The following is a 94,902-nucleotide window of genomic DNA, read 5'->3' on the forward strand; positions in this document are numbered from 1 at the left end:
GGTAAAAAGTTATTTAGAAAAAAATGCATTTCAAAATGTGAATACAACAGATTTTTTTGCTGAAATCAAAAAAGTATCTAGTTATGATTTAGATAATTTTAGTGAAGTATGGCTTGAAACTACTGCTTTCAATACACAACAAGCCAATAGTTTATTGCTTAAAAACAAATCAATTCAGGCGTTGTTTGAAGTCGATAAATTAAAAAACAAACCGTTGTCAGAGAAAAAGGATTTTCTTGAAAAAACAATGCAATCTGACGTCTATTTTTTGGTAAAAGAAGTTATTTTAAATCAATTAAAAAATGAAAAATGGGAAGATAAAAAAGAACTTCTGGCATTGGCTTTAACAACTGAAAATCTCCAAGTGCGTCAGGCAGTAGCTAGTACTTTGACTAAAATACCCGAAGATTTCCGTTTGCAATATGAGACTTTACTCGATGATCATTCCTATCAAACCCAAGAAATAGCGTTGTATCATTTATGGAATAATTTCCCCGAATATCGCTCTCTTTATTTGGATAAATCCAAAGACTGGATTGGTTTTAATGATTATAATCTTAAAACCTTGTGGCTTAGCTTAGCCTTGTCAAGTCCAGATTATGCATCAGACAAAACGGATTTAATCACGGAATTGGTGAATTATTCTTCTTCAATTTATGAAGCGACAACACGCCAAAATGCTTTGGAAAATCTTCTTACTTTTGGAATAATAAACGACACGGTTTTGAAAAACTTGATCAATGCATCAACACATCAAATGTGGCAGTTTTCAAAATTTGCGAGAGACAACATTAGAACCTTGCTAAAAAACAAAGAAATGCAGCTTTCATTCGAAAGGATTTTACCAAATTTGATTGAAAAGGAGCAATTTCAATTGAAAAGATTGATTTTTTAATTACTTTAACGAGATAATAATATAAGATTTATTATTTCAATATAAAATAGATGAAAGCATTAGTCATTTCAGGGGGTGGTAGTAAAGGAGCATTTGCAGGCGGGGTAGCAGAATTTCTTTTAGAAAAAGAAGCCGATAAATATGATCTTTTCGTCGGAACTTCAACTGGAAGTTTGCTGATTCCTCATTTGGCTTTAAATAAAATTGAAAAAATAAAAGAAATTTTTACCTCTGTAAATCAGTCCAGTATTTTTAGTAGACGTCCTTTTTTTGTAAAAAATAAAAATGGGGTATTTGTTATTTCGATAAACCATTTTAATGTACTAATCAATCTCATCAGAGGGAGTAAGACTTTTGGAGAAAGTTATAGTTTGAGAAAATTAATTCGAAAATCCATTACTCGTGAAGAGTTTAAAGAGTTAAAAGCCGGGAGCAAAGATGTTATTATTACCGTTTCCAATTTGAGCACTAATGAAGTGGAGTACAAGTCAATTAAAGATTTTGAATATTCTGAGTTTTGTGATTGGATCTGGATTTCATGTAATTATCTTCCCTTCATGAGTTTGGTTAATAAAAAAGGAAGTGATTATGGCGATGGTGGATTTACCAATTTAGTACCAATTCGAGAAGCCATAAATCGAGGAGCAACAGAAATTGATGTTATTATCTTGCAAACAGAAACCCAAATTAGTAAAAAAATTATCAGTAGAAACCCTTTCTCTTTATTGGTAAATTTATTTGGGACTGTTCTCGAACAGGTAAAGAAAAAGGACATTGCCATTGGTCTTTTGGCAGCAAAGAATAATAATGTAACCATAAATTTTTATTATACTCCAACGCATTTGACTGATAATGCGCTTTTTTTTAATAAAACAGAAATGAAAAAATGGTGGAAACAAGGTTACGAATACGCATTGACTAAAAGTGAAATTATGAGTGATATAAAATAACTCTTACCACAATTGTCCCACTTCGTTTTTAATATAAGCCAATGCTGCAGTGCTTGGAGAAGGTTTCTCTAATAAATCTTCAATGATAATTTCCCGCAAACTATTTGCGTCTTTTACTCTTTCATTAGTTGTTGCCAAACGAATCATTTGAATGGTTGCATTTTTGGCTGTAACAATAATGGACCAACACTCATCCGAAATGTAGATTTGCTGTGCTAAATTGTGTTCATACTCTTGTTCGATTTGTGCAATTACAAAATTGCGATACTCGTTTTTATCTTCTGAAAGAGGGGTAATTCGAACTAAAAGTTTTGAAGGATTGATCCGTTCCATAAACAAAGCCATACGCTCATAAGCCTGCAAGCGCAGAGGCAATAAGTCTTTTTGAGCGTCTTTTTGTAATAACCAGCGTCTTGTATTTTGTTGGTCTTTGAAATAAGCGTTAAATAAATAATAAGCAACACCTCCAGTAATTAGGGAAGGTATTGTGTAGCCCAGAATTTCTATGATTTTTGTAGAATCCATTTTGATGTGAAAATTATTTAGCAAAAATATACTTTTTTGAGTATAAATCAATTTCTATTTAATAGCAATAAATGAAACCGAATGCTATTTTTGTTGTTCGTAATAAGAATATTTTAATTGAATACTATGATGGAGACTTACGTTTTGGCTTTACTTTGTATTGCGGCCTTTGCTGCTGGATTTATTGATGCAATTGTTGGAGGTGGCGGATTGATACAAACGCCTATGGGATTGATTTTATTACCGAATCTTCCTGTTGCAACCGTAATTGGAACCTTGAAAGTTCCTGCTTTTAGTGGTACTTCCTTTGCAGCGTATCAATATCTGAAAAAGGTAGATATGAACTGGAAACTATTGTCGATTATGATGCTTTTGGCCTTTCCATCGGCATTTTTGGGTTCTACTTTATTGACGTATGTGAGCAATGATTTCATGAAACCGTTATTATTGGTGGTTCTTTCTTTTTTAGTTGTTTACACGTACGCCAAGAAAAATTTTGGACAACATATTGAAAAAAATCATTCCTCAAGAACTCAAATTTGTAATGCTATCGGAATCAGTTTTGTAGTTGGTTTATATGATGGATTTATCGGACCGGGAACCGGAAGTTTTTTGGTTGTGGCTTTTATTGCCATTATGGGTTTCGATTTTTTGCACGCTTCCGCAAATGCGAAAATGGTGAATCTGGCGACAAACTTTGGTTCTATATGTTTGTTTATTTTAAAAGGAAAAATTATTTGGGCAATTGCACTACCCATGGCTGCCAGCAATGCGTTAGGCGGATGGATTGGAGCAAAAATAGCCATTAACAAGGGAAATAGTTTTATTCGGATTTTTTTTCTAGTTGTAGTTGTTGGGACTTTAATCCGTTTTGCGTACGATGTATTTTTGAGATAATAAATACAAGAATATCTTATTAAGAAGAGTCGCAAAATGAATTAGCCAATTGTTGTTTTTTGGTACTGAAAACCTCATTCAAAATCGCTATTTTTGCATAATAAAACTTAAAAATTTCCATGCACAAATATATCGATCAACTTAATGAAGCCCAACGTGAACCCGTTTTGCAAAAAGACGGACCCATGATAATTATTGCGGGTGCAGGTTCCGGTAAAACGAGGGTGTTGACTATCAGAATTGCTTATTTGATGAGTCAGGGTGTTGATGCGTTTAGTATCTTATCGCTTACTTTTACCAATAAAGCGGCCCGAGAAATGAAAAAAAGAATTTCGGATATCGTGGGAGCCGGTGAGGCAAAAAATCTTTGGATGGGAACATTTCACTCGGTTTTTGCTCGAATTTTACGCTCAGAAGCCGAACATCTTGGTTATCCTTCAAACTTTACCATATATGATTCTCAGGATTCATTGCGTGCCATTTCCGGAATAATCAAGGAAATGCAACTGGATCGTGATGTGTACAAACCCAAACAGGTTTTAAGCCGAATTTCAAATTTCAAAAACAGTTTGATTACGGTAAAAGCATATTTTAATGATCCTGATTTGCAAGAAGCGGATGCAATGTCTAAAAAACCTCGAATGGGCGAAATTTATCAAAATTATGTGGACCGATGTTTTAAAGCAGGCGCCATGGATTTTGATGATTTGTTATTAAAAACCAATGAATTACTGACTCGTTTTCCGGAAGTTCTGGCCAAATATCAAAACCGTTTTCGCTATATTTTGGTAGATGAGTACCAAGATACAAATCACTCGCAATATCTTATTGTTCGGGCTTTATCCGATAAATTTCAGAATATTTGTGTGGTCGGCGATGATGCACAAAGTATTTATGCGTTTCGTGGTGCAAACATCAATAATATACTGAATTTCCAGAAAGATTATGAAGGCGTAAAAACCTTCAGACTAGAACAAAATTACCGTTCGACAAAGAATATTGTTGAAGCAGCAAACACTATTATTGATAAAAATAAAGTAAAACTGGACAAAATCGTTTGGACCGCCAATGATTCTGGTCCCAAAATAAAGGTTCACCGCAGTTTAACAGACAACGAAGAAGGCCGTTTTGTAGCCAGTACGATTTGGGAGCAAAAAATGCAAAATCAAATGCCTAACGGTGCGTTTGCCATTTTGTACCGGACCAATGCACAATCCCGGGCTATGGAAGATGCGCTTAGAAAAAGAGATATTCCGTACCGGATTTATGGTGGACTTTCTTTCTATCAAAGAAAAGAAGTCAAGGATGTTTTGTGTTATTTACGATTGGTTATTAATCCAAAAGATGAAGAAGCTTTAGTTCGGGTAATTAATTATCCGGCACGTGGGATTGGGAATACAACAATCGAAAAACTAACCATTGCAGCCAATCACTACAAACGTTCGATGTTTGAAGTGATGCAAAACATAGAGCGAATTGATTTAAAACTGAATTCCGGAACCAAGCAAAAACTATTAGATTTTGTTACGATGATTCAGAGTTTTCAGGCTATAAATGAAAATCAGGATGCGTTTTATTTAGCGGATCATGTTGCCAAAAAAACAGGATTAATTCAGGAATTAAAAAAAGATGCTACACCGGAAGGAATGGCTAAAATTCAGAATATTGAGGAATTACTAAACGGTATTAAGGATTTTACAGATGGCCAAAAAGAAGTGGATGGAGCTCGTGGCGCTTTGTCTGAATTTATGGAAGATGTGGCTCTGGCAACTGATTTAGACAAAGACACCAGTGATGAAGACCGCGTGGCGTTGATGACCATTCACTTAGCTAAAGGATTAGAATTTCCTCATGTTTTTGTAGTGGGAATGGAAGAAGATTTGTTCCCGAGTGCCATGAGTATGAGCACGAGAAGCGAACTAGAAGAAGAACGCCGCTTGTTTTATGTGGCTTTGACCCGTGCAGAGCAACAGGCGTATTTGACCTATGCACAATCACGATACCGTTGGGGAAAATTGACTGATAGTGAACCGTCGCGTTTTATTGAGGAAATCGATAGTCAATATCTGGAATACATTACACCTCCTGAAAATAATTACAGGTATAAACCAATGATTGATAGCGATATTTTTGGTGATGTAGATAAATCTAGATTGCGTCTGGCAAAACCAGCTAACGGAACCCCGCCGACCAAATATAATACAGATAATGAACCTAAATCGGATATAAATATTCGTAAATTGAAACCTGTTAGTAATAATGCTGCTTCAGGAAGTGCTAATTTATTCGATAATAAACTGGTTGCTGGTAATATAGTGATGCACGAACGTTTTGGGAAAGGCGAAGTGTTAAACCTTGAAGGAGTGGGAGCCGACAAAAAAGCCGAAATCAAATTTGAAGTAGGCGGAATAAAGAAATTACTGTTGCGTTTTGCTAAACTGGATATTATTGGATGAAAAACTAAAAAAAATGGCTCAATTTATAAAAATATACGAAGACAAACCTAATGAAGCAGCAATTGCCAAAGTAGTTAAGGTTTTAAAAGAAGGTGGTTTAGTGATCTATCCCACGGATACTGTTTATGGTTTGGGTTGTGATATTACCAATACCAAAGCATTGGAACGCATAGCGAGAATAAAAGGAGTAAAGCTGGATAAAGCTAATTTTTCTTTTGTTTGCCATGATCTAAGCAACATATCGGATTATGTGAGGCAGATAGACACAGCAACTTTCAAATTATTAAAAAGAGCGTTGCCAGGGCCGTATACTTTTATTTTACCTGGAAATAATAGCTTGCCTAAAGAATTTAAAAAGAAAACAACCGTTGGAATTCGGGTTCCAGACAATGCGATTGCTCTAGAAATAGTTAAAGTATTAGGGAATCCTATTGTTTCTACCTCAATTCATGATGAAGATGATGTGATAGAATATACCACGGATCCGGAACTAATTTTTGAGAAATGGCAAAACCTGGTTGATTTAGTTATTGATGGAGGTTATGGAGACAATATAGGATCCACCATTATTGATTTATCGGGTGATGAGCCAGTTGTAGTTAGAGAAGGCAAAGGAAGTTTAGATATTTTATAAGATTTAAATTTTTGGCAAAATAGTTGCCGATTTACCATAAATTTTTGTGTTTCCCAAGAAGTTACAAATCTATAGGCACCAACTTCAAAAAGCCATAATACAAAAACCCTACAAATTTATAAATAAAAAATCCTTAAACCGCTGATTATCAGTGTGTTTAAGGATTTTTGAAGTGACCTTGACTGGATTCAAACCAGTAACCTCTTGAGCCGTAATCAAGTGCGCTATTCAGTTGCGCCACAAGGCCTTTTTTTGCTATTGATGTCTTAATTAAGGCGTCTTAGCGGGTGCAAATATAAGTATAAATGTGTAATTTGCAAGTCTAAAATTGTAAAAAAACAAAAAAATATGCCATTAAAAAAGTATATACGTGATATTCAGGGATTTCCTAAAGAAGGAATTTTGTTTAAAGACATCACTCCGTTACTAATTAATCCCGAAGCAAGGAATAAATGTCTTGAAATACTGGTTGAATCCTTGAAAGATAAAAAAATTGACAAGGTAATAGGAGTAGAAAGTCGTGGATTTTTCTTTGGAATGTTGATTGCACAAGAATTAAATGTTGGTTTTATTCCGGTTCGTAAGCCGAACAAGTTGCCTTACGAAACTATCTCGGCAACGTATGATTTAGAATATGGAACGGATACTTTAGAAATCCATATTGATGCAATTCAAAAAGGAGACCGAATTCTGATTCACGATGATGTATTGGCAACCGGAGGAACCGCAAGAGCAGTTTGTGAATTGGTGGAACAATTAGGTGGTGAAATCGTGCAATGCAATTTCCTGATGGAATTAGCTTTCTTGAATGGAAGGACAAAAATCAAAGGAAATGAAATTTTTGTAGCAATTACATACTAATTTAAGGTTCGTGTGATTACGTAATACTTAAAGCAATAATCGCGATTTGCAATTTCTTGGCTTTAGCCAAATCCAATCCCTGTTTGGTGAAACTCTGTAAAATGATTTTGTTGAGTTGGCCCAAGATTTTATACATATCGTTTTGTTTTGTAAAAAGATAAAAATAAAGAAAGAGGGTAAAGAGGGCTTTGATTGGGTGATGTTTTTTTATCTCTAAAGCACACTATGTTTATATTATAATTAAAAAAGCTATTTTACATAATATAAATTATAGCGCAAAAAAGACACAGTACATTTAGACCAAAAAACTCACACTGTTTAGTTACATTAAACGATTACAATCCTTCCTTAAATTATTTAACATGAAGGATATCATTTTTACAGTCTTTTGCTATAAATAATTTTACGATTGGCTGACACCATTTCCGATTTCAGACAAATACGTCTCAAAAGCTTAAAATCACATTATTTTGTTATAATTTATGCTGTTTTAATCTAAATATAGGCCATTTTAATGGTTTTAAAGTATTTCTTTGTGTTACGACGCTTTACCTTGGTTTTGGCGGCTAACGTAAAACTAAACTATTAATAGTAACGGAATAATTTTTGATTTAAGAAACAGACGATCCTATATTATTTTTTTAAATCAGATAAAATCAAGTGAGTTGTAGGCTCTCCATAAACTAAAAGCCGATCAATAAATTGTTGTAGGTGCATTTGATCAACTAGAACGACGTTCATAATAATGTTTTGGGGTCCAGTAATTCTAAAAACCTCATTTATCTCTGGAAAATCTTTCAGCTGATCACAAAACAGCTGTAGTTTTCCACTAAATAACTTGAACAGAATAAAAACCTCTAATCCAAATCCCAGTTTTTGGTTGTTCAGCTGAAGTTTATATCCCTGTATAATAGCAGCATCCTCCAGTTTTTGAATGCGTTCTCTTACGGAAGAAGGTGAAAGTCCAATTTGTTTCCCAATTTCCACATAGGAAGCTCTTGAGTTTATTTCTAATTGCTTTATTATTTTTAAATCTAGAGTATCAACCATTAAAAAAGTTTTAAATGCTTAAAATTACAACTTTTTAACGGAAAATTACTTGTTTATTGATGGATTAAATTTAGATATTTATAGTGCTAATAGTACTTTTGAACCATGGAAAACACTTTATTACTACTTATAATTGGAATTTTCACAGGATTTTTTATTCAAACTATGATCGGTTTCGGCGGTGCTTTAATAGCTTTACCTTTCTTGTTGTTAGTCATGCCTTTATCTGAAGCAGTTTCGTATCTTTCTATTTTTTATTTGGTCTCCTCTCCTATTTATGTGTATAAAGAATGGGAACATATAGACAAAAGCTTATTAAAAAAAATTGCTTTTTCTTCCTTTTTTGGAGTGCTTACCGGAATAGTGGTTCTAGTTTATGGAAAACCTCTGATCTTAAAGCAGGCGTTGGGTGTTTTTATTATCCTATTTGTATTAAATAGTCTTCGTGTCAAAAAAAAAGTAGTGATTTTAAAAAAAACGAAACACTTTTTGGGTTTTCTAGGAGGTTTCTTCTCTGGTTTATTTTCTACCGGAGGTCCTTTATATGTAATAATTGTTCAGAATGAAACTAACGATATAAAGACATTTAGGGCTACCATGTTTGGTACTTTAGGCCTGGTTACGCTGATGCGAATGCCTGTTTTGGTTTTAGGTGGCGTGATTACTATGAACCAAATTTACAATTCCCTCTATGTTGTGCCTTTTCTTATTCTTGCTTTATTTCTGGGCAAAAAAGTCTATTTAAAACTTAATGAAGCGCTTATAAAAAGAATCATTTTAGGACTATTATTTCTATCAGGAGTATTGCTGGTTTTTAAAGTATAATTATAGAAATTGTATTGACTCTGCTTTTATCACATTACTGGTCAATGACGGTGCTAAATTTATTTTATTTAGCAGCTCTTTGTCCATTATCATAAATCACATTAGTGTGGAAAGTGGTTTGATTCGCATCTTAATTATTTACCTTTGCAAAAAATTAAAAATTGCGACTTCAATGAATAATACCGAAATGAACAAAAAAAAATACATTAAATTAATCCTCATTTTAGGTTCTCTTACCGCACTTGGCCCATTTTCAATTGATATGTATTTACCTGGTTTTGCCGGAATTGCTAAAGATTTGAATACTTCTGTTGCCAATGTGTCCATGACATTATCCAGTTATTTTATTGGAATTTCTGCTGGACAATTGCTTTATGGTCCGTTATTAGATCGTTTTGGCCGAAAAAAACCGCTCTTTATTGGATTATTGGTTTACATATTAGCCTCTTTGGGCTGCGCATTTGTCACTGATATTGATACTTTTATAGGGCTGAGATTCATTCAGGCTGTTGGGAGCTGTGCTGCTACGGTAGCCTCAGTGTCAATGGTTCGGGATTTATTTCCTGTAAAAGAGATACCTAAAGTCTTTTCTTTATTGATGTTGGTTGTAGGGCTTTCGCCAATGCTGGCACCCACTGTAGGCGGTTATGTTACTACTTATTACGGTTGGCATACTGTATTTTTTATACTGATGTGCATGGGAATTGTAATTCTTGTAGCGGCTCAAATTGTTTTGCCTAATACTTTCAAACCGGACACTTCTATTTCATTAAAGCCAAAACCAATTATTTCTAATTTTATACGCATTGTTAAAGTGCCTCAATTTTACACCTATGCGTTTACAGGAGCAATCGCTTTTTCTGGTTTATTCACGTATGTAGCAGCCTCTCCTATTTTATTTATGGATATTTTCAAAGTAGATGGTACAACGTATGGCTGGATTTTTGCCTTTATGTCTTTGAGTTTTATAAGCGCCAGTCAGCTTAATTCTTTTTTATTGCGGAAATTTACCAGTGAACAAATGATTTTTGGGGCCTTAATTACACAGTCGGTAATCAGTGTTTTATTTCTGACATTAGCAATCAATGATCTTTTAGGTTTGTATGAAACAATCGCCATGCTGTTTTTATTCTTGGCGTGTTTAGGAATCTCTAATCCTAATACAGCAGGACTGACTCTTGCTCCTTTTTCAAGAAATGCAGGAAGCGCGTCAGCCCTCATGGGTGCGATTCAATTGGGATTAGGTGCTTTGGCCTCTTTTGCGGTTGGTGTTTTTGTAAAAAGCTCTATGTTACCAATGGTTTTGATTATGACAACATCAACAATACTGGCATTAATTATTTTAATTATCGGAAAACGAAACATAAAAAAAACCATTACAACTTCAGGTGATGAAATTGTAATAGCTCATTAACAGTTTATGAAAAAGAATGAATTAATTCATTCTTTTTTGTTTTTTTATTGGTTTCTCCGTTTTTGAAAGGACTTCATTTTTTGCTTGAAGCAAGTGATTGGCCAGGACCTTTTCTATTAGTTCGTCTTTCGTCAAATGATGAAAAACTGTTTTTATTTTATCTTTTAATTCTGTAGCGATGTCATGATTGGGTTTTGTCTTGAAGATTTGCTTCGCCCATAACAACGTATTATTTTCTTCAATACTGGCAAGAGTTGGTTTTTTGAATTCTTTGAATTGTATTCCCAATTCTTTTTCGAATTCAGCAATTTCAACTACTTCTTCCGGCTGCAATACCGTCAATGAAAGTCCCTTTGCTCCTGCTCTTGCAGTTCTACCGCTACGATGTACGTATGCTTCATACACATCAGGCAAATGATAATTGACTACATAAGAAATTTCTTTTACATCAATTCCTCTTGCTGCTAAATCTGTTGCGACTAATATATTGATATGTCCTTCGCGGAATTGCTCCATGATTCGGTCTCTAATTCCCTGCGATAAACTTCCGTGTAATGCACCAGAAGAAAACCTATTGATTGCCAAGTTTTTAGCTAATTTGTTGACTGCTGCTTTTGTTTTACAAAAAATGATCCCGCGTTCACCCTCTTTAGAATTCAGAAAATGCATCAAAACGTCCAGTTTTTCAATAGGATTTACCACAATGTATTGATGATCAATTCCTTGATTACCTACTGTTTCCATATTGGCACTGACATGTACCACATTTTTATTCAAATAGTTTTGAATCAATTGTTTTATGCTTCCGGGCATGGTGGCCGAGAATAAAAAAGTCTTATGCGCTGCTGGCAATTCAGCAATAATTTCATCTAAGCCTTCTTTTAATACAGTCACCATTTCATCGGCTTCATCGAGCACGAGGAATCTGGTTTCTTTTAAGTTTATGGCTTTGCGCTGAATTAAATCAATTAATCTTCCGGGCGTTGCCACTACAATATGTGTAGGTGTTGCAAGGCGTTCTATTTGCGGTTTGATTGGAATTCCTCCGCATGTTGCTGCAATGGAAACTTCAGGCAAAAAGGTGGCAAAAGACTCTAAATTTTTAAATATTTGTTGGCCTAATTCCCGAGTTGGTGCAAGAATTACTGCTTGAATCAAAGGTGATTTTACATCTATTAATTGTAAAATTGGCAATCCAAATGCGGCTGTTTTTCCGGTACCGGTTTTAGCAAGTCCAACTATATCCGTTGTATTTGACAAAAGTAACGGAATCGTTTTTAGCTGAATTTCTGTTGGTACAACAATTTTCAATTCGGTAATCGCTTTTACTATTGGTGCTGAAATTCCTAAATCAGAGAATTGTTTTGGCATTTTTTTTGAATTTTATATTTTATAAAAAATAGTTGTTTTGTAACGGTAATTTTAGCCCCGATAGCAGTGAAAATCCTTTTATTTTTTCTTTAAAAATAAAAGATTGAAACGAATAGCGGGATTAGCTCCTTGAAAAATAAATATTACTCTTCATCCGGTTCGTTCATGATTTTTTCCCGGTATTTTTTCCCGGTCAATAATACCAGTTTCAATTTGTAATCATCTACTAGCCATTCGCGGTAATTTTTACTGCACTGGCTCAAACATTTTGAATAGCGCTTGATGCGACAATCAATGTCATCATCCAGTTCTTTTCCCAGCGCTTTTGCTTCTTGTAAGGTTTCAGAATTATCCACACACATGGCGGCATGTTGCTCTAGGGATTTTTCTAGCACTACTTTGGAACGTAAATTTTGTTTGATAATGAGTTTGTGTTCTTCATCCACATCAAAGGTTACTACTTCTGTTTTAGTAAATTTAGCGCGTAATTCCGGTGGCATGCTGTATTTAAAATACAATTCTATTTCTGTATCGTCTCGTAAGTTTTCCAGGTAAAACTCCGGAGATTTAAAGATATGCTGCCAGTTGACCGGCTCACTCCACAGGCCAAATCGGGCGGCGTTATTCCCTAAATCGATCACATTGAAAATATCTTTGTTGGGTAATTTTCTGGAACCACGACCGATCATTTGGTAATATAAGGTCAACGATTTTGTTGCTCTGTTCAGGATTATGGTCTCTACGGTAGGCTCATCAAAACCGGTAGTAAGAATTCCCACTGATGTCAATATGGCATCAGGTGTATGCTTGAACCAATGTAAAATATCTTTTCTTTCCTCGTTATTACTGGTGTTATCTAAATGGCGAATGGCATAACCGGCTTCTCTAAACGTTTCGTATACATATAAGGAGGTGTTGATCCCGTTATTGAAAATCAAGGTTTTCTTGCCTAATGATTTCTCCGTGTAGGCATGCAATAACTTTTCCTGCATGGCCATATTGGTGTACAAATCATCAGATGATTTTACGGTATAATCGCCATTGATCCCTACTTTCAGGGAGGTCAGACCCACATCATAGCTATAGGTAACTGCTTTGGCCAAAAAGCCATTTGTAATCAAGGAACTAATGGTGTCTCCTACGATTAATTCATCGTAGCTTTCATGCATTGGCAATTTGATATTTGAGCTTAAAGGTGTTGCGGTTACCCCTAAAATAAAAGCATTTTTGAAAGAGCTCAATAATTTGCGAAAGGAATTGTAATGTGCCTCATCAATGATTACCAATCCTACATTATCTAAATGCAGTTTTTCATCGTTGATTCGGTTTTTTAAAGTTTCCACCATGGCTACAAAACAGGAATAATCGTTTTGATCCGGAAGTTCTTTTACTTTACTGTTGATAATTTTGTTTTTCACATCAAAACCCTTCAACATTTTTGAGGTTTGCTTGCACAACTCAATTCTGTGGGTCAAAACAACTACTTTTTTATCATGTTGCGATAAATAACGGCGCACAATTTCAGAAAAAACCACTGTTTTTCCACCACCGGTGGGCAATTGGTATAACAAATGGTGTTGTGGCGGTGCATTATCAATGCGCTCAAAGATGGCATCTATATCGCCTTTTTGGTACGCATAAAGTTCTTTTTTGTCTTCTATTTCTATTTCTAAAGTGTTTTGGGACATTGCTTATTGTTGGGTTTTTGCAAAAATACGCCTAAAAAACAGTTTAAGTATCAATTTTTATTAAAAATAAACGGAATGATTAAATAAATTTGAATTATGTGAGGATTTAATATTCTAATCGTTCTAAAATGGCATTAAATTCTGGTTCATTGTACCATTTTTGCAAAATAGTTTCAGTGTGTATGGCACTAATTCTGGGTTTAAAATCAGTAAGTATTCCATTTGCAATCAAGAAAACAACGGCTTGCTGAAAGGAATTATACATGCTTTTGAAAAATAATTCTTGCTTTATATCCTGTTCTGATGAGAATGTTTGTGCTATTTCAATATTGTAAAGCATTACATCCGCAATTACAAAAGGATCTACTCCCAAAAGCGTAAAGTGCTTAATGTATTTTTGGGCAACGGAACGCCTCCTTTTAGGTTTACTGCGTCTTCCGGATTTTTTCAGAGGATAATATTCATTGGAAATTTTGAGTTTGCATTCCTTCAAAAGCGTTTCTTCTTTTGGATTAAAAACAAAATCATAATAGACTTTTACAGAACTGAATTTCTCGTACAATTCGAGTATTTGCTCTTCGAGTTGTTCTTTATTCAATTCGGCTACATATTTTTTTAAATCGCGTTTGCTCATTATCAAAGTTTAAGATTACAAAAGTAATTTACTTTAGGAATCAATGCGTGGTAAATCAATGATAATCCTTAATTTTGTCAATTATCACTTAAAAAAAAATAAATGCTTAAGATTTTTAAGGTTACAGCAATAGTAGAAGGTATATCCGCCTTATTGTTATTTTTCTTTGCTATGCCAATGAAATACATTTTTAATGATCCTATTTATGTCAAACACATTGGAATGGCTCACGGCGTATTATTTACTGCTTACATTATCTTGGCAACAATTTTAAAGTTTAGTGAAAAGTGGAATTTTAAAAAGTATTTTATCATTTGTATTGCGTCAATTCCTCCTTTTGGGACTTTTTACATAGAAAAGAAATACTTGCGAAATGTATAAATTAATAGAAAAAATATTCACTTTTCTATATCTAGTACTCAGGAAATGGGGCTTAGGGAACAGTCTGGCTTCTTATTTTAGCTTGGTGCTGAACATTATTGTTTTGTGTGTATTGGCGTATGTCATCTACGCAATTTTTAGACTTGTTTTAGTTACTATTATGGCCGTTATTGCCCAAAAAACCAAAACCAAATTTGATGATTTGCTGGTAACTAACAAAACGGCTAAATACATTGCACATTTAATTCCACTATTGTTTATTTACAAATCTGTTCCAATAATTTTAGACCGATTTGAATATTGGGAAGGCTTTTTTGGGAAATTGGTTGGAATCTACATCATTATTCTGATTTTATGGATTATACGAACTATTTTCAATGCGTTACGTGATTATTTAAAACTAAAACCAAGATACAGCGACAAACCTATTGACAGTTTCATTCAGGTAATCATGATTATGTTGTGGGTAATTGGAATTACATTAATCATTTCAAAATTATTTGAGATTGATAAAAAAGAGCTTTTAACTATTTTAGGAGCTGTTTCAGCGGTAATCATATTAATTTTTCGAGATACCATTTTAGGTTTTGTATCTAGTGTTCAAGTATCCATAAACGATATGGTTCGAATTGGCGACTGGATTACGATGGATAAATTTGGTGCCGATGGAGATGTCATCGAGATCAATTTGGCAACGGTAAAAGTTCGAAATTTCGATAATACCACAACCACAATTCCAACCTATAGTTTGAGTTCAGATTCGTTTCAAAACTGGCGCGGAATGCTGAATTCAGATGGCCGACGCATCAAAAGACACATTCTGATAAAAACAAGCAGCATTCGGTTTTTAGAGGAATCAGAATTAAATGACTTAAAAAAAATTCATCTAATATCGGATTATATAGGCACTCGCAAATTAGAAATAGACGACTATAATTGTAAACATAAAATTGACAAATCCATTGCTATTAATGGGCGAAATTTGACAAACTTAGGTTTATTTCGAAAATACATCACGGAATACCTGTTCAATTATCCAGGATTAAACAAAGACATGTTGATGCTTTGCCGTCAGTTACAATCAACTTCCCATGGTGTACCGCTTGAGGTTTATGCATTTTCACATGACAAGCGATTTGAAAACTATGAATACATCATGTCGGATATATTTGATCACATCATTGCTTCCATAAAATATTTTGATTTAGAAATTTTTGAAACAACTGCAGAAAGTGAATCTCAGGTTTAATTTTTTTACTTAAAAAGTATAAATGCACTTCGTATCAAATTAATAATCTGTTTTTCACATATTCAATTGCTGTTTTTCCATGTGCCTTAGGTTTTCCATCCGCATCTAAGTTAACCATTGTGGTGTGATCAATTGTAATGATAGTTTCGCGTGTCATCATATTTCGTGCCTCGCATTTCAGCGTGAGTGAGGTTGTGCCAAATTTTAAAACATCAATTCCAATTTCGACAATATCACCTTGTCTGGCTGAACTTCGAAAATTGATTTCCGACATGTATTTGGTTACGATTCTGGTATTTTCTAATTGAATTATGGTATACAAAGCCAATTCTTCATCAATCCAAGCTAATAATTTACCACCAAATAAAGTTCCGTTAGGATTTAGATCTTCGGGTTTTACCCATTTTCTAGTGTGAAATTTCATGTTTTTTCTTTATAAATGTAAAAATACGTATTCTTGACGCAATTTTATTTAATTTTAAAGAAAAAATATGAATGCACGCGATACTTTTTTAAAAGAATTTCGAGGACAAACAATAGGTTCCGTAACCACACAATCCACAACAGAAGAATCATTTCAAAATGAGGTGTTACGCCCCATTCTAAAGTTGCAAAATGACTTATTTGCAGCATCCTTCCTCAATTATGTCAACAAAAATAAAATTGATTTCTACAGTTATACACTTGATAAAAAAGTATCCGTCATGGAAAATGCAATCCAGAAAGACATCAAGTTTAGAAATTCTCTAAAAGGAATGATCATTGGTTTATTTACAGCCGATGAATATGCTGCTTATGTACAAAACTCCTCCAATATCAATAAAAGAATGATGAGCATGCTTGTAGAACGATTAAAAAGTCATGTATCACTGTATGAAATTAATAAAAGCAACTAGCGCTATTTCTTCCTTATTTTAGAAATTTAGGGTTCTCTAATCAAATAGTAATTATAGGAAAGATCCTAAGGCTTATTTTAGGTCTAAAAACCTTATAATTAAAAATATAGAGCTTTTAAAACACGTTGCCTTGTTGTTTATAATTTAAAAAACGGCTCTTTATTCATCCAAATTTCACCATTTAGATCCAATTTATTAATCCTAATCTTTTTTATAATAAATATGGGTTAAGTATAATTTTATCTGCTTTTTGTGTTATTTTTTTCATTATAATTGTTAAAACTAATTTCATGAAGGAAGAGTATTTCAAATGGCATTCCCCTAATTTAAATAGAGAGATAGAAATGTTGGTTTTTGGACATGCCGGATATCCTGTAATTGTATTTCCTACTTCTATGGGGAGTTACCATGAAAATAAAGATATGGGATTGATTGATTCTGCAAAATGGTATCTGGAACAAGGTTTGATCCAAATATTTTGTCCTGATAGCATTGATAAAGACAGTTTTTACAATAAAAATATATATCCTATAAATCGTATAGAAAACCACGTCAGGTACGATAAAATGATTTGTCACGAAATCGTTGAAAAAGTAAAGAACAATACCTCCTCAGGCAGAGTGGCTCTTGCCGGTTGCAGTTTTGGCGGGTATCATGCGGCAAATTTTGCTTTTAGACATCCTGGTTATGTAAGTCATTTGTTTTCTATGAGTGGCGCTTTTAATATCAAGAGTTTTATGGATGGTTTTCATGACGATGATGTGTTTTACAACAGCCCGGAAGATTATTTACATGGACTTAATGATCCGGAATTATGGAAAATGGATATTGTGCTTGGGACAATTGGGATATTTGTTTTGATGCAAATTTAAAATTAAGTAAAGTGTTGAGCGATAGAAACATCCATCATTGGTTGGATATTCGTCAGGAACGAAAACACGACTGGCCGGTATGGACCGAAATGTTTCCACATTATTTATCCAGAATAAAAAAATTTTAAAATTATAAACATATCAAGATGAAAAAAATTGGAATTTTATTTGGAATGGAAGATACATTTCCACAAGCCTTCATAGATCGTGTCAATTCAAAAAACGAAAAAGAAATCATAGCTGAAGCTGTGATTATTGATAAAGTAGTTCAAAATCAAGACGGAGAATATGCCGTAATTATTGATCGCATTTCGCAAGATGTCCCTTTCTATCGTGCATATTTGAAAAATGCTGCTTTAACAGGGACGAATGTGATCAACAATCCTTTTTGGTGGAGTGCTGATGATAAATTTTTTAATAACGCATTGGCCGATACTCTGGGAGTTCCGTTACCTAATACGGTACTTCTCCCATCGGCAGAACATCCTACGGATACGACTGGAAAATCATTCCGAAACCTAAAATACCCAATGGATTGGGAAGAAATTTTTCATTATATTGGTTTTCCAGCTTATATGAAACCCTATGCCGGAGGTGGCTGGAAAAATGTGTATCGATTAGAAAATGTCGAAGAATTTTGGGAGAAACATAAGGAAACGGGGCAACTGGTGATGATGCTACAGGAAGAAATTGTTTTTACAGAGTATTTCAGAGTCTATTGTTTGGGTTGCAAAGCCGTTAGGATTATGCAATACGAACCCAGAAATCCGCATCATTTGCGTTATGTACTTGATGGGCCGCCTGTGGATAAAAAATTATTAGCTACTATTAAGGATTATACTTTACGTCTTTGCAAAGGATTGGGTTATGATTTTAATACGGTTGAATTTGCAGTCCGTGATGGTATTCCCTATGCGATAGATTTTGGAAATCCCGCACCAGATGCTGAATTAACTTCGGTAGGTGCAGAAAACTTTGAGTGGGTTGTAGAGGAAGCTGCAAAAATGGCAATTGCTGCTGCAAAAAAACAGAAATCCGGAAAGATGAATTTGACTTGGGGAACATTTATGAAAGATGCAGTAAAATAGTTTTCAGTCATAGTATTCAGTAAACAGACTGTAAACTTTGACTGCGACTGAACACTAAAACAATAATTATGTTAAAGAAATTACCTGTTTTCACCCTCGGTGTAGAAGAAGAATATCAAATTATAGATCCTGTAACCAGAGATTTACGGTCGCATTTATCCAAAATTGTAGATGGTGCGAAGATCATTTTGAATGAGCAAGTAAAGGCTGAAATGCATCAATCTGTGGTCGAAGTGGGTACCAATATTTGCAATAATGTGAATGATGCCAAAAATGAGATTCGGTTTTTACGTTCTAAAATCGTTGAATTAGCGGACAAACAAGATCTTATTGTGGGGGGTGCCGGGACGCATCCTTTCTCGAAATGGCAGGATCAACCGATAACTGATGATCCTCGCTATCACGATATTGTCAATGAATTGCAAGATGCAGCGCGTTCTAATTTAATTTTTGGAATGCATTGTCATGTAGGAATTGAAAATCGGGAGATTGGCTTGCAATTAATGAATCAGGCCACATATTTTTTGCCACATATTTTTGCGCTTTCAACGAACTCTCCTTTTTGGGAGGGCAGAAAAACGGGTTATAAGTCCTTTAGAACGAAAGTTTTTGACAAGTTTCCAAGGACAGGTTTGCCGGAATATTTTGATTCGGTGAGTTCGTATGAGAATTATTTGGACACATTAATAAAGACTAATTGCATCGATAATCCAAAGAAAATCTGGTGGGATTTACGGTTGCATCCTTTTTACAATACGATTGAATTCAGGATTTGTGATATGTCATTGACAGTGGATGAAACCATTTGCATTGTTGCTATTATTCAGGCAATTGTAGCTAAACTCTACAAATTGAACATGAACAATACTAGCTTTAATGTGTATCGACTGGCTTTGATAAAAGAAAATAAATTTCGGGCGGCACGTTACGGAATTGAGAATAGTATGATCGATTTTGGTTTGCAAAAAGAAGTAGAAACAAAAATGCTTATTCTGGAACTGCTTGATTTCATTGATGATGTGGTGGATGAATTGGGAAGTCGTGCTGATATAAATTATGTCCATGAAATTTTAAAAAACGGTACCGGTGCTGATAAGCAACTGGCTATTTTTCAAGAAACGGGCGATCTTTCCTGTGTGGTTGACTTCATAACAGGAGAATTTACGAAAGGATTATAAAATATAAAGTACCTTTGTTCATTGTTTTTTTAAAAAAAGTATGTCTAATAAAATTATAAAAATAGCCCTTCTGGACATGTACAATGGTGAACCCAACCAGGGAATGCGATGTATTATTGATGTAGTCAATAGGTTTAGTCCCGTTGTTAGTTTTGAAATATTTGATGTTCGGGTAAAATGTGAATTGCCGGACAAGAATAAATTTGACATTTATATTTCAACTGGAGGACCTGGAAATCCCTTAAGTGGTGATGGAAACTGGGATGTAAAATACTATGAATTTATCGATTCCTTGAATAAATGGAATACTGAAAATAGTATTAAAAAACATGTTTTGTTCATTTGTCATTCTTTTCAAATGGCGTGTTTGCATTTTGGATTGGCTACGGTTACCAAACGAAATGACACTTCTTTTGGGGTGATGACCATTCATAAAACCAAAGAAGGACTTGTGGATCCCTTGTTCGAGGGATTAGGAGACCCTTTTTATGCGATAGACTCCAGAGACTATCAAGTGGTTCAACCCAAGTTAAGTATTTTTGCGAAAAAAGGAGCCAAAATTATTTCATTAGAGAAAATTAGGGATCATGTACAATACGAACGCGCAATTATGGCCGTGCGTTTTACCGATTATTTTGTGGGTACTCAATTTCACCCGGAAGCGGATCCCATTAGTTTTGTTTCTCATTTAAGAAATAAAGAAGCAAAGGAAAAGATTAAGAATATGAAAGGAAAAAAGAAGTTCAGAAACATGCTGGAGGATTTATTAGATGATGATAAAATATACAGAACTAATGAAACTTTGATTCCTAATTTCCTTCGAATAGCAATTAATGACTTGCTAAAAACAAAGAAGACACTTTCTAATTAATACGATTTCAAAATGATTTCAAAATATCGGAAGTTATTTAATACTCAATTTACAGAAAAAAAATATCAGGAATTCAAAGATGATATTGCTTCCGATTTTAATTACCTGCCTACTTTCCGGTTAGGCGAAACCCCCTTTTTTATTTCGAAGGAGCTTAAAGCACAATTGATTGAAGGCTGTAATGATGTTATAGCTTTCATTCAGAAAAACGACTTTAAATCACTTACAAATAAATCCTTAGAACTAAATAATACTGTTCCTAATGAGGATGAACATACTACCTTTTTAGCAATTGATTTTGGAATTTGTGAAGAAGACGGAGTACTTATTCCAAAACTAATTGAAGTACAGGGATTCCCCTCTTTGTACAATTATCAAATGCATTTGTACGAAAAATTTAAAAATCATTATCCATTTCTTAACGAATTAACTCCATTTATTAATGCTATTGAACCACAGGAATATCTTACTATTTTAGAAGAAGCGATTTGCAACCATCATCCAAAAGAAAATGTTATTCTTCTTGAAATAGAACCCGAAAAACAAAATACCAAGATTGATTTTTATTACTGCAAAAGAGACATTGGCATCCCTATAGTTTGTGTTACTGAACTCATAAAAAAAGGAAAACAACTGTTTTACAAAAATGCAACAGGCAATGAAATATTGGTAAAAAGAATTTACAATCGGGTTATTTTTGATGAATTGGATTTGAGAACAGATTTAAGACTTAATTTTAGTTTTTCAGATGATTTGGATGTGGAATGGGCGGGACATCCTAACTGGTTTTTCAGAATCAGTAAATTTATTTTACCTTTCTTAAAAGGAAAATATTGTATTGAAACGACACTATTGAGTGACTTGGCAGTAATTCCTCAGGATTTAGAAAACTATGTTTTGAAACCGCTTTTTTCTTTTTCAGGAACGGGCGTTATTTTTCATGTCACAAAAAAAGATATTGAAGCCGTTGTAGATAAAGAATTATATATTCTTCAAAAAAAAGTAAATTATCTTCCTATTGTACACGCTCCTGAAGGGAAAGTAAAAGCTGAAGTCCGAATCTTGTGTGTTTGGAAAAAAGGTGATGCCGCACCTACTCTACTCTGCAACTTAGTCCGCTTAAGCCGTGGCGAGATGATTGGCGTGAAATTCAATAAAGATAAAGATTGGGTTGGTGGCACTTTAGGTTTATTTGAAAGGTAGATAATACTTCCATTTTGTAACATTCAAAAAATTCCATTTTTTAGCGGGTTGCACATTTAAATTACTTCCTATTTTTAAAATATAAAAACTTCTTTTTTACTACAAAACAGGAAATATATAGTAGATTATTTGAATGGTTATTTAAGTAATACCGTCATTTTAACACATTGAAATGGTGTGAAAAGAAAATACAGTTATATTTTATAATTAAAACCTTGTTAATTTTACATTAAAAATAATTTAAAAATCGTTTTTTATTCTTTTTTGCTTCTTCAAACATTTTTTTTTTCTTGATTTAATTGATTCCAACTGCTGTTTAATGAATTTTTGAAAGTGATTCCCTTAATAATTTGAAAAATATGGAATTATTCAATATTTTAACATAAAAAAAATTAACCTGTTTTTTTTTTCTTTATTATTGTAATGTTATAATAAATTAAGAAGAATCAATAATTTTAATAATTAGCAAATGAATAGAAGAGAAGCACTTAAAAGCGTTGCATTTTTGATGGGAAGCGCAATCTCAGCAACAACAATGGGCGTTTTATTTGAAAGTTTTACTTTGCCTGAAAAAGAAAAAAATAGCGTGTCTTTTTCTGCTGCAGATGAAGAAATTTTGGCTGAATTTGCCGATATCATTATACCTACTACAGCCTCTTCGGCAGGAGCAAAAGCTGCAGGACTGGGTGCTTTTATTCCAATGATTATTAGAGAATGTTATCCTGCAAAAATGCAAGAAATTTTTGCTTCCGGGATGCAGGAAATGCAAGCAAAATGCGTTAAAGATTTCAATAAGAATTTCTTATCAATGTCAGTTGAAGAGCGTCAGCAATTAATGACTTCATTACGAGATGAAGCAATTGCAACTGATAAAGCACCTTCATTCTTTTTGATTGCTAGAGATTTGACTCTTCTTGGCTATTATTCTTCAGAAATAGGTTGTACACAAGCACGCGAATACCTTCCAGTTCCGGGACGCTACGATGGTAGTGCAGACTACAAACCCGGACAAAAAGCTTGGGCAACCAACTAATTGTTACTAGAACCTTTTGTTATAAACTATTTTATTAAATAAAAAATACTACCCGTGAATATAAATACCAATTTGAAAGAGGAAAATACGTATGATGCTATTGTTGTAGGATCTGGAATTAGTGGTGGTTGGGCTGCAAAAGAACTTACCGAAAAAGGATTAAAAGTTTTGATGTTAGAACGCGGAATGAATATTGAGCACATCAAAGATTATGAATCGGCCATGAAAGCACCATGGGAATTTGAACGCGCTGGCAAGCTTACCGAAGAACAAAAAAGAACCCATCCTGTTCAAACAAGAGATTATCCATACAATGAAGCTACCGAAAAATGGTGGGTGAATGACTTGGAATGTCCCTATACAGAAGACAAACGTTTTGATTGGTACAGAGGATTTCATGTGGGTGGAAAATCTTTAATGTGGGGCCGTCAAAGTTACCGTTTTAGTGACCATAATTTTGAAGATAATGCCAAAGATGGTCATGGAAATGACTGGCCTATTCGATATAAAGACCTTACCAAGTGGTATGATTATGTAGAGAAATTCGCAGGAATAAGTGGGCAAGCTGAAAATTGGCCCCTATTACCGGATGGTAAATTTTTGCCTCCAATGGATTTAAATTGTGTTGAAAAATCAGTTAAAGAAAGATTAGAAAAACATTATAATAAAACCCGTATTCTTACAATTGGTCGTACTGCTAACTTAACTGTACCCCACAAAGGGCGTGGCAGCTGTCAGTACAGAAATTTATGCAGTCGAGGCTGTCCATTTGGCGCCTATTTTAGCACCCAATCTTCTACACTACCTGCTGCAATGGCAACCAATAGATTGACCGTGAGACCCTACTCTATTGTGAATCATATTATTTATGATAAAGATACCAAAAAGGCAAAAGGGGTTATGGTTATTGATGCAGAAACAAATGAAACGATGGAGTTTTATGCTAAAATTGTTTTTGTAAACGCATCCACTTTAGGATCAACATTCCTGTTATTAAATTCAACCTCAGAAGCGCATCCGAATGGAATGGGTAATGCCAGCGGACAATTAGGCCATAATCTTATGGATCATCATTTCCGTTGTGGTGCAGAAGGAACAGCTGAAGGTTTTGAAGATAAATACACGTACGGAAGAAGAGCTAATGGTATTTATATTCCAAGATATCAGAATGTAGGTGGTGATAAACGAGATTATTTAAGAGGTTTTGGGTACCAAGGAGGTGCCAGCAGAGGATCTTGGCATAAAGAAGTTGCCGAATTGGCTTTTGGTGAAAACTTTAAATCGACTATGTCATTACCTGCTGATTCCTGGAGTATGGGATTAGGTGGTTTTGGAGAAATGCTGCCGTATTACGAAAACAAAGTGTACATCGATCATAGCAAAAAAGACAAATGGGGACAACCAGTTTTAGCTATTGATTGTGAATACAAAGAAAATGAAGCAAAAATGCGGGAAGATATGATGAATGATGCCGCAGAAATGCTGGAAGCATCTGGAATCAAAAATGTGCAAACCTATGATAACGATTGTTATCCTGGAATGGCTATACACGAAATGGGTACTGCCAGAATGGGTAATGACCCCAAGGATTCCGTTTTAAATAAATGGAATCAATTGCACGAAGTTAGTAATGTATTTGTTACCGATGGTTCTTGTATGCCTTCTATTGCGTGTCAAAATCCATCATTAACATTTATGGCTTTGACGGCTCGTGCCTGCGATTATGCAGTAAAAGAATTAAAAAAAGGAAATATTTAGGTTCATCATTATGAGAAAATTAAGAATGGGAATGGTCGGTGGTGGTCAAGATGCCTTTATAGGTGCAATTCACCGCTTAGCCGCCAATATGGATGGACTAATTGAATTAAAGTGTGGTGCATTAAGTATAAAACCAGAAACTGCAATTGCATCTGGTAAAGCCTTGTTTCTTCCGGAATCAAGAACATATTTAACGTATGACGAAATGATTAAAGCGGAAGCGGCTTTACCTGCTGACGAAAGAATCGATTTTGTAACTATTGTTACTCCAAATTTTGCCCATTTTGCACCTGCAATGATGGCTTTGGAGCATGGTTTTAATGTAGTAATTGAAAAACCAATGACTTTTTCATTGGAAGAAGCAAAACTATTGAAACAAAAAGTAGAAGAGACAGGATTACTACTTTGTTTAACACATACGTACTCCGGGTATCCAATGGTCAAACAAGCGAAAGCTATGGTCAGCGAAGGAAAATTGGGTAAAATTAGAAAAGTTTTAGTAGAATATCCCCAAGGATGGTTAAGTACACTATCCGAAAGAGAGGGAAACGCACAAGCTGCATGGCGAACAGATCCTAAAAAATCCGGAAAAAGTTCTGTAATGGGAGATATTGGTACGCACGCCTCTCATTTAGCCGAATATATTACCGGGGCTAAAATTACCGATGTTTGTGCAGAATTAAACACATTAGTTGAAGGCCGCATAATGGATGATGATGGAGCTGTACTATTGAAATTTGACAATGGTGCTAAAGGCGTTTTAATCGCATCGCAAGTAGCAGCTGGAGAAGAAAACGCTTTAAAAATCAGAGTTTATGGCGAAAAAGGTGGAATCGAATGGTTTCAACATGATCCAAACACTTTAACGGTTAGGTGGTTAAATGAACCAACTCAGGTTTTAAGAGCTGGCTCTAACTATGCACATTTATCTTCATTTGCAACACATAATTGTAGAACTCCAGGCGGACATCCAGAAGGATATTTAGAAGCATTTGCTAATATTTACCGCAACTTTGCTTTAACGCTTGGTTGTAAATTAGAGGGCACAGCACCTACTGCTGAAATGTTAGACTTTCCTTCTGTTGAAGATGGAGTGAGAGGAATGGCATTTATAGATAACGTAGTCGCATCATCACAATCGGATAAAAAATGGACTCCCTACGTTTTGTAATTTATTAGGAATTCGTAGACCTCTTATATACCAAATATTATGACAACAATTCAAGGGCCTGCGGTCTTTTTAGCACAGTTTATTGATGATAAAGCTCCTTTTAATTCCTTAGATGGGATTTGTAAATGGGCTGCTGATTTAGGCTTTAAAGGGATTCAAATGCCAACATTAGATACCCGTTTTATTGATTTACAAAAAGCGGCAGAAAGTAAAACCTATGCGGATGAACTAAAAGGAACAATTGCTTCTTACGGACTAGAAATCACTGAATTATCAACCCATTTACAAGGGCAGTTAGTGGCTGTTCATCCTGCTTATGATGACTTTTTTGATGCATTTGCACCAGTAAATGTACATGGAAATCCTAAAGCAAGGCAAGAATGGGCTGTGCAACAATTGAAATATGCGGCTAAAGCATCTCAAAATTTAGGGTTAAATGCACATGCCACTTTTAGTGGTTCTCTACTTTGGCAGTATTTTCATCCTTGGCCACAACGACCTCCGGGTTTAGTGGAAGATGGTTTTGCCGAATTGGCTAAACGCTGGTTGCCCATTTTAAATGAGTTTGATCAAAATGGTGTTGACCTTTGTTACGAAATTCATCCCGGAGAAGATTTATTTGATGGGGAAACCTATGAAATGTTTTTGAAAGCGGTGAATAATCACTCCAGAGCTTGCTTGTTGTACGATCCATCGCATTTTGTTTTACAACAATTAGATTACATCCAATATATCGATTTTTATCATGAACGGATTAAAGCATTTCACGTAAAGGATGCCGAGTTTAATCCTACAGGAAAGCAAGGGACTTTTGGAGGCTACCAAAGCTGGGCAAATCGTGCCGGACGGTATCGTTCTCTAGGCGATGGTCAGATTGATTTTAAAACGATATTCAGCAAACTAGCCCAATATGATTTCAAAGGATGGGCAGTAATGGAATGGGAATGCTGCATTAAAAATCAGGAAGATGGAGCGCGTGAAGGTGCTGAATTTATAAAAAATCATATTATAAAAGTTACTGATAAAGCATTTGATGATTTTGCGGCAGTAGAAACAAATCTGGCTTTTAACAAAAAAAACTTAGGATTATAAAAACTTAAATACAATAAAATGAAATTAAAATATTTCTTTTTTGGGGTTGCACTAATTAGTTTAACCTCATTTTCCAATGATAATTCAGAAGAAAAATATATTGAAACTACTGCGCAATCAAACCTTGTTGTTCAAACCTCTGAAGGAGAAAAATTAATAGCTAAATCCGATTGCATCGGATGTCATAAATTAGACAAAAAACTAATTGGTCCCTCCTACTTAGACATTGCTAAAAAATATGCTTTAAATGATAAAAATGTTGCCTATTTATCCGGTAAAATAATAAAAGGTGGCTCTGGGGTTTGGGGTTCAATTCCCATGTCTGCGCATGCTTCACTGAAAAAGAATGAGGCAAATTCTATGGCAAAGTATATTTTATCCTTAAAAAAGTAAATTAAAAGGCGCTTTTAAAGAGTCAATATAATTCTAGAATGTCGAAAATAAAATCATGATGTTACACAATTTTTTGCTATAAACTAAACTGGATTAAAATAATGAAACAAAAAGAAGAAGATAAAATTACAAATAACCGTCGTGATTTTATAAAAACAACCGCTATAGCTGCAGCAGCTTTTATGATTGTTCCCCGTCACGTTCTAGGAAGAGGATTTGTTGCGCCAAGTGATCGTTTATCAATAGCCAGTATTGGTGTTGGTGGACAAGGTAAATTTGATGTCAGTATGTTTGCCAGAAGTGGAAAAGCGGATATATCGTTTTTATGTGATGTAGATACCAGAAGAGCAGCTGCAAGTGTAAATGCATTTCCTAAAGCTAAATTTTATACCGATTGGCGTGAAATGTTAGACAAAGAACATAAAAATTTCGATGCCGTTTCAGTTTCAACTCCAGATCATAATCATGCTATTCAAGCACTTGCTGCTATGCAATTAGGAAAACATGTGTATGTTCAAAAACCTATGGCACATGATATTTACGAAGCTCGAATTTTGACACAAGCTGCTACAAAATATAAAGTGGTAACCCAGATGGGAAATCAAGGTGCCTCGAATGATGGTACCAGAATAATGAAAGAATGGTATGAAGCAGGTTTAATAGGCGATGTTCACACGATTCATGCTTGGACAGACCGTCCGGTTTGGCCTCAAGGGATTCCTTGGTCTGCTAATAAAGCGGATATTCCAAAAGAATTAGATTGGGATTTATGGTTGGGAACAGCTCCTTACAAAGAGTATGTAAATAAATTAGTGCCCTTTAACTGGCGCGGTTGGTGGGATTATGGAACAGGTGCATTAGGCGATATGGGCTGTCACTTGTTAGAAGCACCTTTTAGTGTATTAAATTTAAAATATGCTAAAGATGTTCAATGTAGTGTAGGTTCTGTATATGTAGATGAGTTTAAAAGAGGATATTTTCCTGAGAGTTGTCCTCCCTCCAGTCATGTTACCTTAACTTTTCCAAAAACGGAGAAAACAAACGGTGACGTTGCAGTACACTGGATGGATGGTGGAATTCAGCCGGAAAGACCTTCCGAATTAGGTTCGAATGAAATTTTTGGAGACGGAGGAAATGGTACCTTATTCACAGGAACAAAAGGAAAAATGATGTGTGATACCTACGGTTTAAATCCACGTTTGCTTCCTCTAAGCAAAAATGAAAATCTCCAAGTTGCTCAAAAATACGCAAGAGTGATCGATGGTTCAGGAGGACATTACAAGCAGTGGATTGAAGCCGCTATTGCTGGTTATGGGAAAAAAGAATTAAGTTCTCCTTTTGAAATTGCCGGTCCTTTAACTGAAGCTTTATTGATGGCAAATCTTGCGATCAGAGGATACGATGTGATGCGAGAAGAGCTTGGAGAAGAAGTGTACCCAGGACGTTCCGCAAAATTATTATGGGATAATGATGCCATGAGAATTACAAATTTTGATGAAGTGAACCAATTTGTGAAACGGGATTATCGTCAAGGTTGGAAAGCTTTAACTTTATAAGCAAGATTAATTATTAATTCAAAAATTCAAAAATGATTAAAAATATTTGTACTTCATTACTTGTTATGATACTGATTCAAACCGCAAATGCACAGCAAGCGCCCATACCAAAAGGATTTAAATCCATATTTGACGGACAATCCACAACGGGATGGCACAGTTACGGAAAAACAACAGCTGGTTCCGGTTGGAAAACAGAAGAGGGTGTGTTGCATTTTGATCCTACAGCTGCCCAAAACGGTCAAGGAGGTGATCTTGTAACGGATGCAGAATACGAGAATTTTCATCTAAAACTAGAATGGAAAGTCGCGGAAAATGCCAATAGCGGTATTATTTTTTATGTAAACGAGGATTTGACAAAATTCAAAAATACTTATGAAACGGGTCTGGAAATGCAAGTATTGGACAATGACGGTCATTCTGACGGAAAAATTGAAAAACACCGTTCAGGTGATTTATATGATTTAATAAAAAGCACCTCAGAACCAGTAAAACCAGTAGGAGAATGGAATTCTGTTGACATTGTATGTAAATTTGGAAAACTGACAATGTTATTGAATGGCGTAAAAGTAGTTGAAACTACGCTTTGGGATGCTAATTTTAAAACATTGGTAGCCGGAAGTAAATTTGCTACTTGGCCAGGTTTTGCTGCATTCAAAAAAGGTAAAATTGCACTACAAGATCATGGAGATAATGTATGGTTCAGAAACATTATGATCAAAGAATGGAATACTATGAAAATTACAACTGGATGTGAAGCGGGTATGTAATTGATCTCTAAAAAATAAAAAAACAACCAAAACCAAAAAATAAAAAACCACTGACTAATGAATAGTACCATCCGAATTAAATTATCCATAATGATGTTCCTGGAATTTTTTATCTGGGGCGCATGGTTTGTAACCCTGGGCACATTTCTGGGTAATAATCTAAAAGCATCAGGATCAGAAACTGCTGCAATTTTTTCAACACAATCATGGGGCGCAATTATTGCTCCTTTTATTATAGGTTTAATAGCGGATCGTTATTTTAATGCAGAAAAGATTTTGGGAATTCTTCATCTCGCAGGTGCCTTTTTAATGTACCAAATGTATCAGTCAGAAGAAGTTGGCATGTTCTACACCTACGTTCTGAGTTACATGATTTTATACATGCCCACATTAGCATTAGTCAATTCAGTTTCTTTTAATCAAATGAAAGATCCGGAGAAAGAATTTGCAAATATCAGAGTTTGGGGAACTATAGGTTGGATTTTAGCAGGATTATCTATTAGCTTCATATTTCATTGGGATACTGCGGAAGCAATTTCTCAAGGATTTCTTAAAAACACCTTCCTTTTAGCAGGAATAGCCGCTTTAATTTTAGGTATATTCAGTTTTTCTTTACCAAAAACACCACCAAAAGTAAGTGAAGAAAAAATAAAAATTGGAGATATCATAGGTCTTGATGCTTTAAAATTGCTGAAAGATAAAAACTTCGCCATCTTTTTTATATCGTCAATCCTGATTTGTATACCTCTTGCCTTTTATTACCAAAATGCACATCCATTTTTGACAGAATCAGGCGTTGAAAATCCTACTGGAAAAATGGCAATAGGTCAAATATCCGAAGCATTATTCTTATTATTGATCCCTGTATTTTTTACCCGTTTTGGTTTCAAAAAAACGATCTTAATCGGGATGTTAGCATGGGCAATTCGTTATGTTTTATTCGCTTATGGCAATGGAAATGATTTAAGCTTTATGCTTATTATAGGTATTGCGCTGCACGGTATCTGTTATGATTTCTTTTTCGTTTCGGGTCAAATTTACACCAATTCAAAAGCGGGAGAAAAATACAAAAGTGCTGCTCAGGGTTTAATAACTTTAGCCACTTACGGAGTTGGTATGTTAATTGGTTTTGCAGTTGCAGGATGGATAACGGACAATTATAAAATGGCAGATGGGGCTGTAAACTGGCAAATGGTGTGGATTATTCCTGCTGGAATTGCGTTTGCTGTATTCTTACTTTTTGCACTTTTATTTAATGAAAAAAACAAAGGAGAAGAATCCACTTCTGCTGTATAAAAATTAAAAATGAGTGCTAATTTAAATAGAAGATCTGCCATAAAAGGAATAGTAGCCGGAACAGTTGCGATGGGAATTCCTGCTGGATTTTCTGCTTTGGCTATGCCAAAAAAGGAAACAGCAACACCATTGGGTAAATTGAAAGGAAATATAAATCACTCCGTTTCTCGGTGGTGTTTTAATGATATAGATTTAGATACGCTTTGCATTGAATCCAAAAAGATAGGGATTACCGGGATTGATTTAGTAGGTCCTAAAGATTGGCCAACATTGAAGAAATATGATCTTGTTTCTACAATGTGCAACGGTGCAGAAATTAATTTAGTGGATGGTTTTAATGATATTAAATTTCATGAGACACTCTTGAAAAATTATATGGAAATGATTCCACTGGTGGCAAAAGCCGGTTATAAAAATCTGATTTGTTTTAGCGGAAGCAGAAGAGGCAAAACAGATGAAGAAGGTTGGAACAATTGTATTGTTGGTTTGCAAAAACTAATTCCATTGGCTGAAAAGCATAATGTGATTTTAGTAATGGAATTACTAAACAGCAAAATTGATCATAAAGATTACCAATGTGACCGAACATCTTGGGGAGTGGAATTAGCGAAACGTTTGAACTCTGAGAATTTCAAATTGCTTTACGATATTTATCACATGCAAATTGATGAAGGAGATGTGATTAGAAACATAAGAGACAACCATCACTACATTACACATTATCATACCGCCGGCGTTCCGGGACGAAATGAAATTGATGATACTCAGGAACTAAATTACACTGCAATTATGAAAGCGATTGCAAAAACTGGTTTTAAGGGATTTGTGGGTCAAGAATTTGTACCTAAAAACCCGGACAAACTCGCTTCATTGAAACAGGCTATAGCAATTTGTGATATTTAACTACTCTAAAAAATAACCCATGATAAAAAGAAGAGAATTTTTAATTAATGCTGGTTTAGCATTAGGCGCATTAGCCATTGCTCCTTCATTTGCTTTTGACTCTAAAAAAAGAGCCATTGGGATTCAATTATGGACACTGCGTGATACGTTACCCAAAGATGTTAAAGGTGTTTTAGCACAAGTTGGAAAAGCTGGATTTACTGAAGTAGAAACTTTTGGTTATTCAGTAGACAACGGCTTTTTTGGAACTTCGGTCCGCGATTTTAAATCAATATTAGATGATAATGGTCTAAAAGCTACGAGTAATCATTTTGATTTTAATTCGATGATCAAAGATGGTTCAACTGATCTTGTACAATCATATGTTGAAACAGCCAACTATTTAGGAAGTGAATATGTAACAGTACCTTACATCGTTTCAGAATTGCGCGGAACTACTGGTGATGCCTATAAAAAATTAGCCTTACAAATTAATAAAGTGGGTGAGCTTTGTAAAGCTGGAGGTTTAAAATTAGCGTATCACAATCACGATTTCGAATTTACAAAATTCGGTTCAACGAATGGATATGAAATTTTATTAAACGAAACGGATAAAAACTTGGTTGATTTTGAAATGGATTTATACTGGGTCATTCGTGCTGGACATGATCCATTGGAATTATTCAAAAAATATCCGGGACGTTTCAAAATGTGGCACGTAAAAGATATGGATAAAGTAAATCCGGATTGGAATGCAGAAATTGGCACAGGAACAATAGATTTCAAGGGGATTTTTGCTCAAGCGGAACGTGCCGGACTGAAACGTTTCTTTTTGGAACACGAATCTAACTACAAACCAAATCCAATAGAATCTGCTGTAACCAGTTTCAATTACATTAAGAAAAACTTAATTTAAACATTTTAGAAAATTTTTTATAAAAAAAAGAGGCTGTCTTTTTGAGACAGCCTCCTATTTAAAAGTAATTCTAAGTAAGTCGAAAGTTTAAAAGTCGTAAAGTCAAAAGAATTAACTTTAATCAAAACAGCTTTAAATCAGATTGTTACATAATTTTATCCTGATTTTAAAATACGACATTATACCATGGTTATTACTTAGTCATATTTTATTTTACAGAAAAAGGTATATTCCAATTGCCCCAGCTCAAAACAACAGTATTAGCACGGATCGTATAAACTAATTTTTCAGCAGCTGAAGCAGCAACTTCTTGCTTAACGGTAATACGTAGTTGGTCTTCTTTTTCTTTATACTTATATGCTCCCCACTGTTTGGCTTCTTTATTAAAAATAAGCACGCATTCTTTTTCATTTGGTATAACAAAAAAAGAGTATTTACCGGCTGGCAATTTAGTACCTTCGATTGTCAACTCTTTATCTGTTTCAAATGTTGTTGCGTCATTTGCTCCGGCACGCCAAACTTGATTAAACGGAACTAATTTTCCCCAAATTTCTCTTCCGTTGACTGATGGACTCCCATAATTGAGGGTAATTGTAGCACCATTAATTTTCCCTGTGGCTACTTCTTTGCTGCTGGTAGGTTTTCCTTGAGCAGCTATACAATTTACAATTAATAAGGCAATAAACGAAAAATGCATTTTTCTAAATAATTTCATGATTTAAAATGTTTTAGTTATCGTATAAAAGTAAAACAAGTAGCTTTTAATTCCTTTAAATCCATACTTATTTTATGAAAAGATTAAGGATTTTATAATTTAATTGTTTTGCCGCAATAATGGCGGTGTTATAATTTTTAAATTTGTTATTTTTACAATCGATACTTATTTATTCCATAAATTATGAATTCAATTGCTGAGCACATTGCTGACTTTTTAAAAGCATACCCACCGTTTAACTACTTAACTTTTGAAGAATTATCTGAAATAGCAGCAAATATTCGCGTTGTAAATTTAGAAAAACACAAAACATTATTTCAAATAAATGATCTTTTGCATGACAGTTTTTATGTGGTGGCTTCCGGTGTTATCAATTTATCGGTCATAGCAGATGCTGAGGAAACGCTATTAAATAAATGTACCGAAGGCGATATTTTTGGCCTGCGTCCCTTTTTTGCCAAAAATAATTATATGATGACGGCCAAAGCAAGAGAAGAAAGCATTGTTTATGCTATTCCCATTGCTACTTTCAGGCCTTTTGTAGCTAATAATTCTGAAGTTTTAAACTTTTTATTAGAAAGTTTTGCCGTAAACACCCGAAATCCAAAAGATAAAGAAAATTTAATTGGAAAATTAATTTCTGATAATGTATTCTATTCGGATCAGCAATCTGAAATGCAATATTTTCAATCGCTAGCCTATAATACAGCTCCCTTAAAAACGACCAGTACAGCAATTGTAAAAGACGTGGCTCAAATAATGACCGAATCGTTAAAAAACAATATCCTCGTATGTGATAATACTATCCCTTTGGGCATTATTACTGATGCGGATATGCGATCAAAAATTGCTACCGGCAGATATCCAGTAACCGTTACAGTAGATAAAATTATGTCCTCCCCTGTTATCACGGTGGTTGAAAACGTTTCTCTGGCAGAAGCACAGTTGCTGATGCTAAAACACAATGTGACTCATTTGTGTGTAACTCAGGATGGAACAGATAAATCCAGTGTGAAAGGAATCATTTCTGAGCACGATTTGATTGTGGCTCAAGCAAATAATCCCGGAGTTTTAATAAAAGAAATCAAACGGTGTCAATCACCAAAAGAACTAAAACAAATACGGGAACGATTAACAGATCTGATTCAGACTTCAATTTCTAAAAATATTCCGCTATCACACGTTTTTAATATTGCCAGCGAAATTAATTTGGCAGTCATTAAACGCTCGGTGGAATTATCCATTTTGGATTTAGGTTCCCCTCCTGCCCGTTTTGCATGGTTAAGTATTGGCAGTCAAGGACGAAAAGAACAGCTTTTATTAACGGATCAAGATAGTATTTTGATTTTTGAAGATGTGGCTGCTGATAAATATCGTGACGTAAAAGACTATTTTCTTAAACTTGGAAAAAAAACCACAGCCACTCTAGAAAAAATCGGCTATGAATTCTGTCCAAATGGTCACATGGGAAGTACTATGCTTTGGTGTAAATCATTGACGGACTGGATCAAACAATATGACAGCTGGATGAATACTCCTGGTGAGAACAGCACTGATTTGAGCAGTATTTTCTTTGATTATGAAATTATTTTTGGAGAGCAAAAAATTGAAGATGCGATAAGTAATGTAGTCTTTAAAAATGCCAAAAACAATACGTTATTTTTTGATTTCTTAGGAAATGATGCCTTAAGAAAAAACGCTCCACTTAGTTTTTTCAAAAAATTCAATGTCGAAGAAGAAGGTAGAAATAAAGATAAATTTGATATTAAAACTAAGGCTTTAATGCCATTGATTGATGGCGCCCGTTTGTTTACTTTGAGTTTCGACATCCGAGGAATTAACAATACGTTTCAACGATTCAAACAATTATCAATTACGGATCCCAAACATGCTGAAATTTATCTCAATTGTGCCGAAGCCTTTTTGACTTTATCAAAATTCCGAACCTTAGAAGGGTTAAAAAATGATGATTCAGGCCAATTTATAAATTTGGAGGAATTATCAAAAATTGACCGAGAAAAACTGAAAAATGCTTTACTCCCTATGAGAGAACTGGAAGAATTAATAAAAAGTAAATTTCAACTTACTCAATTTTCATAATTATGTTAGACTGGATAAAAAAGATTAATAAAGAATATCCTGATTTTTGGAAAACCTATCTTTCTAAATTTGAGAAAAAGTCATCCCGCTTTGTGGTGGTATCGACAGAAACTTCTGGTTTGAATCCAGATAAAGATGTTATTTTATCAATAGGCTCTTTTTCAGTAATTGATAATAGTATTGTCATAGGTGATAACTTTGAAGCTGTTTTATTACAGTATAAATTTTTTCATGATAATGGACTTTCTAATACGTTTTTGGTAGAAAGTAAAATGAAAAAATTAGGAGAAGTAGATGCCATAAAATTATTCATTGAATTTATTGGGAACTCCATTTTAGTTGGGCATCACATTGATTTTGATGTGGAAATGATCAATGCGGCCTTGGAAAGACTAGACTGCGGCAGATTAAAAAATGAGGCACTGGATATTGATGTCATGCACAGAAAACTACTTGATATCAATGACAAACAATTTTCTCTGGAGGAACTTTGTGCGGCTTATAATATTCCGGTAAGTGAACGGAATTCAGCTGCTGAGGATGCTTATAAAACCGCTTTGTTGTTTTTGAAATTAAAATCAAGACTGGGGATTAAGTGATTTTAAATTTTGGTTGCTATATTGCATACAATTGATTTTAAACACCTTATTATTAATAGGTTTGCCTCTATTTCTATAAAGTATTGTCATTCCGACGAAGGGGGAATCACATATGTAGCTCCATTTATAGCATTTCAATTTTGTCCTTTTAGCGCATTTTGGAGGAATTAAACTTTACTATTTAAAAATTTAAGACAATACCGAAATAAAAATTCCCTTAACTCTAAAATCAACTAAATTGTCTGAATCTAATACTATATTTTCATATTCTGATTCAAAAGATAATGGTTTCAACGATATGGATTCATGCCTCCAATTTTCAGTACCAATATTCTTTTGACTATGATATTCTTTTACTGTATATCCTGAACCAAAATCTGCGTCTTGTATGCCAGTGCTTTCAACTAAAACAATTTTTCCTTCTCTACTGCCACCACTATCTTTTTTAAACAAACAGTAGGAGCCATTAGGAATTATTTTATTCATCGATTCGCCCACTACTTTACATACAAAATAGCCTTCTTTTACTGAAGTATTAAAGGGTAACTCGACCCATTCAAAATCAGAATGAACTTGTAAATCGCTAAATGAACCTGCTGCAGCTGAAATATTTACTAATGGAACTGAATTCACAAACGGTTTTACCTCCTCAAAAGGTACGATTCTGAACGGAAAATCTTTTTTATAAACATCAATATGCTTTTTTAAATAGTTTCTTAAAGAAGTATCACAAGCATAAACATAAGTACCTCTGATTCCTCGATACATTATAGTTTTGTATATATTTATTACGTAAGCCTTAAGATCATCTTTATTTGAGATCCCTTTTTTTCCATTTTTATCAAAATACAACTTCGGATTAATTTCAATTTCCTGTGTGAATTCATTGAAAATTATTTCTTTTCCAAAAATAACTCCTGTATAATTTAAATCATATCCTTGTGTCGTATGAATACAGCCAACTTCTTTAAAAGCATTTGGTGAATTAACCCAGTCCTTAGGGGTTTGATTCCATTGAAATTGTAAACCATCAATTTCAATATCCATTACAGTTTTATCTTTTTCGGATAACCAAGGCCAAGAATATCCAGCAACTAAACGACACAAACCATTTATTTCTTCCTTCTTTGCAAGTTCGCTATAAAGATCTTTTAAAGAATCAAAAACAATTAACTCATACTCATTTGGTGAATAAATAGTTTTCTCCAAGCGATTTACATGAAGTAATTGATCTACAAAACGAATATAATCATTTCCGCCTTTAACTCTCATCTGAGAAGTTAACTCGATTTTCAAAGTATCATCTTGATTCAAAAGTCTGGTAAATTGATCCTCATTTATATCGGAAGGTTTTACTGATTGCGCTGAATCATAAAAGAAAATTTGATTCTTACTATTCGAAATTATCCAGTCTAGCTCTGTTCCGGTGTCATCTAATCCTAATTTTTGATTATTTTTCCGGAAGGCTCCCATCCAACTTATATTTTTATATTGCCGTAACCGATGCGCTTCGTCTACTATTAATAAATCATATTTGTCATTGAGTTTAAAGGTATCCGATGGATTTAAAACCATAGACGCTTTTAAACCAGGAATTTTTTTGAAAACATTTTGTAATGATTCTCTTAAAGAAGTCATGGCGATAACCAATCCAATTTTTGCTTTTGGATATTTATTTTGAAAAGCAATAATGAAATTGATCTCCTTGAGCTCTTCATCACTAAAATCTTCAAAATTAGCATCCGAAATATCTGAATTAAGTAATTTAATTAAATAAGTAGCCAAAATTGTTTTTCCAGTTCCAGCACTCCCTTTTATAAAAATTCTATTGGATTTTTTGATACACAATCCATCAAGAATTTGAAGAACAGAACTATATTGATCTTCATTTAAAGATTTATAAGGGGAATATTTAAAAAGTTCTGAATTCTCAACATCTTCCAGTGACTTGCTAACTATCTTTTTATCAATTAGTTTTTTCCAAATTTCTTTAAAAAGATCTTTGTACAAATCTTGTTGGTAATAATTATGATTGACTAAACCGTAATTTCCATTTTGAAGTTCGTAAGTTCCTTCAGAAGTGATGTATTGAATCAAGTTTGATTCAATATCAAGAGTTGCTGATTTATTGAATTTATCACTCCCAATTATTGAAATTTTTGTAAATGCATCTGCTTTTTTTGGATTTGCTAGGTGATTTTTGATTCTACTAGAAGCATTTGTTGATTCTCCTACATAGGCAATTCGTTTAGTTTCATTTTGTATAAAGTAAACCAAAGGCCATTGATTTTTAACCCAAGGATTTTGAGCTATTTTAGGCAATGAATCTTTATTAAAATCATATTGTTCAGAAACCTCAATAGACAATTCAAATGATTGCATCATAATTCATCATATTTGGTTGCGTTCCCTTTTGCTTTATCTATTGGATAGTTAGCTGCATTTTGCGTAATCTTTTGAAGTACAATTTCTTTTACATCTAAATTGTATTTTTCGGCTAACAAAAAAGCGTATGCAAAAACATCTGCCAATTCTTGTTTTAGCTTATCAATATTTACATCTTCTGCTTTTTTCCACAGAAACAATTCATTTAATTCCGCTGCTTCAATAGATAGAGCTAAAGCCAAATCTTTCGAATTATGAAATTGTTCCCAATCTCTTTCATTTCTAAATTTTATTAATTCTTGAATAATGCTCGGAATATCATTCATTTTATTTCGATTTAAAAAGTGTCAATGCTACTTTATATTCCTCTTCAAAAGGCAATTGCAACTGAGAAACCATTTCAGGAACAGCTAACATCCAACTCACATAATAATATGCTAAAATGTGATAACCCGAAAATCGTTTGTTTGGAATGCTGCCTACGATGTAGTTTTTTTGATTTGGGTCAAAACCTTGTGTCCCTTGCATTGCGATTTCAAAGGCTATTTTCTTGACTTCCTCTAGCGGTACATCCTTAAAATACTGCAAAGCATCAACCATAAACATCGTGACTGCCATATTAGTCCCAATATGTTCTTGGTTTTTGAGAAACTGTTCCATTTCCTTCTCTTTGAAAGCAGTATCGTCGTGTAGACCAAAAGGATCTTTTTCTAATTTTTCAATAAAAGTATCTACATCAGATCGTTTGCGGTATTCGTCCTCATTTTCCAATTCAAAATAAGAGTCAATCTGTAAATCTTCGGCCCAATGTTGTACCAATTCATATTCTTCGGCAGGTTTACGATTGTCTTTGTATTCGAGAAATTCAGCATAAAAATCTTCGGCTTTGCGTAATTCGGCTGGAGTGGTATTAAAATCGTTTATAAAATCCAAACCAAATAATGCTTTAAACTGTAAGGCATTTACCAAGTTGTAAATCTTAGATTTAGAAAGTAGTGTTGCAGGCGAAAGTTCAATAACAGTCACATCAGTTACGGCTTTCAAGCCTTCTTGAATCAAAGCGTAAAGCGACAGAAATTGATACGATCTCAATTGGGGAAATTCGTTGTATATAAAATCCTCAATGAATAAATCTATTGGAGTATTGTAGGCTTGCAAATTTAACCCGTCAAATAAACCAGTACAGAATTGAGTAATCGATTGCTCTGGAATATTCATTCCATGCAACTTGGCAATAGTAGGTTGTACCGTTTTCAAAAAAACAGCTCTGTTTTGTGGAGTAGCCGTAAAAAGCTGATTTAATCCCCGTTTTCTCGCTTGAATTACAAAATCAAGATGCGCTAATTCGTGCAGAACCAAGTGTGCTACGGCAGGATAATTGGGTTTATACCGAACGATGTGCTTAATCCGATTGTAGTTTTCAGCAAACTCAATCTTGGCTGCCGTTGGAATTTCAGAATCTACTAGAACATCAATTTCTTTTCCGCAATCAAATTCTAATTGATGCTTGTATTCTGCAAAAAGCGAATTACCATCAGTGTTAGAAATAATTTTATTGGCAACATCAAAAGCCTGATTTACTGAATTCTTGTACAGTATATCTTTATTTGGATTGCATTTTATAGCTTTCAAAGTACTGTCAAAAGCGGATTCTAAATCATTTTGAATTTCGGCTAACATTCCAAGAGCAAAATGAGTATTTGGATAGTGATCATTTATTTTTATAGCTTCCAAAAAATATTTTTTGGATTCATCCAACTTCCCTTGTTGCATAAGGTTTGCTCCAACGTTATTCATTGTAATAGCATCTTTTGGATTCACCACCAAAGCCTGATCATAGTACAACATTGCCGTAGGAATATCATTCTTGAACTTAGCAAAAATATTTCCCATCATCAGCAACGCCCAATGATTCTTAGAATCCCAGCGCAATGCATCAATCAGACTATTTATCGCTGCATCCTGATGACCTTGATCAGACAGGATTTGTCCCATAATTCGATGGAATTCCGAATTGGTAGGATTGTTCTCGATAAGATTTTGTAGAATGGGTTTTGCTTCTTGATAGTTTCCTTTTTCACAAAGGGCTACCGTTTTCCGGAAATCATTTTCTTGAAGCAGGATTGCCGAAGTGTCAATGGTTATGGTAACCCAATCCTCAGTAATGGAAACTTTTGGGCTAAAAGGACCAAAAGTATAATACGATTCTAATTCACTGATTAATAAGGTATTACCCCCCCCCCCGACTAATTTCGGGAAAATCGTAAATAGAAAATCGTCTATTTTATGAATGATTTGCATTAAATATAAATTGCTATACGTTATAAAAGATACTTTTTGTTGTTTTTAAAATTGCAACAGGTTCAAATGTAACCATTGTTTATAAATCTCGCCCTATTGTATGAAAAAAAAAGTGCTTTTTGCAAAAAAATTATAGGGTTATTCCTTTCCAAAAACGACCGTGATGGCTGATGGAAACGGGTTTCTCCATTTTTGAATGCGCATCAATACGGTAAGGAATTCCATTTTTTTTAAAGATAGCATCGGCGGAATTCAAGTTTTCAATTTTTTTGAAATACTCTTTCCCGGCAACAGCAATGGTATGAATGCAATCCTGATCTATTTTAGTTTGGGTAAAATATATTTTTCCTTTGATAGAAACAGTTCCTAATGTTGTGTTTTCGTAAAAACATTCCAGTTGCAAAGGAAAAAAACCTCGAATTCCTGTTTCCCTATTGTAGATTTTATAAGCCGCCTCTTTTCTGGACCATAAATTCCAAACCATTACTTCTGGATTTACGGCATTAGAAATTAACAGCTGTTCGTTTTTAGTAAATATTTTATCTAAAAAGCGGTTGCGTTTCCAATTGCTTTCTTTTTTGGCTAAAGCCAAATCGACAAGGTCATTTCCTATCATTTTTCTGGTGATTCACTACTTTTTTCAGCTAATTTGGTTTCAATAATGGCCATAGCTGCTTTTACATTTATCATGCGTTCCATTGATTCGTTATCAATCAAAATATTATATTTTTCCTCTATATCCAAAATAACATCTACTAAATTAGCGGAGTTTATCTTTAAATCATTGATGAAATCCGTATCTTCAGTGAGTGAGTCAAAAGCTTCTTGATTCAGAATATATGGTTTTACAATGGCTTTTAGCTCCTGAATAGTTTCTTGTTTGTTCATAATTAATATTGATTTTACAGCACTTAAGTACATTTCGTTTTCTAACGCCAAAAAAATTACCACAAATTGGGGAATTTACGGTTCATTTTTTAAATTTTTAAATTTTTTAAAAATTACACACCCATTCACATCACCAAAACCAAAACTGGCTTTTGCTAATGTATTTATTTCTATATCAAGTCGTTGTCGTGGAACTCTTGATTCATCAATTAGTGCTGTTATTTCTGGATTCAAATCGGCACAATTGATATTCGGGAAAATAAATCCGTGATGCAATTGCAGTACCGAAGCCACGCTTTCAATACTACCGGCGCCACTTAAACAATGTCCAACCATCGACTTTAAAGAATTGATGTATGGAAAATCAATTCCTTTTCGATTTAAAGCCTCACTCCAATTCTGAATTTCAAGACTATCTTTGGAAGTGGCTGTCAGATGACCGTTGATTGCGTCAATTTCACTGGCTGAAATTCCGGCATTTGTCAAAGCATTTTGAATGCATCTTTGCACCGCAACCGGATTTGGTGCAGTCATGGTTCCTAAACCGCGCTGCCCTCCTGAATTGATATTTCCACCTAAAACTTCCGCATAAATTCGTGCGCCACGTGCAATCGCACTTTCTAAATCTTCTAAGACCAAAGCACCAGCTCCGCTTCCGGGAACAAATCCGGAAGCAGCTGTGCTCATTGGTCTAGAACCCTGTTTTGGTGTTTCATTATGTTTAAAAGTACATACCTTCATAGCATCAAATCCGCCCCAAATATACGGACCGGAATCACTGGTACTTCCGGCTAAAATACATTTTGCCTGCCCTGATTTGATGCGTTCATACGCCATTAAAATACTTTCGGTGCCAGTGGTGCAGGCCGAAGAATTAGTAGAGACTTGATTTCCAAGTCCTAATTTCCCACCCAGATACGCACTCACACCACTATTCATTGTTTGCGCTACGGCTGTACTTCCCAGTCTTCTCGTTTGTAAATTATCTATTTTATAAATGCTTTCGCGAAATTTATCAATTCCGGAAGTTCCTGTTCCAAAAATAGTTCCGCTGTCCCAATCCGGTTCTTCGTTAATTTCCAATGATAATCCGGCATCCTTCCAGGCATCAATTCCGGCAATTACGCCATATAAAATCCCTGTTGAATTGAAGTTTCTAAGTTCTAATTCCGTAAAATAATGCCCTGCTAATTCCGCAGAAACCTCGGGTTTTCCTACAATTTGACAAGAAAATTGCAATCGCTCCAACTCAGCGTCGTGCCTGATCCCGGAAATTCCGTTTTTGATGGCATGAGTGAACGCATCAAGACCTACTCCATTTGGAGCAACTACACCAAGACCCGTTATAACTACTCTTTTGTTCATTTTTTAATGTTAAATAATATTCAATTTCAATAACAATGGCAAAAAAATAATAATTTTAATACTACCAAATAGAGTACTACAGTGACAAAATATTGAAAAGAATCAAATTATACTGTTGCTTAATTTATTTTAATTCGGTTTTGAGTCCCACTTCTTTGGAGAGGGTTGGGGTGAGGATAATTCCCGCTATTGTTCCTGTGCAAACATTTTCTCCTTTTTCGTTTTTCATGATGACCTTACATTTTAATTTTCCAAATCTAAAATATATTTTTTCTGAAATTACAATCACTTTTTCATTTGGAAAAACAGGTTTTAAAAATTCTATTTCACTTGATGTTAAGGCAATTGAAGTACTAGAACTAAATGAATTATCTAACAAAAAAATGCCAAGACAAACCAATCCAATTTGCGCCATGACTTCTATCAAAATTACACCTGGAGTAACTGGAAATTCCTTAAAATGACCTTTGTAAAAATCAAGATTTTCATCAAAAGTAAAGGTTCCTTCCACTCCGTTTTCATCGATTTGGAGAATTTCATCCACAAATAAAAAGGATTTGGAATACGGTAATTTTGCTATAATTTCTTCTTTTTTCATAGTTTTTCTATTCCCCATTTGGGAGCTAAAACTCCAATAAAATTCGTTGTGCCGAAAATCCCGGTCCAAAACTCAGCATTAATCCTTTTTCTCCTTTTTTAGGCTGCTTATCCATGATTTGTTCTAAAACATACAAAACTGTGGCGCTGGACATATTTCCATAGGAGCGCAAAACCTCTTTGGTATCATCAATATTTTTTCCCAAACCAGAAAATAAAGCCTCAACGGTTTGCACAATTTTCTTTCCACCGGGATGAAAAATAAGATGGTCAATATCCTCCATTTTTAAATTATTTTTTTCTAAAAAAGGATGAATAATATCTGGAAAATGAGAAACAATCGTTTCCGGTACTTCAATATCAAGTACCATCTGCAATCCAGAATTGGTGAGTTTAAAACCCATCATGTGGATGTTATCATAAAAATGATACATCTCCTCTGCTACAATCTCAGGACCTTCGTCATCTTCATGTGAGGAAAGTAAAACGCAAGCGGCACCATCACCAAAAATCGCAGCACTTACGATATTTGCCATCGAAAAATCATCGAGTTGAAACGTAGCCGTGGGACTTTCTACGGCAATTACCGCAGCTCGTTTTCCGGGATTGGCCTGCAAGAAATTTTTAGCATAAATAATTCCTGAAATCCCGGCGGCACAACCCATTTCGGTCACGGGAAGCCTTACTATATCCTGACGCAACTTCAATGTATTGATTAAATACGCATCGAGAGACGGAATCATAATTCCGGTGCAGCTTACCGTGATGATATAATCTAAATCTTGCGGATTCCAATTTGCTTTTTTTAAAGCTTTTGCTAATACTTTTTCACCTAAATCAATGACTTCACGAACATAAATAGCATTTCTTTCTTCAAATGAAGTTTTGGTAAACACCTCTATCGGATCCATTATGGAATAGCGTTTGTCAACAGCTGCACCTTCAAAAATTTTCTTTACTTTTCTGATGAATCGTTCGTCTTGTCCCACTAGCCAAGCATCCAAAAAAGGAATTATTTCAGCTGTTGTTCTGGAATATTTAGGCAGCTGTTTGGTTACGGTTTTAATTTTTACACTCATATTTTTGAAATTATCCATTGGTATCTAAAAGCCCATTTCCAATGAATTTTATAGTTTTTAAAATTTAATTTTTTCGAGAACGCTATCAATTCTTCTTTCTTAAAACCTCTTAAAATTGATATTAATCCATCTTCTCGTGACATAGCATTCAACTGAAATACAACACATAATGCCTGAAATAATCGATAGGCAATGGCACTACGATGTAAATCATTGATTACAATTCCGATGGATGTATTGTTATAAAGAACTTTCAATAATCGAATAATCTCATCGTCTTTGAAATGATGTAACGTCAAAGTGCACAAAACAATATCATACTTTAGATCATTAAATGATTCATTAAAAATATCTTCGCAGCGATAACTGATATTAGCATATTTATCTGATAATTGTCGTGCATGTGAAATTGTAAAATTGTTAGCATCAATGCCTATTAACTGGAAATTTAGGTTGTTTTTAAGACCAAAATCAGCCAGGGTTCGCAACATATCCCCATTACCACAACCCACGTCTATAATAACAATTTCTTTAGATTTGGAATCCTGAACAAGTTCTTGTACTCCTCTTAGAGTTAACTGGTTTCCTCCTAAAAGCTGATTGATCCGGGCAATTTTATCTAAGGCATCACGTAAAATCTCACCTTCCATGGCAAAATCATCCATGATTTCCGGTTTATCAGTTCTATATTTGGTATTTAGTGTCATTTACGAATGAAGAGTGATTGGTTTTCCGTGTGTTTTTTTTATAATTTTTAGCAATAAAAATGGAAATATAATTAATATGCGCATCAATACTGCTGAAAGTTTTTGTTTTTGTAAAATATTGGATAAAAACCGTCCCATTTTAAGTCTTCCCTTAAAATTTAAATTCCATTCTTGCAGGTATCGCTTTTCTAATTCGGCTCTGGATTTAATCTCGGTGTTATAAAATTGAACTACTAATTCTGATGCGATTTTGGCGCTATGAATTGCCATAGCCATTCCGTTTCCGCACAAAGGATGAATTAATCCTGCTGTATCGCCAATCATTAAAACATGGTTTTCAACTGCGTGTTTCTTTTTGAAAGAGATTTGGCTTATGGTCAATGGTTTTTCAAACAATAATGTACTGGTTTCAAAAAGGGTTTTTAAGTGTGGGTTTTGAGAAACAATAGTATTTTGATATTCAGTAATGTTTTTAAACTGCTTAAACGTTTTATAATCGGCTAGATAACACATGTTAATCACTTCGTTTTCAACTTTAGAAACTCCGCAATAGCCTCCTTTAAAATTATGCAAACCCACTACATCATTGGGAAATTTCCCAGAATAATGTGCTTTTACGGCCAGCCAAGGTGATTTTTTATGAATAAATTCTCGGTTCATTTTTTGGTCAATAGTAGAACGTTTGCCAAAAGCACCAATCACCATTTGGGACTCTAAAACCATTAAATTTGTCGTGGTTATCATAAATTTATCATGCTCAAAATGAACATTTTCAACTTGATCTTTTAGTATTGTACACCCGTTATCGATAGCCTTTTTATACAAATATTCGTCTAAAACAAAACGGCTGATTCCAAAACCACCAAGAGGTAAAATACTTTGTATTGTTTTTCCTCTTGCAGTAGAAAACTCAAGTTTTATAATGTGTGTCGGCTTTAAATGGGCTATATCTAAATCCAACCAATTGAGATATGGCATCACTTCATTAGAGATGTATTCGCCACACACTTTATGTTTTGGATAACTATTCTTTTCAATAACCGTCACCTGAAGCCCTAATTTAGATAAATGTATAGCCGAAGTCAGTCCAGCTAACCCACCACCAATAATTACTACTTGTTTATCTTTCATACAAAAGTAAATTTATGGATTTGTTTGCTAGTATGGGTATAACAAATGATAAAAAAACTGGCCTTATTGTTTAATTTTAGTTAATACATGCAATTGCTTCATCAATTGTCTTTGAAGATACCCCTTAAATTACCGGTTGAAATTCCGAAAATCATTTCCTGTAGGTTCCTCAAAAACCTCGAGTTCAAATTCAGAAGTGATGGTAAATAGATGATCAAAAATATCAGATATAATAGTCTCGTATTTTAACCATTCTTTTTCTGCGCTAAAGCAATAAATTTCTAGTGGTAATCCTTTCGATGTAGATTCTAGCTGACGCACCATTATGGTCATGTCTTTATTAATACTGGGATGAGCCGTAATGTATTTTTCAGCATAGATTCTAAAAACGCCTATATTAGTCAGCCTCCTGATATTTACTGAAACGATCTCATTGTCCAATGTTTCCGAATTAGTTTTTTGTACCTCATTTTCTTTTTGAGTGATGTAATTTTGAATTAGTTTGTATTTTTTGAATTGCGAGAGCATTTTTTCATCACAAAACTGAAAACTACTGACTTTTAAATAAATAGCTCTTTTTATTCGTCTCCCGCCAGAATCACTCATACCACGCCAGTTCTTGAAAGAGTCTGTCATAAAAGCATAAGTGGGTATTGTAGTGATCGTTTTATCCCAATTTTGAACTTTTACAGTATTTAAATTGATTGACATCACATCGCCGTCCGCATCATATTTTGGCATCGAAATCCAGTCCCCTACCCGAACCATATCATACACGGACATTTGAATACTGGCAACAAACCCCAGAATGGTATCTTTGAAAATTAAAAGTAAAATAGCCGTCATGGCGCCCATTGCCCCTAGAAAATAGAAAGGACTTTTGCCTAACATGATGGATAAAACCAGTATTCCTCCAATAAAATAGACTACAATTTTAAGTACCTGAATGTAACTGGTAATCGGTTTGTCTTTTAAAATTAAGGTATTGGACACTATTTCATCAAAGACTGATAATACAGTAATAACAGAATGTATTATTACTAAAATTATGAAGATATTTGATAGAATAATTATATACTCAATTGCTTTTGGAAAATCTCCAAAGATGTATGGAGCAACCATGATAATGATGAAAGCAGGGACTAAATAGGCTATTTTTTCAAAAACTCTTCTTTCTATCAGGACATCATCCCAAACTATTTTTGTTTTTAAAAAAATTTTGTGCACAAAACGAACTATAATTATTTTCGTTAAATACCAAGACAAAAAACTTATTATAAACAATACAAAAATAAGCATCAAAAGTTTCAAATACAAAGCCACTATTGGATCTAAACCAAAATCTTCAATAAACCATTTGTCTAACCAGAGTGCGATGTTGTATTTTTTTTCAATTTGAATCATAGTAAATTTAGCTTTAAAGGTAAAGATAGGTTACCTATTCTAAGCAGTCAAAAACCAGCTCCGCATTGTGTTTACATTAACATCTTGTGCTGGTATTTACAGCTATTTTCTTTGAATAAAATACAACCTCTTGTCATATTGAATTTTAAACTAAAAAACCCTTTCAAAGTTTAAACTTTGAAAGGGTTTTGAATTAAAAGACGCTATTTAATAAATTGGATGTTCTAATTGTTATTTTGACATAAATGGTATTACAACTTTCCTTCTTTTATTTCTTCTACAATCTCTGGATTTAATAGGGTAGAAATATCTCCAAAATTAGAATAATCTCCTTCTGCAATTTTTCTAAGGATTCGTCTCATGATTTTTCCGGAGCGTGTTTTTGGTAAACCGGTAACAAACTGAATTTTATCTAACTTGGCAATAGGCCCAATATGATCTGAAATATGCTGATTAATCTCTTTGGCTAAGTTTTCTTTATTTCTGGTTTCTCCGGTTTCTTTAAGGATTACAAAACCATATAATGCATTCCCTTTGATGTCGTGAGGAAAACCTACAATGGCTGATTCCGCAACAGCAGGATGTTCATTTATAGCATCTTCAATAGGTGCTGTTCCCAGATTATGACCGGAAACAATTACCACATCATCTACTCTTCCTGTGATTCTATAATACCCAACCTCATCACGTAAAGCACCGTCTCCTGTGAAAAATTTACCTGGAAAGGCAGAGAAATACGTGTCTTTGTAGCGCTGATGATCACCCCAGATTGTTCTGGCAATTCCTGGCCATGGAAATTTGATGCACAAACTACCAACGACCTGATTCCCTTCTATTTCATTTCGTTTTTCATCCATTAGTACGGGTTGAATTCCGGGTAACGGCAACGTGGCATAGGTAGGTTTTGTTGGGGTAACAAATGCAATAGGCGATATCATAATTCCTCCTGTTTCAGTTTGCCACCAAGTATCTACAATAGGACATCTTCTGTCCCCAACATGATTGTTGTACCAATGCCAAGCTTCTTCGTTTATAGGTTCACCAACTGACCCAATAACTTTTAAGGACTTCAATGGGTATTTTAATACAAAATCTATATTTTCTTTGGCAAGCGCACGAATAGCAGTTGGCGCCGTGTAAAACTGGGTAACTTTGTGTTTTTCGATGGTTTGCCAAAAGCGACTGAAATCAGGATAAGACGGAACGCCTTCGAAAATTACGGTTGTAGCTCCGTTCAATAACGGGCCGTAAAGAATATAGGAATGTCCGGTAATCCAGCCAATGTCAGCGGTACACCAAAAAACATCATTTTCTTCATAATTGAATACGTTCTTGAAAGTGTAGGCAGTATACACCATATACCCTGCAGTGGTGTGAACCATTCCTTTGGGTTTTCCTGTTGAACCGGAGGTGTACAAAATAAACAACGGATCCTCAGCATCCATGATTTCGGCTACATTATTATCTGAAGCCTGATCCAAAAGTGGTTCCAACCATTGGTCACGACCTGCTTTCATATTGATCTTTGAATGAATTCTTTTGGCTACTAAAACTTTTTCAACACAAGGACATTTTTCCAACGCTTCATCAACAATTACTTTTAAGTCGATTGTTTTGTTACCACGAAATCCACCATCAGAAGTAATAACCATTTTACATTCACTATCATTAATTCTAGCTGATACCGCAGAAGCTGAAAAGCCCGCAAAAACAACAGAATGTATGGCACCAATTCTGGCACATGCTAATATTGAAACGGCTAATTCTGGGATCATAGGCAAATAAATACAAACGCGATCTCCTTTACTTATGCCTTGCTCACGCAACACATTTGCCATTTTGCAGACCCGTTGATGCAATTCATTATAGGTAATATGCAATGCTGCTTCTGAAGGATCATTCGGTTCAAAAATAATAGCCGTTTTTTCGCCTCTTTTTGCAAGATGTCTGTCGATACAATTTTTTACAATATTCACTTTGGCTTCAGTAAACCATTTTATGTCGGCTTCAGCCATATTAAAATCAACAACTTTATCCCATTGTTGGTACCATGTAAAATTTTCCTCTGCTATTTTTCCCCAAAATTTTCGAGGTTCACGAACTGATTTATTGTAATGTTTAAAATATTGTTCTAAATTTTCAATTTTATAGTAGCTCATGTTTTAATTTTTTATAAAAGTATTAAATCTAAGTCTATTCCTAATACTATTTAGACTATAAATACCCACAAAAAAAAATGGATTATTCAATATAAATAGCTTTTAATTACCAATATGATTAATTTTTACTTTTTTGAGGGAATATGTAAAACACAAAAAGCGGAAATATATAAATACCTCCGCTTTTTGTATCAACAAAAAATCCCTAACAATTAATTTAGCAACGACAAATAGTATTTTATTTGAACTATAACCAACCTATTCAGTTGTAATAAAACACCAATCGCTAAAAATTTTCGCGTTGATTTATTTAAGATCAATCATTATTACACTGCACCATTTTTATAAATTATTAGGGATTACTTCACTTAACGTTCAATCACGCTCGACGTTAAGTGAATGTAAAAGCGACTATATTCATACTATTTCTTTAATAAATTTTAACTAATTCAAAATATTATAAAACCAATGGTATAGCGCTAATCCCAACACACCCTCTTGTGTGGTAATTCCTAATTTTTTTATCCAATTTTTTTCATCGCAGTCATGGATTCTCTCAACCACTCCCCAACTTCTTCTATTGGATGTTGACGAATGCTTTTGTTTACTGCAATAAGAACCGCATTGTCAACTCCATTTGAAGTTGAAAAAGGTTTCCCTATCACATTAGTATCTACCGTTTTCATAAAATTAATCAACAATGGTTTGCAGGCGTGATCAAATAAATAACAACCATATTCTGCAGTATCCGAAATGATTCGGTTCATTTCATACAGTTTTTTTCGGGCTACTGTATTGGCAATCAGAGGCAATTCGTGTAAAGACTCATAATACGCTGATTCTTCAATAATTCCTGTTTGAGTCATGGTTTCAAAAGCCAATTCGACACCCGCTTTCACCATGGCAATCATCAAAACACCATTGTCAAAATACTCTTGTTCTGAAATATGTGCAGCTGTTGGCGCTGTTTTTTCGAAGTTAGTTTCTGCAGTTGCAGCTCTCCAAGTCAATAAATTGATATCATCATTAGCCCAGTCGATCATCATATTTTTGGAAAATTCGCCAGAGATAATATTGTCCATGTGTTTTTGAAACAACGGACGCATGATGTCTTTTAATTCATCTGCTAATTCATACGCTTCAATTTTTGCGGGATTAGACAAACGATCCATCATATTTGTAATTCCACCATGCTTTAAAGCTTCTGTAACTGTTTCCCAACCGTATTGAATTAATTTTGAAGCATAAGCAGGCTCGATTCCTTTTTCAACCATTTTATCGAAACATAAAATAGAACCGGTTTGTAACATGCCACAAAGAATGGTTTGTTCTCCCATTAGATCTGATTTTACCTCGGCTACAAATGAAGAGTTTAAAACCCCGGCTTTGTGACCACCAGTAGCAACCGCATACGCTTTTGCTTGTTCAAAACCAGCTCCGTTTGGATCATTTTCGGGGTGAACCGCGATTAAAGTGGGTACACCAAAACCTCTCTTGTATTCTTCACGTACTTCTGATCCAGGGCATTTTGGCGCACACATAATTACAGTGATATCTTTCCGAATTTGCATTCCTTCCTCTACAATATTGAAACCATGAGAATAAGCAAGCGTTGATCCGTTTTTCATCAAAGGCATGATTGCCGTAACTACAGCTGTATGTTGCTTGTCTGGTGTAAGGTTGCATACCAAATCAGCTGTTGGAATTAATTCTTCATACGTTCCCACTTTGAATCCATTATCAGACGCATTTTTAAACGAAGCTCTTTGTTCCGAAATTGCATCGGCGCGTAAAGCATAAGAAATATCCAAACCAGAATCTCTCATGTTCAACCCTTGGTTCAACCCTTGTGCTCCACACCCTACAATGACTACTTTTTTTCCTGCTAAAGCTTTAATTCCGTCTACAAATTCAGACTGATCCATGAATTCGCAAACACCTAATTGTTCTAATTGTAATCTGAGTGGTAATGAATTGAAATAATTTGCCATTTTTTATTGTTTAATGATTGTAAAATTTAATAATTGTAATAATTAATGCTGATAAGATTGAGATTCCTCCTTGGTCGGAATGACAAACTACATAGCGACTGAACACTTTTAAGAAAGTTTTTCTAATAATGTTGAAATCTCCATTTTTGCTTTGGAAACTGATATTCTCCCGGAACGAACAAATTGCATGATTCCAAAAGGTTTTAATTTATCGTACAATGATTCAATTTCAGCACGTTGTCCCGATTTAGAAATCACAAAATAGTCTCTGGCTACTGTAACTATCTCGGAATGGCTTTCTTTGATGATATTCTGAATTTGTTTTTCGTCAAATAGCAAGCTCGACTCAATTTTGAATAATGCATTTTCTAAGAAAATAGTTTCTTCGTCAATATGATAAAAAGCTTTGATGACTTCAATTTGTTTCTCGATTTGTCCTACAATGTTATGTACCCATTTTTCGGTGGTATTCACCACGATAATAAATCTAGAAACACTTTCTATCTCCGATTCGGATACATTTAAACTCAAAATATTGATATGACGTTTCAAGAATATTCCAGATATTCTGTTCAATAAGCCAACGTTGTTTTCTGAATAAACAGAAATGGTGAATGTTTTATTTTCCATGTTTTTTATCCTCCCCCCAGCCCCCTCCAAAAGAGGGAGTGCCGAAACTAGCTTAGGGTATGTTTATAATTTTTATTACTAATTCAAAAATATAATCTATTAACAATTTCTCTTTCAATCTCCCTCCCCGAAGGGGAGGGTTGGGATGGGTATTAACTCAATCTTATATCAGATACCGATGCTCCTGTTGGAATCATTGGGAATACGTTATTTTCTTTTTCTACCATAACTTCCAGGAAATAGGATTCTTTTGAAGTCATCATTTCGGCAACAGCCGCATCAAGATCTTCTCTTTTGGTTACTTTTTTTGCTTTGATGTAATAGCCTTCAGCAATGGCTATAAAATTAGGATTGATCATTTCGGTCGAAGCGTATCTTTTGTCAAAGAACAATTGTTGCCATTGACGAACCATACCTAAAAATTCATTGTTCAAGACCACAATTTTCACAGGAACTTTAGTCTGGAAAATAGTTCCTAATTCCTGAATGGTCATTTGAAACCCTCCATCTCCAATTATGGCTACTACTTCTCGATTTGGCATTCCCATTTTGGCACCAATCGCAGCAGGCAATGCAAATCCCATGGTTCCTAAACCACCTGAAGTGACATTACTTTTGGTCGAATTGAATTTGGCATACCGACAGGCAAACATTTGGTGTTGTCCTACATCCGAAACCATAATGGCATCTCCTTTAGAATGCTTGTTAATCATTTCAATCGTTTCTCCCATAGAAATTCCTTCTTTCTTAGGCTTTAACTCGTCATTGATTACGGCTTCTAATTCAATTTCATATTTTTCTTTGAATTCATTGTGCCAGGATTCATGTGTGTTATTTTCGATAAAAGGAAGTAAAGCGGTCAAAGACTCTTTTACATCTGCTAAAACGGCTACCGTTGTTTTTACGTTTTTATCGATTTCGGCTGAATCAATTTCAAAGTGGATTACTTTTGCTTGCTTTGCATAGGTTTCCAGATTTCCGGTGACACGATCATCAAAACGCATTCCAAGGGCAATCAAAACATCACATTCATTCGTCAAAACGTTAGGACCATAATTACCGTGCATCCCTAACATCCCTACATTCAGCGGATGATCAGTAGGCAATGCCGAAAGTCCTAAAATAGTCCAAGCGGCGGGAATTCCTGATTTTTCAACAAATGCTTTGAGTTGTTCTTCGGCTTCACCAAGGATAATTCCCTGACCAAATACGATAAAAGGTTTTTTGGACGTATTAATAATTGCAGCTGCTTCCTTAACTTTTTCCAGATTTAAAATCGGCTTTGGATTGTAACTTCTGATGCTGGTACATTTTTTATAGCTGAATTCCATTTGGTCAAACTGAGCATTTTTTGTAATATCAATTAATACGGGCCCTGGACGACCTGATTTAGCAATATAAAAAGCTTTTGCCATGATCTCCGGAATTTCAGAAGCTTCGGTAATTTGATAATTCCACTTGGTAACCGGAGTCGATATCCCAATAATATCTGTTTCCTGAAAGGCATCAGATCCCAATAAATGTTTCCCTACTTGTCCCGTGATGCACACCATGGGAGTCGAATCAATCTGTGCATCTGCAATTCCGGTAACTAAATTTGTGGCTCCCGGACCTGAAGTGGCTATCGCTACTCCTACTTTACCAGTCGCTCTTGCAAAACCTTGTGCTGCATGGGTAGCGCCTTGTTCATGACGTACTAAAACATGGTGTAATTGATCTTTAAATTTATATAATTCATCGTAAACGGGCATAATCGCGCCACCTGGGTAGCCGTAAACCAAATTTACTCCTTCTTCTAATAAGCATCTAATAACGGCTTCGGCGCCGGATATTGTATTATTTTTCATTATTATTTTTTTAGGCTTATGTCAATTTTGCTATTGCTATTGGCGTTGATTTTGAAGTTATTTATCAGTTACACATCCTGTTGAAGCGCTCGAGACCGCTCTGATGTATTTTAATAAAACTCCCTTATTTACTTTTAATTCAGGTTGAATCCAATTTGCTTTCCTATGTGCAAACTCTGCATCCGATATTTTTAAATTGATTGTATTTTTGACTGCATCAATAGTGATAATATCTCCATTTTTGACGAGCGCTATACCGCCTCCTTCAAAAGCTTCGGGTGTAACATGTCCCACAACAAATCCATGTGAACCACCAGAAAACCTGCCATCAGTAATCAGGGCTACGCTTTTTCCAAGACCAGCACCCATGATAGCTGAAGTAGGTTTAAGCATTTCAGGCATTCCGGGGCCACCTTTTGGACCACAGTACCGGATGACCACTACATTCCCTGGTTTGACTTCACCCCCGCGAACCCCAGTTATTACATCATGTTCATTTTCATAAACAATGGCATCTCCTTCAAAATACTCCCCTTCATTTCCGCTAATTTTAGCCACACAGCCTTCCTCAGCAAGATTTCCATACAAAATTTGAATGTTTCCTGTTGCTTTTAGTGCTTTTTGGATTTCGTGTATTACTTGCTGACCGTCGTTCAAATCCGGAACAGCAGCTAAATTTTCAGCTAAAGTTTTTCCAGTTACTGTCAAACAGTCTCCATGTAACAATCCTTCTTTTAATAAATATTTCATTACTGCGGGAACTCCTCCAGCTTCATGGAGATCTTCCATCAGGTATTTTCCACTCGGTTTCAAATCGGCAAGTAATGGTGTTTTGTCACTTATATCTTGAAAATCTTTAAGTGTAATTTCAATATCTACAGCATGTGCCATAGCGATTAAGTGCATTACTGCATTCGTGGAACCGCCTAAAACAGCTACCATGGTAATCGCATTTTCAAATGCTTTACGTGTCATGATATCTCGAGGTTTTATATCTTTTTCTAACAAAATTCTGATTGCTTTTCCAGCATCAATGCATTCTTGTTGTTTTTCGTCACTTAATGCCGGATTAGAAGAACTGTAGGGCAAGCTCATTCCTAAAGCTTCAATAGCCGAAGACATCGTATTGGCCGTATACATACCTCCGCAGGCTCCTGCGCCGGGACATGCGTTTTGAATCACTCCTTTGAAATCTTCCGGAGCGATTGTATTGTTAAATTTTTTTCCCAATGCTTCAAAGGCAGACACAATATTTAACGATTCCCCTTTCCATTTTCCAGAATGAATTGAGCCTCCATAAACCATGATAGAAGGGCGATTGACTCTTCCCATGGCCATGACGGAACCGGGCATGTTTTTATCACAGCCTGGAATAGCGATTAGTGCATCATACCATTGTGCTCCCATTACGGTTTCAATAGAATCTGCAATTACATCTCTGGAAACTAAAGAAAAACGCATTCCATCAGTACCGTTTGAAATACCGTCACTTACACCAATAGTATTAAAAATCAACCCTACTAAGTCCTCTTTCCAGACTCCTGTTTTTATTTTTTTAGCCAAGCCGTTCAGGTGCATGTTACAGGGATTTCCCTCATATCCCATACTAACAATTCCAACTTGTGCTTTTTTTAAATCTTCTTCAGTCAGACCAATACCGTACAACATTGCTTGTGCTGCAGGTTGTGTTTCATCTTGTGTTATGGTCTTGCTGTATTTATTTAATTCCATTGTCGGTTTATTTGTGTCGGTTTTTATCTGTTTAAAATTATTGAAAGTCAACGAGTGTTGCCTAAACAATAGTCGATTGTCCTATGTAAACATTGTCATTATTGAAATACAATAATTCATCTTTGCTTAAAATATAATTGGATATAAAATCACCTACTTCATTGGTGCCAAATTTAGAATAGGGATTCAAATCTGCTGTGACGACATTTAATTCAATTGCTTTTTCTACCGCTTCATATACTTTTTTAGCTTCTAACTGAAGTCCAAAATGTTCTAAAAGCATAGCAGCAGATAATATTGAGGCAATTGGATTGGCCGTATTTTTGCCTTTTGCCTGAGAAAAAGTGCCGTGTACCGGTTTAAAAAGGGCACTGGAATTCCCCAGAGATGCTGATGGCAATAATCCAATGGCTCCTGTGATTACACTAGCTTCATCCGATAAAATATCACCAAATAAATTCTCGGTCAAAATGACATCAAATTGTTTTGGATTAATAATGATTTGCATCGCGGCATTATCAACATAAAGGAAATCTAAAGTTACATCAGGGTAATTTTCGCTGATTTCCTGGACTACTTTTCGCCATAATCGTGACGTTTCAAGAATACTGGCTTTGTCTACCAGAGTCACTTTTTTTTGTCTTTTCTGAGCTGTTCTAAACGCTAAATGACTAACTCTAATGATTTCCTCATCGGAATACTCACATAAATCAGAAGCTAATGTGCCTTGTGCATTCGTCTTTTTTTCACTGAAATAAGATCCCCCGGAAAGCTCCCTGAAAATCACAAAATCAGTACCCTCAATGATTTTTCTTTTCAAAGGGGATAAATCTAATAAATCCTTATACGGTTTAACAGGTCTTATATTGGCATATAATCCTAATGCTTGTCTCAATTTCAATAAGCCGTTTACAGGGCGTAATTTTGGATCATGATTGTTGTCGTATTTTGTATTGCCAACAGCGCCAAACAATACAGCATCGGTATTCAGACAAAGATTCAATGTTTGCTCCGGCAATGGATTTCCTGTTTTTTCAATCGCAACGGCACCTATTAGTGCATCTTCAAATACAAACTCATGATCGAAAACCACACCAATTGCATACAATGCTTTTTTAGCCTGTAGGATTACCTCCGGACCGATTCCGTCTCCTGAAAGTACTGCTATTTTTAAATTCATAATAGTGCGATTTAAATTGTAATAGAAATCAAAATATTTTAGTTGAGGATTATTTCCTTACTCATTTTACAGGCTTCAATTATTTGATGAATATCATCATCAAGGACTTCTTTTTTGATATCGGCAAACCTCAAAAATTCAATATACACAACATCCAATTGTGTTTTTGAAAGTTCGTACCCCACTTTTTTGGCTCTGTAGGCCAATGCTGCTCTGCCGCTTCTGGCGGTAAGAACAATTGATGATTCATTGACACCAACTTCCAACGGATCCATGATTTCATAAGTCGCTCTGTTTTTGATTACCCCATCCTGATGAATTCCGGAGCTGTGTGCAAAAGCGTTAGCTCCAACAATTGCTTTATTGGGTTGCACCATCATTCCCATACTTTCAGATACTAATCGACTCATTTCATTCAGCTGACGGGTATTGATATTGGTATCTAAATTCAAATACGGATGTTGTTTGAAAATCATCACTACCTCTTCCAGTGCTGTATTTCCGGCTCTTTCGCCTATTCCGTTTATGGTACATTCAATTTGTCTGGCTCCATTTACCGCTCCTGCAATTGAATTTGCGGTAGCCATTCCTAAATCATTATGACAGTGGCATGACAGGATTACTTTATCAATTCCTGTGACGTTTTCTTTTAGATATTTAATCTTTGCGCCATATTCTTCCGGCAAGCAATAGCCAGTTGTATCTGGAATATTAAGCACGGTAGCACCTGATTTAATGACTGCTTCACAGACTCGAGCCAAGAACTCGTTGTCCGTTCTACCAGCATCCTCCGCATAAAACTCCACATCTTCAACATACGATTTAGCATGGGAAACGGCAAATTTTGCTCGGGCAATAATATCTTCTCTGGTAGTATTTAGCTTGTGTACAATGTGTGATTCCGAAGTTCCTATTCCGGTATGTATTCTTGGTCTTTTTGCATGTTTTAAGGCTTGTGCCGCAACATCTATATCATTTTTTATCGCTCTGGTTAATCCACAAACAACTGCATTCTTAACGATTTTACTTATTTCTGAAACAGATAAAAAATCACCTGGACTAGATACCGGAAAACCCGCTTCGATGATGTCAACACCCATTTCGTCCAGTCGATTGGCTATGACTAGTTTTTGATTGGTATCTAATTTACATCCCGGAACTTGTTCGCCGTCTCTCAAGGTGGTATCAAAAATTTGAACTTTCTCTCTATTCATTTTCATTTATTTAATGTAATTTCACAACTTGATAACAAAAATATCTTTCATTACGTTAATATAAAACTCAATTTAATGAAATATACTGTTTATAAAGCAATAAAAAACTTAGTAAACAATTGAATTACAAAACATTAAGCTACACTATTCTACAATGGCTAACCATCAAAAAGATTTCTTGTTCGTATTAATTAAATCGCTTTCAAAATCTGAAAAAAGACAATTTAAGATTTTTGCCAGCCGATTAGAAACCAGTTCCAATACAAAATTCATCGAATTATTTAATGTTTTAGACAAATCAGAAGTCTATGAGGAGAAGCTTATTTTGAAAAGTGGGATTATCAAAAAAGTACAATTATCCAATCTGAAATCGTATTTATACAAACAAATTTTAGTAAGCATCCGATTGAATATTCCCAGTCAGAATATTCGATATCAGCTAAGAGAACAGATTGATTTTGCTGCTATTTTGTACAATAAAGGGCTGTACAAACAAAGTTTAAAAATCTTGGATAAAACAAAGATTTTAGCGTTGGAAAATGACGAAAAACTCATGGCCTATGAAATTGTAGAATTTGAGAAACTCATTGAATCCCAATACATAACCCGAAGTATTCAAGGGCGCGCAGATGAATTGGTTATTCAGGCTAAAGAACTGAATTATCGCAATACCATTTCCAGTAAATTATCTAATTTATCCTTGCAATTGTACGGTATTATGCTTAAAACCGGATATGTAAAAAGCGACGAAGAATACACCTATATAGATGATTATTTCAACAAGCATATTTCAAGATTTGACGAGAAAAAGTTCGGTTTCAGAGAGAAATATTGGTTTTACAATGCCAATCTTTGGCGAAGCTTTTTAGTTCAGGATTTTTTATCCTGTTACAAATATGCTTTAAAGTGGGTGACCCTTTTTTATGACAACCCAAGTATGATTCATTTGAATCCGGTGTTTTTTTTGAAAGGCAATCATTATCTATTGGAGTCTTTGTACATGCTTAAGTACAAATCGAAATTCAAAAAATATTTATTACTGTTGGAAGATACAATAAAAGATTCCCATTTTCCTGTAAATGATAATATTGCATCTTTATCATTTCTGTATTTATATAATAATAAATTGAATTATCATATACTGGAAGGTACTTTTGCAGAAGGAGAATACTTAATTCCTGAAGTTCTAGGCAAGTTAAAAATACATACGGATCATCTTGATGAACACCACGAAATGCTGTTTTACTATAAATTTGCTTCTATATATTTTGGGAATGAAAAATATACAGATTGTATTTTTTATTTGGAGAAAATCATAAACAATAAAAATCTTTCCATGCGAGAAGATTTAATGTGTTTTGCCAGATTACTCTGTTTGATAGCTCATTATGAATTAGGAAAAGATTATTATCTGGAAAATCAATTGAAAAACACCTATAAATTCCTAATCAAAATGAATGATTTGCATGAAGTGCAAAAAGAAATTATTAAGTTTTTGAAAAATTTAAACTCCATTTATCCAACAGATATCAAAAAAGAATTTGTAAAAATGAGAACAAGATTTATAGAACTGGAGAAAAACACCTATGAAAAAAGAGCTTTCCTTTATTTGGATATTATTTCTTGGCTAGAAAGCAAAATTGAAAACCGAAAAATAAGCGATATCATTAAGGAAAAAGCAAAATTGAATAATCGATAAAATAAAGTGGAACTATGCCCTTAATAATTTAAACGGATGAACGGATTTTTTAAAACAATTCTCGCAGGTTACGGCGCCAAAAAACTAGGCGGCGGCTGTTTTGGTACAATTTTAATTTTCATAATTATCTATTGGATATTAGGTTATTTTTAGAATTAAAACGCTAAAAATAACCTACTTATAATTCCAAAATTAATACATCAATAGTTCTTTTAGGTCATTTTCGAATCGGCCTTTCGGCAAATATTGATCTTCCAATGCTTTAGTAAACGGAATTGGTGTGTCTAAACTTGCCACTCGTTTTACAGGAGCATCTAAGTATTTGAAACACTTTTCCATTATCATTGCCGAAAGATCACTGGCAATTCCACCAAACATACTGTCTTCCTGATAAATAATTACTCTTCCCGTTTTCTTTACCGAAGCAAAAATAGCTTCGGTATCCAAAGGTTGTAAAGTTCTTAAATCCAATAAATCCGCTGAAATTTCAGGATTTTTTGCTAAAGTATCCAAAGCCCAATGCACTGCGGCACCAAACGAGATGATCGTAACCTGATCTCCTTCTTTCAACAAAGCCGCTTTTCCTAGTGGAATCGTATAATAATCAGAAGGAACCTCTTGATAAACGCTTCTGTACAATTGCTTGTGTTCAAAAAACAGTACCGGATTTGGGTCGTTTATGGAAGTATTCAACAATCCTTTCGCATCATACGGAAATGCTGGGTAAACCACTTTTAATCCCGGTGTTTTAGTAAACCAAGCCTCATTGGTCTGCGAATGAAAAGGCCCAGCTTGTGTTCCGCCACCGCAAGGCATTCGGACTACAACATCTGCTTTTTCTAACCATCGGTAATGTGATTTGGCTAATAAATTCACAATTGGATTGAATCCTGTCGAAACAAAATCGGCAAACTGCATTTCCACAATTGCTTTATAGCCATTTATAGACAATCCCATTCCTGCCGAAACCACTGCACTTTCACAAATTGGCGTATTGATGACGCGCTCTTTGCCAAACTGCGCTACAAAACCATCTGTGATTTTGAAAGCACCACCATAGTCAGCAATGTCTTGGCCCATGATTACTGAGTTCTCATGGCGTTCCATCGATTGTCTCAAACTGGCAGAAATGGCATCTACAAAACGAATATTTTCTTTTTTTTCTGAATGGTTAATTTGTTCAAATACATGCGTTTTATAAACATCATTTAGCTCTTCACTTAAAGTAGCTTTAATTTCTGGTTCGGCATTGGCAATAGCCAAACTTTCATCAATATCCTTCTTTATTTCAGCATGTAAAGCAGCGTCAAAATCCGCGGTAAGAATCCCATTTTCTGACAAGTATTTTCTATAATTTTCTACTGGATCTTTAATCGCCCACAGGTCCATTAATTCCTGCGGAACGTATTTAGTCCCACTCGCCTCTTCATGTCCACGCATCCGGAAGGTTTTAAATTCCAATAAAACAGGACGTGGATTTTCTTTCATCGAAGCCTTTAATTCAGATAATAAATTATAGACTTCCAGAATATTATTTCCATCAACAATATGGCTTTCCATTCCGTAGCCTTTTCCTTTATCGGCCAGGTTTTCGCAACGGTATTGTTCATTTGTAGGTGTTGAAAGCCCATACCCGTTATTCTCTATCACAAATAAAACCGGTAATTCCCAAACCGAAGCTATATTCAACGCTTCATGAAAATCGCCTTCACTTGTTGCTCCTTCGCCTGTAAAAACGGCAGTAACTTTTCCGTTTTTCTTTAGTTTATTGGCTAAAGCGATTCCGTCAGCCACACCTAATTGCGGACCTAAATGCGAAATCATTCCTATAATCTTGTATTGTTGGGTTCCAAAGTGAAAACTACGATCACGCCCTTTAGTAAAACCGTTGGCTTTGCCCTGCCATTGCGAAAAAAGACGGTACAACGGAATGTTTCTTCCGGTAAAAACTCCTAGGTTTCTATGCATTGGCAAAATGTACTCATCTTGATCTAAAACTGCTGTGACTCCCACAGAAATAGCCTCTTGACCAATTCCTGAGAACCATTTTGATACTTTTCCCTGACGGATAAGAATCAGCATTTTTTCCTCTATCAGTCTTGGTTTCAGTATTCTTTTATATAAATCTAATAATTGATCGTCAGTAAGATTTTTTTTGTCAAAGGTCATTTTTCCCGTTTTATTATATGGTTCAAAGATAAAAAAATATAACAGTTTGATGTTGTTTTGTTATATTTTTTTACATTGTTTGTACGTTTTAAAATTCAGATATAAAATTATTCTTTACATTTGTATCTGCAAGGTTTTTAACCTTCAAGTTATTAAAAAATATTTAAAAGTATGCAAAACATTCCTAGTGTTGACTTGCGTGATTTCCTTTCGGACGACCCGAAACGTAAACAAAAATTTGTAAATGAAATCGGAAGTGCATTTGAAGATATTGGCTTCGTAGCACTCAAAGGGCATTTTTTAAACGACCAGTTGGTTGATGAATTGTATGGTGAAATCCGAAATTTTTTCGCTTTACCTTTAGAAACAAAACACGGGTATGAAATTCCTGGTATTGGCGGACAAAGAGGGTATATTTCTTTTGGAACAGAGCATGCGAAAGGCAGAAAAGAAGGCGATTTGAAGGAGTTTTGGCACTTTGGACAATACGTATCCGAAGGTTCAAAATATGCTTCTGAATATCCTGAAAATGTCGAAGTAAAAGAATTGCCTCGTTTTAATGTAGCCGGTAAGGAGGCCTATCAAATGCTGGAGAAAACCGGTGTTTACGTTTTAAGAGCTTTGGCAATTCACCTTGGTTTGGATGAATTTTATTTTGACCAATATGCCAAAGATGGAAATTCAATCTTACGACCTATTCACTACCCACCAATCACGTCTGAACCAGAAAATGCTATTCGTGCTGCTGCTCACGGTGATATCAACTTGATTACTTTGTTGATGGGTGCGCAAGGGAAAGGGTTACAAGTGCAAAATCATAACGGAGAATGGATTGATGCCATTGCAGAACCGGATGAATTAGTGATCAATGTGGGTGATATGTTATCGCGTCATACGAATAACAAATTGAAATCGACCATTCATCAGGTGGTAAACCCACCAAGAGAGTTATGGGGAACTTCACGGTATTCTATTCCGTTTTTTATGCATCCGGTGAGTGATATGAAATTGAATTGTTTGGAAAACTGTATTGATGCAGAAAATCCAAAAAAATTCGAAGACATTACTTCGGGAGCCTATTTATACGAACGTTTAGTAGATTTGGGACTTATTAAAAAATAAACTTAAATTTACTTCAGATACCAAAAGACATTAAGTGTATGCTTAATGTCTTTTGTTTTTTTTTAATGGTGGAGACTTAAAGAAAACAGCATAATTTTAACCACATAGAAACAGAGATATAACAGAATAATACAAACCGTTTTTGAATTTACATAGCAATGTTTTACTGTAAAAAAGTAAAACGCATCATTCTATGAAATATGGCTATGATTCTATGTGGTAAAAAATAATTTAAATATAATATGGACTTACAAGACCAATTAAAAAACCTTTTTCCAGATCACGAACCATCGCCTGAAGAGCCGATTGAAAAAGTGGCACACGAATTATACGTTCAAAAAGAGCCTATGATTTGCAAATTCGAAAAACGAAAAGGAAAAGCAACCACTATAATTGAGGGTTATGAAGGAACCGACGCCGATTTTAAAGTTCTTGCTAAGGAAATCAAAACCAAATTGAGTGTTGGCGGAACTTTTAAAGATGATTCTATTATTATTCAGGGGGATTATCGCGATAAAATAATGATTATTTTAAAAGAAAAAGGCTTTAAAGTAAAACGTGTGGGAGGGTAGATGTCATTGCTTCGTTCCTCGCAATGACTAGCTTAAAAGATCAAACAAAAAAACTATGATACAATCATCCGAATTAATATTAAATCCAGACGGTAGCGTATACCATTTGAATTTAAAACCAGAACATATTGCACACGATATCCTCTTTGTAGGAGATCAAAATCGCGTGGAGAAAATCACACAGTTTTTTGACAGTATTGAATTTTCGACACAAAAAAGAGAATTCAAAACCCAAACCGGGATTTTCAAAGGCAAACGAATTACTGTAATGTCCACAGGAATTGGTCCTGACAATATTGATATCGTTATTAACGAACTGGATGCTTTGGTCAATATTGATTTGGAAACCCGTCAGCCAAAAGAAAAGCTAACTTCATTGAATATCATCCGAATTGGAACTTCGGGTTCTTTACAAGCTGATATTCCTGTAGACAGTTTTGTGCTTTCTAAATTTGGATTAGGTTTGGACAATATGCTCCGCTCCTATTTGATTGACGAAGTTTCGAATCTTGAAATGGAAGATGCTTTTGTAAAACACACCAATTGGGATTTACGAAAAGGAAAACCATACGTAATCGCATGTTCCGAAAAATTAGAAAAAATTATAGAAAGCGACAAAATGCACAAAGGAATTACCGCAACTGCCGGTGGTTTTTATGGTCCTCAAGGTCGCGTGTTGCGTTTGAATATTCAAGATGAAGCGCTAAATTCTAAAATGGATAATTTTAAATTCGGTGACAACCAAATCACGAACTTGGAGATGGAAACTGCAGCTATTTATGGACTATCGGCACTTTTAGGGCACAATGCATTGTCATTAAACGCCATCATTGCCAATCGTGCTTCGGGAACATTTAGCAAAGATCCATACAAAGCCGTTGATGAATTGATTGCGTATACATTAGAAAAAATTGCTTTAGGATAGAGAAATTAATTTTCAAAATCTTCTCCATTTGTAGTTTTAAAAAAGTGCTGTTTAATTTTTTTAAAACTACATTTGTTTTTAGAACAAAATGATAATGAAAATAATACTTACAGGTGCAACAGGAGTTTTGGGATCTCATATTATGTATGAAATTCTGGAGCTTTTCATCAACACTAAAATTGATGGAAAACTATTTATTATTGCCCGAAATAAAGGAAAAAACTCCGCTTTAGATAGAATAAACGAACTTTTATCCAGCAGCTATACACCACAAATCATAAAAGACAAAGGGATAGTAAAACTGCACGAATACATTGAAATCATTGATACTGATTTGGCTGTCATTCAGGACACTTTTTCAAACCAAATAAAAGATGCGTATTTCATTCATTCGGCGGGATTCGTGAATTTATCTACCGATGAAGAACAACGCGAAAAGATTTTTGAAGAGAATACCAAAATCACAAAATCCCTTTTCAATCTATTTCATCCTTTTATAAAAAAGTTTATCTACATCGGAACTGCTTTTTCATCTGGAAACCGAAAAGGATTAATTGACAATGATTTTCATAGTTTAGGATTCAAACCCGAGCATCGCAATGCCTATGAAAATGCTAAATTCCATTCGGAAAATTTTATAGCACAAGAATGTAAAAAAATTGGTTTGCCTTTTCAAATTCTGCGTCCAAGTGTGATTGGAGGCAAAATGTTAGGAACTGAAAATCCGTATTTTATTTCAAAATATATGGTTTTTTATCTTTTGGCAAAATTTTTTCACTTTACTTCACAGCGAAAAGGAGATCAAGAAAATGTGCGATTTATCGTCAATGAAGACACCGTTTTGAACATTATTCCTGTCGATTATGTCGCAAAAGTGATTGTAAACACATTTGAAAGAGACGATGTAGAGCAGCTTAATATTGTTCATAATAAAAGTTTCAATATGGTAAATGGATTGCGGTTGATTATGAAGGAAGTGGGTTATACTAATTTCACTTTAATACAAAATTCATTTGATTTTACATATAAAAACACGATCGAAAAATTGTATTATGAAAGCATTGGCAAACATTTAAACCCTTATTTTACAACCGCTGCCAACGAATACGATACCACTTTGTTGAACTCCATTCTGGAAATACCCAAACTGGATCAGGAAGCCTTCACCAATATGATTCGGTATGCAAAATTGAATAATTTTAAAGATATTAATGTGTGATTGCTTCATTCCTCACAATGACATAATACCACTGCTATCAGACTAAATCGTTAACCATGAAATTTCTAATAAAACATGAATCTTATTTTAGAAACCGACCGATTAATTTTAAGAGAAATGCTATTTTCAGATGCCGACGCATTATTTGAAATGGACAGCAATTCTAAGGTACATCAATATCTTTGGAACAAACCATTGACGGATATTAGCGAAGTACATTCCTATATAGAACTTGTTAGAGCACAATACTTTCGAAATAATATTGGGAGATTTGTGGTTCTTTTGAAAGAAACTAATGAATTAATGGGTTGGGCCGGATTAAAATACAACACTGAAATGGTAAATAACAAAGTTCATTTCTATGATATTGGTTATCGATTAAATGAAAAATTCTGGGGCAAAGGATACGCCAGCGAAGCCAGTTTTGCCTGGCTGGATTATGGTTTTAATGTAATGAAAATAAAAATTATGGAAGCCGCAGCACACACGGATAATATTGCCTCAAACAGAATATTAAAAAAAATTGGACTAAAAATGACGGAACAATATCTGGAAGATGGCGTTTCTTGGAATTGGTACGAATTAAAAAATCCTAACCTATAATGAACACAATAAAAATAGCCGGAGTTCCGGAACATTTTAATCTTCCTTGGCATTTAGCCATAGAAAGCGGAGATTTCGAAAAAGAAAATATCGATTTACAATGGACTGATGTTCCCGAAGGAACCGGAAAAATGTGTCAAATGCTCCGTGACGGCGAAACGGATATCGCCATAATCCTAACCGAAGGAATTGTAAAAGATATCCTTGCCGGAAACCCAAGTAAAATAGTGCAGCTGTATGTGGAAAGTCCATTAATTTGGGGAATTCACGTAGCTGCAAACTCCAATTATAAGACAGTAGCAGACTTAGAAAACACCAAAGTTGCCATATCCAGATTGGGTTCCGGTTCCCAATTAATGGCGTATGTCAATGCCGATAATCAGTCCCGACTGCATTCAGGATGGAAAACAGATACTCTTCAGTTTGAAATTGTAAATACTATCGATGGAGCCGTTGAAGCCTTGACAAACGGAACTGCAGATTATTTTATGTGGGAACGTTTCATGACCAAACCATTAGTTGACAAAGATATTTTTCGTAGAATTGCGGATTGCCCAACACCTTGGCCTTGTTTTGTAATTGCGGTTCGAGAAGAATTTTTGGAAAATAATCCAGTCCTTATTTCAAAAATTCTGGCAATCATTAATCAAACTACAGAAGATTTCAAAGATATTCCAAGTATTGACAAAACGTTGGCTTCAAATTACCATCAAAAAATAGAAGATATTCAAGAATGGCTGTCGTTAACACAGTGGTCACAAAAACCATTAACTGTTGAAATGTTAAACAAAATTCAAAATCAGCTTTTTCAACTTAAAATTATCGAGAAAAAAGGTACTTTTGAAGACATTGTAAAAGCAATCTAGATTATTGTTTTTATGCTACCATGATAAAAATAAAAAAAATCAATTTTCAAGGAATTAAACAAAAATTTCAGGTTGCAAAACCTTGGGACGACGTTATTATTTTTGTCCTGAACATATTGATTGCCATTCCGGTTTTTATCATCTTACATCAGAATTTAATCAACCCAAATTGGCCTCTTAATATTGATAGAGTCGTTCTGTTTATAGTAATGATAGTCGTTATTCAAGTGCTCTTGCGGTTCATGAGAACGATTATTCTTTTTTGTATTATCCTTTATTTTTTAATTTTAATTTATGGTTCTACTATAGGGAATTATGGGTTTAACAGCGTTTTTGAAGATTACAATTCTATCATGTATACCATGTCAGACAATCCATATCCGCAAGATATTATCATCGCTAAGCTACTTCCTTTCCCTAGTAAATCTAAGATTATTAATGCGATAGAATATCAAAATCCTAAAATTAGAAATTTTGCAATTATGGCAACGTCAAAACATTTTAAAGATATAAAAGGGTATTCGGATTACAGGACTATTATCCAGTGTTTTGCAGTTTTTAAAGAAATTAACAATCGGTGGAACTACGTCAGCGATCCAAAAGGCGGGGATTATATAGCAACAGCCACGGAGTCCTTACTTTATTTTTCGGGTGATTGCGATGACCATTCGATATTAATGGCAGCCAGTATCAAAGCTATTGGCGGTACACCGCGATTGATTCATACCAAAGGGCACATTTATCCGGAAATTTTGATTGGTACAGTTACTGATTTAGAAAAAGTAAATTTTTTAATTAAAAATATCCTTTTTGTAAATGAAAGCAAAGAAAAAAAACTCTTTTATCATGTTGATGAACGCGGCCAAATCTGGATGAATTTAGATTATACGGCCAGATATCCCGGAGGTCCTTTTTTATCAGAAGAAATTTTAGGAGCTTTGACCTTGAATTAATTAAAATCTTTTTTTAGTACTAATACTTCTCATTTGATAAAAATTAATGAATCTTAAAGAAAAACCAATTGCAGTATTTTCTAATTTTTTTGATACTTTTTGAGAGTTATTTTCCGCTCTAAATACAGAATTATCACGTTGTTACGTCATTTTATTCATTAATTTTTTCTATCTTAACCCAACTGAAAATTTTATTTTAATTAAAGTGTGCTATGGAAAATTCAAAACTCAAAGCCTTTATTCCTTTATTTTACCTTGCTTGGTCAGACGATCTTTTAACTCAAAAAGAGTTTGTTACTTTGCAAGAGTTCATACGTTCACAACAATGGATTTCCAGAAAAGAGCAGGAATATCTACTTTCAAAAGTAACGGTTTCAGCACCTCCTTCAAGAATAGAACTTGCGGAGTGGAAATTTGAAATAGATACTGCTATTGATCAGAATCCTCTGCTGAAATCTATATTTGATGTTTCAATGGTACTTGCAGAAAAAAATTCTGTTATCAAAGATCTTGCGACTGATTTTATGAAACTGGAAAACGATTTGGGAATTTTAGGTGAAGAAGCCGTTTCAAATTTAAAAAAAACGGCAAAAACCGTTACTTCAAATTATCATACGAGCAACACATTCGACATAGAAAAACTAACTCAGATTCTGGATGGCAAACAGGCTGCTATTATTAAAAAAGTAAAAACGGTCATCAGTCGACCAGATTTTGCCTATGAAACTTCGACTGATATAGCGGTTTATCGTGAAAAAGTATACGATTGGTGCACAATTCTTGCAAAAGAAAATCTGGGGAATATGGCGTATCCTAAGCAATACGGCGGCGGTGAAAATAGTGCCGATTATTTTGCTATAATGGAAACATTAAGCTACCATGATTTGAGTCTGGTTATTAAATTTGGAGTGCAATTCGGGCTTTGGGGAATGAGCATACAATCACTAGGTACCGAAAAACATTACAGTAAATACTTAAAAGATATTGGTTCGTTCCAGTTGCCCGGCTGTTTTGCCATGACCGAAACCAATCATGGTTCAAATGTAAAAGGATTAGAAACAACTGCTACATATAACCACGACAACCAAACGTTTATCATTCATACACCACATGAAAAGGCGCAGAAAGAATACATTGGCAATGCGGCAGTACACGGTCAAATGGCTACGGTATTTGCTAAATTGATTATTGATGAAATGGATTACGGCGTAAATGCCTTTATTGTTCCAATACGGGATACTAATAGTACAATCCTGAAAGGCATTACTATTAGTGATTGCGGACATAAAATGGGACTTAATGGCGTTGATAACGGTACCATTCGTTTTGAAAATGTCGTTATTCCAAAAGAAAACATGTTGGATCGATTTGCTTCGGTAAATGATGAAGGAAAATTTGAAAGTCCAATTCCAAGTGACAATCGCCGTTTTTTTACGATGTTAGGCACTTTGGTTGGCGGCCGAATTGGGATTCCGAGATCTGCTTTGGCGGCAGCCAAATCCGGATTAACAATAGCAATACAGTATAGCGACTCACGCAGGCAATTTGGACCCGAAGGCGGTTCAGAAGTTCCAATCTTAAATTACAGAATACACCAGCGCAGGCTACTGCCTTTGCTGGCAAAAACGTATGCCATTCATTTTGCGTTGCAATACGTGACAAATAGATACCTAGAACGAACAGAAACTGAAATGCCAGAAATTGAAGCCTTGGCTGCCGGAATAAAAGCGTATTCAACCTGGAGTACTACTGCTGTTTTGCAGGAATGCCGTGAAGCCTGCGGTGGCAAAGGATACCTATCAGAAAACAGGATCGATGCCTTGAAAAATGATACCGAAATCTACACAACCTTTGAAGGGGATAATACGGTATTAATGCAATTAGTTGCTAAAAACAGGTTGTCGGAATTCCGCAAGACATTTGGAGAAATGGATGCTATGGGTATAATAAATTACGTTTTTGAGACTGCTAAAACTGCTATTGCTAAAAAAAATCCTATTATAACCCGAAAAACAGATGAGGATCATTTATTAGAGGATGCCTTTCATCTGGATGCCTTTCAATATAGGGAAAAAACGATATTGGCATCGGCAGCAAAACGATTAAAAAAACTGATTGATGGTGGACTTGAACCTTATGATGCCTTTAATGTGGTGCAGCACCACATGATTGATGTGGCTCAGGCATATCTGGAGCGAATTGTTCTGGAGCAGTTTCAAAAAGCCGTACAAGCTATTGAAGATCAGAAAAACAAGGAAATAGTGACAAAATTATGCCGGTTGTATGCGCTTTCACAAATGGAGAAAAATAAAGGCTGGTATCTTGAAGATGGCTACATGGAGGGGATAAAAACAAAAGCCATACGCAAGATGGTCAATCAGCTTTGCTGGGAAATAAGGCCGGATGCTGTCTCATTAGTAAAAGCATTTGACATTCCGGATAGTTGCCTTGCAGCACCAATTGCATTCTAAGGATTCAAACTCTTAAAAGTAATTTTCTTTAAACTTAAAAAACTCCATTATTTCTAATGGAGTTTTTTTGTGGTTCATACTGAACTTACAAACCGTTTTTTACCGGATTTAAATAAGTTAGCATTGCAATTTAAATGGGCTTTAAATTGCATCCTATAATTTACAGACTATTATTTTTTAACAAATTAATCTTCAGGTCTACATATTGCAGCTGAAGGTTGTTTTTTAGCACTTCATATTCTGCAGAAATAAATTGATTTTTTACGAATGAATATAAAATAGCTTCCACTTTTCCGCTTTCAAATTTGGCTTGGGTAGTGGCCAGAGACGCCTTCGCATAAGACTGTTTTTGGTTCAATTTATCTTGAAACTCCGTATAATTTCTTTTGTTTTGATTTTCTAATTCTATTTGATTGTGCAACCGTTGTTTTGTCTGTTCTATAACCAACTTTGATTTTTCACTACCTAGTTTTGAAGCACTAATTTTTTTAGTATTCCTAAATCCGTTGAAAACCGGAATTGTCAATAGCATCGCAATCTGATGACTTTTATTAGCTTGTAGTTGCGTAAAAAAAGGGTCCGCGATTGTGTTTCCCTGGTTTAAAGTTTTATAATAAAAAGAGGAAAACCCATAATAGGCTGATAACACCGGTAAATTGAGCGCGCGTTCTACGGTAATTGATTTCAAACTGTTTTCGTATTGGAGTTCCGCAAGCTTTATTTTAGGATTAAATATTTGTTGATCAAAATCTTCGGTGGCTCTTTCGTTAAAATAAGACACCAATACAATTGCATCATAAAGGCTCGTATCGCTAACATTCATGAGTTGGAACAATTGCATTTTTTTAATAGTATACAATTGTTCGGTTTCCAAATTTCGGTTTTCTTCCTCCGAAAAGCTCAATTGCATATCATACAAATCGCTTTGAGGTTTGCTACCAATTGCTACTTCTTTAGTTACTCTGTCCAAATTAAAAGCAGCTTGTTTCAGTTGTTCATTTTGGATTTTAGATAATTCCTGAGTATAAAGTGCCTGATAATAGCTTTCCAAAAGCTGCAGTTTATATTCGTTTTCTAAAACTTCTTTTTCGGCTTTGGCTTGTTCGATATTGATTTTATCTTTTTGAGCATTCGCAAATGCGCCGAAATCAATCAGATTCGTTCTGGAATTGAGATAAAAATTATCACTTTGAAAATTAGAACTTACCCTTGCATTAGTGGCTGGGTCAATCGTGGAACCTAAAATGTACCCTTGTTGTCCATTTAAATTGATAGTTGGCAACATTCGATTTAAAACCGAATTTTGTGATCGCTCTGTTCTTTTTATTTCTAGCTGCCTAATTTTTATTTCGATAGTATTCTGCAAACCCGTTTCCATGCATTTTGTAAGCGACCAAGAATTTTCTTGACCGCTGGCAAAAGCACTAAAAATTAAAAATAAAAGTGTTATAACTGTTTTTCTATTCATATTTTAAATATTTCAAAACATCTGTTTTTGTTGCTTGATAGGCTTTTAAAAGCACAATTATCAATGTTAAAACTAATAGTATGAGGAATCCAAAAATAAATGGAAATACAGTGATGTCAATCCTAAAGGCGAAATTTTCGAGCCATTTGTTCAACAAATAATACACTGGAAACAAAGCGATTAAAAACCCAATGATGCAATACAAAATATATTGTTTTGATAATTCTTTAAGCAAAGTATTGGTTTCTGCACCCAAAGTTTTTCTGATAGCAATTTCTTTCATCCGACTTTGTATCGAATAAGAAGCCAAAGCAAACAGCCCGAAAAGCGCAATACCAATTACCACAATATTTAACAATGAAAAAAGATTCTTTTGTTTTACATAGGTTTCATAGGTTCTGGCGTACTCCTTATCAACAAAATCATATTTGAATGGGTATTCAGTATTGACTTTAGAAGTCCATAATTTCTCGATATCGGCTATGCTATTTTCCATATCATCAGCTTTTAGTTTTACATACACTCGACGAATGGCTGAGTAAGACATATTGAAGGAAGTAGCATGAAAAATTGTCATTGGCGGAACTTGGTCTTCTGGACTAAATAGATTGAAATCTTTTACGACTCCAACTATTTTTAATTTTTTTCCAAGCAATTCAATTTCTTTTCCCAACGGATTTTTCTCCTTTATCATTTTGAGAGCTGTTTCATTTATGATAACTGAATTAATTGTGTCGCTAGCAAATTTTTCGTCAAGACCTCTGCCCTTTATCACTTTAATTTTCATCATGTCAAGCATACCAAAATCAACAGCCATATTTTGTCCTTGAAAATTTACCTCTTTATATGCAACGTTTGAAGACATTGCGCCATCACCAAACTTAACAATACCTGTCGAAGCCTGTTCAACTCCTTTTATCTTAGATAATTCCCGTTTAATAGTAGTATATCTATTGAATATATTTTGCAATAAAGGCGCTTCCTGATAATAGTCTGAAGCAGGGGGAGTAAAAGTTATAGACATTACTTGATCTCCCTTAAATCCAAGATCTTTATTGCTTAAATAGTTGACTTGCTGATAGACAATATGAGATCCAATAATAAAAAATGTCGCAATAGAAAATTGTAAAACCAGCATACCGTTGCGCAACCAAACGCCACTTTTACTTCTTCCGAAATTCCCTTTCAATACTTTTAAGGTTTCAAAATTGGAAATATAAACCGCTGGAAATATCCCTGCAACCAAAATGGTAATCATAAAAATTACAAGTAATTGCAAATAAAATTCATTGCCGTTTATTATTAATTCTTTTTCCAAAAATTCATTGTAATAAGGCAACCCTAACTCTACAATTACCAATGCCAATAAAATAGAAAACGAACTGATAAGGATTGTTTCAAAAATGAATTGACTAATAATATTGCCTCTTGATGCACCAACTACTTTACGCACACCCACTTCTTTGGCTCGCTTTATGGCATTGGCCGTAGCCATATTGACATAATTGACAATGGATAAAATGAGAATTAAAACAGATAAACCAACCATTATAAGTAGAAACTGATAGTTACCTCTCCCCTCTGGATAGCCATCAACAACGGAGTGCAATCTGGCGATTGAGAGCGGTTCCAAAATAATTTTAATACGGCCATCTCTTTTAATTACATCATCAGGTGTAATTCCTTGTTCTTTCGCATTGTTTAGCGTTAATTCATTATAATATATTTGTTCAATCTTCTTTTTGATATCCTCTGCGTTAGAATAGGCTTTTAGTTTTAGAAAGACTTTAAAATTAAAAATATCTCGTTGGATATTATTTGAATCTAAATTCCTTCCTATCCTGTCAATCAATATCTCTGGAACAATGGACGAATTTCCAGGAATACGATAAACTGCGCGAACAACAAACATTCCGTAAAAAACTTTTAGTTGTTTACCGATAGGGTTTTCGTTACCAAAAACTCTTTTCGCAACATCTTCCGAAATGGCAATACTCGTTTCATCTTTCAATGCTGAAATAGCGTCTCCTTTAATAATTTTAAAAGGAAAAAACGAAAAGAAATTACTTTGAACATTGATGATTTTGTTGATTTCTTCACTCTTTCCGTTATAGAAAATTCGGTCATTTACATAATCCCCTTTCATATATAAGATAGTTTCAATTTCAGGATCTTTTTCTAACAAAGATTTTAATATCGGAGGTTGATTTGCAGATACGGTTCCATCAGGCATTTCAATCAATACCTGAAATACATTATCTTTTTCTGGATTCCAAGCGTTATAACTTTGTTCGTCATTCCAATAAAGCAATGCGAAAATCAATCCTGCAATTCCAATCGCTAAGCCGAAAACATTCAAAGCAGCAAACAACTTCTCGTTTTTGAGATGGTATAAAAATATTCGTGTCCAATTTTTTAGCATGATTGATAGAATTTATTGGTTGATTAACACATCAACATTACGACTATTTGTTTTTTCTGAAAGTATCATTCCATCTTTCATCAAAATTGTTTTTTGGGAAAAAGACGCATCGTACTCAGAATGTGTAACCATCAGGATCGTTGCTCCGTTGGAATGTAGATCAGTGAGCAATTCCATAACTTCATTTCCATTTTTGCTATCTAGATTTCCTGTAGGTTCATCGGCAAGGATGATTTTCGGATCGTTAATTAAAGCTCTTGCCACGGCCACACGTTGTTGTTGTCCTCCGGAAAGCTGTTGTGGATAATGTTTTAATCGGTGTGAAATCCCTAATTTATCGGCAATTGCTTCTACTTTTTTCTTTCTGTCTGAAGAAGGAACTTTGTTATAAATCAATGGCAATTCGATATTATCATAAACCGATAATTCGTCTATCAAATTGAAATTCTGAAAAATAAAACCAATATTTTCTTTTCTGGCTTTCGATTTTCCTTTTTCTTTCAATCCAATCATTTCCTGATTTAACAATTGATAACTTCCACTGGAAGCGCTGTCGAGCAATCCTACAATATTTAATAAAGTGGATTTTCCACTTCCCGAAGGCCCCATGATGGACACAAAATCACCTTGATTTATGGTTATAGAAACTTCACTTAATGCTTTCGTTTCTAATTCCTCGGTTCTAAATACTCTTGAAAGATTTTTAATTTGAATCATACTATTGTTCGTTTTTTGATTGATGCTATTTTTATGTTTCCTACTATTTCTTATTCTAAATTTAATATTTCCGCCCGTTTATAATCTTTGTACGATGACGTGATTACTTTTTCGCCAGCTTTCAATCCGCCAAGAACTTCATAATATAATGGATTTTCTTTCCCAAGTTTGATTGCTCTTCGTTCTCCTTTGCTGCCGTTGACAACAAAAATCCATTTCCCATTGGTTTCTTCATAAAAACTTCCTTTGGAAAGCACTACTGTTTTTGTTTTTTCTGACAAATTTAATTTAACCCCAAAACTCAATCCCTGTTGTAAATTCAAACTTTCTGAGGAAGTGAAATTCAATTCGACCACAAATCGTCCACTTTTTATTTCGGGAATGACTTTCGTAATCTGAACACGGATTGGTTTTCCATTAAAATCGACTGTTCCTTTTTGGCCATCAGTGATTTTGTTCAAATAAAACTCATCCACATCGGCAAGCAATTTATAGCCTTTCATTACATCAATTGTCCCAATACTTAGTCCCTGAATGTATGTTTTCCCCAGGATCGGTTCAAAAGAAGAAAGTCTTCCTGAAAGCGGGGCTGAGATTAAAAAATGCTGCTTGTTTGTTCTCAAAATCCCCAAACTTTTATCCATGAAAGCGATAGATTGATTCAGTTGTCCAATTTGGATTTGATTCGCCCGTTTCTCTTTGGTAACACTTTCCTTAATGATTTTCATTCTTTCTTTCTGGAAACGTAAATTTTCTACTGTTTTTTCCCATTCATTTTTAGAAAGGATTTCTTGCTCAAATAATTTCTTATTTAAATCGTATAAATTTTTAGAATCCAAATAATCGTGCTCTATTGCAATTAAATCTTTGGCCAAATTCAACTCCTGGTTTCTTAAATCGAGTTTTGATTTGTTCAAATTATTGATTTGTTCGATAATGGCAGTTTCTTGTTGCATATAATTCAACTCGGTGTTGGGATTGTAAAGTCGGGCCAAAGCTTGTCCTTTTTTAACCATCGCCCCATTTTCAACATAAATTTCCTGAACAGCGCCACCTTCGGTAATATTAATCAAAATAGAATTCAATGGCGTTACTTTTGCCTGAAACACGATAAAATCTTCAAAGAAATTATTTTCGACTGTTTTAATAGTAATTTCTGCTCTTTTGACATTCAGGCTCCTTTTTTTAGTCACTGAAGAATAAACCAAAAAGCCAAAAACCAAAAAAAGCGGCAATGCGATGAATAGATACTTATTTTTATTATTTTTACGAGGAAGGATGGTGTCCATTGTTGCTATTTTCAAGTGTACAAAGCAATTTCGTGCCAAAATTTTAAACCTTGCAATCGCCTGATTTTTAAATATTTTACTTTTAATACAAATTTCACGTGTTCAGTATTGAACACTTTTTGTCCAAAAATGAACAGTTAATGAAAAAGACAAACGCAAGCATTTTAGTGATTGACGATCAGGAAGACATCCTTTTTGCGGCTAAGATGCTGCTTAAAAAACATTTTGAGAACATTTATACACTCACTAATCCAAAAAATGTGGTTGAATTATTGTCAAAAAGCACCATCGATGTGGTTTTACTCGACATGAATTACAGAATAGGTTTCGAGGACGGTAGAGAAGGTTTGTATCTGTTAAAGGAAATAAAAACGCTTTCGCCAAAAACCATTGTTATTTTAATGACCGCTTTTGGTAAAGTAGAAACGGCTGTTGAAGGATTAAAATCAGGGGCTTTTGATTATATTTTAAAGCCTTGGGACAACGAAAAATTGCTTAATCTTGTAAGACAAGCTGTTAGTAAATCACGCAAAGAACAAAAGAAACTAATCGATGTTGCTACTACTGACGATTTCTTTATTGGTAATTCAGAGGCTATAAAAAAGGCTTATTTACTGGCTGATAAAGTCGCAATAACAGAAGCCAATGTTTTAATCCTCGGAGAAAATGGTACCGGTAAATTTGTTTTGGCACATCACATCTATCTGCAGTCCGAAAGAAAAAATAATGCTTTTATTCCCGTTGATTTAGGTTCCTTGAATGCCAATATTTTTGAAAGCGAATTATTCGGTTATGCTAAAGGGGCTTTTACCGATGCCAAAACAGATACTCCGGGACGTTTTGAATTGGCTGAAAATGGAACTATTTTTTTAGATGAAATTGGAAATGTACCACTGCATCTGCAGGCTAAACTCTTGCAGGTTATCCAAACCAAAACAATAACCCGATTGGGCGAATCCAAAGCCAGACCTTTGAATGTTCGCATTATTACCGCCACCAACTTGAATTTGAAGCAAGAAGTCGCAGACAAAAATTTCAGAGAGGATTTATATTATCGCATTAACACTATGGAAATTGTTTTGCCTCCATTACGGGAACGCAACGAAGATAAAATCCCTTTGGCTCACTATCTCTTGCAAAAAATGATGGCTAAGTACGGACGAGATGAAATCGCTTTTGATGAAAAATCATTGGAACAAATCGAAAAACATGCTTGGAACGGAAACATCCGGGAAATGGAAAACAGAATAGAACGCGCCGTGATTCTTTGCGAGAACAATCATATTACCGTTTCCGACTTAGATTTAGAACAAATAACAACTTACGAGGATAATCCAGACGATATTCAGCTGTCGGCTATCGAAAAAGCAGCCGTCGAAAAGATGCTATTGAAAAACAACAACAATATCAGTAAAACGGCGGAGGAATTGGGATTGTCAAGAGGTGCTTTATACCGAAGAATTGAAAAATATAACATCAGCACCAACTAATATGTTTACATCCTGGAAAATATACCATCTCCTTTTTATAAGATTGCTACTTATTCTTTTGACTACCGGAATTTCCTTCTTTCTTTTTCAAAAAGGATTGGTTTTCACGGCCGTATTTGGTGTCCTTATCATTTTTATACTGCTCGTTGAAATGTATTTTTATGTAAAACAAGCCTTTTTACTTTTCGACAGAACGATTACTTCTATTTTGCAAAATGATTTCACCTCTGATTTTTCAAAGCATAAATCGTATAAAAATTATTCCAACGTATTCAAATTGTATGAAAATCTAAAAAACAAACAAAACGAAGAAGTTTCAAAAGACATTATTTACCGTTCTATTTTGAACAATATTGAAACTGGAATTATTATCCTGCAAAAACAGGAAACCGATTGGAATATATTTTTGATGAATGATTATTTTTCCAAACATTTTAACGTTCCAAAAGTTTCCAAATGGAAATATCTGAAAAATCAGTTGCCTTCTTTGTGTGAAGTTATCGAGGAGCAAGATTTTCAGGAAATTAAAACGTCATTAGAGATCCGTGTGAATCAACAAGACAGACAAACATTTGTGCTGCAGACTTCGAGGAGTGAAATTTACAATCAGGATTATTTTATCGTTTTGCTGGATTCGATTCAAAATGTAATCGAGAAAAAAGAAAAAGAGGCTTGGGTCAATCTGATGAAAGTTATTTCTCATGAATTGTTGAATTCGATTACTCCCATTCGGTCACTTTCTCAGAATCTACAGGATTTAGTTCAGCAGGAAACCATTTCAACGGAAGACTTGGACGATATGAAAAGTAGTGTTGCTACGATGTTAAGGCGGAGCGACCATCTACAGCAATTTGTTGAAAGTTACCGCAAACTGGCCATGCTGCCATCTCCCAAAAAAGAAAAAACAGAATTGTTGAAAATGGTTGAAAACAGTTTCCAAATTATGGCTCCAATTTTCAAAATAAAACAAATAGAAGTCATAAACACGATTGCTTTCGACCACAGGCTAAATGTTGACATTCAACAAATGGAACATGTATTGATTAATCTTTTGACGAATTGTATTTACGCCCTGGCAGATACAGAAAAAAAGCGGATTATTATTTCGGCAGAAGTTAAAGAAAAGCGAATTTTTATTAAGATTACCGATAACGGAAAAGGCATTGAAAAAGAAATAGAAAGCAAAATATTCTTACCTTTTTTTACCACTCGTAACGAAGGAGCCGGAATAGGTTTGACTTTATCTAAAAGTATAGTCGAAGCGCACGGAGGGTATCTGGCATATCAAAATGAAGGTGAAGAAACAGCTTTTGTAATTTGTCTGGTTGATAATTAAATTTCTGTTTTGGATTAATCCTGAAGGAGAGAAAAATTAGTTATAATAATTATATACTAATCTTTTCCGTCTTCATTTTTACTCATAAAACTAAGAGCAATATAACCCAGTACAAAGAAAATCGCCAATATAAAAATTGAATTCCTAATCGAGTTTGTAATTGAAGCTACAAAACCAAAAATAAATGTACCAAGCACTATGGCAATTTTTTCAGTAACATCAAAAAAACTAAAATAGGTAGCATGATCTTCCGTTTCAGGCAATAACTTGGAATAGGTTGAACGTGATAAGGATTGAATAGCCCCCAAAACCATTCCTATCATTCCTCCAAGCGCATAAATTTGGATATCAATATATGTACTTTTAGCATCTAAGAAGTAGACCGTAAACCAAATAAACGCCCAAATTGCTACAGTAAGTTTTAGTGTTTTTATATTTCCAATTTTCTCTGATATTCTTGAAAATAAATAAGCGCCGAAAATAGCAATTACATTTATTAATAAAATTATAATAATCAATTTACTCGTACTAATTCCTAGTTCTTTTTTAAAGAAAATACCAGCCAATAATATCATTGTTTGTACCCCTATGCTGTAAAGAAAAAAAGCGGTTAAGAATTGTTTTAATTTTGTTAGTTTCTTTATACTTTTTGAAACAACTTTAAGCGCTATTAATCCTTTAAAAATATAATCTTTTTCGGGTTTTTTATGAAATACATTATTAGGCAAATAATAAAAAGTTACTTGGGCAAAACCAATCCACCAAATACCAACAGATAAAAACGAAATCCTCGCCGGTAAAGAAGAATCTGTTATCCCATACCATTGAGGCATCATAACCATCGTCAAATTAAACGCCAATAAAATTACAGAACCAAAATAACCATACATAAATCCTTTTGCACTTACTCGATCATGTTGTTCTGGAAAAGCAATTTCTGGCAAATAAGAATTATAAAAAACAATACTTCCCCAAAAGCCAACACTGGCTAAAATGGTACCTAAAATTCCAATCCACAATGTGTCCTGTCCCTTAAAAAAGAATAAACTCATGACTGATAACGAACCCAAGTAACAAAAAAACTGCATAAATCGTTTTTTGTTACCCGTATAATCAGCAATTCCAGACAATATTGGTGATAAGAGAGCAACTACCAAAAATGAGAATGATAAAGAGTAAGATAGCAAAGTTGAATTAATGAATTCTGTTCCAAAAAAATGAACAATCCCATCGTTTCCGCTTGTTACCGTTTCATAATAAATGGGGAAAACAGCTGTCGAAATTACTAAACTATAAACGGAGTTAGCCCAATCATAAAAAGCCCAAGCGTTAATAAGCTTTTTATCTCCTTTTTGTAATCCTTTCATATTTCATTTATTTATGCTACGAATTTATTTATTTTTTGTTTAACATTAGACAAAACGGGATGAAATCGTACATTAATAATCCGTTATCATAAGCACGCCGTTAGGATAAACAAAAAAAAGCTTTTCTGAAAAAGAAAAGCTTTTGTATAAAATTAGATTTACTAATTAATATGATTTTTATCTGTATATAATTCCAACTTTTACAGCTGTTGCTTTAGCTTCAGGAATTAATGCTTTCAAATTCGCAATTCGGGTAGCATCAGAGGGGTGTGTACTCATGAATTCTGGCGGTGCTTGCCCAGCGGATTGCGCTGACATTCTTTGCCAAAAAACAACTGATTCCTCTGGATTGTATCCTGCAATAGCCATTAAAGTAAGTCCTATTTTATCGGCCTCCGTTTCATGACCTCTACTAAAAGGTAACATTCCTCCATATTGTGTGGTTACTCCGTAAGCCTGTTGCCAAATTTGTTGATTCTCAGCACTTTTTCCTCCCGTTGCAACAGCAACTCCTACAGCACCTAATTGTTGCAATTGAGCAGCACTCATACGTTGAGCTCCATGATTGGCTAATGCATGCGAAACCTCATGTCCCATTACGGTAGCTAAACCCGCATCATCTTTAGTTATAGGCAGTATTCCGGTATACACTACAATTTTTCCTCCTGGCATACACCAGGCATTCACATCTTTATTGTCAATTAATTTATATTCCCAACGGTAATCCTTCAAATATTGTGATTGATCTAAATATATTAAATATTTTTCTGCAGCAGCTTTAATTCGAAGACCAACTGTTTCCACTTTTTTTGCATCAGCAGTTCCAGTAATTACTTTGTTTTCACTTAAAAAAGTACCATATTGCTGAAATGAGGTTGGAAACAACTCACTATTGGGAACAAAATTTAAGTTTTTTTTTCCTGTAAGCGGATTAGTTGCACAAGAAGATAAAATACCTAGAGCAAAAACCCCTACTATTAAATGCTTTTTCATGATTTTATTATTTTTAGATGTCATACAAAAATACAATTATTAATATTTTAAAATTTATAAAATTAAATTTAAAAGTATCATTTTTTTGTTATTCTCCAATAATATACAAAGCTGTAAATCCCTTATCAACAATCAAATAGCCTTCATTATCCAAAGTAATTTTATCAAATACAACTTCAACGTTATCAATTTCTATTGTTTTGACTTTAAAAGGAAGTCCAATCAAATTTAATTTATACTTAGAATAATTAGTGTCGTATTTTCCTTCTTTATGCAACTGAATGATCAGTTCCTTCTCTTTTCCGGTTGCTTGAAAAGACAAAAAGCTATACCGTCCTTTTTTATAATCATATCCATCTTGCACATCTTCATACACTACTGATTTTTCTTTTCCTTCGTGATAATAAATATCCAGTGTTAACTCATCAAACTCCAGTTCGCCAACATATTGTTGAACCGGATATTTAGGAATGATTGCTCCTGCTTTTACAAAAATTGGAATTTCATCAAACTTAGTACCTACCCATATTTCTTTTCCGCCATTGACCAATTCGTTGGTCCAATAATTATACCATTGTCCACGAGGAATATACATGCGCCTTCCTACTGAATTAGGTTCTAAAATAGGACAAACAAGAATTTGATTTCCAAAAACAAATTCGTCATTTCTATAATGCGTTTGAATATCTTCCTGATCATAATATACTAATGGCTTCAACATAGGAATTCCTTCCTCAATATATTGCCAAAACATGGTATATAAATAAGGTAATAATTGGTATCTTAAATTCACGAACTTTCTAGTGATATTGATCACTTCTTCATCAAAAGCCCATGGTTCCTGATCGCCGTGATCTCCTGAAGAATGAGTTCTGCAAAAAGGATGAAAAACACCCAATTGAATCCAACGGGCATACAATTCGCCTGATGGTTGTTCTGCAAATCCACCAATATCTGATCCTGTAAAACCCATACCAGATAGAGACATGCGTTGCACCTGGATATTTGCAATCCATAAATGTTCCCAAGTGGCTACATTATCTCCAGTCCAAGAAGACGTGTACCGTTGTGCTCCTGCGTATGCTGATCTTGTTATTACAAAGGGTCTTTTTGGATATGCAAATCGTTTCACACCATGATAGGTTGCTCTGGCCATTTGTGTACCATAAATATTATGTGCTTTTCTATGACTGCAAGGGTTTCCGTCGTAATCATGGCGCACATCCATTGGAAATGTCTTATTAGGAACCTCCATTACTGCGGGTTCATTCATGTCATTCCACACTCCTTTTACTCCAATTTCCGAAATTAATTCTTTGAACAATCCAGCCCACCACTCCCGTACCGCAGGGTTTGTATAATCCGGAAAATTACATTCTCCCGGCCATACTTTTCCTTTCATGTATGGACCGTCAGCTCTTTTGCAGAAATAATCTTTTTCTAAAGCTTCTTGATATACCGAATATTCTTTGTCAATTTTTATTCCCGGATCGATAATTACAACTGTTTTGAAACCATCTTCGGCTAATTCAGCCACCATTCTTTTTGGATCCGGAAAATATTCTTTGTTCCAAGTAAAACATCGAAAACCTTCCATATAATCAATATCCAAATACAGTGCGTCACATGGAATTTTCAACTCTCTAAATTTAGCTGCAACTTCTTTTAAATTGCTTTCCGGATAATAACTCCATTTGCATTGGTGGTATCCAAGTGCCCAAAGTGGCGGCAATTCTGGCTTACCGGTCAAATCAGTATACGTTGTAACCACATCTTGCATTTGGGGTCCGTAAATGAAATAATAATTCATTTCTCCACCTTCAGCCCAATAACTGGTTACATTTCTTCTTTCGTGACAAAAATCAAAATAGGTTCTAAAGGTATTATCAAAGAAAATACCATAAGATTTCTTGTTTCGTAATCCAATATAAAATGGAACAACTTTGTATAAGGGCTCTTGGTCTTTTTGAAAAGCATATTGATCTGTTGCAAAATTTTCCAGTCTTTTTCCCTTCAAATTCATTTGGGTTGCTTTGTCGCCAAGTCCGTAAAAACATTCCCCGTCTTTTGAAGCCTTACTCATTTTGACAATGTTACCGCCATATTCATAGCTTTCTTCCCAATGAAATCCAAGCTCATCTTCTAAAATAATATTTTCTTCTAGATCATAAATAGATACTCTCATGTCTATTTTTTGAATCCTGCATTGTACTTTACTGGTTTTTATCTGATAATACTCTTCTGCTTCAGAAACTTCCAGAAAATTATAACCATGAGAATGACTTTTATCAATTGCATAAGAAAAATCATTGCTAAAATACCCTTTTGTTGTAAATCTAAATCGGATTAAACTATCTCTTAATATGGTTACTTTCAAGATGACACTATTATCGGTATGAAAATAGATTGAATCAACTTCCTGTTCAAAAGAAATTATTTTTGTGGGATATAAATCTCCCTTATATTCTAATTCTGTATTTGTAATCATGTTTTATGGTATTAATTTTAATCTTTTTCTAGCATTCAAACTTACGAAATTACTTTGTAAACAGTTATATGTGTGGGGTTTATTAACGAAAACGTTATAGTTTTTAGACAGTTAAATTTAGAGATAAATAGGTGTGTTTTTTAAAACAAAGAAGGTAAGAGATTAGGAGTTAAAATCAAAAAAAAACGATAAATCAACACTAAATTTAAATTAGTTGTTACACCTACATAATTAAGCTTTAAATACTCTTAATCTCTAATTCTCATTGTAATCTGAAGTTCTCTTAATCTCTAAATCGTTTTGTTAAAAATTATCCGATTTTAAAAACAATAACACTTAACGGCGGCAATAGCAATTCAGCAGAATAATCTCTTCCATCATAAGGCAATGCCTCAATTGCTATTTTTGTAGTATTAGAAACGCCGCTTCCTCCATAATTTGAAGCATCACTGTTAAAAATTTCTGTCAATTTTCCTTTTTTAGGTAAACCAATTCGATAATCAGGGCGCACCACTTGCGTGAAATTACACACTACAATTATATCGTTTTTTAGATCATTTCCTTTTCGAATGAAAGACATCACCGCATTTTGATGATCCGAATAATTAATCCATTCAAAACCTTCCGGACTGAATTGTTTTTCATATAATCCAGGTTGTGTTTTATACAATTTATTCAAATCTGTAATTAATTTTTTTACGCCTTCATGATAGGGATATTGCAATAAATGCCAATCTAAACTTCCTTCAAAATTCCATTCGTTGCTTTGTCCAAATTCACTTCCCATGAACAATAATTTAGTTCCGGGATGCATAAACATGTAACCATAAAGTAATCTTAAATTCGCAAATTTCTGCCATTCATCTCCCGGCATTCTTCCTGCTATAGATTTTTTTCCGTACACCACTTCGTCATGCGAAAGCGGCAACATAAAATTTTCCGAAAAAGTATAGGTCATTGAGAAAGTCAAATCATTTTGATGGTACTTTCTGTACACCGTGTCTTTTTGAAAATATTCCAAAGTATCGTGCATCCAGCCCATCATCCATTTCATTCCAAAACCCAAACCTCCGATAGATGTTGGTCTCGAAACCATTGGGAACGAGGTACTTTCCTCAGCTATGGTTTGAACGCCTTCATAATTTAGATACACGGCTTCATTAAATTCTTTCAGGAAACTAATAGTATCTAGATTTTCTCTTCCACCGTAAATATTAGGTTCCCATTCGCCTTCTTTTCTGGAATAATCCAGATACAACATCGAGGCGACGGCATCTACCCGCAAAGCATCCGCATGGTAATGTTGCAACCAAAATAACGCATTACTAATCAAAAAAGAGCGAACCTCATTTCGTCCATAATTGAAAACTAAACTTTTCCAATCTGGATGATAGCCTTTTTTACGATCTGGATGTTCAAAAAGATTGGAACCGTCAAAAAATCCTAAACCATGTGCATCATCTGGAAAATGAGAGGGTACCCAATCCAGGATTACTCCAATTCCTGCTTCGTGCAATTTATCTACTAAATGCATGAATTCCTGTGGATTCCCAAAACGGGAAGTTGGTGCAAAATACCCCACTAATTGATAGCCCCAAGACGGATCGTATGGATATTCCATGATGGGCATGAACTCCACGTGCGTAAATCCAGTTTCTTTTATATAATGTACTAAATCTTCGGCAAATTCTAGATACGTCAGAAAGCGATTATCTTCTGCATGCCGTTTCCAGGATCCTAAATGGACTTCATATACTGAATAAGGCTTGTCTAAACCATTGTGGTTCTGACGCGTTTTCATCCAGTTTTTGTCTTTCCATTGATACTCTAAATCCCAAACTACTGAGGCAGTGTGTGGTGGTTTTTCACAATAAAAAGCAAACGGATCCGCTTTCTCTGTTATGATTCCACCATTATTAGATTGTATTTTATATTTATAGGTTGTCCCTTTTTTGATGTTTGGAATAAATCCTTCCCAAATGCCAGAGGAGTCCCAGCGAACTTCCAACAGATGTTTACCTTGTGTCCAGAAATTGAAATCCCCAACTACAGAAACAGACTGAGCTGTTGGCGCCCAAACCGCAAAATAAACACCGTCTGTTCCATCAACTGAAAGAAGATGTGCACCTAATTTTTCATACAGACGAAAATGTTTCCCTGATTTGAATAATTCAATATCGAAATCGGTAAAAAGGGAATGCGAGATAACTTTGCTCATATAACAATTGTATGCTTCTGCTTTGTGTAAAAATCAGAATATTAGTGTAAGAAAAACAGTTTTTAGGGTTACTTAATAATGTAATTGTCTGGTATAACTGCTCCTTTTTTGATAACAACAATTCCATCTTTTATGGCATACAACTCATTAGAAAAATCTTCTAGATGGTTTCCACCATTGATATATACATCATTACCAATTCTGCAGTTTTTATCCACGAGAGCATTACTTATAAAACATCTTTCCCCAATTCCAACCAATTGTCTGTCGCTTTTAAGATCTTCATTCATATCATCAATATTCTGATAGAAATCATTACCCATTACGTAGCTGTTTTGAATGATAGTTCCCTCCCCTATTCTGGATCGAATACCAATTACAGAACGATTAATTTCTTTGGCATTCAAAATGCAACCTTCTGAAATCAATGATTTATCAACCATTGTTTTTTGGAATTTTGATGGCGGCAATAATCTTGGTCTGGTATAAATTTTATTAATATCATCAAATAAATTAAATTTTGGCAAGTCATCCGTAAGTCCAATATTCGCTTCAAAAAAGGAATCTATATTACCAATATCCGTCCAGTATCCTTCATATTGATAACTTAAAATCTTTCTGTGGCCTACCGCTTGAGGAATAATTTCTTTGCCAAAATCTTTGGTTTCTTTATTGGACATGATATCGACCAACAGTTTTTTGTTAAAAATGTAGATTCCCATCGAAGCCAAGTAATTTTTTCCTTCACTTTTCATTTGTTCACTCACATCCGATTCCCAATCCGGTAATAATTCCTTCGCTGGTTTTTCGATAAAGGATTCAATACAGCTTTCGGCGTTTGTTTTTAATATCCCAAATTCAGGCGCATCTTTAGCATTTACTGGCAAAGTAGCAATAGAGATATCAGCTTCGTTCTTAATGTGTTCTTCTAACATATCGTTGAAATCCATTTGGTACAACTGATCTCCGGAAAGTATCAACGCATAATCGAAATCATGGTTTAAGAAATGAGGCATACATTGTCTTACGGCATCGGCAGTCCCTTGAAACCAGGTTGGATTATCAGGAGTTTGTTCAGCAGCAAGAATATCAACAAAGGCATGGCTAAAAATACTAAAGTTATAGGTGTTTTTTATGTGTGCATTCAGGGAAGCCGAATTAAATTGTGTCAATACAAACATTCTGTAAATATCTGAATTCATACAATTTGAAATAGGAATATCAACCAATCGGTATTTTCCTCCTATTGGTACAGCTGGTTTTGATCGTGATTCTGTCAAGGGATACAATCTTGAACCTTGTCCTCCACCTAAAATAATGGCAATAACATTTTTCTTTTTGGGTTTCATTTCTTGTTGCTTATTAGTTTGTACATTTCTATATATTCCTGACAAACACGCTCCCATGAATGGTCTGTGTTCATTCCTATTTTTCTAATTTTGTTCAGATGTTCTTTATCATCATATAAATTGACGGCTCTTTGAATAGAATAACAAACATCACCAACTGTGGCCTGATCGTGGCAAATTCCGTTTCCGTCATCGCCAAAATCAACAACTGTGTCTCTTAACCCACCAGTTCGTCTCACAATGGGAATTGTTCCGTAGCGCAACGAATACATTTGGTTTAAACCGCAAGGCTCTACTCTGGAAGGCATTAATAAAAAATCAGAACCGGCGTAAATCAAGTGTGCTAATTCTTCATTATAACCAATAAACGTATTGTAATTTCCTTTGTAATCTTGTAGCAAAGTATTCAATTGTTTTTCAATAATTGTACTTCCGGATCCTAAAATCAAAATATTAATTTGTTGATAATTCTCAGATAAAGCAAGAGCTGCGGCTGGTGGTAATAAATCCCCTCCTTTTTCTTCTAATAATCTTCCAATAAAACTAAAAAGTGGTTTTGTTGGATCTAAATTAAAGAGTTTGCATAATTTTTCTTTGTTTTCCTGTTTTCCTTTTTCAAAATTTTTAATCGAATAGTTTTTTTCTATCATCGCGTCTTTTTCCGGATCCCAAACTTCAATATCAATTCCGTTCAAAATCCCTTTAGACTTATACCGAACCAAATTAAATAGTGATTCCAGACCATTTGCTGAATAGTTGATTTCATTTAGATAATTTGGAGAAACTGTGGTAACAGCCCAAGCACATTTTATGGCTACTGCCAATGAATTAATGCAATTATCCCATTCTAAAACATTTACGTGAGCCAAATCAAATTCGGGTAAATAATATAATTTATTAAACCCAAACTGCCCTTGGTATAAACCATTATGAATGGTAATCATGGAAGGAATATTTCGTAATTTTTCGTATTTGTGACAATACAACATCATAAATGGAATCATACCTGTATGATGATCGTGACAATTAATGACATCAGCAACTTCGCTTCTGCCTGTAATCCAATCCAAAGTGGCGATCTGGAAAGACAAAAAACGTTCAATATCATCTTCGTAACCATACACGTCTTTCCTGTCGAATAAATCCGGAATGTCAACCAAATACAATTCAAATCCTAGTTGGTCTGTTTTTTCTTTTAGAATACTATACGGAAAATTAAAATTTCCAAGTTTTACAGAACTCCAATGAACACATTCAAACTCATTTTCTTTTTTAAACTTTGTATCATAACAAGGTATTACAACCCTTACACGATGCTCTGCATTGTTTTGATATTTTGGTAATGCGCCAACTACATCAGCTAAACCTCCTACTTTTGCAACAGGATAACACTCTGCACTGATATGAAATATTTCCATGTATGAACTTTTGATATTTTTAATTAATTTTAACCCCTATTTTAGTCTTTTATATAAATACGCCTGAAAACTTTCTAAAAAATACTACTTTTATGTTTTTCTAAATTTACTAAAAAAATTATAATATAATAACCTGCTTGAAAATTTATTAAAATGACAAAAAAGTCTTCTAATCATACCCAATCATTGAAAATTCCTAAAATTATTTTATTAACCAGTAAATTAATCTCTTTTATTTCACCAAAACTAATTACATTATTTGCAGCTAAACTGTTTACTACACCCATAAAACATAAGATTCCAAAAAGAGAGTTAGAAATGGATCGAAATAGTATTCAAAAATTAATTTCAATTCCGGCAATTGGCAAAGAAGTTGTTGTATATGAATATGGAAAAAGTGACAAGAAAATTTTATTAGTTCATGGTTGGTCAGGACGTGGAACTCAATTATTCAAAATAGCGGATGAATTGCTTAAAGCCGGATATTCTACGATCAGTTTTGATGCTCCTGCACATGGAAAATCACCTGGAAAAACGACTATTATGGTCGACTTTATTGATACAATTTTAGAAATAGAGAAGCAATTTGGGCCCTTTGAAGCAGCTATTGGTCATTCATTAGGAGGAATGTCCGTTTTGAACGCCATAAAAAAAGGTTTAAAAGTAAATCATGCCGTAGTGATTGGCAGTGGTGATGTTGTAGAAGATATTATAGATGATTTTGTGGCAAAATTACAATTGAAACCAAGTGTAAGTACTCTTTTGCGTTTGCATTTCGAAAAAAAATACGGAGAAAAAATGAATAGTTATTCTGCTTTTTTGGCTGCAAAAGAAACAGCGATTCCTATTTTAGTAATACATGATAACCTTGATCCTGAAGTTCCCGTAAAGGCTGGAATTCACATTCATAAATATTTAAAAAATGGAGAGTTACTATTAACAGACGGATTAGGACATAGAAAGATTCTAGGCAACCTTAAAGTAATTGAAAAAACAGTTCAATTCATCCAAAATAAATAATTGAAATACAACACTATACAATTAATAAAAAAATAATCATGAAATATCCTTTAGAAAAAACAGAACAAGAATGGAAAGAAAAATTAGGAGCAGAACGGTATAGAATTCTTCGACAAAAAGGAACTGAATACCCACATACTGGAACTTATAACTTACATTACGAAAAAGGAACCTATTGCTGTGGTGCCTGCGGTGAATCTTTGTTCGAAAGCAACTCTAAATTTGATGCCCATTGCGGTTGGCCTTCATTTGACGAATCCATTCCTGGAAAAGTAGAATATATTTCTGATGTAACACTTGGTATGAAACGCACTGAAATCCTTTGTGCTAATTGTGGCAGCCATTTAGGACACGTTTTTGATGACGGACCTACAAAAACCGGACAACGCTATTGCGTGAATTCTTTATCAGTGGACTTCAAAGAATAGTGATACGGATTTATTTGAAAATTGCAACGGAATGGGATAAAAATTTAGAATCATTATAACAAACAAGTAATAACCATGGTATAATGTCGTATTTTAAAATCAGGATAAAAGTATGTAACAATATGATTTAAAGCTGTTTTACTTAAAGTTAATTCTTTTGACTTTACGACTTTTAAACTTTCGACTTACTTATATAGGCAAAAAACATCCGTTGGAGTTAGAGTAGTGCCCAGAATTTGATTAATCCCAGAATCCGAAGACGGAATCAAAGCTGAGAAACAACTCTTGCAAGTTTTACCAAAAGAAATCTGGGGCGAAATTAGGATGGCTATTTCCTTTTGAGGAAGAGAAATTTCTAAGCCTCAGCCCAAATGTCCGGAATGACCGATTAATTCCATTTGTCAGTATTATAAAAAAAATAAAAGGGTAAAAAGTAATTCACCCTTTTACCCTTTTAAATACCTATGAAATATTATAAAAAAGAAGGTTTAAGTCCCGGTTTTATTCTCTTTTTAGATACTTGTTCATACGCATAGCCCAATCCTATTAATTTCCCTTCTGTATACGGCATACCAAAAAATGATAAACCAACGGGTAGATCATAAGCCAGTCCGCAAGGAACTGTAATATGTGGATATCCACTTGCTGCAGCAGGAGAAGTTAAAGAATATCCTCCCCAACGATCTCCGTAAATCATATCAATACTGCAAGCAGGTCCCATGGTGATTCCACAAATAGCGTCTAATTTATTTTCTTTAAAAACTGTATTTAGCACACTTTTACTTCCTTCGAAACTTACGGTTAATGCTTCCAGATATTTTTTGTCCTCTAATCCTTTTTTAGCATTAGAACTTTCTAATGTTTCTTGCTTAAAATACGGCATTGCTTTATCTTCATTAGCAGTATTAAAATCGATAACATCTTTCAAACTTTTTACTTTTGCATTGGCTGTAGCCAAATAGGTATTCAATCCATCTTTAAATTCATATTGTAAAACTTCGAATTCGGCCTGACCCAAAGCATTAATTTTCTCCAAATAGTCAATTTCGATAATAATAGCCCCTTGTTTTTTTAGCAGGTTGACAGCAGCATCTAAAAGTGCATTAATGTATTTATTATTTCCTTGTGGCTTTTTTTCAATACCAATACGCTTGCCTTTCAAAGCATTTTTATCTAAAAAAGTTGTATAATCCTTCTGTGCTTTCCCTTTACTTTCAAGGGTTACAGTATCATCTTGGTCTACAGCAGCAATTACGCCTAATAAAATAGCAGCATCCGTTACGGTTCTGGCCATTGGACCAGCCGTATCTTGTGTTTTTGAAATTGGAATAATCCCAGATCGACTAACCAGACCTACAGTAGGTTTAATCCCTACAACTCCGTTTACCGAAGCTGGACAAACAATAGAACCATCCGTTTCTGTCCCAACAGCAACAACACAAAGATTGGCTGAGACTGCTGCTCCTGAACCAGCACTGGAACCGCACGGATTATGATCTAAAATATAGGGGTTTTTAGTCTGACCGCCTCTACTGCTCCAACCGGAACAGGATTGGGTCGAACGAAAATTAGCCCATTCACTCAAATTTGTTTTTCCAATGATTACTGCACCGGCTTCTCTGAGTTTTTTAACGACAAAAGCATCTTTTGAAGCACTATTTCCTGCCATTGCCAGAGATCCAGCCGTGGTTAGCATTTTATCCGCTGTGTCTATGTTGTCTTTTATTAAAACGGGGATTCCATGCAAAGGACCTCTGCTTTTACCAGCTTTTAACTCTTTATCCAGTGCAACAGCGATAGCCAGTGCATCTGGATTGACTTCGATGACGGAATGCAATTGAGGCCCATTGGTATCAATAGCTTCAATCCGTTTTAAGTATAATTGTACTAATTGTTCTGAAGTATATTTGCCAGAAGTTAATTTCTCCCTTACACTGCTGATGGTTTCTTCGTCTAGTTCAAAAACGGCATTGAAATCTTCAACAGATACTGAATCTTCATTTTTTTTGGTACCGGAGGTACAGCCTGTAATCAAAAGTGTAGTTAAACCTGCGGAAGCAAGTGTTGCTGTAGTTAAAAAAGATCTTCTTTTCATAGATTGCCAAATAAATATTTATATACTATTAATTTCGTTAACATTGAATACTATCTGGAAATAGATGCATTCAATTAAAATCCTAAATTAGTTTTTTTTTGATAAAATCAGTTCATTATTAAATGAAACAAAAGTTAAAGTTTGAAATGGAACAAAATTGGAATAAAAAACCAGAATACTAAAACCAATTGAGCCAGGCTAAATTGTAGCAATACATTTAATAATTGATTAACTTTGCCAAATAGAATTATTTAAAATCAAATTGATATGACAAAGTCTTCACAAGAACAAATGCTGCAAAAAGGAGTTTATACAGGAATTATGGAAAAAGATGAAAACAACAATTTTTTTTGTGGTGCCTATCTTCTGGACTATAAAATGGCTCAAAAACACAGTATTGGAGATTGGATTACGATAAAATCAATCATCGAAAATCCGAGTGATATCAGTTATAATAAATATCCAAAAAAATCCAAAAATTTCGATAAAGCAAACAATAAGCCCCAACAATAAAACTTTTTCAGTTTTTTATTCCTTAAATCTATTGTTTCAGAATACTTTTTTCGGAAAATTTATTGGTCTGAAACCAAAAAAATAAAAAAAAGTGTACCTTTGCAAAAAATTTGTCGCTTTTTGAAATCAAATCACATTGGTTTTATAGTAAAAGACAAGTAGTTACCTTATTTATGAAAAAAATAGTTGAATACCGCAAACTGCTAAATGTAGACAAAACTGCAGAGCTGAAAGATTTGAAAACGATATATCGTAATGCGATGAAAGAAGCGCATCCTGATAAATTTCAAGGAGATGAAACTGGTTTAAAAGCAGCTGAAGAAAACAGTAAAAAAATTATTGAAGCTTATCATTTCTTAGTGAGTATCAATCCTGAAACTCTAAAACAAAACTTACCGGAATACACTGAAACTATTGCAACTGCAAAAATTTCAGACTATAAGTTCGTAGAAGGACGATTGATCATCAATTTTTCAAATGGAAGTGTTTACGAATACATTAGTGTGCCTAAAGCTACTTACGTAAAAATGGTAAATGCTGAATCTCCTGGAAGATTTGCAAAAAGACACATCCTGAATTCCTTTACTTGGAGAAAAACAATCAATCAAGATTAATTTTTTTTAAGTCCAAAATAAAAAAGCATCCTTCAAAAAAAGGATGTTTTTTTATTTTGGACTTGTCCCGTTCTGAAATAGCAATATACAAACGCCTGCTTGCAAAACCTAAATAACTCGTCTAGAAAGTGTTTTAAATCCCATTTATTCGCTATTTTTTTTATAAATCTTAACACTAGTGTCCACTTAAAATAAGTTAAAAACCAGCTGGTTAGTATTATGTTCATTGACATTATTGTAATCTGATTTC

At 34.5% G+C, this 94,902-nt stretch carries 80 protein-coding genes and 1 tRNA gene (1 of these 81 running past the window's edge); 43 read left to right on the forward strand and 38 right to left on the reverse strand.

All coding sequences use genetic code 11. From position 1 onward, the window contains the following. Together EKL98_RS03565 and EKL98_RS03570 are read left to right on the forward strand one after the other, a co-directional pair. Nucleotides 1-895: the 3' portion of a M1 family metallopeptidase gene (locus EKL98_RS03565; RefSeq protein ID WP_126561568.1), read on the forward strand. 1,166 nt of this gene lie to the left of the window's left edge; 895 of the gene's 2,061 nt are visible here — the last part of the coding sequence; its start codon lies beyond the left edge, outside the window; it ends in the stop codon at nucleotides 893-895. 50 nt (nucleotides 896-945) lie between these two features. Further along, on the forward strand, nucleotides 946-1,845 hold the full coding sequence (locus EKL98_RS03570) for a patatin-like phospholipase family protein (protein WP_126514825.1): 900 nt from the start codon (nucleotides 946-948) through the stop codon (nucleotides 1,843-1,845). 3 nt (nucleotides 1,846-1,848) lie between these two features. Here the strand turns inward: EKL98_RS03570 and EKL98_RS03575 are convergent, their stop codons facing one another. Then, complete coding sequence (locus tag EKL98_RS03575) at nucleotides 1,849-2,370, reverse strand: DUF7935 family protein (RefSeq protein ID WP_126514826.1); 522 nt, start codon at nucleotides 2,368-2,370, stop codon at nucleotides 1,849-1,851. 129 nt (nucleotides 2,371-2,499) lie between these two features. On the opposite strand from EKL98_RS03575, the gene EKL98_RS03580 reads away from it, so the two are divergent. From EKL98_RS03580 to EKL98_RS03590, 3 genes are all read left to right on the forward strand, one after another. After that, nucleotides 2,500-3,267 carry a sulfite exporter TauE/SafE family protein gene (locus EKL98_RS03580; RefSeq protein ID WP_126561610.1) on the forward strand — a complete coding sequence of 256 codons (768 nt, stop codon included), beginning with the start codon at nucleotides 2,500-2,502 and terminating at the stop codon, nucleotides 3,265-3,267. 119 nt (nucleotides 3,268-3,386) lie between these two features. Further along, nucleotides 3,387-5,723, forward strand: coding sequence for an ATP-dependent helicase (locus EKL98_RS03585; protein ID WP_126561569.1), 2,337 nt, complete (start codon nucleotides 3,387-3,389; stop codon nucleotides 5,721-5,723). A gap of 13 nt (nucleotides 5,724-5,736) precedes the next feature. Beyond that, a complete protein-coding gene (locus tag EKL98_RS03590) occupies nucleotides 5,737-6,357 on the forward strand; it encodes an L-threonylcarbamoyladenylate synthase (RefSeq protein WP_126561570.1) in 621 nt (206 codons plus the stop codon). Nucleotides 6,358-6,530: 173 nt separating this feature from the next. Here the strand turns inward: EKL98_RS03590 and EKL98_RS03595 are convergent. Next, a tRNA-Arg gene (locus tag EKL98_RS03595) sits at nucleotides 6,531-6,604 on the reverse strand. Between the two features lie 101 nt (nucleotides 6,605-6,705). Between EKL98_RS03595 and EKL98_RS03600 the strand changes: the two genes are divergently transcribed. Next, entirely contained in the window at nucleotides 6,706-7,218 is a 513-nt protein-coding gene (locus EKL98_RS03600; protein WP_126561571.1) for an adenine phosphoribosyltransferase, read from the forward strand. A 633-nt stretch (nucleotides 7,219-7,851) separates the two neighbouring features. Here EKL98_RS03600 and EKL98_RS03610 read toward each other — a convergent pair. Then, nucleotides 7,852-8,268 (reverse strand): Lrp/AsnC family transcriptional regulator, encoded by a 417-nt coding sequence (locus EKL98_RS03610; RefSeq protein WP_126459625.1) that lies wholly within the window; start codon nucleotides 8,266-8,268, stop codon nucleotides 7,852-7,854. Between the two features lie 105 nt (nucleotides 8,269-8,373). Here EKL98_RS03610 and EKL98_RS03615 point away from each other — a divergent pair, with 105 nt between their 5' ends. Both EKL98_RS03615 and EKL98_RS03620 read left to right on the forward strand, forming a co-directional pair. Continuing rightward, complete coding sequence (locus tag EKL98_RS03615; RefSeq protein WP_199739572.1) at nucleotides 8,374-9,093, forward strand: sulfite exporter TauE/SafE family protein; 720 nt, start codon at nucleotides 8,374-8,376, stop codon at nucleotides 9,091-9,093. A 187-nt stretch (nucleotides 9,094-9,280) separates the two neighbouring features. Continuing rightward, nucleotides 9,281-10,507 (forward strand): multidrug effflux MFS transporter, encoded by a 1,227-nt coding sequence (locus EKL98_RS03620; protein ID WP_126553517.1) that lies wholly within the window; start codon nucleotides 9,281-9,283, stop codon nucleotides 10,505-10,507. Nucleotides 10,508-10,528: 21 nt separating this feature from the next. Here the strand turns inward: EKL98_RS03620 and EKL98_RS03625 are convergent, their stop codons facing one another. The 3 genes from EKL98_RS03625 to EKL98_RS03635 form a co-directional block, all read right to left on the reverse strand. Beyond that, nucleotides 10,529-11,878 (reverse strand): DEAD/DEAH box helicase, encoded by a 1,350-nt coding sequence (locus EKL98_RS03625; protein WP_126561572.1) that lies wholly within the window; start codon nucleotides 11,876-11,878, stop codon nucleotides 10,529-10,531. Nucleotides 11,879-12,021: 143 nt separating this feature from the next. Further along, nucleotides 12,022-13,566, reverse strand: a complete 1,545-nt coding sequence (locus EKL98_RS03630; RefSeq protein WP_126553275.1) for a DEAD/DEAH box helicase — start codon at nucleotides 13,564-13,566, stop codon at nucleotides 12,022-12,024. A gap of 106 nt (nucleotides 13,567-13,672) precedes the next feature. Continuing rightward, nucleotides 13,673-14,200 (reverse strand): DUF6155 family protein, encoded by a 528-nt coding sequence (locus EKL98_RS03635; protein ID WP_126561573.1) that lies wholly within the window; start codon nucleotides 14,198-14,200, stop codon nucleotides 13,673-13,675. Between the two features lie 102 nt (nucleotides 14,201-14,302). Between EKL98_RS03635 and EKL98_RS03640 the strand changes: the two genes are divergently transcribed. Continuing rightward, a complete protein-coding gene (locus EKL98_RS03640; RefSeq protein WP_126459634.1) occupies nucleotides 14,303-14,581 on the forward strand; it encodes a DUF3817 domain-containing protein in 279 nt (92 codons plus the stop codon). After that, nucleotides 14,574-15,830 (forward strand): mechanosensitive ion channel family protein, encoded by a 1,257-nt coding sequence (locus EKL98_RS03645; protein WP_126561574.1) that lies wholly within the window; start codon nucleotides 14,574-14,576, stop codon nucleotides 15,828-15,830. The genes EKL98_RS03640 and EKL98_RS03645 overlap by 8 nt, the downstream gene beginning before the upstream one ends. A gap of 34 nt (nucleotides 15,831-15,864) precedes the next feature. Here EKL98_RS03645 and EKL98_RS03650 read toward each other — a convergent pair whose 3' ends face one another. Continuing rightward, the gene (locus EKL98_RS03650) at nucleotides 15,865-16,254 is read right to left on the reverse strand and encodes an acyl-CoA thioesterase (RefSeq protein ID WP_126451631.1); all 390 of its coding nucleotides are present in this window, start codon (nucleotides 16,252-16,254) and stop codon (nucleotides 15,865-15,867) included. Between the two features lie 67 nt (nucleotides 16,255-16,321). On the opposite strand from EKL98_RS03650, the gene EKL98_RS03655 reads away from it, so the two are divergent. From EKL98_RS03655 to EKL98_RS03730, 16 genes are all read left to right on the forward strand, one after another. Further along, nucleotides 16,322-16,726 (forward strand): glyoxalase, encoded by a 405-nt coding sequence (locus EKL98_RS03655; protein WP_126561575.1) that lies wholly within the window; start codon nucleotides 16,322-16,324, stop codon nucleotides 16,724-16,726. A gap of 290 nt (nucleotides 16,727-17,016) precedes the next feature. Continuing rightward, nucleotides 17,017-17,598, forward strand: a complete 582-nt coding sequence (locus EKL98_RS03660; protein WP_233589351.1) for an alpha/beta hydrolase-fold protein — start codon at nucleotides 17,017-17,019, stop codon at nucleotides 17,596-17,598. 146 nt (nucleotides 17,599-17,744) lie between these two features. Further along, nucleotides 17,745-18,686, forward strand: coding sequence for an ATP-grasp domain-containing protein (locus EKL98_RS03665; RefSeq protein ID WP_126561576.1), 942 nt, complete (start codon nucleotides 17,745-17,747; stop codon nucleotides 18,684-18,686). A gap of 68 nt (nucleotides 18,687-18,754) precedes the next feature. After that, on the forward strand, nucleotides 18,755-19,864 hold the full coding sequence (locus EKL98_RS03670; protein WP_126459649.1) for a carboxylate-amine ligase: 1,110 nt from the start codon (nucleotides 18,755-18,757) through the stop codon (nucleotides 19,862-19,864). 40 nt (nucleotides 19,865-19,904) lie between these two features. After that, complete coding sequence (locus EKL98_RS03675; protein ID WP_126553265.1) at nucleotides 19,905-20,735, forward strand: type 1 glutamine amidotransferase; 831 nt, start codon at nucleotides 19,905-19,907, stop codon at nucleotides 20,733-20,735. A gap of 12 nt (nucleotides 20,736-20,747) precedes the next feature. Continuing rightward, a complete protein-coding gene (locus EKL98_RS03680; protein WP_126459656.1) occupies nucleotides 20,748-21,938 on the forward strand; it encodes a hypothetical protein in 1,191 nt (396 codons plus the stop codon). A gap of 469 nt (nucleotides 21,939-22,407) precedes the next feature. Continuing rightward, a complete protein-coding gene (locus EKL98_RS03685; RefSeq protein ID WP_126451624.1) occupies nucleotides 22,408-22,971 on the forward strand; it encodes a gluconate 2-dehydrogenase subunit 3 family protein in 564 nt (187 codons plus the stop codon). Nucleotides 22,972-23,025: 54 nt separating this feature from the next. Continuing rightward, nucleotides 23,026-24,729, forward strand: coding sequence for a GMC oxidoreductase (locus EKL98_RS03690; RefSeq protein ID WP_126451623.1), 1,704 nt, complete (start codon nucleotides 23,026-23,028; stop codon nucleotides 24,727-24,729). A gap of 10 nt (nucleotides 24,730-24,739) precedes the next feature. Then, nucleotides 24,740-25,900 carry a Gfo/Idh/MocA family protein gene (locus EKL98_RS03695; protein ID WP_233589352.1) on the forward strand — a complete coding sequence of 387 codons (1,161 nt, stop codon included), beginning with the start codon at nucleotides 24,740-24,742 and terminating at the stop codon, nucleotides 25,898-25,900. 39 nt (nucleotides 25,901-25,939) lie between these two features. Continuing rightward, a complete protein-coding gene (locus EKL98_RS03700) occupies nucleotides 25,940-26,992 on the forward strand; it encodes a sugar phosphate isomerase/epimerase family protein (protein WP_126553261.1) in 1,053 nt (350 codons plus the stop codon). Between the two features lie 18 nt (nucleotides 26,993-27,010). Then, nucleotides 27,011-27,385, forward strand: coding sequence for a c-type cytochrome (locus tag EKL98_RS03705; RefSeq protein ID WP_126459669.1), 375 nt, complete (start codon nucleotides 27,011-27,013; stop codon nucleotides 27,383-27,385). A gap of 101 nt (nucleotides 27,386-27,486) precedes the next feature. After that, nucleotides 27,487-28,941 carry a Gfo/Idh/MocA family protein gene (locus EKL98_RS03710; RefSeq protein WP_126561577.1) on the forward strand — a complete coding sequence of 485 codons (1,455 nt, stop codon included), beginning with the start codon at nucleotides 27,487-27,489 and terminating at the stop codon, nucleotides 28,939-28,941. A gap of 32 nt (nucleotides 28,942-28,973) precedes the next feature. Beyond that, complete coding sequence (locus EKL98_RS03715; RefSeq protein ID WP_126561578.1) at nucleotides 28,974-29,711, forward strand: 3-keto-disaccharide hydrolase; 738 nt, start codon at nucleotides 28,974-28,976, stop codon at nucleotides 29,709-29,711. Nucleotides 29,712-29,768: 57 nt separating this feature from the next. Further along, the gene (locus EKL98_RS03720; RefSeq protein ID WP_126459678.1) at nucleotides 29,769-31,007 is read left to right on the forward strand and encodes a nucleoside permease; all 1,239 of its coding nucleotides are present in this window, start codon (nucleotides 29,769-29,771) and stop codon (nucleotides 31,005-31,007) included. Between the two features lie 9 nt (nucleotides 31,008-31,016). After that, nucleotides 31,017-31,910, forward strand: coding sequence for a hydroxypyruvate isomerase family protein (locus tag EKL98_RS03725; protein ID WP_126561579.1), 894 nt, complete (start codon nucleotides 31,017-31,019; stop codon nucleotides 31,908-31,910). Nucleotides 31,911-31,929: 19 nt separating this feature from the next. After that, on the forward strand, nucleotides 31,930-32,805 hold the full coding sequence (locus EKL98_RS03730) for a sugar phosphate isomerase/epimerase family protein (protein WP_126459684.1): 876 nt from the start codon (nucleotides 31,930-31,932) through the stop codon (nucleotides 32,803-32,805). A gap of 208 nt (nucleotides 32,806-33,013) precedes the next feature. Here EKL98_RS03730 and EKL98_RS03735 read toward each other — a convergent pair whose 3' ends face one another. Then, nucleotides 33,014-33,520: a DUF2911 domain-containing protein gene (locus EKL98_RS03735; RefSeq protein WP_126561580.1), complete on the reverse strand. Its 507-nt coding sequence runs from the start codon at nucleotides 33,518-33,520 to the stop codon at nucleotides 33,014-33,016. A 183-nt stretch (nucleotides 33,521-33,703) separates the two neighbouring features. On the opposite strand from EKL98_RS03735, the gene EKL98_RS03740 reads away from it, so the two are divergent. Both EKL98_RS03740 and EKL98_RS03745 read left to right on the forward strand, forming a co-directional pair. Then, nucleotides 33,704-35,620: a DUF294 nucleotidyltransferase-like domain-containing protein gene (locus tag EKL98_RS03740; protein WP_126553251.1), complete on the forward strand. Its 1,917-nt coding sequence runs from the start codon at nucleotides 33,704-33,706 to the stop codon at nucleotides 35,618-35,620. 2 nt (nucleotides 35,621-35,622) lie between these two features. Next, nucleotides 35,623-36,219, forward strand: coding sequence for a 3'-5' exonuclease (locus tag EKL98_RS03745; RefSeq protein WP_126561581.1), 597 nt, complete (start codon nucleotides 35,623-35,625; stop codon nucleotides 36,217-36,219). A 189-nt stretch (nucleotides 36,220-36,408) separates the two neighbouring features. On the opposite strand, the gene EKL98_RS03750 is transcribed toward EKL98_RS03745, so the two are convergent. The 18 genes from EKL98_RS03750 to EKL98_RS03835 all read right to left on the reverse strand — a co-directional run bounded on the left by EKL98_RS03750 (nucleotide 36,409) and on the right by EKL98_RS03835 (nucleotide 58,828). Next, complete coding sequence (locus tag EKL98_RS03750; protein ID WP_126561582.1) at nucleotides 36,409-38,604, reverse strand: DNA/RNA helicase domain-containing protein; 2,196 nt, start codon at nucleotides 38,602-38,604, stop codon at nucleotides 36,409-36,411. Continuing rightward, the gene (locus EKL98_RS03755; protein WP_126459696.1) at nucleotides 38,601-38,930 is read right to left on the reverse strand and encodes a nucleotide pyrophosphohydrolase; all 330 of its coding nucleotides are present in this window, start codon (nucleotides 38,928-38,930) and stop codon (nucleotides 38,601-38,603) included. The genes EKL98_RS03750 and EKL98_RS03755 overlap by 4 nt, the downstream gene beginning before the upstream one ends. 1 nt (nucleotide 38,931) lies before the next feature. Continuing rightward, nucleotides 38,932-40,905: a tetratricopeptide repeat protein gene (locus EKL98_RS03760; RefSeq protein ID WP_126561583.1), complete on the reverse strand. Its 1,974-nt coding sequence runs from the start codon at nucleotides 40,903-40,905 to the stop codon at nucleotides 38,932-38,934. Between the two features lie 130 nt (nucleotides 40,906-41,035). Beyond that, nucleotides 41,036-41,521 carry a 4'-phosphopantetheinyl transferase family protein gene (locus EKL98_RS03765; protein ID WP_126561584.1) on the reverse strand — a complete coding sequence of 162 codons (486 nt, stop codon included), beginning with the start codon at nucleotides 41,519-41,521 and terminating at the stop codon, nucleotides 41,036-41,038. Beyond that, nucleotides 41,518-41,793 carry an acyl carrier protein gene (locus tag EKL98_RS03770; RefSeq protein ID WP_126451608.1) on the reverse strand — a complete coding sequence of 92 codons (276 nt, stop codon included), beginning with the start codon at nucleotides 41,791-41,793 and terminating at the stop codon, nucleotides 41,518-41,520. The genes EKL98_RS03765 and EKL98_RS03770 overlap by 4 nt, the downstream gene beginning before the upstream one ends. A gap of 75 nt (nucleotides 41,794-41,868) precedes the next feature. Further along, nucleotides 41,869-43,158, reverse strand: a complete 1,290-nt coding sequence (locus EKL98_RS03775) for a beta-ketoacyl-[acyl-carrier-protein] synthase family protein (RefSeq protein ID WP_126561585.1) — start codon at nucleotides 43,156-43,158, stop codon at nucleotides 41,869-41,871. A 124-nt stretch (nucleotides 43,159-43,282) separates the two neighbouring features. Further along, nucleotides 43,283-43,756 (reverse strand): 3-hydroxyacyl-ACP dehydratase FabZ family protein, encoded by a 474-nt coding sequence (locus EKL98_RS03780; protein WP_126459708.1) that lies wholly within the window; start codon nucleotides 43,754-43,756, stop codon nucleotides 43,283-43,285. A 25-nt stretch (nucleotides 43,757-43,781) separates the two neighbouring features. After that, nucleotides 43,782-44,834, reverse strand: a complete 1,053-nt coding sequence (locus EKL98_RS03785; RefSeq protein ID WP_126553243.1) for a type III polyketide synthase — start codon at nucleotides 44,832-44,834, stop codon at nucleotides 43,782-43,784. Continuing rightward, complete coding sequence (locus EKL98_RS03790) at nucleotides 44,831-45,541, reverse strand: methyltransferase domain-containing protein (RefSeq protein ID WP_126514928.1); 711 nt, start codon at nucleotides 45,539-45,541, stop codon at nucleotides 44,831-44,833. Before EKL98_RS03790 ends, EKL98_RS03785 begins: the two co-directional genes overlap by 4 nt. Continuing rightward, nucleotides 45,542-46,672: an NAD(P)/FAD-dependent oxidoreductase gene (locus tag EKL98_RS03795; protein WP_126561586.1), complete on the reverse strand. Its 1,131-nt coding sequence runs from the start codon at nucleotides 46,670-46,672 to the stop codon at nucleotides 45,542-45,544. It abuts the gene before it with no gap. A 129-nt stretch (nucleotides 46,673-46,801) separates the two neighbouring features. After that, nucleotides 46,802-48,076, reverse strand: a complete 1,275-nt coding sequence (locus tag EKL98_RS03800) for a mechanosensitive ion channel family protein (protein WP_126561587.1) — start codon at nucleotides 48,074-48,076, stop codon at nucleotides 46,802-46,804. 251 nt (nucleotides 48,077-48,327) lie between these two features. Continuing rightward, complete coding sequence (gene acs, locus EKL98_RS03805) at nucleotides 48,328-50,235, reverse strand: acetate--CoA ligase (RefSeq protein WP_126459723.1); 1,908 nt, start codon at nucleotides 50,233-50,235, stop codon at nucleotides 48,328-48,330. A gap of 521 nt (nucleotides 50,236-50,756) precedes the next feature. Further along, complete coding sequence (gene ilvC, locus EKL98_RS03810; protein ID WP_126459726.1) at nucleotides 50,757-52,226, reverse strand: ketol-acid reductoisomerase; 1,470 nt, start codon at nucleotides 52,224-52,226, stop codon at nucleotides 50,757-50,759. Nucleotides 52,227-52,334: 108 nt separating this feature from the next. Next, nucleotides 52,335-52,856 carry an acetolactate synthase small subunit gene (gene ilvN, locus EKL98_RS03815; RefSeq protein WP_126459729.1) on the reverse strand — a complete coding sequence of 174 codons (522 nt, stop codon included), beginning with the start codon at nucleotides 52,854-52,856 and terminating at the stop codon, nucleotides 52,335-52,337. 152 nt (nucleotides 52,857-53,008) lie between these two features. Next, complete coding sequence (gene ilvB, locus EKL98_RS03820; protein ID WP_126553233.1) at nucleotides 53,009-54,703, reverse strand: biosynthetic-type acetolactate synthase large subunit; 1,695 nt, start codon at nucleotides 54,701-54,703, stop codon at nucleotides 53,009-53,011. A 57-nt stretch (nucleotides 54,704-54,760) separates the two neighbouring features. After that, complete coding sequence (gene ilvD / locus EKL98_RS03825) at nucleotides 54,761-56,434, reverse strand: dihydroxy-acid dehydratase (protein ID WP_126451597.1); 1,674 nt, start codon at nucleotides 56,432-56,434, stop codon at nucleotides 54,761-54,763. Nucleotides 56,435-56,495: 61 nt separating this feature from the next. Then, nucleotides 56,496-57,614, reverse strand: a complete 1,119-nt coding sequence (gene leuB / locus EKL98_RS03830; protein WP_126514921.1) for a 3-isopropylmalate dehydrogenase — start codon at nucleotides 57,612-57,614, stop codon at nucleotides 56,496-56,498. Between the two features lie 38 nt (nucleotides 57,615-57,652). Continuing rightward, nucleotides 57,653-58,828 carry a 2-isopropylmalate synthase gene (locus EKL98_RS03835; protein WP_126561588.1) on the reverse strand — a complete coding sequence of 392 codons (1,176 nt, stop codon included), beginning with the start codon at nucleotides 58,826-58,828 and terminating at the stop codon, nucleotides 57,653-57,655. A 154-nt stretch (nucleotides 58,829-58,982) separates the two neighbouring features. Between EKL98_RS03835 and EKL98_RS03840 the strand changes: the two genes are divergently transcribed. Then, on the forward strand, nucleotides 58,983-60,527 hold the full coding sequence (locus tag EKL98_RS03840; protein WP_126459737.1) for a hypothetical protein: 1,545 nt from the start codon (nucleotides 58,983-58,985) through the stop codon (nucleotides 60,525-60,527). Nucleotides 60,528-60,719: 192 nt separating this feature from the next. Here the strand turns inward: EKL98_RS03840 and EKL98_RS03845 are convergent, their stop codons facing one another. Beyond that, a complete protein-coding gene (locus tag EKL98_RS03845) occupies nucleotides 60,720-62,696 on the reverse strand; it encodes an alpha-ketoacid dehydrogenase subunit alpha/beta (protein ID WP_126561589.1) in 1,977 nt (658 codons plus the stop codon). Nucleotides 62,697-62,867: 171 nt separating this feature from the next. Here EKL98_RS03845 and EKL98_RS03850 point away from each other — a divergent pair, with 171 nt between their 5' ends. The 8 genes from EKL98_RS03850 to EKL98_RS03885 all read left to right on the forward strand — a co-directional run bounded on the left by EKL98_RS03850 (nucleotide 62,868) and on the right by EKL98_RS03885 (nucleotide 71,427). Beyond that, entirely contained in the window at nucleotides 62,868-63,818 is a 951-nt protein-coding gene (locus EKL98_RS03850; RefSeq protein ID WP_126451592.1) for an isopenicillin N synthase family dioxygenase, read from the forward strand. A 242-nt stretch (nucleotides 63,819-64,060) separates the two neighbouring features. Next, nucleotides 64,061-64,390 (forward strand): translation initiation factor, encoded by a 330-nt coding sequence (locus EKL98_RS03855; RefSeq protein ID WP_126561590.1) that lies wholly within the window; start codon nucleotides 64,061-64,063, stop codon nucleotides 64,388-64,390. Nucleotides 64,391-64,445: 55 nt separating this feature from the next. Further along, nucleotides 64,446-65,315 carry a nucleoside phosphorylase gene (locus tag EKL98_RS03860; RefSeq protein ID WP_126561591.1) on the forward strand — a complete coding sequence of 290 codons (870 nt, stop codon included), beginning with the start codon at nucleotides 64,446-64,448 and terminating at the stop codon, nucleotides 65,313-65,315. Nucleotides 65,316-65,409: 94 nt separating this feature from the next. After that, nucleotides 65,410-66,534, forward strand: a complete 1,125-nt coding sequence (locus EKL98_RS03865) for an SDR family oxidoreductase (RefSeq protein WP_126561592.1) — start codon at nucleotides 65,410-65,412, stop codon at nucleotides 66,532-66,534. A gap of 75 nt (nucleotides 66,535-66,609) precedes the next feature. Then, the gene (locus tag EKL98_RS03870) at nucleotides 66,610-67,137 is read left to right on the forward strand and encodes a GNAT family N-acetyltransferase (RefSeq protein WP_126561593.1); all 528 of its coding nucleotides are present in this window, start codon (nucleotides 66,610-66,612) and stop codon (nucleotides 67,135-67,137) included. Next, nucleotides 67,137-68,003, forward strand: a complete 867-nt coding sequence (locus EKL98_RS03875; RefSeq protein WP_126561594.1) for a substrate-binding domain-containing protein — start codon at nucleotides 67,137-67,139, stop codon at nucleotides 68,001-68,003. The genes EKL98_RS03870 and EKL98_RS03875 overlap by 1 nt, the downstream gene beginning before the upstream one ends. A gap of 20 nt (nucleotides 68,004-68,023) precedes the next feature. Next, complete coding sequence (locus EKL98_RS03880) at nucleotides 68,024-68,956, forward strand: transglutaminase (RefSeq protein WP_126561595.1); 933 nt, start codon at nucleotides 68,024-68,026, stop codon at nucleotides 68,954-68,956. A gap of 212 nt (nucleotides 68,957-69,168) precedes the next feature. Then, on the forward strand, nucleotides 69,169-71,427 hold the full coding sequence (locus EKL98_RS03885) for an acyl-CoA dehydrogenase family protein (RefSeq protein WP_126561596.1): 2,259 nt from the start codon (nucleotides 69,169-69,171) through the stop codon (nucleotides 71,425-71,427). A 160-nt stretch (nucleotides 71,428-71,587) separates the two neighbouring features. Here EKL98_RS03885 and EKL98_RS03890 read toward each other — a convergent pair whose 3' ends face one another. Genes EKL98_RS03890 through EKL98_RS03905 form a run of 4 tightly spaced genes read right to left on the reverse strand, consistent with a single transcriptional unit; the run spans nucleotide 71,588 to nucleotide 77,323 of the window. Further along, nucleotides 71,588-72,895, reverse strand: coding sequence for a TolC family protein (locus tag EKL98_RS03890; RefSeq protein WP_126553217.1), 1,308 nt, complete (start codon nucleotides 72,893-72,895; stop codon nucleotides 71,588-71,590). Further along, nucleotides 72,888-75,317, reverse strand: coding sequence for an ABC transporter permease (locus EKL98_RS03895; RefSeq protein WP_126561597.1), 2,430 nt, complete (start codon nucleotides 75,315-75,317; stop codon nucleotides 72,888-72,890). Before EKL98_RS03895 ends, EKL98_RS03890 begins: the two co-directional genes overlap by 8 nt. Before the next feature lie 12 nt (nucleotides 75,318-75,329). Further along, on the reverse strand, nucleotides 75,330-76,034 hold the full coding sequence (locus tag EKL98_RS03900; RefSeq protein WP_126459762.1) for an ABC transporter ATP-binding protein: 705 nt from the start codon (nucleotides 76,032-76,034) through the stop codon (nucleotides 75,330-75,332). 50 nt (nucleotides 76,035-76,084) lie between these two features. Next, nucleotides 76,085-77,323 carry an efflux RND transporter periplasmic adaptor subunit gene (locus EKL98_RS03905; RefSeq protein ID WP_126553213.1) on the reverse strand — a complete coding sequence of 413 codons (1,239 nt, stop codon included), beginning with the start codon at nucleotides 77,321-77,323 and terminating at the stop codon, nucleotides 76,085-76,087. Between the two features lie 140 nt (nucleotides 77,324-77,463). Here EKL98_RS03905 and EKL98_RS03910 point away from each other — a divergent pair, with 140 nt between their 5' ends. Together EKL98_RS03910 and EKL98_RS03915 are read left to right on the forward strand one after the other, a co-directional pair. After that, on the forward strand, nucleotides 77,464-78,813 hold the full coding sequence (locus tag EKL98_RS03910; RefSeq protein WP_126561598.1) for a sigma-54-dependent transcriptional regulator: 1,350 nt from the start codon (nucleotides 77,464-77,466) through the stop codon (nucleotides 78,811-78,813). Next, nucleotides 78,785-80,149 carry a sensor histidine kinase gene (locus EKL98_RS03915; protein WP_317125375.1) on the forward strand — a complete coding sequence of 455 codons (1,365 nt, stop codon included), beginning with the start codon at nucleotides 78,785-78,787 and terminating at the stop codon, nucleotides 80,147-80,149. Before EKL98_RS03910 ends, EKL98_RS03915 begins: the two co-directional genes overlap by 29 nt. 56 nt (nucleotides 80,150-80,205) lie before the next feature. Here EKL98_RS03915 and EKL98_RS03920 read toward each other — a convergent pair whose 3' ends face one another. From EKL98_RS03920 to EKL98_RS03945, 6 genes are all read right to left on the reverse strand, one after another. Beyond that, nucleotides 80,206-81,516, reverse strand: a complete 1,311-nt coding sequence (locus EKL98_RS03920; protein ID WP_126561599.1) for an MFS transporter — start codon at nucleotides 81,514-81,516, stop codon at nucleotides 80,206-80,208. Nucleotides 81,517-81,693: 177 nt separating this feature from the next. After that, nucleotides 81,694-82,509 (reverse strand): M48 family metallopeptidase, encoded by an 816-nt coding sequence (locus EKL98_RS03925; RefSeq protein WP_126459772.1) that lies wholly within the window; start codon nucleotides 82,507-82,509, stop codon nucleotides 81,694-81,696. Between the two features lie 88 nt (nucleotides 82,510-82,597). After that, nucleotides 82,598-84,997 (reverse strand): glycoside hydrolase family 31 protein, encoded by a 2,400-nt coding sequence (locus EKL98_RS03930; RefSeq protein WP_126561600.1) that lies wholly within the window; start codon nucleotides 84,995-84,997, stop codon nucleotides 82,598-82,600. A 310-nt stretch (nucleotides 84,998-85,307) separates the two neighbouring features. After that, the gene (gene glgB / locus EKL98_RS03935; RefSeq protein ID WP_126561601.1) at nucleotides 85,308-87,215 is read right to left on the reverse strand and encodes a 1,4-alpha-glucan branching protein GlgB; all 1,908 of its coding nucleotides are present in this window, start codon (nucleotides 87,213-87,215) and stop codon (nucleotides 85,308-85,310) included. 68 nt (nucleotides 87,216-87,283) lie between these two features. Next, complete coding sequence (locus EKL98_RS03940; protein WP_126561602.1) at nucleotides 87,284-88,564, reverse strand: glucose-1-phosphate adenylyltransferase; 1,281 nt, start codon at nucleotides 88,562-88,564, stop codon at nucleotides 87,284-87,286. After that, the gene (locus EKL98_RS03945) at nucleotides 88,561-89,982 is read right to left on the reverse strand and encodes a glycogen synthase (protein WP_126556340.1); all 1,422 of its coding nucleotides are present in this window, start codon (nucleotides 89,980-89,982) and stop codon (nucleotides 88,561-88,563) included. The genes EKL98_RS03940 and EKL98_RS03945 overlap by 4 nt, the downstream gene beginning before the upstream one ends. Before the next feature lie 153 nt (nucleotides 89,983-90,135). Between EKL98_RS03945 and EKL98_RS03950 the strand changes: the two genes are divergently transcribed. After that, a complete protein-coding gene (locus tag EKL98_RS03950) occupies nucleotides 90,136-91,002 on the forward strand; it encodes an alpha/beta fold hydrolase (protein WP_126555815.1) in 867 nt (288 codons plus the stop codon). Nucleotides 91,003-91,040: 38 nt separating this feature from the next. Further along, on the forward strand, nucleotides 91,041-91,430 hold the full coding sequence (msrB, locus tag EKL98_RS03955) for a peptide-methionine (R)-S-oxide reductase MsrB (RefSeq protein ID WP_126514806.1): 390 nt from the start codon (nucleotides 91,041-91,043) through the stop codon (nucleotides 91,428-91,430). 472 nt (nucleotides 91,431-91,902) lie between these two features. Here the strand turns inward: msrB and EKL98_RS03965 are convergent, their stop codons facing one another. Further along, entirely contained in the window at nucleotides 91,903-93,525 is a 1,623-nt protein-coding gene (locus EKL98_RS03965) for an amidase (protein WP_126561603.1), read from the reverse strand. Nucleotides 93,526-93,792: 267 nt separating this feature from the next. On the opposite strand from EKL98_RS03965, the gene EKL98_RS03970 reads away from it, so the two are divergent. Both EKL98_RS03970 and EKL98_RS03975 read left to right on the forward strand, forming a co-directional pair. Then, the gene (locus EKL98_RS03970) at nucleotides 93,793-94,038 is read left to right on the forward strand and encodes a hypothetical protein (protein ID WP_126561604.1); all 246 of its coding nucleotides are present in this window, start codon (nucleotides 93,793-93,795) and stop codon (nucleotides 94,036-94,038) included. 173 nt (nucleotides 94,039-94,211) lie between these two features. Further along, nucleotides 94,212-94,652 (forward strand): KTSC domain-containing protein, encoded by a 441-nt coding sequence (locus EKL98_RS03975; protein WP_126561605.1) that lies wholly within the window; start codon nucleotides 94,212-94,214, stop codon nucleotides 94,650-94,652. The last annotated feature ends 250 nt before the right edge of the window (nucleotides 94,653-94,902 follow it).

The sequence above is a fragment of the Flavobacterium bomense genome (genome assembly GCF_003970355.1).

Bases quoted from the DNA above. Each gene is read 5' to 3' on its own strand.
- EKL98_RS03570 (WP_126514825.1), top strand. From the start codon at position 946: ATGAAAGCATTAGTCATTTCAGGGGGTGGTAGTAAAGGAGCATTTGCA.
- EKL98_RS03575 (WP_126514826.1), bottom strand. From the start codon at position 2,370: ATGGATTCTACAAAAATCATAGAAATTCTGGGCTACACAATACCTTCC.
- EKL98_RS03580 (WP_126561610.1), top strand. From the start codon at position 2,500: ATGGAGACTTACGTTTTGGCTTTACTTTGTATTGCGGCCTTTGCTGCT.
- EKL98_RS03585 (WP_126561569.1), top strand. From the start codon at position 3,387: ATGCACAAATATATCGATCAACTTAATGAAGCCCAACGTGAACCCGTT.
- EKL98_RS03590 (WP_126561570.1), top strand. From the start codon at position 5,737: ATGGCTCAATTTATAAAAATATACGAAGACAAACCTAATGAAGCAGCA.
- EKL98_RS03600 (WP_126561571.1), top strand. From the start codon at position 6,706: ATGCCATTAAAAAAGTATATACGTGATATTCAGGGATTTCCTAAAGAA.
- EKL98_RS03610 (WP_126459625.1), bottom strand. From the start codon at position 8,268: ATGGTTGATACTCTAGATTTAAAAATAATAAAGCAATTAGAAATAAAC.
- EKL98_RS03615 (WP_199739572.1), top strand. From the start codon at position 8,374: ATGGAAAACACTTTATTACTACTTATAATTGGAATTTTCACAGGATTT.
- EKL98_RS03620 (WP_126553517.1), top strand. From the start codon at position 9,281: ATGAACAAAAAAAAATACATTAAATTAATCCTCATTTTAGGTTCTCTT.
- EKL98_RS03625 (WP_126561572.1), bottom strand. From the start codon at position 11,878: ATGCCAAAACAATTCTCTGATTTAGGAATTTCAGCACCAATAGTAAAA.
- EKL98_RS03630 (WP_126553275.1), bottom strand. From the start codon at position 13,566: ATGTCCCAAAACACTTTAGAAATAGAAATAGAAGACAAAAAAGAACTT.
- EKL98_RS03635 (WP_126561573.1), bottom strand. From the start codon at position 14,200: ATGAGCAAACGCGATTTAAAAAAATATGTAGCCGAATTGAATAAAGAA.
- EKL98_RS03640 (WP_126459634.1), top strand. From the start codon at position 14,303: ATGCTTAAGATTTTTAAGGTTACAGCAATAGTAGAAGGTATATCCGCC.
- EKL98_RS03645 (WP_126561574.1), top strand. From the start codon at position 14,574: ATGTATAAATTAATAGAAAAAATATTCACTTTTCTATATCTAGTACTC.
- EKL98_RS03650 (WP_126451631.1), bottom strand. From the start codon at position 16,254: ATGAAATTTCACACTAGAAAATGGGTAAAACCCGAAGATCTAAATCCT.
- EKL98_RS03655 (WP_126561575.1), top strand. From the start codon at position 16,322: ATGAATGCACGCGATACTTTTTTAAAAGAATTTCGAGGACAAACAATA.
- EKL98_RS03660 (WP_233589351.1), top strand. From the start codon at position 17,017: ATGAAGGAAGAGTATTTCAAATGGCATTCCCCTAATTTAAATAGAGAG.
- EKL98_RS03665 (WP_126561576.1), top strand. From the start codon at position 17,745: ATGAAAAAAATTGGAATTTTATTTGGAATGGAAGATACATTTCCACAA.
- EKL98_RS03670 (WP_126459649.1), top strand. From the start codon at position 18,755: ATGTTAAAGAAATTACCTGTTTTCACCCTCGGTGTAGAAGAAGAATAT.
- EKL98_RS03675 (WP_126553265.1), top strand. From the start codon at position 19,905: ATGTCTAATAAAATTATAAAAATAGCCCTTCTGGACATGTACAATGGT.
- EKL98_RS03680 (WP_126459656.1), top strand. From the start codon at position 20,748: ATGATTTCAAAATATCGGAAGTTATTTAATACTCAATTTACAGAAAAA.
- EKL98_RS03685 (WP_126451624.1), top strand. From the start codon at position 22,408: ATGAATAGAAGAGAAGCACTTAAAAGCGTTGCATTTTTGATGGGAAGC.
- EKL98_RS03695 (WP_233589352.1), top strand. From the start codon at position 24,740: ATGAGAAAATTAAGAATGGGAATGGTCGGTGGTGGTCAAGATGCCTTT.
- EKL98_RS03700 (WP_126553261.1), top strand. From the start codon at position 25,940: ATGACAACAATTCAAGGGCCTGCGGTCTTTTTAGCACAGTTTATTGAT.
- EKL98_RS03705 (WP_126459669.1), top strand. From the start codon at position 27,011: ATGAAATTAAAATATTTCTTTTTTGGGGTTGCACTAATTAGTTTAACC.
- EKL98_RS03710 (WP_126561577.1), top strand. From the start codon at position 27,487: ATGAAACAAAAAGAAGAAGATAAAATTACAAATAACCGTCGTGATTTT.
- EKL98_RS03715 (WP_126561578.1), top strand. From the start codon at position 28,974: ATGATTAAAAATATTTGTACTTCATTACTTGTTATGATACTGATTCAA.
- EKL98_RS03720 (WP_126459678.1), top strand. From the start codon at position 29,769: ATGAATAGTACCATCCGAATTAAATTATCCATAATGATGTTCCTGGAA.
- EKL98_RS03725 (WP_126561579.1), top strand. From the start codon at position 31,017: ATGAGTGCTAATTTAAATAGAAGATCTGCCATAAAAGGAATAGTAGCC.
- EKL98_RS03730 (WP_126459684.1), top strand. From the start codon at position 31,930: ATGATAAAAAGAAGAGAATTTTTAATTAATGCTGGTTTAGCATTAGGC.
- EKL98_RS03735 (WP_126561580.1), bottom strand. From the start codon at position 33,520: ATGAAATTATTTAGAAAAATGCATTTTTCGTTTATTGCCTTATTAATT.
- EKL98_RS03740 (WP_126553251.1), top strand. From the start codon at position 33,704: ATGAATTCAATTGCTGAGCACATTGCTGACTTTTTAAAAGCATACCCA.
- EKL98_RS03745 (WP_126561581.1), top strand. From the start codon at position 35,623: ATGTTAGACTGGATAAAAAAGATTAATAAAGAATATCCTGATTTTTGG.
- EKL98_RS03750 (WP_126561582.1), bottom strand. From the start codon at position 38,604: ATGATGCAATCATTTGAATTGTCTATTGAGGTTTCTGAACAATATGAT.
- EKL98_RS03755 (WP_126459696.1), bottom strand. From the start codon at position 38,930: ATGAATGATATTCCGAGCATTATTCAAGAATTAATAAAATTTAGAAAT.
- EKL98_RS03760 (WP_126561583.1), bottom strand. From the start codon at position 40,905: ATGCAAATCATTCATAAAATAGACGATTTTCTATTTACGATTTTCCCG.
- EKL98_RS03765 (WP_126561584.1), bottom strand. From the start codon at position 41,521: ATGATAGGAAATGACCTTGTCGATTTGGCTTTAGCCAAAAAAGAAAGC.
- EKL98_RS03770 (WP_126451608.1), bottom strand. From the start codon at position 41,793: ATGAACAAACAAGAAACTATTCAGGAGCTAAAAGCCATTGTAAAACCA.
- EKL98_RS03775 (WP_126561585.1), bottom strand. From the start codon at position 43,158: ATGAACAAAAGAGTAGTTATAACGGGTCTTGGTGTAGTTGCTCCAAAT.
- EKL98_RS03780 (WP_126459708.1), bottom strand. From the start codon at position 43,756: ATGAAAAAAGAAGAAATTATAGCAAAATTACCGTATTCCAAATCCTTT.
- EKL98_RS03785 (WP_126553243.1), bottom strand. From the start codon at position 44,834: ATGAGTGTAAAAATTAAAACCGTAACCAAACAGCTGCCTAAATATTCC.
- EKL98_RS03790 (WP_126514928.1), bottom strand. From the start codon at position 45,541: ATGACACTAAATACCAAATATAGAACTGATAAACCGGAAATCATGGAT.
- EKL98_RS03795 (WP_126561586.1), bottom strand. From the start codon at position 46,672: ATGAAAGATAAACAAGTAGTAATTATTGGTGGTGGGTTAGCTGGACTG.
- EKL98_RS03800 (WP_126561587.1), bottom strand. From the start codon at position 48,076: ATGATTCAAATTGAAAAAAAATACAACATCGCACTCTGGTTAGACAAA.
- acs (WP_126459723.1), bottom strand. From the start codon at position 50,235: ATGAGCTACTATAAAATTGAAAATTTAGAACAATATTTTAAACATTAC.
- ilvC (WP_126459726.1), bottom strand. From the start codon at position 52,226: ATGGCAAATTATTTCAATTCATTACCACTCAGATTACAATTAGAACAA.
- ilvN (WP_126459729.1), bottom strand. From the start codon at position 52,856: ATGGAAAATAAAACATTCACCATTTCTGTTTATTCAGAAAACAACGTT.
- ilvB (WP_126553233.1), bottom strand. From the start codon at position 54,703: ATGAAAAATAATACAATATCCGGCGCCGAAGCCGTTATTAGATGCTTA.
- ilvD (WP_126451597.1), bottom strand. From the start codon at position 56,434: ATGGAATTAAATAAATACAGCAAGACCATAACACAAGATGAAACACAA.
- leuB (WP_126514921.1), bottom strand. From the start codon at position 57,614: ATGAATTTAAAAATAGCAGTACTTTCAGGAGACGGAATCGGTCCGGAG.
- EKL98_RS03835 (WP_126561588.1), bottom strand. From the start codon at position 58,828: ATGAATAGAGAGAAAGTTCAAATTTTTGATACCACCTTGAGAGACGGC.
- EKL98_RS03840 (WP_126459737.1), top strand. From the start codon at position 58,983: ATGGCTAACCATCAAAAAGATTTCTTGTTCGTATTAATTAAATCGCTT.
- EKL98_RS03845 (WP_126561589.1), bottom strand. From the start codon at position 62,696: ATGACCTTTGACAAAAAAAATCTTACTGACGATCAATTATTAGATTTA.
- EKL98_RS03850 (WP_126451592.1), top strand. From the start codon at position 62,868: ATGCAAAACATTCCTAGTGTTGACTTGCGTGATTTCCTTTCGGACGAC.
- EKL98_RS03855 (WP_126561590.1), top strand. From the start codon at position 64,061: ATGGACTTACAAGACCAATTAAAAAACCTTTTTCCAGATCACGAACCA.
- EKL98_RS03860 (WP_126561591.1), top strand. From the start codon at position 64,446: ATGATACAATCATCCGAATTAATATTAAATCCAGACGGTAGCGTATAC.
- EKL98_RS03865 (WP_126561592.1), top strand. From the start codon at position 65,410: ATGAAAATAATACTTACAGGTGCAACAGGAGTTTTGGGATCTCATATT.
- EKL98_RS03870 (WP_126561593.1), top strand. From the start codon at position 66,610: ATGAATCTTATTTTAGAAACCGACCGATTAATTTTAAGAGAAATGCTA.
- EKL98_RS03875 (WP_126561594.1), top strand. From the start codon at position 67,137: ATGAACACAATAAAAATAGCCGGAGTTCCGGAACATTTTAATCTTCCT.
- EKL98_RS03880 (WP_126561595.1), top strand. From the start codon at position 68,024: ATGATAAAAATAAAAAAAATCAATTTTCAAGGAATTAAACAAAAATTT.
- EKL98_RS03885 (WP_126561596.1), top strand. From the start codon at position 69,169: ATGGAAAATTCAAAACTCAAAGCCTTTATTCCTTTATTTTACCTTGCT.
- EKL98_RS03890 (WP_126553217.1), bottom strand. From the start codon at position 72,895: ATGAATAGAAAAACAGTTATAACACTTTTATTTTTAATTTTTAGTGCT.
- EKL98_RS03895 (WP_126561597.1), bottom strand. From the start codon at position 75,317: ATGCTAAAAAATTGGACACGAATATTTTTATACCATCTCAAAAACGAG.
- EKL98_RS03900 (WP_126459762.1), bottom strand. From the start codon at position 76,034: ATGATTCAAATTAAAAATCTTTCAAGAGTATTTAGAACCGAGGAATTA.
- EKL98_RS03905 (WP_126553213.1), bottom strand. From the start codon at position 77,323: ATGGACACCATCCTTCCTCGTAAAAATAATAAAAATAAGTATCTATTC.
- EKL98_RS03910 (WP_126561598.1), top strand. From the start codon at position 77,464: ATGAAAAAGACAAACGCAAGCATTTTAGTGATTGACGATCAGGAAGAC.
- EKL98_RS03920 (WP_126561599.1), bottom strand. From the start codon at position 81,516: ATGAAAGGATTACAAAAAGGAGATAAAAAGCTTATTAACGCTTGGGCT.
- EKL98_RS03925 (WP_126459772.1), bottom strand. From the start codon at position 82,509: ATGAAAAAGCATTTAATAGTAGGGGTTTTTGCTCTAGGTATTTTATCT.
- EKL98_RS03930 (WP_126561600.1), bottom strand. From the start codon at position 84,997: ATGATTACAAATACAGAATTAGAATATAAGGGAGATTTATATCCCACA.
- glgB (WP_126561601.1), bottom strand. From the start codon at position 87,215: ATGAGCAAAGTTATCTCGCATTCCCTTTTTACCGATTTCGATATTGAA.
- EKL98_RS03940 (WP_126561602.1), bottom strand. From the start codon at position 88,564: ATGAAACCCAAAAAGAAAAATGTTATTGCCATTATTTTAGGTGGAGGA.
- EKL98_RS03945 (WP_126556340.1), bottom strand. From the start codon at position 89,982: ATGGAAATATTTCATATCAGTGCAGAGTGTTATCCTGTTGCAAAAGTA.
- EKL98_RS03950 (WP_126555815.1), top strand. From the start codon at position 90,136: ATGACAAAAAAGTCTTCTAATCATACCCAATCATTGAAAATTCCTAAA.
- msrB (WP_126514806.1), top strand. From the start codon at position 91,041: ATGAAATATCCTTTAGAAAAAACAGAACAAGAATGGAAAGAAAAATTA.
- EKL98_RS03965 (WP_126561603.1), bottom strand. From the start codon at position 93,525: ATGAAAAGAAGATCTTTTTTAACTACAGCAACACTTGCTTCCGCAGGT.
- EKL98_RS03970 (WP_126561604.1), top strand. From the start codon at position 93,793: ATGACAAAGTCTTCACAAGAACAAATGCTGCAAAAAGGAGTTTATACA.
- EKL98_RS03975 (WP_126561605.1), top strand. From the start codon at position 94,212: ATGAAAAAAATAGTTGAATACCGCAAACTGCTAAATGTAGACAAAACT.